Annotated in this window: 92 protein-coding genes, 1 tRNA gene and 2 pseudogenes; 56 read left to right on the plus strand and 39 right to left on the minus strand. The window is 68.0% G+C overall.

Annotated elements, in window-relative coordinates:
- Positions 1-3: 3 nt before the first annotated feature.
- A pseudogene (locus AC1DMS_RS27645) lies at positions 4-1,722 on the plus strand (acyl-CoA dehydrogenase); the annotation flags it as partial.
- A 103-nt stretch (positions 1,723-1,825) separates the two neighbouring features.
- On the opposite strand, the pseudogene AC1DMS_RS27650 reads toward AC1DMS_RS27645, so the two are convergent.
- Positions 1,826-1,925: pseudogene (locus AC1DMS_RS27650) on the minus strand (XRE family transcriptional regulator); the annotation flags it as partial.
- A gap of 461 nt (positions 1,926-2,386) precedes the next feature.
- On the opposite strand from AC1DMS_RS27650, the gene AC1DMS_RS27655 reads away from it, so the two are divergent.
- From AC1DMS_RS27655 to AC1DMS_RS27720, 14 genes are all read left to right on the plus strand, one after another.
- The gene (locus tag AC1DMS_RS27655; protein ID WP_015867054.1) at positions 2,387-3,706 is read left to right on the plus strand and encodes an MFS transporter; all 1,320 of its coding nucleotides are present in this window, start codon (positions 2,387-2,389) and stop codon (positions 3,704-3,706) included.
- Between the two features lie 29 nt (positions 3,707-3,735).
- Positions 3,736-4,938: a serine hydrolase domain-containing protein gene (locus tag AC1DMS_RS27660; protein ID WP_062365589.1), complete on the plus strand. Its 1,203-nt coding sequence runs from the start codon at positions 3,736-3,738 to the stop codon at positions 4,936-4,938.
- An 8-nt stretch (positions 4,939-4,946) separates the two neighbouring features.
- Positions 4,947-5,675: a maleate cis-trans isomerase family protein gene (locus tag AC1DMS_RS27665; protein ID WP_478182006.1), complete on the plus strand. Its 729-nt coding sequence runs from the start codon at positions 4,947-4,949 to the stop codon at positions 5,673-5,675.
- A 55-nt stretch (positions 5,676-5,730) separates the two neighbouring features.
- Positions 5,731-7,158 carry a dihydropyrimidinase gene (hydA, locus tag AC1DMS_RS27670; RefSeq protein WP_478182007.1) on the plus strand — a complete coding sequence of 476 codons (1,428 nt, stop codon included), beginning with the start codon at positions 5,731-5,733 and terminating at the stop codon, positions 7,156-7,158.
- Between the two features lie 22 nt (positions 7,159-7,180).
- A complete protein-coding gene (locus AC1DMS_RS27675; RefSeq protein ID WP_062365592.1) occupies positions 7,181-7,936 on the plus strand; it encodes an aspartate/glutamate racemase family protein in 756 nt (251 codons plus the stop codon).
- 63 nt (positions 7,937-7,999) lie between these two features.
- A complete protein-coding gene (locus tag AC1DMS_RS27680; protein ID WP_018906766.1) occupies positions 8,000-8,707 on the plus strand; it encodes a GntR family transcriptional regulator in 708 nt (235 codons plus the stop codon).
- 19 nt (positions 8,708-8,726) lie between these two features.
- Complete coding sequence (locus AC1DMS_RS27685) at positions 8,727-9,620, plus strand: LysR family transcriptional regulator (protein WP_062365593.1); 894 nt, start codon at positions 8,727-8,729, stop codon at positions 9,618-9,620.
- A 133-nt stretch (positions 9,621-9,753) separates the two neighbouring features.
- Positions 9,754-10,728: a Bug family tripartite tricarboxylate transporter substrate binding protein gene (locus tag AC1DMS_RS27690; RefSeq protein WP_062365594.1), complete on the plus strand. Its 975-nt coding sequence runs from the start codon at positions 9,754-9,756 to the stop codon at positions 10,726-10,728.
- 4 nt (positions 10,729-10,732) lie between these two features.
- A complete protein-coding gene (locus tag AC1DMS_RS27695; protein WP_062365595.1) occupies positions 10,733-11,914 on the plus strand; it encodes a CaiB/BaiF CoA transferase family protein in 1,182 nt (393 codons plus the stop codon).
- A complete protein-coding gene (locus AC1DMS_RS27700) occupies positions 11,911-12,669 on the plus strand; it encodes an enoyl-CoA hydratase (protein ID WP_062365596.1) in 759 nt (252 codons plus the stop codon). Before AC1DMS_RS27695 ends, AC1DMS_RS27700 begins: the two co-directional genes overlap by 4 nt.
- Before the next feature lie 137 nt (positions 12,670-12,806).
- Positions 12,807-13,736 (plus strand): class I SAM-dependent methyltransferase, encoded by a 930-nt coding sequence (locus tag AC1DMS_RS27705; RefSeq protein WP_155736630.1) that lies wholly within the window; start codon positions 12,807-12,809, stop codon positions 13,734-13,736.
- Positions 13,737-14,205: 469 nt separating this feature from the next.
- Positions 14,206-15,507, plus strand: coding sequence for an HlyD family secretion protein (locus AC1DMS_RS27710; protein WP_278877538.1), 1,302 nt, complete (start codon positions 14,206-14,208; stop codon positions 15,505-15,507).
- Positions 15,508-15,550: 43 nt separating this feature from the next.
- Complete coding sequence (locus AC1DMS_RS27715; RefSeq protein WP_018906773.1) at positions 15,551-16,900, plus strand: hypothetical protein; 1,350 nt, start codon at positions 15,551-15,553, stop codon at positions 16,898-16,900.
- On the plus strand, positions 16,888-20,295 hold the full coding sequence (locus tag AC1DMS_RS27720) for an efflux transporter outer membrane subunit (protein ID WP_062365598.1): 3,408 nt from the start codon (positions 16,888-16,890) through the stop codon (positions 20,293-20,295). Before AC1DMS_RS27715 ends, AC1DMS_RS27720 begins: the two co-directional genes overlap by 13 nt.
- Positions 20,296-20,316: 21 nt before the next feature.
- On the opposite strand, the gene AC1DMS_RS27725 is transcribed toward AC1DMS_RS27720, so the two are convergent.
- Positions 20,317-20,598, minus strand: a complete 282-nt coding sequence (locus AC1DMS_RS27725; RefSeq protein WP_015867040.1) for an HU family DNA-binding protein — start codon at positions 20,596-20,598, stop codon at positions 20,317-20,319.
- A 316-nt stretch (positions 20,599-20,914) separates the two neighbouring features.
- Between AC1DMS_RS27725 and AC1DMS_RS27730 the strand changes: the two genes are divergently transcribed.
- From AC1DMS_RS27730 to AC1DMS_RS27745, 4 genes are read left to right on the plus strand one after another with little or no spacing between them, the layout of a single operon-like run.
- Positions 20,915-21,055 (plus strand): hypothetical protein, encoded by a 141-nt coding sequence (locus AC1DMS_RS27730; RefSeq protein ID WP_169804846.1) that lies wholly within the window; start codon positions 20,915-20,917, stop codon positions 21,053-21,055.
- Positions 21,056-21,059: 4 nt separating this feature from the next.
- Positions 21,060-21,521, plus strand: a complete 462-nt coding sequence (locus AC1DMS_RS27735) for a hypothetical protein (protein WP_244883713.1) — start codon at positions 21,060-21,062, stop codon at positions 21,519-21,521.
- Complete coding sequence (locus AC1DMS_RS27740; protein WP_062365599.1) at positions 21,514-21,759, plus strand: hypothetical protein; 246 nt, start codon at positions 21,514-21,516, stop codon at positions 21,757-21,759. The genes AC1DMS_RS27735 and AC1DMS_RS27740 overlap by 8 nt, the downstream gene beginning before the upstream one ends.
- 28 nt (positions 21,760-21,787) lie before the next feature.
- Positions 21,788-22,045 carry a hypothetical protein gene (locus AC1DMS_RS27745; RefSeq protein ID WP_018906777.1) on the plus strand — a complete coding sequence of 86 codons (258 nt, stop codon included), beginning with the start codon at positions 21,788-21,790 and terminating at the stop codon, positions 22,043-22,045.
- A 38-nt stretch (positions 22,046-22,083) separates the two neighbouring features.
- Here AC1DMS_RS27745 and AC1DMS_RS27750 read toward each other — a convergent pair whose 3' ends face one another.
- The 4 genes from AC1DMS_RS27750 to AC1DMS_RS27765 form a co-directional block, all read right to left on the minus strand.
- Positions 22,084-24,093 carry an AsmA family protein gene (locus AC1DMS_RS27750; protein WP_478182008.1) on the minus strand — a complete coding sequence of 670 codons (2,010 nt, stop codon included), beginning with the start codon at positions 24,091-24,093 and terminating at the stop codon, positions 22,084-22,086.
- Between the two features lie 189 nt (positions 24,094-24,282).
- Positions 24,283-24,729 (minus strand): universal stress protein, encoded by a 447-nt coding sequence (locus tag AC1DMS_RS27755; RefSeq protein ID WP_015867034.1) that lies wholly within the window; start codon positions 24,727-24,729, stop codon positions 24,283-24,285.
- A 131-nt stretch (positions 24,730-24,860) separates the two neighbouring features.
- Positions 24,861-25,553: a response regulator gene (locus AC1DMS_RS27760; protein ID WP_018906779.1), complete on the minus strand. Its 693-nt coding sequence runs from the start codon at positions 25,551-25,553 to the stop codon at positions 24,861-24,863.
- Positions 25,550-27,139: an ATP-binding protein gene (locus AC1DMS_RS27765; protein ID WP_062365600.1), complete on the minus strand. Its 1,590-nt coding sequence runs from the start codon at positions 27,137-27,139 to the stop codon at positions 25,550-25,552. Before AC1DMS_RS27765 ends, AC1DMS_RS27760 begins: the two co-directional genes overlap by 4 nt.
- Before the next feature lie 98 nt (positions 27,140-27,237).
- On the opposite strand from AC1DMS_RS27765, the gene AC1DMS_RS27770 reads away from it, so the two are divergent.
- Both AC1DMS_RS27770 and AC1DMS_RS27775 read left to right on the plus strand, forming a co-directional pair.
- Positions 27,238-27,573: a hypothetical protein gene (locus tag AC1DMS_RS27770; RefSeq protein ID WP_015867031.1), complete on the plus strand. Its 336-nt coding sequence runs from the start codon at positions 27,238-27,240 to the stop codon at positions 27,571-27,573.
- Positions 27,570-27,851: a hypothetical protein gene (locus AC1DMS_RS27775; protein ID WP_062365601.1), complete on the plus strand. Its 282-nt coding sequence runs from the start codon at positions 27,570-27,572 to the stop codon at positions 27,849-27,851. The genes AC1DMS_RS27770 and AC1DMS_RS27775 overlap by 4 nt, the downstream gene beginning before the upstream one ends.
- On the opposite strand, the gene AC1DMS_RS27780 is transcribed toward AC1DMS_RS27775, so the two are convergent.
- From AC1DMS_RS27780 to AC1DMS_RS27790, 3 genes are all read right to left on the minus strand, one after another.
- The gene (locus AC1DMS_RS27780) at positions 27,812-28,492 is read right to left on the minus strand and encodes a response regulator (protein WP_062365602.1); all 681 of its coding nucleotides are present in this window, start codon (positions 28,490-28,492) and stop codon (positions 27,812-27,814) included. The two genes, AC1DMS_RS27775 and AC1DMS_RS27780, sit on opposite strands and share 40 nt — an antisense overlap.
- Before the next feature lie 16 nt (positions 28,493-28,508).
- Positions 28,509-30,911, minus strand: a complete 2,403-nt coding sequence (gene bamA / locus AC1DMS_RS27785) for an outer membrane protein assembly factor BamA (protein ID WP_062365603.1) — start codon at positions 30,909-30,911, stop codon at positions 28,509-28,511.
- 75 nt (positions 30,912-30,986) lie between these two features.
- On the minus strand, positions 30,987-31,655 hold the full coding sequence (locus AC1DMS_RS27790; protein WP_062365604.1) for a nuclease-related domain-containing protein: 669 nt from the start codon (positions 31,653-31,655) through the stop codon (positions 30,987-30,989).
- Positions 31,656-31,856: 201 nt separating this feature from the next.
- Here AC1DMS_RS27790 and AC1DMS_RS27795 point away from each other — a divergent pair, with 201 nt between their 5' ends.
- The 4 genes from AC1DMS_RS27795 to AC1DMS_RS27810 all read left to right on the plus strand — a co-directional run bounded on the left by AC1DMS_RS27795 (position 31,857) and on the right by AC1DMS_RS27810 (position 34,632).
- Positions 31,857-33,014, plus strand: a complete 1,158-nt coding sequence (locus AC1DMS_RS27795; protein WP_062365605.1) for a porin — start codon at positions 31,857-31,859, stop codon at positions 33,012-33,014.
- 77 nt (positions 33,015-33,091) lie between these two features.
- On the plus strand, positions 33,092-33,376 hold the full coding sequence (locus tag AC1DMS_RS27800) for a hypothetical protein (RefSeq protein ID WP_018906786.1): 285 nt from the start codon (positions 33,092-33,094) through the stop codon (positions 33,374-33,376).
- Positions 33,377-33,389: 13 nt separating this feature from the next.
- Entirely contained in the window at positions 33,390-34,013 is a 624-nt protein-coding gene (locus tag AC1DMS_RS27805) for an ATP-binding protein (RefSeq protein WP_018906787.1), read from the plus strand.
- A 79-nt stretch (positions 34,014-34,092) separates the two neighbouring features.
- On the plus strand, positions 34,093-34,632 hold the full coding sequence (locus AC1DMS_RS27810) for a hypothetical protein (protein ID WP_062365606.1): 540 nt from the start codon (positions 34,093-34,095) through the stop codon (positions 34,630-34,632).
- Positions 34,633-34,641: 9 nt separating this feature from the next.
- Here the strand turns inward: AC1DMS_RS27810 and ureG are convergent, their stop codons facing one another.
- From ureG to ureE, 3 genes are all read right to left on the minus strand, one after another.
- Positions 34,642-35,292, minus strand: coding sequence for an urease accessory protein UreG (gene ureG, locus AC1DMS_RS27815; protein ID WP_015867022.1), 651 nt, complete (start codon positions 35,290-35,292; stop codon positions 34,642-34,644).
- An 18-nt stretch (positions 35,293-35,310) separates the two neighbouring features.
- Positions 35,311-35,982 (minus strand): urease accessory protein UreF, encoded by a 672-nt coding sequence (locus AC1DMS_RS27820; RefSeq protein WP_062365607.1) that lies wholly within the window; start codon positions 35,980-35,982, stop codon positions 35,311-35,313.
- Between the two features lie 329 nt (positions 35,983-36,311).
- On the minus strand, positions 36,312-36,920 hold the full coding sequence (gene ureE, locus AC1DMS_RS27825; RefSeq protein ID WP_062365608.1) for an urease accessory protein UreE: 609 nt from the start codon (positions 36,918-36,920) through the stop codon (positions 36,312-36,314).
- A 71-nt stretch (positions 36,921-36,991) separates the two neighbouring features.
- Here ureE and AC1DMS_RS27830 point away from each other — a divergent pair, with 71 nt between their 5' ends.
- Together AC1DMS_RS27830 and AC1DMS_RS27835 are read left to right on the plus strand one after the other, a co-directional pair.
- Positions 36,992-37,219 (plus strand): AbrB/MazE/SpoVT family DNA-binding domain-containing protein, encoded by a 228-nt coding sequence (locus AC1DMS_RS27830; protein WP_015867019.1) that lies wholly within the window; start codon positions 36,992-36,994, stop codon positions 37,217-37,219.
- On the plus strand, positions 37,216-37,620 hold the full coding sequence (locus tag AC1DMS_RS27835) for a type II toxin-antitoxin system death-on-curing family toxin (RefSeq protein WP_015867018.1): 405 nt from the start codon (positions 37,216-37,218) through the stop codon (positions 37,618-37,620). Before AC1DMS_RS27830 ends, AC1DMS_RS27835 begins: the two co-directional genes overlap by 4 nt.
- 3 nt (positions 37,621-37,623) lie before the next feature.
- Here AC1DMS_RS27835 and ureC read toward each other — a convergent pair whose 3' ends face one another.
- The 4 genes from ureC to AC1DMS_RS27855 are packed head-to-tail and all read right to left on the minus strand — an operon-like array spanning position 37,624 to position 40,590.
- A complete protein-coding gene (ureC, locus tag AC1DMS_RS27840) occupies positions 37,624-39,342 on the minus strand; it encodes an urease subunit alpha (RefSeq protein WP_018906793.1) in 1,719 nt (572 codons plus the stop codon).
- Between the two features lie 3 nt (positions 39,343-39,345).
- Positions 39,346-39,651, minus strand: coding sequence for an urease subunit beta (locus AC1DMS_RS27845; RefSeq protein ID WP_062365610.1), 306 nt, complete (start codon positions 39,649-39,651; stop codon positions 39,346-39,348).
- Between the two features lie 8 nt (positions 39,652-39,659).
- The gene (locus tag AC1DMS_RS27850; RefSeq protein ID WP_062365611.1) at positions 39,660-40,259 is read right to left on the minus strand and encodes a HupE/UreJ family protein; all 600 of its coding nucleotides are present in this window, start codon (positions 40,257-40,259) and stop codon (positions 39,660-39,662) included.
- A 28-nt stretch (positions 40,260-40,287) separates the two neighbouring features.
- Entirely contained in the window at positions 40,288-40,590 is a 303-nt protein-coding gene (locus tag AC1DMS_RS27855) for an urease subunit gamma (RefSeq protein ID WP_018906796.1), read from the minus strand.
- A 103-nt stretch (positions 40,591-40,693) separates the two neighbouring features.
- Here AC1DMS_RS27855 and AC1DMS_RS27860 point away from each other — a divergent pair, with 103 nt between their 5' ends.
- The 3 genes from AC1DMS_RS27860 (at position 40,694) to AC1DMS_RS27870 (ending at position 46,285) form a co-directional block, all read left to right on the plus strand.
- Positions 40,694-44,323 (plus strand): hybrid sensor histidine kinase/response regulator, encoded by a 3,630-nt coding sequence (locus AC1DMS_RS27860; protein ID WP_062365612.1) that lies wholly within the window; start codon positions 40,694-40,696, stop codon positions 44,321-44,323.
- Between the two features lie 12 nt (positions 44,324-44,335).
- Entirely contained in the window at positions 44,336-45,490 is a 1,155-nt protein-coding gene (locus AC1DMS_RS27865; protein WP_062365613.1) for a response regulator transcription factor, read from the plus strand.
- 78 nt (positions 45,491-45,568) lie between these two features.
- On the plus strand, positions 45,569-46,285 hold the full coding sequence (locus AC1DMS_RS27870) for a hypothetical protein (protein ID WP_244883714.1): 717 nt from the start codon (positions 45,569-45,571) through the stop codon (positions 46,283-46,285).
- 27 nt (positions 46,286-46,312) lie between these two features.
- Here the strand turns inward: AC1DMS_RS27870 and AC1DMS_RS27875 are convergent, their stop codons facing one another.
- Entirely contained in the window at positions 46,313-47,233 is a 921-nt protein-coding gene (locus AC1DMS_RS27875; protein WP_015867010.1) for a LysR substrate-binding domain-containing protein, read from the minus strand.
- A gap of 100 nt (positions 47,234-47,333) precedes the next feature.
- Between AC1DMS_RS27875 and AC1DMS_RS27880 the strand changes: the two genes are divergently transcribed.
- The gene (locus AC1DMS_RS27880) at positions 47,334-48,533 is read left to right on the plus strand and encodes a threonine synthase (RefSeq protein WP_015867009.1); all 1,200 of its coding nucleotides are present in this window, start codon (positions 47,334-47,336) and stop codon (positions 48,531-48,533) included.
- A 32-nt stretch (positions 48,534-48,565) separates the two neighbouring features.
- Positions 48,566-49,552, plus strand: a complete 987-nt coding sequence (locus AC1DMS_RS27885) for a tripartite tricarboxylate transporter substrate-binding protein (RefSeq protein WP_062365615.1) — start codon at positions 48,566-48,568, stop codon at positions 49,550-49,552.
- 40 nt (positions 49,553-49,592) lie between these two features.
- Here the strand turns inward: AC1DMS_RS27885 and AC1DMS_RS27890 are convergent, their stop codons facing one another.
- Positions 49,593-49,901 (minus strand): hypothetical protein, encoded by a 309-nt coding sequence (locus tag AC1DMS_RS27890; RefSeq protein ID WP_062365616.1) that lies wholly within the window; start codon positions 49,899-49,901, stop codon positions 49,593-49,595.
- Between the two features lie 195 nt (positions 49,902-50,096).
- Here AC1DMS_RS27890 and secA point away from each other — a divergent pair, with 195 nt between their 5' ends.
- From secA to AC1DMS_RS27915, 5 genes are all read left to right on the plus strand, one after another.
- A complete protein-coding gene (gene secA, locus AC1DMS_RS27895) occupies positions 50,097-52,889 on the plus strand; it encodes a preprotein translocase subunit SecA (protein WP_062365617.1) in 2,793 nt (930 codons plus the stop codon).
- A 30-nt stretch (positions 52,890-52,919) separates the two neighbouring features.
- Entirely contained in the window at positions 52,920-54,149 is a 1,230-nt protein-coding gene (argJ, locus tag AC1DMS_RS27900) for a bifunctional glutamate N-acetyltransferase/amino-acid acetyltransferase ArgJ (protein WP_018906804.1), read from the plus strand.
- Positions 54,146-55,021 carry an ATP-binding protein gene (locus AC1DMS_RS27905; protein WP_015867004.1) on the plus strand — a complete coding sequence of 292 codons (876 nt, stop codon included), beginning with the start codon at positions 54,146-54,148 and terminating at the stop codon, positions 55,019-55,021. Before argJ ends, AC1DMS_RS27905 begins: the two co-directional genes overlap by 4 nt.
- Positions 55,018-55,470, plus strand: a complete 453-nt coding sequence (locus tag AC1DMS_RS27910) for a (deoxy)nucleoside triphosphate pyrophosphohydrolase (RefSeq protein ID WP_015867003.1) — start codon at positions 55,018-55,020, stop codon at positions 55,468-55,470. The genes AC1DMS_RS27905 and AC1DMS_RS27910 overlap by 4 nt, the downstream gene beginning before the upstream one ends.
- A 61-nt stretch (positions 55,471-55,531) precedes the next feature.
- A complete protein-coding gene (locus tag AC1DMS_RS27915) occupies positions 55,532-57,481 on the plus strand; it encodes an acyltransferase family protein (RefSeq protein ID WP_062365618.1) in 1,950 nt (649 codons plus the stop codon).
- Between the two features lie 5 nt (positions 57,482-57,486).
- Here AC1DMS_RS27915 and AC1DMS_RS27920 read toward each other — a convergent pair whose 3' ends face one another.
- The 10 genes from AC1DMS_RS27920 to AC1DMS_RS27965 form a co-directional block, all read right to left on the minus strand.
- Positions 57,487-57,699 carry a DNA gyrase inhibitor YacG gene (locus tag AC1DMS_RS27920; protein WP_015867001.1) on the minus strand — a complete coding sequence of 71 codons (213 nt, stop codon included), beginning with the start codon at positions 57,697-57,699 and terminating at the stop codon, positions 57,487-57,489.
- A 61-nt stretch (positions 57,700-57,760) separates the two neighbouring features.
- Complete coding sequence (zapD, locus tag AC1DMS_RS27925; RefSeq protein WP_015867000.1) at positions 57,761-58,516, minus strand: cell division protein ZapD; 756 nt, start codon at positions 58,514-58,516, stop codon at positions 57,761-57,763.
- Between the two features lie 36 nt (positions 58,517-58,552).
- Positions 58,553-59,572 carry an alginate O-acetyltransferase AlgX-related protein gene (locus AC1DMS_RS27930; protein WP_015866999.1) on the minus strand — a complete coding sequence of 340 codons (1,020 nt, stop codon included), beginning with the start codon at positions 59,570-59,572 and terminating at the stop codon, positions 58,553-58,555.
- 6 nt (positions 59,573-59,578) lie between these two features.
- A complete protein-coding gene (locus tag AC1DMS_RS27935) occupies positions 59,579-61,072 on the minus strand; it encodes an MBOAT family O-acyltransferase (RefSeq protein ID WP_062365619.1) in 1,494 nt (497 codons plus the stop codon).
- A gap of 78 nt (positions 61,073-61,150) precedes the next feature.
- Positions 61,151-61,756: a dephospho-CoA kinase gene (coaE, locus tag AC1DMS_RS27940; RefSeq protein ID WP_062365620.1), complete on the minus strand. Its 606-nt coding sequence runs from the start codon at positions 61,754-61,756 to the stop codon at positions 61,151-61,153.
- 10 nt (positions 61,757-61,766) lie between these two features.
- On the minus strand, positions 61,767-62,732 hold the full coding sequence (locus tag AC1DMS_RS27945; RefSeq protein ID WP_062365621.1) for a prepilin peptidase: 966 nt from the start codon (positions 62,730-62,732) through the stop codon (positions 61,767-61,769).
- Positions 62,732-63,961: a type II secretion system F family protein gene (locus AC1DMS_RS27950; protein WP_015866995.1), complete on the minus strand. Its 1,230-nt coding sequence runs from the start codon at positions 63,959-63,961 to the stop codon at positions 62,732-62,734. Before AC1DMS_RS27950 ends, AC1DMS_RS27945 begins: the two co-directional genes overlap by 1 nt.
- Before the next feature lie 29 nt (positions 63,962-63,990).
- Entirely contained in the window at positions 63,991-65,724 is a 1,734-nt protein-coding gene (gene pilB, locus AC1DMS_RS27955; protein ID WP_015866994.1) for a type IV-A pilus assembly ATPase PilB, read from the minus strand.
- A 113-nt stretch (positions 65,725-65,837) separates the two neighbouring features.
- Positions 65,838-65,914 (minus strand) — tRNA-Pro (locus AC1DMS_RS27960).
- Positions 65,915-65,963: 49 nt separating this feature from the next.
- Positions 65,964-66,956, minus strand: a complete 993-nt coding sequence (locus tag AC1DMS_RS27965; RefSeq protein WP_021008896.1) for a polyprenyl synthetase family protein — start codon at positions 66,954-66,956, stop codon at positions 65,964-65,966.
- A 188-nt stretch (positions 66,957-67,144) separates the two neighbouring features.
- Between AC1DMS_RS27965 and rplU the strand changes: the two genes are divergently transcribed.
- The 4 genes from rplU to proB all read left to right on the plus strand — a co-directional run bounded on the left by rplU (position 67,145) and on the right by proB (position 70,066).
- Positions 67,145-67,456, plus strand: coding sequence for a 50S ribosomal protein L21 (gene rplU, locus AC1DMS_RS27970; protein ID WP_015866992.1), 312 nt, complete (start codon positions 67,145-67,147; stop codon positions 67,454-67,456).
- Positions 67,457-67,468: 12 nt separating this feature from the next.
- Complete coding sequence (gene rpmA / locus AC1DMS_RS27975; RefSeq protein ID WP_015866991.1) at positions 67,469-67,726, plus strand: 50S ribosomal protein L27; 258 nt, start codon at positions 67,469-67,471, stop codon at positions 67,724-67,726.
- Positions 67,727-67,796: 70 nt separating this feature from the next.
- Entirely contained in the window at positions 67,797-68,888 is a 1,092-nt protein-coding gene (gene cgtA, locus AC1DMS_RS27980) for an Obg family GTPase CgtA (RefSeq protein ID WP_062365622.1), read from the plus strand.
- A gap of 38 nt (positions 68,889-68,926) precedes the next feature.
- A complete protein-coding gene (gene proB, locus AC1DMS_RS27985) occupies positions 68,927-70,066 on the plus strand; it encodes a glutamate 5-kinase (RefSeq protein WP_015866989.1) in 1,140 nt (379 codons plus the stop codon).
- Between the two features lie 65 nt (positions 70,067-70,131).
- On the opposite strand, the gene AC1DMS_RS27990 is transcribed toward proB, so the two are convergent.
- Positions 70,132-70,734, minus strand: a complete 603-nt coding sequence (locus AC1DMS_RS27990) for a CNP1-like family protein (RefSeq protein WP_478182009.1) — start codon at positions 70,732-70,734, stop codon at positions 70,132-70,134.
- A complete protein-coding gene (locus AC1DMS_RS27995) occupies positions 70,679-71,350 on the minus strand; it encodes an RNA pyrophosphohydrolase (protein ID WP_015866987.1) in 672 nt (223 codons plus the stop codon). The genes AC1DMS_RS27990 and AC1DMS_RS27995 overlap by 56 nt, the downstream gene beginning before the upstream one ends.
- A gap of 146 nt (positions 71,351-71,496) precedes the next feature.
- On the opposite strand from AC1DMS_RS27995, the gene AC1DMS_RS28000 reads away from it, so the two are divergent.
- Both AC1DMS_RS28000 and AC1DMS_RS28005 read left to right on the plus strand, forming a co-directional pair.
- Positions 71,497-73,242 (plus strand): proline--tRNA ligase, encoded by a 1,746-nt coding sequence (locus AC1DMS_RS28000; RefSeq protein ID WP_062365623.1) that lies wholly within the window; start codon positions 71,497-71,499, stop codon positions 73,240-73,242.
- Entirely contained in the window at positions 73,239-73,898 is a 660-nt protein-coding gene (locus AC1DMS_RS28005) for a lytic transglycosylase domain-containing protein (protein WP_015866985.1), read from the plus strand. The genes AC1DMS_RS28000 and AC1DMS_RS28005 overlap by 4 nt, the downstream gene beginning before the upstream one ends.
- A 7-nt stretch (positions 73,899-73,905) precedes the next feature.
- Here AC1DMS_RS28005 and paeA read toward each other — a convergent pair whose 3' ends face one another.
- The 6 genes from paeA to hemA all read right to left on the minus strand — a co-directional run bounded on the left by paeA (position 73,906) and on the right by hemA (position 79,521).
- The gene (paeA, locus tag AC1DMS_RS28010; protein ID WP_015866984.1) at positions 73,906-75,189 is read right to left on the minus strand and encodes a polyamine export protein PaeA; all 1,284 of its coding nucleotides are present in this window, start codon (positions 75,187-75,189) and stop codon (positions 73,906-73,908) included.
- A gap of 145 nt (positions 75,190-75,334) precedes the next feature.
- The gene (locus AC1DMS_RS28015) at positions 75,335-75,835 is read right to left on the minus strand and encodes a cupin domain-containing protein (protein WP_015866983.1); all 501 of its coding nucleotides are present in this window, start codon (positions 75,833-75,835) and stop codon (positions 75,335-75,337) included.
- Positions 75,836-75,849: 14 nt separating this feature from the next.
- Positions 75,850-76,182: a Grx4 family monothiol glutaredoxin gene (gene grxD / locus AC1DMS_RS28020; protein ID WP_015866982.1), complete on the minus strand. Its 333-nt coding sequence runs from the start codon at positions 76,180-76,182 to the stop codon at positions 75,850-75,852.
- A 29-nt stretch (positions 76,183-76,211) separates the two neighbouring features.
- Positions 76,212-77,063 (minus strand): peptide chain release factor N(5)-glutamine methyltransferase, encoded by an 852-nt coding sequence (gene prmC, locus AC1DMS_RS28025; RefSeq protein WP_062365624.1) that lies wholly within the window; start codon positions 77,061-77,063, stop codon positions 76,212-76,214.
- Positions 77,060-78,148 carry a peptide chain release factor 1 gene (gene prfA, locus AC1DMS_RS28030; RefSeq protein WP_062365625.1) on the minus strand — a complete coding sequence of 363 codons (1,089 nt, stop codon included), beginning with the start codon at positions 78,146-78,148 and terminating at the stop codon, positions 77,060-77,062. Before prfA ends, prmC begins: the two co-directional genes overlap by 4 nt.
- 101 nt (positions 78,149-78,249) lie before the next feature.
- A complete protein-coding gene (gene hemA, locus AC1DMS_RS28035) occupies positions 78,250-79,521 on the minus strand; it encodes a glutamyl-tRNA reductase (RefSeq protein ID WP_062365626.1) in 1,272 nt (423 codons plus the stop codon).
- A 135-nt stretch (positions 79,522-79,656) separates the two neighbouring features.
- Between hemA and AC1DMS_RS28040 the strand changes: the two genes are divergently transcribed.
- Complete coding sequence (locus tag AC1DMS_RS28040) at positions 79,657-79,932, plus strand: hypothetical protein (protein ID WP_062365627.1); 276 nt, start codon at positions 79,657-79,659, stop codon at positions 79,930-79,932.
- Positions 79,933-80,086: 154 nt separating this feature from the next.
- Positions 80,087-80,857: a Crp/Fnr family transcriptional regulator gene (locus AC1DMS_RS28045; RefSeq protein WP_018906813.1), complete on the plus strand. Its 771-nt coding sequence runs from the start codon at positions 80,087-80,089 to the stop codon at positions 80,855-80,857.
- 9 nt (positions 80,858-80,866) lie between these two features.
- Here AC1DMS_RS28045 and AC1DMS_RS28050 read toward each other — a convergent pair whose 3' ends face one another.
- From AC1DMS_RS28050 to flgA, 3 genes are all read right to left on the minus strand, one after another.
- Positions 80,867-81,313 (minus strand): flagella synthesis protein FlgN, encoded by a 447-nt coding sequence (locus AC1DMS_RS28050; protein ID WP_062365628.1) that lies wholly within the window; start codon positions 81,311-81,313, stop codon positions 80,867-80,869.
- Between the two features lie 5 nt (positions 81,314-81,318).
- Positions 81,319-81,615, minus strand: coding sequence for a flagellar biosynthesis anti-sigma factor FlgM (gene flgM, locus AC1DMS_RS28055; protein ID WP_062365629.1), 297 nt, complete (start codon positions 81,613-81,615; stop codon positions 81,319-81,321).
- A 75-nt stretch (positions 81,616-81,690) separates the two neighbouring features.
- Positions 81,691-82,404 (minus strand): flagellar basal body P-ring formation chaperone FlgA, encoded by a 714-nt coding sequence (flgA, locus tag AC1DMS_RS28060; protein WP_015866974.1) that lies wholly within the window; start codon positions 82,402-82,404, stop codon positions 81,691-81,693.
- Between the two features lie 166 nt (positions 82,405-82,570).
- On the opposite strand from flgA, the gene flgB reads away from it, so the two are divergent.
- The 11 genes from flgB to AC1DMS_RS28115 all read left to right on the plus strand — a co-directional run.
- Positions 82,571-82,981 (plus strand): flagellar basal body rod protein FlgB, encoded by a 411-nt coding sequence (flgB, locus tag AC1DMS_RS28065; protein ID WP_062365630.1) that lies wholly within the window; start codon positions 82,571-82,573, stop codon positions 82,979-82,981.
- Between the two features lie 17 nt (positions 82,982-82,998).
- Positions 82,999-83,415 (plus strand): flagellar basal body rod protein FlgC, encoded by a 417-nt coding sequence (flgC, locus tag AC1DMS_RS28070; RefSeq protein WP_062365631.1) that lies wholly within the window; start codon positions 82,999-83,001, stop codon positions 83,413-83,415.
- Positions 83,416-83,438: 23 nt separating this feature from the next.
- Positions 83,439-84,125, plus strand: coding sequence for a flagellar hook assembly protein FlgD (locus AC1DMS_RS28075; protein WP_062365632.1), 687 nt, complete (start codon positions 83,439-83,441; stop codon positions 84,123-84,125).
- 92 nt (positions 84,126-84,217) lie between these two features.
- The gene (gene flgE, locus AC1DMS_RS28080) at positions 84,218-85,432 is read left to right on the plus strand and encodes a flagellar hook protein FlgE (protein ID WP_027730591.1); all 1,215 of its coding nucleotides are present in this window, start codon (positions 84,218-84,220) and stop codon (positions 85,430-85,432) included.
- Between the two features lie 7 nt (positions 85,433-85,439).
- Positions 85,440-86,186, plus strand: a complete 747-nt coding sequence (locus AC1DMS_RS28085) for a flagellar basal body rod protein FlgF (protein ID WP_062365633.1) — start codon at positions 85,440-85,442, stop codon at positions 86,184-86,186.
- Between the two features lie 40 nt (positions 86,187-86,226).
- The gene (flgG, locus tag AC1DMS_RS28090; RefSeq protein ID WP_062365634.1) at positions 86,227-87,009 is read left to right on the plus strand and encodes a flagellar basal-body rod protein FlgG; all 783 of its coding nucleotides are present in this window, start codon (positions 86,227-86,229) and stop codon (positions 87,007-87,009) included.
- Positions 87,006-87,692 carry a flagellar basal body L-ring protein FlgH gene (locus tag AC1DMS_RS28095; protein ID WP_062365635.1) on the plus strand — a complete coding sequence of 229 codons (687 nt, stop codon included), beginning with the start codon at positions 87,006-87,008 and terminating at the stop codon, positions 87,690-87,692. The genes flgG and AC1DMS_RS28095 overlap by 4 nt, the downstream gene beginning before the upstream one ends.
- A 17-nt stretch (positions 87,693-87,709) precedes the next feature.
- Positions 87,710-88,825, plus strand: coding sequence for a flagellar basal body P-ring protein FlgI (locus AC1DMS_RS28100; RefSeq protein WP_307595743.1), 1,116 nt, complete (start codon positions 87,710-87,712; stop codon positions 88,823-88,825).
- A gap of 8 nt (positions 88,826-88,833) precedes the next feature.
- Entirely contained in the window at positions 88,834-89,817 is a 984-nt protein-coding gene (gene flgJ / locus AC1DMS_RS28105) for a flagellar assembly peptidoglycan hydrolase FlgJ (protein WP_062365637.1), read from the plus strand.
- A 22-nt stretch (positions 89,818-89,839) separates the two neighbouring features.
- The gene (locus tag AC1DMS_RS28110; protein WP_062366021.1) at positions 89,840-90,337 is read left to right on the plus strand and encodes a chemotaxis protein CheW; all 498 of its coding nucleotides are present in this window, start codon (positions 89,840-89,842) and stop codon (positions 90,335-90,337) included.
- A gap of 24 nt (positions 90,338-90,361) precedes the next feature.
- On the plus strand, positions 90,362-91,344 hold a 983-nt coding region (locus tag AC1DMS_RS28115), incomplete at its 3' end, for an MCP four helix bundle domain-containing protein (protein ID WP_478182010.1).

A 91,344-nucleotide genomic window follows, 5' to 3' on the forward strand; every position in this document is an offset into this window, starting at 1 on the left:
GAGATGAGCTACACCGCCCCCCTCAAGGACATGCTGTTCGACATCGAGCACCTGGCCAACATCGGCGAGATCGCCAGGCTGCCGGGCTTCGAGGACGCCGGCCTCGAAACCGCGCAGGCCGTGCTCGAGGAATGCGCGCGCTTCAACCAGGACGTGGTGGCGCCGCTGAACATCGAAGGCGACCGCAACCCCTCGTCCTTCAAGGACGGCCAGGTCGCGACCACGCCGGGCTTCAAGGAAGCCTTTGCGCAGTACGTGTCGGGCGGCTGGCAGGGCCTGCAGCATCCGGCGGACTTCGGCGGCCAGGGCCTGCCCAAGACCATCGGCGCGGCCTGCGGCGAGATGCTCAACTCGGCCAACATGAGCTTCGCGCTGTGTCCGCTCTTGAGCGACGGCGCCATCGAGGCGCTGCTCACGGCCGGCTCCGACGAGCTCAAGGCGGTGTACCTCGAGAAGCTGGTGAGCGGCCAGTGGACCGGCACCATGAACCTGACCGAGCCGCAGGCCGGCAGCGACCTTGCGCTGGTGCGCAGCCGCGCCGAACCGCAACCTGACGGCACCTACAAGGTCTTCGGCACCAAGATCTTCATCACCTACGGCGAGCACGACATGGCCGAGAACATCGTGCACCTGGTGCTGGCCCGCGTGACCGGCGCACCCGAGGGCGTGAAGGGCATCAGCCTGTTCGTGGTGCCGAAGTTCATCGTCGGCAAGGACGGCTCGCTCGGTGCGCGCAACGACGTGCACTGCGTGAGCATCGAGCACAAGATGGGCATCAAGGCCAGCCCCACCGCCGTGCTGCAGTACGGCGACCACGGCGGTGCCGTCGGTTATCTCGTGGGCCAGGAGAACCGCGGCCTCGAGTACATGTTCATCATGATGAACTCGGCCCGCTATGCCGTGGGCATGCAGGGCATCGCGATTGCCGAGCGTGCCTACCAGCACGCCGTGGCCTATGCGAAGGACCGCGTGCAGAGCCGCCCCGTCGATGGTTCGATGAACGCGAGCGCGCCCATCATCCACCACCCCGACGTCAAGCGCATGCTGATGACCATGCGTGCCTACACCGAAGGCTGCCGCGCCATGGCCAGCGTGGCCGCCGCGGCCTACGACGCCGCGCACCACCACCCCGATGCCGAGGCGCGCAAGCAGAACCAGGCCTTCTACGAATTCATGGTGCCGCTCGTGAAGGGCTACAGCACCGAGATGAGCCTGGAAGTGACCTCGCTGGGCGTGCAGGTGCATGGCGGCATGGGCTTCATCGAGGAGACCGGCGCGGCGCAGTACTACCGCGACGCCAAGATCCTCACGATCTACGAGGGCACCACTGCGATCCAGGCCAACGACCTCGTGGGCCGCAAGACCGCGCGCGACGGCGGCCAGACCGCCAAGGCCATTGCCGCGCAGATCGAGAAGACCGAGGCCGAACTGGCCAGGAGCAGCAGCCCCGCCGCGGCCGCCGTCCTCAAGCGCCTGAAGCCCGCGCGCGAGGCCTTCATCGAGGTGGTCGACTTCGTCGCGGGCCAGACCAAGGCCTCGCCCAACGCGGTGTTCGCAGGCAGCGTGCCCTACCTGATGCTTGCGGGCAACCTCGTGGCCGGCTGGCAGCTGGCGCGCTCGCTGATCATTGCAGCGGACCTGGCGTCGCACAACGTCGACGTCGACTTCATGCAGGCCAAGATCGCGACCGCGCGCTTCTATGCCGAGCACATCCTGAACAAGGTGCGTTCGGGCCATTCGCCTTGACGACGAGTGCAGCGGTCAACGCTGCCGCCAGCGACGCGGCAGGAGCTCTTCGTCGGTACGTCGCGCAGGTAGGCATGCGGGTCGCGAGACAGGCCTGTACGCCTGGCTATTTCGTGAATGGACATCTGCTCGTGGAGGGCCCAGCGTCTGATGACACTCAATGTCGCCACGTCTATCACTCCTCGGATCCCCTGCCTTAAAAATGAGCAGAGTAGGGTCTTGCGTGGGTCAGTCCTAGACGGAAATTAGTGGGTTAGCCGGGTCAGTTTGCGGTGGCAATCAACACGCCGGGCACAACCGTTCTCGCTCCGGGACGCGTTTTGTGCTGTCTACAAGTCGCAGCTTGGGCGCCACGTCGGAGCACTCTAAGTGTTTACGATAGTGTCGATCAAAATATCAACATCATTGTTGACAACATTGTCGACGAAACTTAGATTCGCCCTACAGCCTGTGTTCGACGCCTGAAGAGCGGCAGCGGCGCCGGCTGCAGTCCTGCCGATGGGCCGCGGAGCCCCGATGCGCCGAAGAGCGCACGGGCCTCTTTGCACAGCGGCTTGCCGTGCTTCAACCATGCGATGGGAAGCGCCATTGCGCCCCGGGGTCCAGACCCCGCGGCAGTGCGCCTCCAAGGAGACAACCAATGCAATCGACAACGACGGTATCGGCGCCCGCGGCGACCGCCAATCCAGCCCACCAGCCCACCAAGGTGCGCTGGAAGATCTTCCTGATGATGTTGTTCCTGATCTCGATCAACTACATCGACCGCGCCTCGCTGTCGGTGGCCATGCCGCTGATCGCCAAGGAATTCGACATCGGCCCCGCGGTGCAGGGCCTGCTGCTCAGCTCCTTCTTCTGGACCTATGCGCTGATGCAGATTCCCGGCGGCATGCTGGCCGACCGCTTCGGTCCGCGCGTGGTGATTGCCGGCGCGACGCTGGGCTGGGGCTTCTTCCAGGCGATTGCCGCCGCCTGCACGGGCTGGGTTCCGCTGCTGCTGACCCGCCTGGGGCTGGGGGCGGCCGAGGCGCCGATCTACCCTGCGGGCGGCAAGCTCAACGGCATCTGGATGACCCAGACCGAACGGGGCCGCGGCGCCACCTTGCTCGATGGCGGCGCGCCGCTGGGCGCCGCGCTCGGCGCGATCCTGATCTCGGGGCTGATCGCCGTGCTCGGCTCCTGGCGCATGGCGTTCGCCATTGCCGGCGGCGGGACCGTGCTGGCCGGCTACTTCGCCTGGCGCTACATCCGCAACCATCCGCGCCAGCATCCCGGCGTGAACGAGGCCGAGGCGCGCTTCATCGAGGCCAGCCATGCGGCCGACGCGGCCAAGGAATCGGCGGACGCGAGCGGACGGGTGCTCGACTTCTTCCGCTTCCGCTCCGTGTGGGGCATGTTCTTCGGCTGGATGTGCTTCAACGCGCTGTTCTACGGCCTGCTCACCTGGATGCCCAACTACCTGTCGAAGGTGCACGGCTTCGACATCAAGCAGATGGGCGGCGCGGTGTTCATCATGTTCTTCTCGGGCTTCGTGGGCGAGATGTTCGGCGGCTGGCTGGCCGACAAGTGGCAGGCGGCCGGCGCCTCGCAGAGCAAGGTGCTGCGCACGCTGTTCGGCATCTCGTCGATCATCGCGACCATCGCCATCTTCATGGTGACGCAGATCAAGGACCCGATCGCCGTGGTCGTGCTGCTGTCGGTGACGCTGTTCTTCCTGCGCTGGTGCGGCCTGTTCTGGTGCGTGCCCTCGATCCTCGGCACGCGCGCCCGGGTCGGCTTTCTCGGCGGCACCATGAACCTGGGCGGCAACGTGGCGGGCATCGGCGTGCCGATCGTGGTGGGCCTGATCGTGCAGGCCACCGGCTCGTACTTCATGGCGCTGATGCTGTTCACGGCCGCGGGCGCGGGCTTGTTCGTCTGCTCGACGATGCTGATCGACTACAGCAAGAAGCTGCCGGTCTGAGGCACGCAACCCTCCAGGAGAAGACAACCATGTCCATGTCCCATGTCCGCCTTGCGGCCATCGCGCTGGCCCTGAACCTGGCCTCGGCCGGTGCCGCGCTGGCCCAATCCGTGGCCCCGGCCGATGACGCCGGGCCCGCCGTCGCCGCCGCAGTGCCCGAGGCCGTCGGCGTCGATTCGCGTCCGCTGGTGCGGCTGTCCGAGTGGATCCGCAAGGAAGACCTCGACGTGCGCAGCTTCCTCGTGATCAAGGACGGCAAGCTGGTCTTCGAGCGCTACAGCCGGGGGCTCGGCCGCGACCACAACTACGAGCTCTACTCGATCACCAAGAACGTCACCGCGCTGGCTGCGGGCGTGCTGATCGACGAGGGCCGCAGCCGCCTCGACGAGAAGGTGGCGCCCGTGCTGGCCAAGGCGCGCCCCGACCTGAAGGCGGCACTCGCGGACAAGCAGGCCATCGAGCTGCGGCACGTGATGTCGATGTCGACCGGCCTGTTCTACGACTTCAAGCCGACCGACGACCCGATCTACTACGGCGCGCCCGACCGCCTGAAGCTCGCCGCCGAGACCACGCCCAGGCGCCCGCCCGGCGAGGCCTTCGACTACACCGACGTCAACCCGATCCTTGCGAGCGCAACGCTGGGCGCCGACGCCGGCATGCCGCTGCAGGCCTTTGCCGAGCAGAAGATCTTCAAGCCGATGGGCATGGCGCACTACGCCTGGGAGCGCGCCGACGGCAAGGGGCTGGTGTCGGCTGGCTGGGGCCTGCGGCTGCGCGCGATCGACATGGCCAAGCTCGGCATGCTGGTGCTCTCCGGCGGGCGCTGGAACGGCCGGCAGATCGTGTCGCAGGCCTGGATGCGGACCATGACCGCGCCGTCGTCCGCGCCGTGGTACGGCCAGTTCTGGTGGATCAACGACATCGTCGCCACCGAGCCCGAGGTGCATGCCATGGGCTTCAAGGGCCAGTTCATCGTGGCGCTGCCCGAGCGCAACGCGGTGGTCGTGATGACCAGCATGCTGCCCATCGAAGGCGGCCTGCGCGAGTCGAAGAACGTGCTGGCGATCCGCAAGATGGTCAATGACTTCGTGCTGCCCGCGCTCGACAATCCCTCGCATGCCGGGCCGACGCCCGCCCGCCGCAAGGCCCTGGCGCACGAGCTCGACCTGGCCTCGCGCCACCAGGGAAAGCCGGGCGCACCGGCCGACCCGACCGACACCCCTCGCCTCTGAAGACGACCATGACCCCACGCAAACTCATCGGCGTGCTCACGCCTTCCTCGAACACCGCGCTGGAGCCGCTGACCAGCGCAATGGTCAGCGGCGTGCCCGGCGTCTCGGCGCACTTCTCGCGCTTCACCGTCACCGAGATCTCGCTGCGCGGCGCCTCGCTCAGCCAGTTCGACGACAGCAAGATCCTCGAGGCCGCGCGGCTGCTGGCCGATGCGCGCGTCGACACGATCTGCTGGAGCGGCACCTCGGCCAGCTGGCTCGGCTTCGAGAAGGACCGGGCGCTGTGCGCCCGCATCACCGAGGCGACCGGCATTGCGGCCAGCACCTCGGTGCTGGCGCTCAACGAGCTGCTGGTCGCGCAGGGCGCGCGCACGCTCGGCCTGGTGTCGCCCTATGTCGAGGACGTGCAGCGGCGCATCGTTGCCAACTACGCGGGCATCGGCATCGACTGCGTGGCCGAGCGGCACCTCGGGCTGACGGTGAACTTCGCATTCAGCGAAGTCGACGCCGACACGCTGCGCCGCATGCTGCGCGAAGTGGCGCAGCAGCGGCCCGACGCGATCACCATCATGTGCACCAACCTGCACGGCGCGCAGTTGGTCGAGGAGATGGAGCGCGAGCTCGGCATCCCGATCTACGACTCCGTCGCCACCGTGGTGTGGCGGGCGCTGAAGACCGTCGGCATCGATCCCCGCGCCGTGCGGGGTTGGGGCCGGCTGTTCGGGCCGCCGGCCTGAACGCCGTCGCGCAGCCGCGCAGACAAGACACAGACAGACCCACAGAAGAAAGACCATGACCTTCCGCGACCTCGACCTCGTGGTGCGCAACGCCCGCGTTGCCACCGCCAGCGACACCTTCGATTCGGACATCGGCATCCGCGACGGCCGCATCGTGCAGCTGGGCCTCGCGCTGCCCCCCGGGCGGCGCGAGATCGACGCCGCCGGCCGCTACGTGACGCCGGGCGGCGTCGATGCCCACTGCCACCTCGACCAGCCGATGGAGCCGCCGGTGCGCATGGCCGACGACTTCGACACCGGCACCCGCGCCGCGGCCTGCGGCGGCACCACCACGGTGATCCCGTTCGCGGCGCAGCACAAGGGCCAGTCGCTGCGCGCCGCCGTGCAGGACTACCACCGGCGCGCCGAAGGCCGTGCCCACGTCGACCACGCCTTCCACCTGATCGTGAGCGACCCGACGGAGGAGGTGCTCAAGCACGAGCTGCCGCAGCTGATCGCCGAGGGCTACACCTCGTTCAAGATCTACATGACCTACGACGACCTGAAGCTAGACGACGGCCAGATCCTCGACGTGCTGGCGGTGGCCAGGGAGCACGGCGCGATGGCCATGATCCATGCCGAGAACGCCGACTGCATCGAGTGGCTGACCAAGCGGCTCGAAGCCAGCGGCCGCACCGCGCCGCGCTTCCATGCGCATGCGCGGCCGATGCTGGTGGAGCGCGAGGCGACCCACCGCGCGATCGCGCTGTCGGAGCTGGTCGACGTGCCGATCATGATCGTGCACGTGTCGGGCCGCGAAGCCGTCGAGCAGATCCGCTGGGCGCGCGCGCACGGCCTGAGCGTGTTTGCCGAGACCTGCCCGCAGTACCTGTTCCTGACGGCCGAGGACCTGGGCATCGACGACAGCTACCAGGGCGCGCGCTGCGTCTGCAGCCCGCCGCCGCGCAACCGCGAGAACCAGCAGGTGATCTGGAACGGCCTCGCCGACGGGCTGTTCACCATCTTCTCGTCGGACCACGCGCCGTTCCGCTACGACGCGCCCGAGGGCAAGAAGCCCGGCGGCGAAGAGGTGGCCTTCCGCCACATTCCCAACGGCATTCCGGGCATCGAGACGCGGCTGCCGCTCCTGTTCTCGCACGGCGTGCTCGACGGGCGCATCACGATCAACCGCTTCGTCGAGCTCACCTCCACCAATCCCGCCAAGGCCTACGGCCTGCATCCGCGCAAGGGCACGATCGCCGTCGGCGCCGATGCCGACCTCGTGGTGTGGGGCACCACGCCGCGCGCCATCCGCAACGCTGACCTGCACCACGATGTCGACTACACGCCCTACGAAGGCATCGACGTCAAGGCATGGCCCGCGCTGACATTGGCGCGCGGCGAAGTCGTGTGGGACGGCGAGCGCTTCCATCCGCGCGCCGGGCGCGGCGAATTCCTGCGCCGGGCCGGGCCCACCTTGCTGCCCACCCGTCGACCCGCCTAAGCCTCACGCTGGAGACATTGCCATGAACCTGCTGCTGATCAACCCCAACACCTCGCAAAGCGTCTCGGACCTGATCGCGGCCGAGGCCCGCCGCGCGGCCGCCGGCGACACGCGCATCGAGGTGCTGACGGCGCCCTTCGGCGTCGCCTACATCGAGACCCGGTTCGAGTCGCTGATCGGCGCCTATGCCGCCGCCACGCTGGTCGCGGAGCACCACGCGCGGCACGATGCGATCGTGGTCGCGGCCTTCGGCGACCCCGGCATCGACGGCCTGCGCGAGGCGCTCGACATTCCGGTGGTCGGCCTCACCGAGGCCGCGCTGATGAGCGCCTGCCTGCTGGGCAAGCGCTTCTCCATCATCGCGATCTCGCGCCGCATCACGGCCTGGTACCGCGAGTGCGTGCAGGCCAACGGGCTCCTGGAGCGGCTTGCGAGCATCCGCAGCCTGGAGGGGCCGCTCAAGGACATCGGCAGCGTGCAGGACGACCATGGCGAGCGCCTCGAGGCCCTGTGCATGTCGGCCGTCGAGGACGACGGCGCGGACGTGATCATCATCGCCGGCGCGCCGCTGGCGGGCCTTGCGCGCTCGATCAAGGACCGGATCCCGGTGCCCGTGGTGGACGGCGTGTCCAGCGCCGTCTGCCATGCGCAGACGCTCGCATCGCTGGCGCCCGCGCCGGCGCGCAGGGGCAGTTTCGCGCCGCCGCCGGTCAAGCCGAACCAGGGACTGCCCGATGCACTGTCACGCCTCCTGGCCCGCGATGCCGGCCGCGCCTGAGGCCGCCGGGGGCGCCGCGCGCAAGCCGGCTGCGGGGAGGGCTCGTCGATAGAATCGGCTGCGATGTCCACCAAAGCTTCAGTACGCAAGACCAGTGCCGCCAACTCCCGCGAGCACAGCGTCGACGAGATTGCCGAGAAGATCTCGGCGGCGATCCTCGAGCACCGGCTCGCGCCGGGCACCAAGCTCGGCGAGGACCGGCTGGCCGCGATCTTCGCCACCAGCCGCGCGAAGGTGCGCGAAGTGCTGGCCCGGCTGGCGCACGAGCAGATCGTCGAGCTGGTTCCGCAGAAGGGGGCCTTCGTCGCCAAGCCGACCATCGAGCAGGCGCAGGACGTGTTCGAGGCGCGCCGGCTGATCGAGCCGGGCGTTCTGCGCCGGCTCGTCCGCACGCTCGACGACGTCAAGCGCCAGCGCCTGCGCCGCCACATCGACCTGGAGGCCGAGGCGCGCAGCCGCGACGACAAGCGCGCCATCGTGCGCCTGTCGGGCGAATTCCATGTGCTGCTGGCCGAGCTCGCCGGCAACTCCGCGCTGGCCCGCTCGATGCGCGAGCTGTCGGCGCTGACCTGCCTGATCATCTCGCTGTACGACGCGCCCACCGCCACCAGCTGCCGCGCGGACGAGCACGAGGAAATCGTCGCGGCGGTGAACCGCGGCGACGCCCAGCGCGCCGAGAAGCTGATGCTCCATCACCTCGACCACATCGAGCAGAGCCTGAAGCTGGACAGCAGCGCGGAAGAAGCCGATCTGGAGAGCGTGTTCAGCTGACGGTGCGGCCGGCGGCGCCATGAAGCTCGACTCCACCACCGTCCAGCTGGTCCTGTGCATCGCCGAGGAAGGCAGCATTTCCCGGGCTGCCGACCGGCTGAACCTGGCGGTGGCGGCTGCCTCCAAGCGCGTGAGCGACCTGGAGGCGCAGCTGGGCGCCAGGCTGTTCAAGCGGGTGGCGCACGGCGTGCTCGTCACCGAGGCCGGCAACCGGCTGATGGCGCACATCCGGCAGATCGACAACCTCATCGGCCGGCTCGAGGGCGATGCCCAGGTGCTGGGGCGCGGGCAGGACGGGCGCATTCTCATCGGCGCGCCGAAGGCAGCCATCATCCAGTTCCTGGCGAAGGACATCGCCCGGCTGCGTGACGCCTACCCGCAGATCACGCTGAAGATCCTGGAAGAGAACAGCAAGATCGTGCAGCAGCTGCTGCGCGACAAGGTGATCGACGTCGGCATCTACGAGAAGAAGAGCGGGTTCCTGGACCTGCCGAAGTTCGACTACCGGCAGGACCGGCTGGTGCTCGTGTACAGCCGCCGGCATTTCCAGTTTGCGGCGCAGCGGCCGGTGGGCATCGACGACTTCCTGGACCTGCCGGTGGTGAGCCTCGGCAAGGGCTCGGCGATCCTGTCGGCCTTGCAAGGGGCCTACCGCAGCCGCGGCCGGTCGTTCCCCAACAACTTCTCGACCAGCGGCTTCGACACCATGCTGGCGCTGGTGCGCCATGGCCTGGGTGTGGGCCTGATGCCGCCCGAGGTGCTGCGCAGCTTCCATCCGGAAGACGACCTGGGCTCGGCCGAGATCGAGGGCGACTGGCACCAGCGCGCCTATGTGCTGTCGTGTGTCGAAGGCCATGCGCAGGAGCAGACCTTGCGCAACGTGGTGGCCCAGCTGATCGGCATCAGCACCTAGAAGAAGAAAGCAGCGTTCCTGCGGCCCTGGCTTCGCGGATCACGAAGCCAGGCATGCCTTCCACATTCTTGCGACGTCCTCTGCGCTACGGGAGAGTAGCGGCACTACTACAGCAGAGACAGAGGACGCACACATGAAACGCCGAGACTTCATCGCGGCCAGCGCCGGCGCGCTGGCCGCGCCCTGGGCCCTGGGAGCCACGGAGCTGCCCAAGGGCATCGTCAAGATCTACGTGGGCTGGGCGCCCGGCGGCGGCACCGACGTGTTCGCGCGCATCGTGGGCCAGCAGCTGTCGCAGCTGTGGGGCCGCTCGGTGGTGGTCGAGAACAAGCCCGGCGCCACCGGCGCACTGGCTGCGGACTTCTTTGCACGCACCCGCTTCACCGAGGGCGTGAACCTGCTGATGGCGCACGTCAACACGCATGCCATCTCGCCGCACATCTTCAAGAGCATCAGCTACGACCCGCTGAAGGACTTCGCGCCCATTGCCATGGTCGGTGCCACGCCGCACATCCTGGTGACCCGCGCGAAGAACTCCGCCGGCTCGGTCAAGGAAGTGGCCGAGCAGTGCAGGCAAAGCCCGGGGAAGATCAGCTTCGGCTCCTCCGGCACGGGATCGGTGCAGCACCTGGCGGCCGCGATGTTCAACATGGCGGCCGAGGTCAAGAGCATCCACGTGCCCTACAAGGGCTCGGGCCCGATGCAGACGGACCTGATCGGCGGCCAGATCGACTACAGCTTCGACACCATGACGGCCGCCACGGCGCAGGTCAAGGCCGGGCGCATGGCGGGCATCGTGCAGACGCGCCTGCAGCGCGCCAAGGGCTTTCCTGAAATGCCGACCATGGACGAGCAGGGCTTCAAGGGCTTCGACGTGTCCAGCTGGTATGGCGTGGTGGGCCCCAGGGACATGTCCAGGGACCTGGCCCTGCAGATCAATGCCGACATCAACAAGGTGCTGGCGCTGCCCGATGTGGTGGCGCGCTTCGATGGCTATGGCGTGGAGGACGGCGGCGGATCGGTCGACAAGTTCGCGGCCTTCATGGCTGCCGAGTTCAAGAAATGGGGCGAGGTGGTGCGCACCGCCAAGGTCACCGAGGAGGGCTGAAAAAATGAACCACGCGCGACAACTGCCGCTGCAGGGCATCCGGGTGCTGGACGTGAGCCAGGTCATGGCCGGGCCGTTCGCCTGCATGCTGCTGGCCGACCTGGGCGCCGACGTGATCAAGGTCGAGCCGCCGGGCGGCGACCAGACCCGCGGCGCCATGGGCTTCAAGATGAAGGGGCCGGACAGCATGGGCTTCCTGAACATGAACCGCAACAAGCGCTCGCTGACGCTGGACCTCAAGAACGAGGAGGACCGCGCGTCCTTCTACAAGCTGGCCCGGACCGCCGATGTGATCGTCGAGAACTACCGTCCCGGCGCGGTGCAGCGCCTGGGCATCGACTACGAGTCGATCAAAAAGATCCACCCGAAGATCGTGTACGTCAGCATCTCCGGCTTCGGCCAGAGCGGCCCCTGGGCCGAGCGGCCGGGCTTCGACCTGATGGCGCAGGCCATGTCCGGCGTGATGAGCGTGACCGGCTACCCCGGCGAGAAGCCGGTCAAGGCCGGCGTGCCGGTGGCCGACATCGGCTGCGCGCTGTTTGCCACCTATGCGCTGCTCGCGGCCTACATCGGCGCGCAGAAGTCGGGCGTGGGCCAGCACATCGACGCCTCGCTGTTCGACGCGGCCATGGCCTTCTCGGTCTGGGACATGTCCGCGTACTGGGGCACGGGCGTGCCGCCGGCGCCGCTGGGCACCAGCAACAAGATGAGCGCGCCCTACCAGGCGGTCAAGGCGCGCGACGGCTACTTCGTGATGGGCGCGACCAACCAGAAGCTCTGGACCCGGCTGTGCGAACTGCTGCAGCGGCCGGACCTCGCCGCGCACCCGGACTACGCGAGCGTGTCGCAGCGCCTGAAGCACCGCGAGGCGCTGATCGAGGCGCTCGAACGGGAGTTCGGCCAGCGCGACAGCGCCGACTGGATCGACGCCATGCTGGCCGCCGGCATCCCGGCCGGCCCCATCCTGTCGTATCCGGAGGCCTTCGAGGGCGAGCACGGCAGGCACCGCCGCATGTGCATGGAGATCGACCATCCGATCGAGGGCAAGGTCAAGAACATCGGCTTTCCGGTCAAGCTGCTGGGTACGCCGCAGCAGGTGCGCCGGCATCCGCCGCTGCTGGGCGAGCACAACGAGGAAATCCTGGCCGAGATCAACACGCCAGCCGGCGCGGCGGAGGCCTTGTGAGTTCAGCTGAATGCGTGCAGCTCCGCGTTCACGCCTCGGGCGTGGCCGAGATCGTGATCCATCGCCCCGAACGCCACAACGCGATGACGCGGGAGATGTACGAGGCGCTGCTCGAGCGCATCGGCGCGTGCGCGCGCAACCCGGCGGTACGCAGCGTGCTGTTCAAGGGGGCGGGCGGCAAGTCCTTCATCGCGGGCACGGACATCGCCCATTTCAAGGGCTTTCGCGGCGGCCGCGACGGCATCGCCTACGAAGCCTTCGTGGAGCGCGTCATCGATGCGGTCGAGCGCATCGCGGTACCCACTGTGGCCGTGATCGACGGCTGGGCCGTGGGCGGCGGCCTGGCCCTGGCCACGGCCTGCGATTTCCGGGTCTGCAGCGACGCCTCGCGCTTCGGCGCGCCGATTGCGGGAACGCTGTCCAACACCTTGTCGTCGCGCAACATCGCGCGGCTGCAGGCCGCCCTGGGCGTGCCGCGGGTCAAGCGGATGCTGCTGCTGGCCGACCACCTGACGGCCGAGGAAACGCTGGCCTGCGGCTATGTGCACGCCGTCTGCACGGCGGGCGAACTCGATGCCGCTGCGCATGCGCTGGCAGTGCGGCTCATGGCGCTGTCGCCGGTCACGCACAAGGCCGTGAAGGAGAGCATCCGCCGCCTCGTCGTCGAGCAGCGGCTGGACGACGATGACCTGGTCGAGGAGGTGTATGGCAGCCAGGCATTTCGCGACGGTGTGGCCGCTTTCATTGGCCGATGACGGCGAATATCGATGCCTGATATCACCCAAATGGGGTAACCAGCAGGTCAGTTTTTAAATCACGCAGCTTGTAAACGTATTAAAAAAGCTAACAGCGGATTCGAAAGTCATGTAATTCTTAAGCATAACTTGTCTCGATGCCGGCCCAGATTTTTGAAGGATTCAAGATGATTGGAGACATCTTATTGCCACACGCGAGCTTGAAACGCTCGGGTGCTTACTTCGAATCGGGACTCGAACGCAAAACCGACGCCATTACCGCCAATGCCACTTATTTTGGAAATGCGCAGTGGGCGCAGGAATATCTGGATTTCTGCCACCGCGATGCGCATTTCAGGAGCCGGTGGCTCGCGGCTGCCGGCGACTGGACCGACAAGGTGGTCATCGACCTGGGCTGCGGGCCGGGCAACATCTTTGCCACCCTCGGCGGCAAGCCGCGGCTGCTGATCGGCGTGGACGTGGCGCCCGGCTCGCTGGAGCTGGCGGCCAAGCTGGGCTACACGGCGGTGCTGGCCGATGCGGCCTACACCCCTTTTCGCTCGCAGGTGGCGGACATCGTTGCCATCAATGCGTCGCTGCACCACTGCGACGACATGGCCGCCGTGCTGCGCGAGGGGGCGCGGCTGGTGAAGCCGCATGGCCTCCTGGTCACCGACCATGATCCGCAGCTCACCGCCTGGGATTACAAGGGCCTTGCCAAGCTGATGTGGGATGCGCGGCTGTGGGTCTACCGGGCGATCGGGCATGGCTTCCACAAGACCGGCAGCCAGCAGTCGTGGGGGCTGCGGACCGAGGTCCATCACCAGCCGGGCGACGGGGTCACGAAGGAATTCTTCCATTCGACGCTGGAACCGCTGGGCTTCGAGGTGAGCGTCTACCCGCACAACCACCAGATCGGCGCCGATGCGCTGCGCGGCGTGGTGGGGCCGGCGAAATGGAAATACCGGCTGGGCAACATGCTGTCCGGCCGGCGGCCCTCGTCGCCTACGAGCGCGCTGTCGCTGATGTGCGTGGCAAGGCGCCGCGGCGATCCCGCAGCGGCTGTGGCGGCGGTCCCGGACCGCTGATCCCGAGGTTCTCACACCCGGTTAGCACCGCGAAGCCGCCCGGAGCGCGGCGCAGACACGATCGGTATCGTTACCGAATCTTCCTTTTGCCCACTTGCCGACGGCTGCGCGTTCAAATGCCGGAGGGCCCGGCGAACCGCGCTTTGGCGTGCCCCGCTGAGGGCTTCCCAGGGGAAACCCGAGCCTCGCATCAGTCCGCATGCCTGATGCGGCCTTTTGTGGTCAATGGCGCGCTATCCGACGCCAATGTAGGACTTTTACCCGACCATCGGTGTTGCCGGAATGTGAATTCAGCACATCTTGTTTCGCACCGAAGCAGTCCTGACCAGGGTTTCGACGTACCTTGATATTGCACCGCAACATGCGGACGCAGGCCTGTGGCTTGGCGTCGGCTTGCTGCGGGCGGTCTTTCAATCTTGGTGTCGCGCCGCTTGTGGGCGGCGCTACGTGGTTCTCACGAGAGGTGGCTATGCGTGTGTCAAAACCGGATTCGGTTCTCTTTTCTCTTCGCCAGCGGCGCATCGCTGGCGCCGCGAGCGCTCGCGCCCTGGGCCGGAACGGCCGGCGAAGGCAATCGGGCGCCTTCGTTCCCAAGCTGGCGGCCTATGCGCTGCTGGCCTTCGTGCTGTGGCTGATGGTTGCCACGCTGGTCCAGCCGCTGCTGTCTTCGCAGGCCACCCGCGCCGTCCTGCAGGCGCCGGTGGGGCTGATCACTTCGCCGATCAACGGCGTGGTGTCGCAGATGGTGGTGCATGCGCGCGACAAGGTGGAGCCCGGCACCATCGTGGCCACGGTGCGCAACCCGACCGTGAGCCAGGAAATCCTCACCACCCTGAGGTCGCAGCGCCTGTCGCTGCAAAGCCAGCTGGCCCAGCTCGGCAACCAGTACAAGTCCGACAACCAGGAGATGCGGTCCGTCGGGCAGGAAGCCGGCGTGCACCGCGAGGCCTCGCTGGCGCAGGCCTGGGAGGCCTGGCAGATCGCCCGGCGCCAGCGCGACGTGGCGCACAGCGTGGTGGAAGAGCAGGAGAACAAGGTCCGCACCAACCAGGCGCTGCTGGAGCAGGGCGCGATCAGCGAGCAGGTGATGAACGCCTCGATGGCGCAGCTGAACACGGCGCGCGCCAATGCCGCGGTGGCGGAACAGTCCTTCGCGGGTCAGGCCCAGACGGTGGCGAGCGCCGGGCAGGGTGCCTTCGTGGGCACCGGCGGCAGCAACCTGTTCCAGACGCTCGCCAGCCGCCGCGAGGCGCTGCGCAACAGCGTCGGGCGCGCCCAGCAGGACGCCACCGCCATCTTCAAGCAGCTCAAGGAGGTCCGCGACCTCGAGGAAGAGGAGCGCCGCCGGGTGGAGAAGCTCTCCTTCTATGAAATCAAGGCGTCCCAGGCCGGGCAGGTCCACTCCGTGCTCGCACCCGAAGGCGCGTATGTCACGGCAGGTGCCTCGCTGGTGCGGGTGACCGATTGCAGCCGGCTCGGCGTGGTGGCGGTGTTCCCGGCGCGCGTGGCCAAGCGGCTGGGCATCGGCTCCGTGCTCGACGTGAAGCTCGACGATTCCGCCAAGTCGATGCCGGCGCGCGTGGAGCAGCTGCTGCCCGTGGCCTCGGATGCGCTGCAGAGCACCTACAGCGTGCCGTTCCCGTATGCCGAGCAGGGCTCCATCTACGCCGTGGCCCGCATCGAAGGCAAGGAGCCGCAGGAGGCTCCGCCGGACGGCGGCAGCAACATGTGCGCGCCCGGCAAGGTGGTGTCGGCCAGCCTCAGGTCCTGAGCGCAGGCGCCAATGCACCCCTTGCATGCATCGGAACAGAACCATGTCGGTCTTCCCGTTTTCCCGGCCCCTGGCGTCCTGCCTTGCCGCATCGATGGCACTGGCCTTGCCGCTGTCCGCAGCGCTCGCCCAGCCGTCTGCGGGCCGGCCGCCCGGCCCGCAAGCCGCCAGCGCCACCCAGCAAACGCTGGCGCGGCAAAGCTGCGAGGGGCTGCGGCGCGCGGTGGCGGAGGACCAGAAGGGCGCGGCTTCCGGACCGCTGTTCCTGGCCAGCTACCGCGTCGCCGACCCGAAGCAGGGCACGCCGCTGGAACCTGCATTGGCGGGCGCCGCCTTCACCTATGACAACGCGCTCGCGGGCATCGCGCTCCTGGCCTGCGGCGACGCAGCCTCGGCCCGGCGCATCGGCGACGCGGTGGTGCGCGCGATGGAGCGCGACCCGAACACGGCCGACGGGCGCGTTCGCAACGCCTACCGCGCCGGCCCGATGACCGAGGAAAAGGCCGCGCTGCCGGGGCGTTGGGATGCGGCCAAGAACCAGTGGATCGCCGATGCCTACCAGGTGAGCACGGCCACCGGCAACGTGGCCTGGGCCGCCTTGCTGCTGCTGAACCTGAACGAGGCCGAGCCTTCGCCCGCCTACCTGGCGGGCGCGCGCCGGCTGCTCGGCTGGATCGAGCAGCGCACCCGCGCGCGCAACGCCCCCGACGGCTACAACGGCGGCTGGTACGGCTGGGACAACGCGCAGCGCGCCCAGACCTGGAAATCCACCGAGCACAACATCGACATCGCGGTGGCGGCCGCCTGGGCGGCGAAGAGCGCCGGCGGCGAGGCCGAAGCCGAACGCCGGCAGGCGCGCACCGCGCTCGAATTCGTCAGCCGCATGTGGAACGCATCGGAGCAGCGCTTCAACATCGGCACCAAGGAAGACGGCGCCACCATCGCCACGGATGGCTCCGGCCTGGATGCCCAGCTGTGGCCGCTGCTGGCGGCGCCCGAGGGTTCCTGCCCCTGGATGCGCGGGCTCGACTGGGTGGAGAAGCACCATCGCTTCGGCGAAGGCTACGGCTTCTCGCGCAGCCCCGACGGCATCTGGACCGAGGGCACCGCCCAGGCCGCCGCCACGCTGGTGGCGCGCAAGGGCGCGGCGCCCGAAGCCCTGTGGCAGCTGCTGGCCTCGCAGCGCGCCGGCAACGGCCTGTACTACGCCACCCCCAGTGCCCGCATATCGACGGGGCTGGCCATCGGCCCCGACTCGACCGGCGCCGACTTCTTCTACTACCGCTGGCCACACTTGGGCGCGACTGCCTGGATCGCGCTGGCCGCCACGGGGTTCAACCCCTTCACCGGCAAGACCGCCGCAACAGGAGCTACGTCACCATGTCCCACCTGATCGCCACACCGGAGTTCCAGCTCAACGCACTCGTCGCGGGCCTGGCCCTCCTCCTGATGACGTGGGGGCGGATCGACCGCACCTCCCACCGCGTGCTGTTCGGCGCGCTGACCGCGCTGCTGCTGATGCGCTATGCCGTCTGGCGCGTGGTTGCGACCATGCCGCCGTCGGACCTGGGCTTCGAGACCCTGTTCGCCTGGGTGTTCCTGTGCTTCGAGCTCACGGCCATCGTCTACACGCTGATGTCCATCCACATGCTGGTGCGGCGGCGCGACAACCACCAGCTGGCCGACCGCGGCGAAGCCCTGCTGCGCGGCCGCGGTGCGCAGGTGCCGGCCGTGGACGTGTTCATCTGCACGTACAACGAGGATCTGGCGGTGCTGGAGAAGACCGTCATTGCCGCGCAGGCCATCGACTACCCGAACCTGAACGTGTGGGTGCTCGACGACACCCGTCGCGACTGGCTGCGCGAGTATTGCGAACGCAAGGGCGTGCACTACGCGCGCCGGCCCGACAACAGCCATGCCAAGGCCGGCAACCTCAACAACGGCCTGCGGCTGTCGGCGGGCGTGACCAATGCGCCCTACATCCTGGTGCTCGATGCCGACTTCGCGCCGCAGCGCCAGATCGTCTACCGCATGCTGGGCCTGTTCGCGGACCGCAAGGTCGGGCTGGTGCAGACGCCGCAGTTCTATTACAACGCCGACCCCATCCAGCACAACCTGCGCGCCACCGACAGCTGGGTCGACGAGCAGCGCGTGTTCTTCGACGTGCTGCAGCCGGCCAAGGATGCCGCCGACTCGGCCTTCTGCGTGGGCACTTCCTTCATCGTGCGGCGCGACCTGATCACCGCCGCGGGCGGCTTTCCGGTGGGCAGCGTGTGCGAGGACATCCACACCACCTACCTGCTGCTGCGCCACGGCCACATCACGCGCTGGCTCGGCGAGCGGCTGTCGAACGGCCTGTCGGCCGAGAGCATCATCGACTACATCAACCAGCGCAGCCGCTGGTGCCTGGGCACGGTGCAGCTCGCGCTGCTGCCCAACGGCCCGCTGCGCGGCCGGGGCTTCAGTTTCTCGGCGCGGATGCACTTCCTGCACGGGCTGCTGCACTGGCTCGGCAAGCCGTTCATGGCCATGGTCATGCTGGCGCCGGCGCTCTACTGGTATGCCGGAGTGTCGGTGTTCCATGCCACGCCGCAGGCCTTTGCCTCCTTCGGGCTGCCGCCGCTCCTCATGTTCTGGGCCTACAGCTACTGGATCAGCGGGCGGCGCTGCCTGCCCGTGTTCAGCGAGGTGAGCCAGCTGGTGGCGGCCATGGCCGTCACCAGCACGCTGGCCAGCGCCATGCTGCGGCCCTTCGGGCGGCCCTTCAAGGTGACGAACAAGGGGCTGGACCGCACCAAGACCGTCGTGCACTGGAAGCTGGTCGCGATGTTCGGCGGGCTTCTGCTGGCGCTGCAGCTCGGCGGCGCGTCGGTCGCGCTGAGCGGCGAGGCGCTCACGCCTGGCGACGAGCTCAATCTGGTGTGGACCGGTATCGCACTGCTGCTGTGCCTGGCCGCGCTCATGGCCTGCGTCGACCTGCCGCGGCCGGAGCAGGAAGAGCGCTTCCCCTGGCGTGCGCGCACCCGGGTGCGCACCGCGGCGGGCGAGGGCGAATCGCGCTTCGTCAACATCGCGGCCGATGGCGCGCTGCTGGAGGCCAAGGCCCTGCTGAAACGCCTGCGCGTGGGACAGCCGCTGGAGGTCTACGTCGACCCGGTGGGATGGCTTCCGGCCCGCCTGGCCGCCAGGAGTTCCGCGGGCGCCGAGCTGCGCTTTGCCGGGACCGAGGCTCAGCGAGAGCAATTGGTGAGCCACGTGTTCAACGTGCCGCCGAGCCACGTCGCGGTCCAGGTGCGGCCATGGAAGGCCGCCTCGGCCTTGCTGGCGAGCGCGGGCTTCGGATCTCCCGGCGCCGGCTTCGTGCGCCTGTCCCTGCGGCTGCTGCTGCTGGTGCTGGCGACCTGCGTGGTTCTGGTGGTGAGCGGATGCAATCTCACGCCGCCGCTCAAGCAGCCCGACCTGACGGTGCCTTCGCAATGGCCGGCCGGCACGACGGCGCCGAACGCGGAACCCGTCGACTGGCGCAGCTTCGTGCAGGACGACGAACTGCGCGGGCTCATCACCACCGCCCTCGCGCAGAACCGCGACCTGCGCGCCTATGCCGCGCGTGCCCGCGAAGCCCGGGCCGTGTATGCCGGCAGCCGCGCCTCGCTGTTTCCGCAGATCGGGCTGTCGGGCCATGCGCAGCGGGCGCAGACCACCCCGCAGGGCTCGCTCAGCCCGCTGGGCAACATTCCGACCGACGGCCGGACATCGAACAGCTTCGACATCCAGGCCGGCGTGACCTCGTACGAGCTCGACTTCTTCGGCCGCCAGCAGAGCGCGACCCAGCAGACCGGCTCGCTGGCCGAGGCGGGCAACAAGGACTTTGCGGCCGCCCACATGAACCTGGTGGGAGAGGTGTCGAATGCCTACCTCACGCTGCGCGCCGACCGCGCCCTGCTCGCGCTGGCCAATGCCAACGAGTCCGGCCTGGCCGCCAATGCCGACATGATCGGGCGCGCCAAGGCGGCGGGCGGTGCGGCGCAGCTGGACGTGTACCGCGCGCAGTCGCTGCTGCAGAACGCCCGCGTCAAGCAGGAAGAATTCCGCATGCGCGTCGCGCAGGATCTCCAGTGGCTGAACGTGCTGGTCGGCCAGCCGGTGTCGCCCGACACGGGCAGCGCACGGCCGTGGCCGGAGCGCTCCACTGCGCAGGTGGCGGCCGGCCTGCCGTCCAGCCTGCTGCAGCGCCGGCCCGACCTGCTGGCGGCCTATTCGCGCGTCGAGGCGGCCAATTCGGGCGTGGGCGCGGCCAAGGCCGCGATGCTGCCGACCATCTCGCTCACCGCGCTCGCGGGCGGAGTGAGCCGGGAGCTGTCGACGCTGCTGAGCAGCGGCAACAGCAGCTGGGCCGGGGTGCTGGGGGTGTCGCTGCCGCTGTTCGACTGGGGCCGCCGCTCGGCCAACATCACGGCCAACGAGGAGCGGCTGGCAGCGGCCATGGCGTCCTATGAAAGTGCCGCGCAGATGGCATTCCGAGAAACCGCCAACGCCCTGATCGCCGACGACCACCTGCGCCCGCAGCTGGAAGCGCAGCAGGCCCGCGTGCAGGCGCTGGAGAAGGTGGCGAGCATTGCGCGTACGCGCTTCCGCAGTGGCCTGGAAGACTATTTTGCGAGCCAGGACGCCCAGCGCGAGCTCTATGCCGAGCAGCAGCAGCTGATCGAGCTGCAGCTCAAGGAGGCCGTGAACAGGGTCAACCTCTACAAGGCGCTGGGCGGAGGGTGGCAGGGCGCACAGGCCTGAGCCGCCGCCCCCCGGGGACGGTCAGCCGACCTGGTTGATGGCGTCCTTCAGCGCCTTGCCGGCCGCGAATTTCGCGCTCTTGCTCGCCTTGATCGTGATCTGCTCGCCGGTCGACGGATTGCGGCCGGTGCGCTCGGCACGGTCGGCCACGCTGAAGGTGCCAAAGCCGATCAGCTGCACCGTCTCCCCACGCACCAGGGCGCGCGAGAGTTGTTCGAGCGCCGAGTCGAAGGCGCGGCCGGCGTCGGCCTTGCTGAGGTTGGTGTCTTCTGCAATGGCGGCGATGAGTTCGGTCTTGTTCAAAACAGGAATTCCTTTCGATAGAACATTTGTGAAAACCACGGAGGGTCGTACCCGAGTTTGACCGAATGCGGCGGCCGGATTCCCGCCCGGGCCTGCAGATGTGCTTCTAAATCTGCACACCTGTGACGGATGTCCGCTTCGCGCATTCGTGAAGTACTGGGCAGAACGGAGGGCTGGTTACGGTTTCTCACGTAAACCAAAGCCGATCGTGAAGCATTTCCTGTCTAAATGTTAGTAATTCACATATCTTGTCGCCTCGCTGATGGCCACGGCGCCATCTGAAGCAGCGCCAGGCAATTTCAACCAAGGAGTCCGCATGAAAAAAACAGCCGCCACCGTGATCTTCTCGTTTGCGATGACCTTGCTCCTGAGCGCCTGCGTTGTGGCGGACCCGGGGCCAGGCCCGGGCAAGGGCGGCTTCTGCCCTCCTGGGCAAGCCAAGAAGGGCAACTGCTGACCCGGTGTTCCCGGACCGCAGGCCCGACCCCGGCCGGGAACACCAAGCCGCCACCTCCATGACATCTGCACCCACGCTCCGCCAGAACCGGATCGCGCTGGTGGACTCCGACGCCCTGCAACGCCTGTGCACCGGCAGTTCGCTGAAAGCCATCGGCCTCGACCACGCCTCCTTCGCGCATCTTCATGGCCTGATCGACGCCGCCCGCGAAGGCCGGCGCTTCGATGCCATTCTTCTTGGACTGCACGCGGATGCAGCGCCGGTCGTGGCGCTCATTGCCGACGCGTGGAGCGCGCTCGGCCAGCGCGTTCACGTGTTCTTCATGGCGCATCCGACCGAGCTGCCCCATGCGCGGGAGGCGCTGTCGCGGTCGGCTGTCAGCGGATGGCGTTCGCAGATGATCCTTTCCCCCGCGAGCGATGCCGATTTGCGCGCCGCCTTCCACGGCAAGGGATTCCATGCGTAGTCCGTTCCTCGCAGACCCGAGTCCGGACGAGCCGCCGGCACCGCCCGGGCGGCCGGCCTGGCTGGCCCTGCTGCCCGTGCTCCTGTATGCCCTGGCGACCATTTCCTTCCTGGCCATCGCCATGCGGGTGCCGAACATCGTTGCCGCGGCGCTGTTCGTGACCGCGGCCGTCGTGTCGCTCGGGGCGGGCGTCATTCTTGGCTTGAGCCTGTGGCTCTTCCCGGAGCTTCCGCGCTAGTGCTCCTCTGCCGACTCGGACGACAACGATGAGCAAGCCCCCACCGTCGATCTTCCGCATCCAGGACTGGCGCGGAACCTTGGTTGCCGCGCTGGTCGGCCTCCTGATCGTGATGGCCGTGGTCATGAAGTGGCTGGTCGAATTCCAGGTTTCGGCGGCGCAGGAACGCCGATCGCTCGAGGCGCTTGCCCGCCGGGCCGAGGCGCACTGCTTCGGACTCGCAACGCATCGCGCCACGCAGGCCTGCCTGGCGCAGCGGGCGGTCCAGGCCAAGCTTTCAAAATAGAAAGAAAGCCCCGCGCGGGCAGCGGGCCCGCGGCGCCGCTAGCGTGCCCCGGGCTGCTTGCCAGCCTTCGGCTTCTGGCGCGCGGCCTCCTCCAGCGGCGCGCATTGCGCGAACTCCTGCGAGCCCATGTTCAAGAGCGGCAGCAGCGCGGCGGCGGGCGCCACCGCACCCAGCGCAATCGCGGAACCCAGCTTGAGCGCCACGGCACCCTTGTCGACGCCGACGTCGGGGTTCTTGAACGTGCCCTGGACGTACAGCGGCGAGCGCAGCGAAAGAACGCGCAGCGCCTTGTTGCGCGGCTGGATCTCCAGCGCGAGCTGTTCCTTGGAAAGATCGATGAGCCCGCTCACGTTGACGACCGATTCGTCCGTGTCCAGCACGAAGGAGCGCGTCTGCATGACGCCCTGCGTCACCTTGAAATCGCTCGCCAGGCAGTTCAGCTGGACCTGCCTGTCGCCGAACAGCTGGGTCGCCACCACGCTGCCGATGTTCAGTCCCATGGCCTCGAGCAGGAACTTGCTCACCGTGCCCTTGCTCACCAGCGCCTTCACCTCGCCGTTCGAAGTGCCCAGCAGGGCCGCGACGGAGTTGCCGGAGGCGGACAGCGCCGCGTCGCCGCCGACTTCGCCCAGGCTGGCCTGCAGGGTGTCGAGCGTCGGGAAGAGTTCCTTGATCCGGAGCCGGCGCGCCGACAGCTGCAGGTTGGCGCGGATCGGGTCCTGCCGGCCGTCGAGCTTGACCGTGGCGGCCACGGTGCCGCCTGCCACGCCAAAGCTCAACGGCGTGAGCGAGAGCACGCTGTCCTTCAGGTGAAGATCCGCCACCAGGCTGTCGATGGGCAGGTCCTTCGCGTGGAAGATCTTGCGGCCGGCAAACTTGACGTCCGCATCGATGCTGCCCCAGCTTGCGGTATCGAACTTCTCCACCGGCAGCACCTTGCCCGCCGGTTGGACGGCCGGGGCGCCCCGCTTGGCCTTGCTCGCGTTCGAATCGGCGCCGATCAAGGGCGCCAGGTCTTCCAGCCGCAGCTGGTTGGACTGCACCTGGCCGCGCAGCAGCGGCCGCGGCTGCTGCGAGACGTACTCCAGCGTGCCCGCAATGTCGCTGGCACCCACGCGGCCCTTGAAGTTCTCGTACAGCCAGCGCCCGCCGGCCTTGTCGAGCTTGCCGACCAGATGGCCTTCGGTGCTGAACGGCGGCGTATTGGGCAGCGTGATGCCGGTGATGGGATACAGGTGCGCCATGCTCGCGCCCGACAGCTTGAGCCGCAGGTCCAGCGCGGCCAGCGCGTCGGGCTTGGTCAGCGTGCCGGCGATGTCGATGCGCGTGGCACCCACCTGCACGCCGGCCTGCAAGGGGTAGGGCTTGGTGTCCTGCTGCAGCGAGAGCACGGCGCCGGCCTTGCCGCTTCCCTGCACCGGCGTCTGGCGGAAGGTGCCGCCGAGCTTCCAGCCGATGCCGTAGCCTTCGGCGCTTTCCGCGGGCAGGCTGTCGATGTCGACCTTGAGATCGAGCCTTGCCGTTGCATCGGCCAGCTTCACCGTGCCCTGGCTCAGCACCAGCCGCTGCAGGTCGAGCTTCCAGCTCGAGGGCTCCGCGCCGCCGCCGGCGGCCAGCGTCCAGTTGTTCTTGCCGTCCGCGGTGCGTTCGAGCGAAAGAACGGGGCCGGCGAGCTCGAGCGTGGGAATGCGGATCGTGTGGTTCAGCAGGGGCAGCGGGTTCAGCGAGAAGGTCAGCTGCCGGATCTCGGCCAGGTGCGGACCGGTCTTGCCCCAGTCGGCATTGCCCAGCGTGATGTCCTGTGCGCTCAGCCTCGGCCAGGGCACCCAGCGGCGCCAGCCCGTTTCGGCTTCGGGGCTCGACCACTGCAGCGCCAGGTCGCCGCGGATCGCGAACGGGCGGCCGGTTGCTTCGCTCACGCGCTGGTTGATCCAGGGCCGGGCGCGGTTCCAGTCGAAGCTCAACAGGACCGCGATGCACAGCGCCGCGAGGGCCGACAGCAGAAGCAGGCCCCAGCCCACGGCGCGGGGAAACATCGATGATTTCATTTTCACTCCCTTGAAGCGGCCCTTGCGCAATGCAGCCATTGCAGGGCACTGTACCTTCCGCAGCCCTGCGCGAGCTGCGGATGGCAGTCAGGGAGTGAGTCGCACCAGGAGCGGCGCGTTCACGAGGAGCGGCCGATGCCGGTGCCCGGCCGTGAAAAATTTCACCTCGGGCGCACTTCGATCAGGCTTCTATCGCAGCACCAGCACCGGAATGTGCGAGTGGGTCAGCACATGCAGCGTCTCGCTGCCCATCAGCAGCCGCGCCAGGCTGCGCCGGCCGTGCGAGGCCATCACGATCAGGTCGCACTGCTGGTTCTTGGCCGTGGCGATGATGGCTTCGGCCACCTGGTTCGACTTCATGACGATGGCCTGCGCGCTGCGCACGCCCCGGGCGATGGCGGCGCTCCTGACCGCATCGACCAGGCGCTGCGCGGATTGCTCCACCTGTTCTTGCGAGGCTTCGATCTCGCGCTGGTTCAGCACCATCGAGCCTTCGAAATAGCCATAAGGCTGGATGTGCGCGACAGTGACGCTCACCAGTTCGGCACCCGCCAGCAGCGCCAGGTCGATGGCAGTGGCAACCGCCTGCTCGGAGAGCGAAGAGCCATCGGTGGGGACGAGGATGCGCTTGTACATGGCCGACTCCTTGGCCCCCGGCACTGCGGGTGCCTTCGCATTCCAGTCTAGTTCGCGGGCAGGGGCCCTTCAAGCAACGAAGCTGGGCTGCGGCCCCTAATCGCAAACGACGGGAGAGCGCCCACGCACGCTCAGGCCTGGGCCGGCGCCTCCCACGCAAACCCCACGCCGTAGACCGAGCGGATCCAGTCGTGCGAGGGCGTGACGGCGCCGAGCTTGCGGCGCAGGTTCTTCACGTGGCTGTCGATGGCGCGCTCCGTCACGTCCATGGTGTCGTCGTAGGCCAGCTCGAGCAGGCGGGCGCGCGAGAAGATGCGGCCCGGGTGCCGCGACAGCACCTGCAGCAGCCCGAACTCGCGGCGTGTGAGATTGAGCGGCGTGCCTTCGAGCGACGCGCGCCAGTGCACGTCGTCCAGCACCAGGCCGGACATGCCCTGGCGCGCCTGGCCGCGCTCCGCGGGCGGCTCGGTGCGCCGCAGCACGGCGCGCACGCGCGCCACCAGTTCGCGCGGCGAGAAGGGCTTGCAGACGTAGTCGTCGGCGCCCAGCTCCAGCCCGAGCAGGCGGTCGACCTCCTCGATGCGCGCGGTGAGCATGATGATCGGATGGCTGGTGTGCTCCCGCGCGCGGCGCAGCACCTCGATGCCGTCGAGACGCGGCAGCATGATGTCGAGCAGCGTGAGCTCGGGCGGCGAGGCGATGAGGTGGTCGAGCGCGCTCTGGCCGTCGGCGAAATGCGTGGTCTCGTAGCCGGCGTGGCGCAGGTAGTCCTGCACCACCGATGCGATGTCGAGCTCGTCCTCGACGATGACGATACGGGTCATGGCGACGCGCTCCTCGACAGCGGAAGGGTGATGGTCACGCGCAGTCCGCCGAGCTCCGAAGCCTGGGCGTCGATGGTGCCGCCATGGGCCTCGATGGCCGCGCGGCAGATCGACAGGCCGAGCCCGGAGCCGCCGAGCTCGCGGCTGCGCGACGACTCGCCGCGGAACAGCCGGTCGAACAGGCGCGGCAATTCCGCTTCGGCAACGCCGGGCGCGCTGTCGTCGAATTGCAGGGTCAGGTTGTTGCCCGTCCACGCCCCGTCGACCGTGGCGCCGATGCGCAGCCGGCCGCCGGCGTCGGTGTAGGCGAGCGTGTTCTCCAGCAGGTTCATGAAGACCTGGTGCAGCCGGTGCGCGTCGCCGTCGATCATCGGCTGGGCGCGCGCCGAGACACGGTCGATGGCGCTGCGGTCGACCGCGATGCCGCGCGCAGCGAACCGGTCGCGCGTGTGGTCGAGCGCTTCCTTCAGCAGCGAGAGCGGGAACACGGTGGTCGCGAGCAGGTCGTTCTGCGGCTCGCGCATGCTGCTGCGCAGGTCGTCCACCAGCTGGCCGAGGCGGATCACCTGCCGATGCAGCCGCAGCGCGGTGCGCTCGTCGAAGCTGCGCACGCCGTCCTGCAGCGCCTCTATTTCTGCGCGCATGGCGGCCAGCGGCGTGCGCAGTTCGTGGGCCGCATCGGCCAGCCAGGCGCGGCGCGAGGCCTCCACCGTGTCCAGGCGCTGCGCCATGTCGTTGAAGGTCTTGCCGAGCAGCGCAAGCTCGTCCGAGCCATGCACGGCCACGCGCGTGGACAGCCGCCCGCGCGCCACGTGCTGCGCGGCCTGCGTGAGCTCGTCGATCGGCCGGAACCAGCGCCGCGCGAGCAGCCACGACAGCATCAGCGCAAAGGCCAGCCCGCACAGGCCGGTGAGGGCGATCACGCCGGACTGGCGCGCGAGGAAGGCGCGGTCGGCCTCGCTCTCCAGGCCCTGCATCGGCGCAAGCACCAGGTAGCCGACGACCGAGCGGCCGTGGCGGATCGGCAGGCGCGCGGCATTCTCCGGGTCGACCTTGGCGCCGACCACGTGCGCACCGTGCGCGTCGACCACGCCCAGGCGCTGGAAGATCGAGTCGGCGGCTTCGCGCGGATCGGGAAAGAAGCCCAGCGGCGGTGGCGGCGGAAAGCGCCGGGGCAGCAGCTCGAGCTGGGGCGAGGGCGCAGGAGGCGGCGGGCGCGATCCGTTCTCGGGGTTGCCTTCGGGGCCGTTGCCGTTTGCGCCCGGCCCGCGGTTCTCGTACCAGGGCGGGAGCTTTCTTTCGTCGGCATTGCTGGCGCCGTCGAGCACCGCGGCGAGCCGGCCCATCTGCAGGCGCTGCCAGGCATCGTCGTTGCCCTGCAGCTTCTTCCAGTCGCCGTTGGCCGCATAGTGCTTGAGCAGCAGCTGCGAGAGCCAGTCCATGCGCCGGATCTCGATCTCGGCCACGTAGGAGCCGAGGCCGCGCTGCAGCGCCACGATGGAAAGCCCCGCGAAGCTGAGCAGCAGCACGATCAGCAAGGCGGCCAGCGCCAGGAAGATCTTCCTGGAAAGTGTCAGGCGCGGCATGGGCTCGGGGGAGGCATGGCCGCATTCTGCGGCATGCGTACGGGGCGGGAATGCGTCATGGAGGAGCGGCCGATCATGGCCGCGAATCGAGGAGGAAATTGGGAGAACCGCTCTCCCACATTTCTCCCGAATCGAACCGCACGATGCGCGCCATGAACCCGCTCACGCACCGATGCTCCCCGAAGAAGAAGGCCTGGCAGGCCCTCGTGGCCCCCGCGCTCGCATGGGCGAGTCCGGGGTACTGCGCGCCGGCGCCTTCGCCGTGGTCCTGGACCGAGCTCTGGTCCGATCCGGGGATGGACGCGCTGTTGCTGCTGCTGGCCGCGCTGTTCTGGGCGGTGGCCCATGTCTGGGCGCTGCTGGTGGTGTGGGCGGAAGCACGCGCCACCCGATCGGGCGGGACCGGCACCGCCACCGAGCCTCCGCGCACATGAGCGCCGTCTGGCACGTCCGCGCCGAGGCTGCGGAAGACCACGGGCCCATGCTGGCGCAGCGCCTCCTGGGGTTGCTGGCCGCCTGCGGCCTGGTGGTCGGCGCCGTGGTGGCGGCGAGCGGCGGATGCGTCGCGGCCGGCCGGGTCCGCGCGGGCAGCTCGGCGCTTTCCACGCTGGCGCCGATCATGGTCACCGACAGCCGCGCCGCCCGGCCGCCGCGCGAGCTCTGCGCACGCGCTCAGGCCGGCCGCTCCTCGAAGGCAAAGCCGACCCCGTAGATCGAGCGGATCCAGTCGTGCGCGGGCGATGCGGCGGCGAGCTTCCTGCGCAGGTTCTTGATGTGCCCGTCGACTGCGCGCTCGTTCACATCGAGCGCATCTGCAAACGCCGCCTCGAGCAGCGCGGAGCGCGAAAACACCCGGCCCGGCTCGCGTGACAGCGCCTGCAGCAGGTTCAGCTCGCGGCCCGTGAGCGCGAGCAGCTGTCCCTCGATCCTCACGCTGTGGGCGCTGCCGCCGAAGGCCACCGAAGGCGAGGCCATGGCGATGCGCTGGCGCTGCGCATGGCGGCGCAGCACCGTGTTCACGCGCGCCACCACTTCGCGCGGCGAGAAGGGCTTGCACACATAGTCGTCGGCGCCCAGGTCCAGGCCGCGCAGGCGGTCGGCCTCGCGCGTGCGGGCCGTCAGAACGATGATCGGATGGTCGCTGTGCGAGCGCACCTGCTCCAGCACCCGGAGGCCGCCGATGCGCGGCAGCGCGGTGTCGAGCAGCGTGAGCGCCGGCGGCGAGCTGAGGATGCGGTCGAGCACCGCGGCGCCATCGGCGATGTGCTCCACGTCGTGGCCTGCGCGCTGCAAGCCTTCGAGCAAGACGGCGGCCATCTCGCGGCCTTTTTCGGCCAGCAGGATGCGGCTCATCGAGGGGTGCTCCGCTTCAGAACGAGGTGCCGATCTGGAACTGGAAGCGCTGCGTCCGGTCCGCCGCAATGCCGTTGGCTTCGTCGAGCTTCTGGTACACGAGCGGCACCGCATAGGCCAGGCGCAGCGGGCCGAGCGGGGAAATCCAGCTGATGCCCACCCCCGCCGAGGCGCGCAGGCGGTTCTGCGCCTTCCACTGCGCGTCGGTCATGCTCGCGGTGCGCTCGGCAAACACGTTGCCGGCATCGAAGAAGGTGTACAGCCGCAGCGACCGGTCGTTGCCCGCGCCCGGGAAGGGCGTGCTGAACTCCATGTTGAAGATCGCCTTGCGCGTGCCCCCGAGCGCACCGCCCGTGACCGCATCGACCGGCCCGAGCGAGTTCTGCTCGAAGCCGCGGATCGAACCGAGCCCGCCCGCATAGAAGTTCTTGAAGATGGGGTACGTGGTGCCGCCCAGCGCCTTGGCATAGCCGAGCTGGCCGTTGACGGCCAGCGTGTACTGCTTGGACAGCGCGAAGTACTGCTGGTACTGGTAGGTGCTCTTCAGGTAGCGCAGCTCGCTGCCCACGCCCACCTCCAGGTTGGCGCTCTGCAGCCGGCCGGTGGTGGGCACCAGCGCGCTGTCGCGGTCGTCGCGTGCCCAGCCGATGGTCGCGGGAATGCCCACCATGTTCCTCGATGCGCACACCACGCTCGGCGCGGTGCCCGTGCACTGGAAGTAGTCGAGGTAGGCCTGCGGCGTGCCGGTGTAGACGTAGGAGCCGTCGACCAGCGTGTAGGCGCCGTTGGTGCCCGGCGTGAAGCTGTAGCGCTCCACGCCGATGCCCAGGTAGACCGTGTCCAGCTCCCCGAGCGGCAGCCCGAAGCGCACCGAGCCGCCATCGCTCGCGAGCTTGTAGTTGCCGTCTGCCTGGTAGTAGGGGCGGGTGGTGGTGTGGAACACATTGAAGGTGCGCGAGATGCCGCCCGGCGTGAAGTACGGGTCGGTGGCCGTGAGGGAGACGGTGCGGTTGTACGAGCTCGTGTTGACCTGCAGGCCCAGGTAGTTGCCCGTGCCGAACACGTTCTCCTGCGTGATGCCGAAGCTCAGCGAGACCTTATCGGTCGACGAGTAGCCCGCGCCGAGCTGCAGCGAACCGGTGGGCTTCTCGGTCACGTTGATCGCCAGGTCGACCAGGTCGGGCGAGCCCGGCACCTCGGTGGTCTCGATGTTCACGTCGGTGAAGAAGCCCAGGCGGTCCACGCGGTCGCGCGAGAGCTTGATCTTGTTGCCGTCGTACCAGGCGCCCTCGTACTGCCGGAACTCGCGGCGGATGACTTCGTCGCGCGTTCTTGCGTTGCCCCCGATGTTCAGGCGCCGCACGTAGGCGCGCCGCGAAGGTTCGGCCCGCAGCACCAGCGTGACGCGGTTGTTGTCGCGGTCGATCTCGGTTTCTGCCTTGACGCGTGCGAAGGCATAGCCGAAGGTGCCGAAATAGTCGGTGAAGGCCCGGGTGGTGGCGTTCACGTCTTCGCCGTTGTAGGGCTGGCCGGGGCGGATCGTCACGAGCGACTTGAACTCGTCTTCGCGGCCCAGGTAGTTGCCCGCGAGCTTGACGCCGGCCACCGCGAACTTCTGCCCTTCGGTGATGTTGACCGTGAGCGTGAGCGTCTCCCGGTCCGGCGACATGGCGACCTGCGTGGAGTCGATGCGGAACTCCAGGTAGCCGCGCGTGACGTAGAAGGAGCGCAGCGTCTCCAGGTCGCCGTTGAACTTGCTGCGCGAATACTGGTTCGACTTGGTGTACCAGCTCAGCCAGCCGCCGCTGTCCTGGTCGAACAGGTCGAGCAGGGTGCTTTCGCCGAAGGCCTGGTTGCCGACCACGCGCACTTCCTTGATGCGCACGGACTCGCCCTCGGTCACGCTGAAAGTCAGGTTGACGCGGTTGCGCTCCAGCGGCGTCACGGTGGTGACGACTTGCGCGCTGTAGAGGCTCCGGCTGATGTACTGCCGCTTGAGTTCCTGCTCCGCGCGGTCGGCCAGCGCCTTGTCGTAGGGCTGGCCCTCGGCCAGGCCCACGCTGCGCAGTGCCTTCTGGAGCGCGGCCTTGTCGAATTCCTTGGTGCCGACGAAGTCGACGTCGGCAATCGACGGGCGTTCCTCGACGATCACCACCAGCACGCTGCCGTTGATGTCGATGCGCACGTCCTTGAAGAGGCCGAGTTCGAACAGCGAGCGGATGGCTGCGCTGCCGCGCTCGTCGCTGTAGGTGTCGCCCGCCTTGATGCCGAGCGTGGCAAACACCGTTCCGGGCTCCACGCGCTGCAGGCCTTCGAGCCGGATGTCCCTGACGGTGAACGGATCGGCGGCCCAGGCGGGCGCGCAGGCGATCGAGAGAAACATGGCGGCAAGGACGCAGGCGGGCTTGGAAGGATTCATCGCCGCATGGTCCCCGCCAAAGTCGGAGAAATCTGGGATGCCCTGCGCCGCGCGGTGGCGTGCCGCAGGCGCCGCCTACTGCAGCCCGATGCCTGCCGCTGCAGCAGCGCCCGCGCCGTTCCAGCGCGTGGAGATCTGCTCGCTTCTTTCGCGGCAGTTCTGCATGTGCTCGTCGAGCGAGAGGCTGCCCTGGATGTCGAGCAGCCGCTGCGCGGTGCGGTCGATGGCGCCGGCATCCAGCAGCGGATAGGTGCGCGCGGTGCGGCCGTTGTTGCGCACCAGGCGCGCAATGTAGGGCAGGTCCTGCTGGGTGATCACGGCGGCGGGCATCACGCCTTCGAGTTCGACGCCCTCGCAGGGCAGCAGCACGAAATACTGCAGCCGCAGTTCGTCGCTCAGCAGGCTTCGCAGCTGCGTGGTCTTGCGGCCGCCCTGCCAGGCGGGGTCCTTCACCTCGCGTGCCCGGCTGCAGCCCTGCAGCCGCAGGAACCAGCGCGGCGGCGCCGCCTCCGATTTCTTGCGGTAGACGAAGGCATTGCGCCAGGCCTTGATCTCGAACAGGTAGACGCCGGTTTCGCACACCAGCACCGCATCGATCATGGCGGTGCGAACCACGCTGCCCTCGGGCATCGGGATGATCAGGTCGCGAAGAATGCGCAAATGGGAAAAGGCCGGGCTGAATGCGCTGGCGAGCTGCTGCACACCCAGCGAGGCTGCGATGGTGTTCTGCAATGCAATGGTCATGTCGGGCTCCTTCGGGTGCCGAGCATTGCGTGCCATTTGGGAGATTTCTGGTACGAGGCCTTGCAGGGCCCAGGGGCTTGGGCGTGCGCACAAACAACAGTCGATGCAAAGCCGGCTGCATCGACCAGATTCCTCCAATTTTGAACGGGACCATCCGTCCAGCTGCTCGATGAAGAGCTGCTGAAAACCGGAGAAACCTGTATGAAGAAATCCCTCACGGCACTCGCCGCGCTGGCCGTTGCCGGCCTGGCCTCTGCCCAATCGTCCGTCACGTTGTTCGGCGTCATCGATGCCGGCGTGACCTACCAGTCGGCCACCTCGCGCGACGCGGCCACAGGCCTTGCCTCCAAGCAAAGCAAGTGGAGCCTCGCCAACTCCGGCTACAACTCCAGCCGCATCGGCTTCCGTGGCACGGAAGACCTGGGCGGCGGGCTGGCCGCCAGCTTCTGGCTCGAAGCGCCGATCACCAACGATGACGGCGCCACCGGCATCTCCACCTTCAACCGCCGCTCCACCGTGAGCCTGTCGGGCAGCTTCGGCGAACTGCGGCTGGGCCGCGACTACACCGCCACCTTCTGGAACGACACGGTCTTCGATCCGTTCGGCACCAACGGCTCGGGCGCCAGCGTGATCAACACCGTGAGCGGCAGCACCGGCCTGAACAACACCAACTACGTGCGTGCGAGCAACATGGTCGGCTACTTCCTGCCGCCCAACCTCGGTGGCTTCTACGGCCAGCTGCAATACAGCCTGAACGAGAACACCCGGACCGGCGCCACCGACCTCACGGCCGCCACCAGCAGCAGCGCGGGCCGCTACGCGGGCGGGCGCTTCGGCTATGCGAACGGGCCGCTCGACGTGGCACTGGCCGTGGGCGAGAACGTTGCGGTGGACACTACCTCGCTGACCCGCAAGGTGCAGACCATCAACCTCGGCGCGTCGTACGACTTCGGCCCGGTCAAGCTGTTCGGCGAGCTGTCGAACGTGAAGAACAAGTTCGACCTGGCCGTCGGCAACAGCCACGACAGCTACAACGGCTACCTGATCGGCGCGAGCATGCCGGTGGGCGCGGGCGTGATCCGCGCGTCGTACTCGACCGTGCGCTACGACGAAGGCGCCGCGGGCATCACGGGCGAGGATCCGCGCGCGCAGAAGCTGGCCATCGGCTATGTGCACAACCTCTCGAAGCGCACGGCCCTGTACGCGACCGTGGCCCGCGTGAACAACCGCAACGATGCGGCCTACACCGGCAGCCTGAGCGCCGCGAGCACCACGGGCTACGGCAGCGCCGGCGTCAGCTACACCGGCCTGCCGCGCTCGTCCACGGGCTACGACTTCGGCATCCGGCACGCGTTCTGACGACAGGCGAGGTGCGGCGGGGCCTTGCAATGCACAGCCCCGCCGCATGTGCCCGTGAACTTGTTCATGAGGTTCGAATGACCAGAATCCACCCCTACCTGGCGGGCCTGCTCGCCGCGGCCGGCTTGTCCGGCTGCATCATGCTTCCCCCGCCGCCGCCCCATGGCCCGCTGCCCGGCTGGCACGCGGGTTTTCGCGGCGAAGCACCGCCAGGGCCGCCCATGGCCGCATGGGACGTGTGCGACGGCCAGGCCGAAGGCGCGCGTCCGGTGCTTCCGGGTCCTCGCGCCGACAGCTTGACCGGGACTTGCGAACGCGGTCCCGGTGGTGCGCTGGAGTTCCGGCCGCCGCAGGGGCGCTGAAGGCGCACGAGCCATGTATTCAAGCAACCTGGGCCTGGCCATTGCCATCGTCGTTGCACTCGGCCTGGCCGCGGTGCTGGCCTTCATCGCCTCCCTGTTCGTTGCCAACCTCAAGGCCGGCGCGCAAGCGCGCGAAATGGCCGCCGAGGCCCGCCACGAGGCCGAGCAGAAGATGCGCGAGAGCCGCATGCAGGACCTGCGGCCGCTTGTCGCGTCGCTGCGGAGTTTTGAAGATTCAGAAGGCGCGTCCGGCTGGCCGATCCGCTTCGACATCCGGGTTCCGCACGAGGTGGTGCCCGTGTTCGGCATCGAGGCCGAGCTCGAGGAACTGCTTTCGAAGATCGCGCGTTATGCGGCAAAGGTCATGTCCCCCGGCGCCACGCTGCAGGTCTCGGCGCGGGTGGAACGCGGCCAGGCCGTCATCCACTGGAGGGATCTCGATGCTTCCGATGCGAGCCCGCCGCTGGCGCGTTTTCTCGAGGCGACGCAGGCCGTCGGCCATGCCGGTGCGCGCGTGTGCGAGCGCATCGCGAGCCGCCACGGCGGGCGCATCTATGCGGCGCCGGACGCGGGCGGCGCGCTGGGCTTGACGCTGCGGCTGCCGCTGCCCGGGCGGGCGGCGTCGGCGGGAGGCTGAGTGCCGGGCCTTCGCTCGCACGATACTTGCGGCTTGCTCGCTGCCTGTGCTGGCCGCAAATTGATTCTTTCCTGTTCCGATGTCGAAGCTGCGATCCCTCGTTCCCCCGCTCTTTTTCGGTCTGCTCGTTCGCGCACTCGCCGCGAGCGCCGCAGTCTTTGCTGCCGGGGCGCTGCATGCGCAGGCGCTGCCGCCCGGCGTGCGGCTCGGCATGACGGCCGTCGAGCTGCAGGCCGCAATGCCCACGATCGAGCGCGTGCCGCGGCCGCAGCGGCTCGCGGGCCGCCTGGTCGGCGGCTGGCAGGGGGCGCCGGTCTCGATGGCGGGGCTGGTGTTCGAACCGACCTTCTTCTTTGCCGATTCGCAGCTGCGGCGCGTCGAGTACCTCGCGTCCGCATCGGCGGTGCCCGACGGCGGCGCGGCCGCGTTTGCCGAACTGCTCCGATGGGGCCGCGCGGCCTTCGGCGCCGAGCTGGCCTCGAACGATCCCGGCAGTGCCTACGCGGCGTGGACGCACGAGGATGCCGACGTGTACCTGCAGCACGTGCGCGATGCGCGCCGCGGGGGCGTGCGGCTGGTCTACAAGGCGCGGCAGCTGCGCGACGGCAGCGAACTCTGAGGGCGTGCCTCAGTCTGCGGTCAGCATGCCGCGCTTCTCGATGAACGCCACCACCTCGGCCACGCCGGTGTGGGTCTTGAGGTTGGTCATCACGTAGGGCCGCTGGCGGCGCATGCGCTGCGTGTCCTGCTCCATCACGTCGAGGTTCGCGCCGACGTAGGGCGCGAGGTCGGTCTTGTTGATGACGAACAGGTCGCTCTTGGTGATGCCGGGGCCGCCCTTGCGCGGAATCTTCTCGCCGGCCGCCACGTCGATCACGTAGATCGTCAGGTCCGACAGCTCGGGGCTGAAGGTGGCCGCGAGGTTGTCGCCGCCCGATTCGACGAACACCACGTCGGCATCGGGAAAATCCTCGAGCATGCGGTCGATGGCCTCGAGGTTGATCGACGCGTCTTCGCGGATGGCGGTGTGGGGGCAGCCGCCGGTCTCCACGCCCATGATGCGTTCGGCGGGCAGGGCGCCGGCCACGGTGAGCAGGCGCTGGTCTTCCTTGGTGTAGATGTCGTTGGTGATGGCGACGAGGTCGTACTTGTCGCGCATGGCCTTGCAGAGCATCTCGAGCAGCGTGGTCTTGCCCGAGCCGACCGGGCCGCCGATGCCCACGCGCAGTGGCGGCAGTTTCTTGGTGCGATGGGGAATGTGGTGCAGGGCGGAGGTCATGGGCGTTGTCCGGTTCGGTCAGCTTCGAAAGAGGCGCGAGTATTGTGTTTCATGCCGTGCCGACAGCACGGCCAAGAGGGGCGCAAAGGCCTGGCGCTCGTCGTCGCCAAGCTGCATGGCGCGCTCGACGGCGGCGGGAATCTCGTTGGCGAGCCGGGCCAGGATGCGCTGGCCCGCGCTCTGGCCGAGCGGCACGGCCTTGACCGCCGCGGCCACCATGTTCTCGGCCCAGCCGAAGGCAAAGGCCAGGCAGCCGTCGTGCACCGAGGCGCCGGTGCGGCTCGCGGCAAAGGCAAAGGCGACGGGATAGCTCGCGGGCAGGCCGGCAAAAACGGCAGCCGTGTCGCCGTGGTGCAGCCTGAGCCATTCGACGAAGGAGCGGCCCATCTGTTCGGTCTGCAGGAAGAACTCGGCCGATTCGCGGGTGGCCATCACCCAAGTGTTGAGTTCTCGGATGCGCACTGCGTCGCCTGCGCGCCAGGCCGGGATGGCCTGCGCCACCAGCGCGAGGTCGCCGCGCGCGAAGCTCAGGTGCAACTGGTCGGAGAGCCACTCGATGGCCTTGGCTTCCGAATCGATGCCGGCCCATTCGACGGCCGCCTCGACGCCTTCCGAATAGGAAAAACCGCCGACGGGCAGGGCGGGGGAGGCGAGCCAGATGAGCTGCAGGAGGCTGTGGGGGTCGGGCATGTCAGCTCTTTGCTGCGCGTCGTGTTGGGGGGCGCTGTTGTTCGGGGCGCGTGCACAGGCCACCGGGTACTCCCCTCCGCGAATGTCCCCCGGGGCTACGCCCCTCCTCCTTGATTTCGCTGCGGGGAGCACCCGATGCCCTGTGCACTCGGGCACGCTGCCGGTGAACCGCGATCAACGACCGTGGCTGATAACGATCACGCCGATGGGGTGCCTTGCGCAGCGAAATCAAGGGGGAGGCCGCAGGCCGGAGGACATTCGCGGAGCCGCGTACCCCGTCGGCGGGAGCGCGCCCTGAATGACGCACAACGCACCAAGCCGATCTCATTTCAGTGCGAGTGCCCATGATGGCCGTGATCGTGCGAATGATCATGGTCATCGAGCAGTTCCGGTGCGAGCACGAGCGGCTTCGCGCCTTTGCTGCTGCCATGCGCGTGGCCATGGTCGTGCGCGTGATCATGGCCGGCCCCGTGCGAATGCTCGTGCGAACCATAAGCGCCGCCCTCGGGCTCGAAGGCTTCCTCGACCGCGACGACGATCAAGTGCATCGAGCGCAGCATGTCGGCCAGCACATGGTCGGGCTCGATCTTCAGGTGGTCGGGCTTGAGCTCGATCGGCACATGCCGGTTGCCCAGGTGATAGGCCGCGCGCGTCAGGTCGAACGGCGTGCCGTGGGCCGTGCAATGCGTGATGCGCAGCACCGGCTGCGGCGCCGCGATTACGCGGACCAGCGAGCCGTCCTCGGCCACCAGCACGTCGCCGCCGCGCACGGCGGTGCCGCGCGGCAGGAACACCCCGATCTGCCGGCCCTGTGAATCGGTGGCGTCGAAACGGCTTTTCTGGCGCACGTCCCAGTCGAGCTCGATGGTGGCGGCGCGCTTGAGCAGCACGGGCGCAAGGCCGCGGCCTTGGGGCATGAGTTTGTTGGCGGTGAGCATGGTGGCTTGCGACTCCCAGTAAGGCGGAATAATATAACGCTTGTTATAACTTCGATTGAATGGAGCTTTCCATGTCCGCCCTCAAACTGACCCAGATCGGCAACTCGGTCGGAGTCATCCTGCCCAAGGAAGTGCTGGCGAGCATGAATGTCGGCAAGGGTGACACGATTTACCTGACGCAAGCCGCAGGCGGGGGGTTCACCATGACTCCGTATGACGAGGAGTTCGAGCGCCAGATGGAAGCAGCCCGCCGCATCATGAAGAAGCGGCGCAACGTGCTGCGCGAGCTCGCCAAGTGAGCGCCGCGAACGACGCCTGGGTCTGGCTCAGCCTTCAATTGATTCATGCTGTCCACGAAGAACAGCTGGCCGAGCATGGAGGTCCCGCCGGAGTACGCGACGAGGGGCTGCTCGTTTCCGCCATGGGGCGACCGCAAAACCGGGCGCTTTATGAATCGCCCGACGCGGCGGCACTGGCTGCGAGCTACGCCTTCGGGATTGCCCGCAACCATCCATTCACCGACGGCAACAAAAGAACGGCTTTCGTCGCCATGGAAGTTTTTCTGGACCTCAATGGGTTTGAGCTTCGCGCGACCGACCACGATTGCGTGCTGACCACACTCAAGCTCGCCGCCGGCCAGCTCGAGGAAGAGGCGCTTGCGGAGTGGATCCGCGCTCATCTCGCGCCTCGGAGCAGCTGACATTTAGAACAGAAAATACCGCTGCGTCAGCGGCAGCTGCACCGCCGGATCGCAGGTCAGCAGATGCCCGTCGGCGCGCACCGCATAGGTCTGCGCATCGATCTCCATCTTCGGCGTGTAGCCGTTGTGGACCAGGTCCTTCTTGCGCACATTGCGGATGTTCTTCACCGCGCTCAGGTGCTTTGCCAGGCCGTAGCGTTCCTTGATGCCCGCGGCCAGTCCGGCCTGCGAGACGAAGGTCAGCGAGCTCCTGGCCAGCGAGCCGCCGTAGCTGCCGAACATCGGGCGGTAGTGCACCGGCTGGGGGGTGGGGATCGACGCGTTGGGGTCGCCCATGGCGGCCATGGCGATGGTGCCGCCCTTGATGAGGGTGAAGGGCTTCACGCCGAAGAAGGCGGGTTTCCAGATCACGATGTCGGCCCACTTGCCGACCTCGATCGAGCCCACCTCGTGCGCAATGCCGTGCGAGATGGCGGGGTTGATCGTGTACTTGGCCACGTAGCGCCTGGCGCGGAAGTTGTCGTTGCGCTCGTTGTCTTCGGGCAGCTTGCCGCGCTGCAGCTTCATCTTGTGCGCGGTCTGCCAGCAGCGCAGCACCACTTCGCCCACGCGGCCCATGGCTTGGCTGTCGGAGCTGAACATGCTGATCGCGCCCAGGTCGTGCAGCACGTCCTCGGCGGCGATGGTTTCCTTGCGGATGCGCGACTCGGCAAAGGCCAGGTCCTCGGCAATGCCGGCGTCCAGGTGGTGGCACACCATGAGCATGTCGACGTGCTCGTCGAGCGTGTTCACGGTGTAGGGCATGGTGGGGTTGGTGGAGGAGGGCAGGAAGTTCTCCTCGCCCACCACGCGCAGGATGTCCGGCGCATGGCCGCCGCCCGCGCCTTCGGTGTGGAAGGCGCAGATCGAGCGGCCGCCCACGGCCGCGATGGTGTTCTCGACGAAGCCCGACTCGTTGAGCGTGTCGCTGTGGATCGCCACCTGCGTGTCGGTGGCGTCGGCCACGTCCAGGCAGTTGCTGATGGCCGAAGGCGTGGTGCCCCAGTCCTCGTGCAGCTTCAGGCCCATGACGCCGGCTTCGATCTGCTCGTGCAGCGCATCCGGAAGGCTCGCATTGCCCTTGCCGAGGAAGCCCAGGTTCATCGGGAACGCATCGGCCGCCTGCAGCATCCGTTCGATGTGCCAGGGGCCGGGCGTGGCGGTGGTCGCGAAGGTGCCGGTGGCGGGGCCGGTGCCGCCGCCCAGCATGGTGGTGATGCCGGAGGCGAGCGCTTCCTCGATCTGCTGCGGGCAGATGAAGTGGATGTGGCTGTCGATGCCGCCGGCGGTGACGATATTGCCCTCGCAGCTGATGATCTCGGTGCCCGGGCCGATGACGATGTCCACGCCGGGCTGCACGTCGGGGTTGCCGGCCTTGCCGATGGCGGCGATGCGCCCGTCCTTCAAGCCGATGTCGGCCTTCACGATGCCCCAGTGGTCGAGGATCAGCGCGTTGGTCAGCACGGTATCGACGGCACCTTGGGCCCTGGTGCGCTGCGATTGCGCCATGCCATCGCGGATGGTCTTGCCGCCGCCGAACTTCACCTCTTCGCCGTAGCCGCCGGCGCGCAGCGTGTAGTCGGCCTCGACCTCGATCAGCAGGTCGGTGTCGGCGAGCCGCACGCGGTCGCCCACGGTGGGGCCGAAGATTTCTGCATAGGCGCGTCGCCCGATGGTGGCCATTTTTTAAAGTTTCCCTTGAACGAGGCCGCGAAAGCCGTAGACGATGCGATCGCCCGAAAGGTCGACCAGCTCGACCGTGCGCTGCTGGCCCGGCTCGAAGCGCACCGCGGCGCCCGAGGCGATGTTCAGCCGCATGCCGCGTGCGGCCGCGCGGTCGAAGCCGAGCGCGCCATTCGTCTCGGCAAAGTGATAGTGCGAGCCGACCTGGATCGGCCGGTCGGCGGTGTTCTGCACCACCAGCGTGAGGGTGCGGCGGCCCGGGTTGAGCGTGTGCTCGCCGTCGTCGGTGAAGAGTTCGCCAGGGATCATGGCCGGCCTCAGATGGCCTGGGCCAGCAGCGTTGCGCCCAGGCCGAGCACAGCGGCGCCGGCCACGCGTGGCAGCCAGGCGTTGGCGCGGCGCAGCGCCCAGCCGATCGCCATGCCGGCGGCGTGCAGCAGCACCGTGGCGCCGACCATGCCGGCGAGCGTGAGGGCCGCACCGTCTTCGCTGGCCAGCTCGTAGCCGTGGGCCACGCCGTGGAACACCGCGAACACGCCGACCACCGCCACGGCCACCACGGCCGGCAGATGCACGCGCGTGGCGACCAGCAGGCCCAGCACCAGCAGCGAGGCCGCGATCATCGGTTCGACGGCCGGCAGCTGCACGCCTGCGAGCCCCATCAGCCCGCCCACCAGCAGCATGCCCGCGAAGGCGAGCGGCGCCCACAGCAGATCGGGCCAGGCGCGGCGGGCGGCCAGCGCGCTCCAGAGGCCGACCGCGACCATCGCCGCCAGGTGATCGGCGCCGGTCAGCGGGTGCAGGAAGCCGGTGGCAAAGCCGTGGTGCACGCCGCCGTCGGCGCCGGTGTGGGCGCTGGCCGCGAGCGGCAGCAGCATGGCAATGAGGGCAAGCGTCTTGGAAGCGTTGTGGCGCATGGCAGGCTTTCTTGTTCCGGGGGGAGAGTCAGACGATGGGTTGGTGCACGGTGACCAGCTTGGTGCCGTCGGGAAAGGTGGCTTCCACCTGGATGTCCGGGATCATCTCGGCGATGCCGTCCATCACGTCGGCGCGGGTGAGCACGCTGCGGCCCTCGCTCATCAGCGCCGCGACGCTCTTGCCGTCGCGCGCGCCTTCCATCACGGCGGCGGAGATCAGCGCGACGGCTTCGGGGTAGTTGAGCTTCAGCCCGCGCGCCTTGCGGCGTTCGGCCAGCAGTGCTGCGGTGAAGATCAGCAGCTTGTCTTTTTCGCGCGGGGTCAGTTCCATTGGGGCGGCTTCGGGTGGCGGGAGGTCGGCCATTATTGGGCAGGCTTCGTCTTTGCAACAGTCGTGCCGGTGTTCGCCAAAAGACGTATGGATGGCACGAAAGATGCACCGAAACGGTGTGAACCCGGATGCCGCCACCCCCAGCCCCGACGACGCGCCCCAGCGCATCGTCAAGGTGCGGCGCGACTACAACAGCTGGGTGGCGAGCGAAACGCTCGAGGACTACGCGCTGCGCTACACGCCGCAGCGCTTTCGCAAGTGGTCCGAATGGCGCGTGGCCAACACGGCCTTCGGCGCGGCTTCGTTCCTGGTGCTGGAGGCCGTGGGCGCGACGCTGCTGGTGCAGTACGGCTTCGCCAACGCGTTCTGGGCCATCGTGGCGACGGGGCTCATCATCTTCCTGGCGGGCCTGCCGATCAGCGTGTATGCCGCGCGCTACGGCGTCGACATGGACCTGCTCACGCGCGGCGCGGGCTTCGGCTACATCGGCTCCACGCTCACCTCGCTGATCTACGCCTCGTTCACCTTCATCTTCTTCGCGCTCGAGGCGGCGGTGATGGCCTATGCGCTCGAACTCGCGCTGGGCGTGCCGCCGGTCTGGGGCTACCTGGTGTGCGCACTGGTGGTGATTCCGCTGGTGACGCACGGCGTCTCGGCCATCAGCCGGCTGCAGCTGTGGACCCAGCCGCTCTGGCTGGTGATGCTGGTGGTGCCCTTTGTCTTCGTGCTGGTGCGCGATCCTGGTGCGTTTGCGGGCATCGTGCACTACAACGGTGTGAGGGCCGGCGCCAAGGGCTTCGACCTGCACCTGTTTGGCGCGGCGCTGACCGTCGGCATCGCCTTGATCACCCAGATGGGGGAGCAGGCCGACTACCTGCGCTTCATGCCCGCGCGCACCGCCGCGGGCGCCCGGCGCTGGTGGGCCGGCGTGCTGGCCGGCGGGCCGGGGTGGGTGGTGCTGGGCGTGTTCAAGATGCTGGGCGGCGCGCTGCTGGCCTACTTGGCGATCACGCACATGGTGCCGGTCGAGCGCGCGGTCGATCCCAACCAGATGTACCTGGCGGCCTACGAGTACGTGTTTCCGAACTACGGCTGGGCCGTGGCCGCGACCGCGCTGTTTGTGGTGATCTCGCAGCTCAAGATCAACGTGACCAACGCCTATGCGGGCTCGCTGGCCTGGAGCAATTTCTTCTCGCGCGTGGCGCACAGCCATCCAGGGCGCGTGGTGTGGGTGGTGTTCAATGCGCTCATCGCCTTCATGCTGATGGAGATGAACGTGTTCGAGGCGCTGGGCGACGTGCTCGGCCTGTTCGCCAACATCGCGATCGCCTGGATGATGGCGGTGGTGGCCGACCTGGTCATCAACAAGCCGCTGGGCCTGTCGCCGCCGGGCATCGAGTTCAAGCGGGCGCACCTGTGGGACATCAATCCGGTGGGTGTCGGCGCGATGGCGCTGGCCTCGGTGCTGTCGATCACCGCGCACCTGGGCGTTTTCGGGCCGCTCGCGCAGGCCTTCTCGGCGCTCATTGCGCTGGGCACGGCGCTGGTGGTGTCGCCGCTGCTGGCCTGGGCGACGGGCGGCAAGTACTACCTGGCGCGGGGCTCGGCCGGCCATGGCGCGGTCGCCTTCACACCGGCCGCGGGCCCGCGCGCGGTGCGCTGGGCGCGGGTCGAGCATGCCGTGGACGAGGGCGGCGCGCAGGGCAGCTACCAGCGCCTCAAGGTGCAGCACTGCGTGATCTGCGAGCGCGAGTACGAAGGCCCCGACATGGCCCACTGCCCGGCCTACCAGGGCGCGATCTGCTCGCTGTGCTGCACGCTCGACGCGCGTTGCGGCGACCTGTGCAAGCCGCATGCGAGCCTCTCGGCGCAATGGTCGTCGGTGCTGCGCTGGCTGCTGCCGCGCTTCAGCTGGCGCTACCTCGACACCGGCCTCGGACACTTCCTGCTGCTGATGCTGATCATCGTGCCGGTGCTGGCGGTGGTGTTCGGCGTGCTCTACCAGCAGGAGCTGCGCGCATTGGGCGAGAGCGCGCTGCAGCTGGCCTCGCAGTCGGAGCTGGCCGAGGCGCTCGCCGGCGTGCAGCAGTCGGCGTTGCGCTCGGGCTTTCTCAAGGCGTACATGGCGCTGCTGGTGATTGCGGGCGTGGTGGCCTGGTGGCTGGTGCTGGCGCACCAGAGCCGGAGGGTCGCGCAGGAAGAATCGAACCGCCAGACCCATCTGCTGATGCGCGAGATCGAGCTGCACCGCGCGACCGACCGCGCATTGCAATCGGCCAAGCAGACGGCGGAGGAAGCGCGCGAAGTCGCCGAACAGGCCAAGCTCGCGGCCGAGCAGGCGCGCCGCGCCGCCGACCAGGCCAACCAGGCCAAGAGCCGCTACATCAGCGCCATCAGCCACGAGCTGCGCACGCCGCTCAACAGCATCCTGGGCTACGCGCAGCTGATGGGCGAGGACCCGTCCGTGCCGCCGCACCGCCAGCAGGCCGTGGCGGTGATCAAGCGCGGCGGCGAGCATCTGCTGTCGCTCATCGAGGGCACGCTGGCCATCGCGCACATCGAGGCCGGCAAGCTCACGCTGCATGCCCGGCCCATGCGCTTTGCCGACACCTTGCGCGAGCTGGCCGACATGTTCGAGCTGCAGGCGGCCGAGAAGGGCTTGCGGTTCCGCTTCGAGACCACCGGCAGCTTGCCCGAGCTGGTGCGCGCCGACGAGAAGCGCGTGTGCCAGATCCTCATCAACCTGCTGGGCAATGCCATCAAGTTCACGGCCGCGGGCGAGGTGAGGCTGCGGCTGTCGTATGCGCGCGAATTCGCCTCGGTCGAGATCGAGGACACCGGTCCCGGCATGACGGCCGAGGACATCGAGCGCATCTTCGAGCCCTTCACGCGCGGCGATGCGGCCGCGGCTGCGACGCCCGGCGCGGGGCTGGGCCTCACCATCGCCAAGATGCTGACCGACCTGATGGGCGGTGAGATGAAGGTGCGCAGCACGCCCGGCGAAGGCTCGCTCTTCTGCGTGCGGCTCTTCCTGCCGCGCGTGCACGACGCGGCCGGCGCCTCGGGCCGGCCGGCGCCGGTGCAGCCTGCGCGCCGCGGCTACGAAGGCCCGCGCCGGCGGCTGCTGGTGGTCGACAACGAGGAGGCCGACCGCGACCTGCTCGGCCATGTGCTGGCGCCGCTCGGCTTCGAGCTGCGCAGCGCCGCCAGCGGCCACGATGCGCTCGACCTCATTGCGGCCGGCTACCGGCCCGACGCGATGTTCGTCGACCTTGCCATGCCCGGCATCGATGGCTGGGAGACCATCCGCCGCGCACGCAGGCTCGGCCTGGCCGATGCCAGCGTGGCCATCGTCTCGGCCAATGCCTTCGACAAGGGCCTGGAGAACGACGTGGGCATTGCGCCGGAAGATTTCTTCGTCAAGCCGGTGCGCCACACGGAACTGCTCGACTGGCTCGAGCGCCGGCTCGGCCTGCGATGGACCGACACCGCCGCGAAGCCGGCGCCCGCCGCCGCGCCGCGCGCCATGCAGGCGCCGTCGCTTTCGAGGCTTCGCGCACTCGACGAAGCGGTGAGCCTGGGCTACTTTCGCGGCATCATGAACCAGCTCGACGAGATCGACGCCGACGAGCCCGAATGCATGGCCTGGACCGAGGCGCAGCGCGTGCTCGCGCGCCAGTTCCAGTTCGAGGCCATGAGCCGGGCGCTGGCGGCCGCAGCCAGCGCGGCCTGAAGAACACCTCCCATGGAAACCACACCGCTTGCAAGAACGCTGCGCGAACAGGGCGCCAACAGCGACCTGGTGCTGATCGTCGACGACGTGCCCGACAACCTTGCGGTGCTGCACGATGCGCTCGACGAATCGGGCTACACCGTCCTCATTGCCACCAACGGCGAGCAGGCGCTGCAGCGCGCCGCGCAGGCCCGCCCCGACATCGTGCTGCTCGACGCGATGATGCCGGGCATCGACGGCTTCGAGGTGGCGCGCCGGCTCAAGGCCGATGCCGCGACGGCGCACATTCCCATCGTCTTCATGACCGGCCTCACCGAGACCGAGCACCTGGTGGCCGCGCTCGAGGCCGGCGGTGTCGACTACGTCACCAAGCCGATCAAGCCCAAGGAAGTGCTGGCCCGCATGAACGTGCACCTGCAGGGCGCCCGCCGCGCGCGGCAGGACGCGCGCCAGGCCGGCCAGGCGCGCAATGCGCTCGACGCCTTCGGCTACGCGAGCATCACGGTGCGCCTGCCCGAAGGCAAGCTGATCTGGCAGACGGCGCTCGCGCGCGAGCTGCTGCAGCGCTACTGCGACACCCGCGCGCCCGAGACGCCGCCCGTGGTGCTCGAATGGCTGCGGCGCCATGCGCCCGAGGCCAGGCAGCAGGGCATCGAGCCGCCGGCGCTTTCGATCGTGCGGCCGAGCGTGGGGGCCACGCCGAGCGCCGCCGGGCCGCCCCAAGGCGCGAGCGGCCCCCTCGGGGGGCAGCGAGGACACGCAGTGCCGAGCGTGGGGGCTACGCCGAGCGCCGCCGGACAGCCCCAGGTGCCGAGCGTGGGGGCCACGCCAACCACGAGCAGCCTCAGCCTGCGGCTGCATCGGCAGACCGGGCAGGACGACGATGGCGACGAATGGATGATCGTCATGCGCGAGATTTCCGACACTGCCGTGATCGAGGCCATGAGCCTGAGCCTGAAGCTCACGGCGCGCGAGGCCGAGGTGCTCTACTGGGTGGTCAAGGGCAAGACCAACAAGGACATCGGCGAGATCCTGGGCAGCAGCCCCGCCACGGCCAAGAAGCACCTGGAGCGGGTGTACGTGAAGCTCGGCGTCGAGACCCGCACGGCCGCTGCCGGCGTGGCCATCAAGCGCATCCGCGAGCTGCAGCCGCAGTTCGAGATCTGAGAATCCGCCTTGCGGGCGCCGCGCCGCCGCGGTGACTTTGGCCATCCCTAGAATGCCGGGACTTCGGGATGACGGGCGATGAAAAAGAACAGACGCAGAACAACAACGATTCGACGACTTCGGCCGCAACCCGCCTGGCTGCCGGCGGCTGCCTGCCTGCTGGCCAGCGCGGCTGCCCAGGCCGCGGGCCATTTCGACGTGGACGATGCAGGCATGCTCGATCCGGGCCAGTGCCAGTACGAAGCCTGGTGGGGCCGCACCGGCACCGAGCCGGTGAACGGGCTGCACATCGGCCCGTCCTGCCGCGTCGGGCCGGTCGAGCTCGGGCTCGGCGCCGACCGGCTGTCGGCGCAGGGCGTGCGCTCGGTCATTGCGGGCCCGCAGCTCAAATGGAATTTCCACGGACCCGCTGCCGATGCGCCGCTGAGCGCGGCGCTGTCGCTCGGCGCCGTGTTCGACCTCAGGCGCGGCGGCCGTGCCGGCGGTCAGCTGGTGCTGCCGGTCACATGGCGGCCGGCGGACAGCCTGCAGGTCCATGCAAACCTCGGCGCCGACTGGGCCACCGGCACCGGCGCCCGCACGCCACGCGGCGGGCTGGCGGCGGAGTGGGCGCTCGATGACAAGGTTTCGCTGATCGCCGAGCGCAGCCGCGCATCGGGTGTGTGGACTTCGCGCCTCGGCGGGCGCTTCAGCCTCACGCCGCTGGTCAGCGTGGATGTGAGCGCCTCCAGGACGGGGCCCGGCGGCGTGCGCGGCTTCGTCGTGGGGCTGAACCACGAGTTCGGCTTGAAGTAGCAGGGAGAAGAGAGGAGGCGCGCGGCTTCAGCGCAGGTAGCGCTGGATGCGCTTCTCGTCCTCCGCCAGCTGCCGGCGCATGAGCGAAAGAAAGTCGCGCGCGGTGGTGGACAGCACCTTGCCCGCGGGCAGCGCCAGCACGCACGAAAAGAACACGTCGACCGAGAGGCGGCGCACGACGAGGCCGCGCTCCGCGTAGTCGAGCGCGGTGACCGGGTTGACCAGCCCCACGCCCAGGCCGCGCACGGCCATCTCGCACACGCTGGCCGCGTAGGGCGTCTGCACCATCACCCGGAGCGACGCGCCGCGCTCGGCCAGTGCGGTTTCGAGCCCGCGGTGCGAAGGGTCCTCGGGGTTCAGTGCCAGGAAGGGCACCTGCGCGAGCTGTTCGGGCTCGACGCGCTTGAAGCGCGCCAGCGCATGGCCTTGCGGCATCACGACCACGCCGGGAAAACGCGCGAAGGTCGAGTGATCGATGCCTTCGAGCGGCAGTTCATCGGCCATCAGGCCGAAGTCGGAGACGCCCTTGGCCACGCGGTCGCGCACGTCCTTGGAACTGAGCACCTGCAGCGACACCTGCGGCCAGGGGTTGTCGCCGCGCTGCGCCTTCAGGCGTTCCAGTGCGCGCGGCATGAAGCCCAGGCCGAAGGCCGGATAGCAGCTGAGCTCGAGCTGGTTGGTGCCGAAGTCGCGCAGGCTGCGCATGCGGTGCTCGATCGCCTCCATGCCGATGAAGACGCGTTCCACCTCGCTCCACAGCGCCTGCGCCTCGGGCGTGGGCACCAGCCGCCCGCCGGTGCGCTGGAACAGCAGCATGCCGGCCTGCGCTTCGAGCCGCTTGAGCGACTGGCTGATGGCGGGCTGCGTCACATGCAGCAGCGCCGCGGCCTTGCGGGTGGAGCCGGCGCGCATCAGGGCCCGGAACGTCTCTATTTCGGCGAAGCGCATCGATAAGTTTTCTTATCGCTTGAGTATTTCAAGCTAGATGATTTTATTTGCAGATGCCTAAGATTTCGGCACGACTTCCCCCAGCCAAGACCCCCTGAACATGCCTGCGCCCGTCATCCACTTCAAGCTCGCCTCGGCTTCCGAGCCGTCCGGCACCGCGCGACCCCGTCCGCCGCGCCCGCTGAAAAACCCCCGCCTGCAGGGTTTTCGGTGCCTGCGCTGCGATGCCCCCTATCCGCTGACGCTGGCGAACGACGGCTGCCCGGCCTGCCGCGGCATGGGCGTCCATGTCGGGCTGCACGCGAGCTACCTGCCGGGCGGCGACAGCCCCGTGCCCATGCCCTACGCGCCGGGCTTCACGCTGGGCGAGGGCGGCACGCCGCTGCTCGACATGCCGGAATTGGCGCACGAATTCGGCGTGGCGCGGCTCGCGCTCAAGGACGAATCGTGCAACCCCACGGGCTCCCACAAGGACCGCATGACCGCGGTGGGCGTGGCCCAGGCGCTGGACTTCGGCGCCCACACGCTGGTGCTGGCCTCATCGGGCAATGCCGCGGTCTCGGCGGCGCACTATGCATGGGCTGCGGGGCTGGGCTGCGAAGTGGCCACTTACGAAGGCCTGCCCGCCGCCTACGCGCGGCAGCTCGATGCGCTGGGCGCGCGGCGCCACGCCTTTGCCGACAACGCCGGCCGCTGGGCCTTCGTGCGCGAGCGCTCGCAGCATCCGGGCTATTTCGCGCTGACCAATTACCGCCTGCCCGCCCTGGGCAGCGCGCCGCTCGCGATCGAGGGCTACAAGCCCATCGCCCTGGAGTGCCTGGCCGAGGGCGGCCTGCCCGACCACCTCGTGATTCCCACGGCGCGCGGCGACCTGGCCTGGGGCATCTACGCGGGCTTTCGAGACCTGCTGGCCGCCGGGCGCATTTCGCGGCTGCCGCGGCTCTGGCTGGTGGAGCCTTTTGCGCGCCTCTCGCGCGTGCTGGCCGGCGGGGCGCTCGACGGCGCATATCCCGGCCACACCGCGCAGTTTTCCACCGCCGGCTCCACCGTGACCTTCCTGCAGTGGCAGGCGGCCGTCGCCTCGGGCGGCGGCGCGGTGGTGGTGGGCGACGAGCAGGCCCGCGCGGCCCGGCAAAAGCTCACGGCGGCCGGCGTGAGCGCCGAACTGTGCGCGGCGGCCGGGCTCGACGCGCTGCGCCAGCTGCGCGAGGGCAACGCGATTGCCGCCGACGCCCACGTGGTGCTGATGCTCACCGCCAACGCCTCGCGCGACCCGAGCTGGCCCGACCGGGCCGCCTGAACCTCCGAAGCACCACAGAAGGAATCGAAACCATGCACGCAATGCAACGCCGCGCCTTCCTGGCTGCCGGTTCGGCCGCCGCCCTGTTTGCCGCCACCGCGCAGCGCGCCTGGGCGGCCTTTCCCGACAAGCCCATCAAGCTGATCGTGCCCTGGGCCGCCGGCGGCAGCACCGACGCCATTGCCCGCGCCATGGCGCAGCGCATGAGCCAGACGATCGGCAGCTCGGTCATCGTGGACAACCGGCCCGGCGCCGCCGGCCAGATCGGCACCGAGGCGGCGGCCAAGGCCGCGCCCGACGGCTACACGCTGGCCATCGTCGAGCTGCCGCACGCCATTGCGCCCGCGGTGACGGCGCGGCTGCCCTACGACCTGCTGCGCGACTTCACGCCGGTGACGATGATCGGCACCTCGCCGCTCGTGTTCTTCGCGGGCATGGACAACGACAGCCGCGATTTCAAGACCTTCGTCAAGACCGCGGCCGCGCGGCCGATGCCGCCGGCCATCGCGCACAGCGGCGCCGGCACGGTGAGCCACCTGGCGGCCGAACTGCTGGCGAGCCGCACCGGCATCAGGTTCAACATGGTTCCCTATCGCGGCTCGGCGCCGGCGCTCACCGACGTGGCGGCGGGCACGGTGGCCGGGCACTTCGCCACGCTGGCCAGCGGCTCCAGCCTGCTGGGCGCCAACCGGATCCGACCGCTGCTGGTGACGAGCGCACAGCGCGTGGCCATTCCGGGGCTCAAGGAAGTGCCCGCGCTGGCGGAGAGCGGGCTCAAGGGCATGGAGATCGACCAGTGGTGGGCGCTGGTGGCGCCGGCCACCACGCCGCTGGAGCTGATCGAGCGGCTGCGGCGCGAGGCGATCGCGGCGCTGGACCATGCGTCGGTGAAGGAGCGCATGGCGGTGCTCGGCGTGCAGCTGAAGGGTTCCACCACGGGCGAGCTGCGGGCCTTCATGCGCTCGGAGGCCGAGCGCTGGCAGAAGGTGGCGCACGGCATCGGGCTGCAGCCGCAATAGGCGCGGCCGCCTGGCCGTTCGAGGGGACGGCTTTTCTTGCTCAGCGCCCGGACTGCACCTTGATCCGGATCGTGTTCACGTCCCAGCCCTTGCTGCGCAGCCGCGTGACCAGCATCGGCGACAGCTGGCGCAGCTTGGCCGCCGCCGCGCTGCCGTTGACCAGCAGGCACCACACATCGCCCTCGGCCGGGCCGGCCTGCACGGCCGGGCGCATGGCCGGCGGGATCAGCCCCTCGACCGCCCGCAGCCGTTCGTTCGCGTCGCGCGCACGGGCGATCAGGCTCGCCAGGGTGGGCGAACCTTCGGCGGCCTGCTGCAGCGTGAAGGGGGGGACGGAGCGGCGATTCATGGGTAATCCGGAGGGTGGAACAAGGGCAGCTAAAATGCCCGGTTTGCCGACGCTTGCGCCGGCAGATCCGGTCTGGAGCCGCTTGCCTTCTTCGGAGCTTGCATTCGAAGAAGATGCGCCCAACTGCTTTCACCATATCTTAGGGAATCCGGTCGCAGTGCCTGCCTGGTCAGGTGCACGCCCATCTCCACGCCAATGGCAACCAACTTCCTGACCCAGATTTTCGGCAGTCGCAACGACCGGCTCCTCAAGCAGTATCGCAAGACGGTGGAGCGCATCAATGCACTCGAACCCGAATTCGAGAAGCTCAGCGACGATGGGCTGCGCGCCAAGACCCAGGAGTTCAAGGACCGCATCGCCAAGGGCGAAAGCCTCGACGACCTGCTGCCCGAAGCATTCGCCACCGTGCGCGAAGGCTCCAAGCGCGTCATGAAGATGCGCCACTTCGACGTGCAGCTGCTCGGCGGCATGGCACTTCACAACGGCAAGATCGCCGAAATGCGCACCGGCGAGGGCAAGACCCTCACCGCCACGCTGCCGGTGTACCTGAACGCGCTGGCCGGCAAGGGCGTGCACGTGGTCACGGTGAATGACTACCTGGCCAACCGCGACGCCCAGTGGATGGGCCGCCTGTACAACTTCCTGGGCCTCACGGTGGGCATCAACCTGCCGCAGATGCCGCGCGAGGAAAAGCAGCAGGCCTACGGCAGCGACATCACCTACGGCACCAACAACGAGTACGGCTTCGACTACCTGCGCGACAACATGGTGTACGAGCCCGGCGACCGGGTGCAGCGCATGCTGAACTACGCCATCGTCGACGAGGTGGACTCCATCCTGATCGACGAGGCCCGCACGCCGCTGATCATCAGCGGCCAGGCCGAAGACCACACCGACCTCTACCTGGCCATCAACAAGGTGGTGCCGCTCCTGACCAAGCAGGAAGGCGAGGCCGATCCGCGCACGGGCGAGGGCGTCACGGTGCCGGGCGACTTCACGGTCGACGAAAAGACCCACCAGGTCTTCCTGACCGAAGACGGCCACGAGAAGGCCGAGCAGCTGCTGGGCGAATTCAAGCTGCTGCCCGAAGGCGCGTCGCTCTACGACCCGGCCAACATCACGCTGATGCACCACCTGAACGCCGCGCTGCGTGCACGGCACCTGTATCACCGCGACCAGCACTACGTGGTGCAGCAGGGCGAAGTCGTCATCGTCGACGAATTCACCGGCCGCCTGATGACGGGCCGCCGCTGGAGCGACGGCCTGCACCAGGCCGTGGAAGCCAAGGAAGGCGTGCAGATCCAGGCCGAGAACCAGACGCTGGCCTCCATCACCTTCCAGAACTACTTCCGCCTGTACGGCAAGCTGGCCGGCATGACCGGCACGGCCGACACCGAAGCCTACGAGTTCCAGGAAATCTACGGCCTCGAGACCGTCATCATTCCGCCGAACCGCCTCAGCAAGCGCGACGACCAGCTCGACCGCGTCTACAAGACCACGCGCGAGAAGTACGAGGCGGCCATCCAGGACATCCGCGAGTGCTACGAGCGCGGCCAGCCCGTGCTGGTGGGCACCTCGTCGATCGAGAACTCCGAAATCATCGACGGCCTGCTCACCCAGGCGGGCCTGCCGCACCAGGTGCTCAACGCCAAGCAGCATGCGCGCGAAGCCGACATCGTGGCGCAGGCTGGCCGCACGAAGATGATCACCATCGCGACCAACATGGCCGGCCGCGGCACCGACATCGTGCTGGGCGGCAACATCGAGAAGATGATCGAGGCCATCGAGAACGACGAAGGCCGCGACGAAGCCACCAAGGCAGCCGACATCGCGCACGTGCGCGACGAATGGACCCGGGACCACGAGTTCGTCAAGTCGCTGGGTGGCCTGCGCATCATCGCGACCGAGCGCCATGAGTCGCGCCGCATCGACAACCAGCTGCGCGGGCGTTCGGGCCGCCAGGGCGACCCGGGCTCCTCGCGCTTCTACCTGAGCCTGGACGATCCGCTGATGCGCATCTTCGCGGGCGACCGCGTCAAGGCGATCATGGACCGCCTCAAGATGCCCGACGGCGAGGCCATCGAAGCGGGCATCGTCACGCGCAGCATCGAGAGCGCGCAGCGCAAGGTCGAGGCGCGCAACTTCGACATCCGCAAGCAGCTGCTCGAGTACGACGACGTCTCGAACGACCAGCGCAAGGTGATCTACCAGCAGCGCAACGACATCCTCGACGCGGCCGACCTCTCGGCACAGATCGCGGCGCTGCGCGAAGGCTGCTTCACCGACCTCGTGCGCCAGTACGTGCCGGCCGAGTCGGTCGAGGAGCAGTGGGACCTGCAGGGCCTGGAGAAGACGCTTTCCAATGAATGGGGCATCGACATGCCCCTGAAGCAGCAGGTCGAGGCGGCCGAGGCCGTGAGCGACGAGGACATCGTCGACATGGTGGTGAAGGCCGCCAACGACAGCTTCGATGCCAAGGTGGCGCTGATCGGCCAGGAAAACTTCACCCAGTTCGAGCGCATGGTGCTGCTGCAGAGCATCGACACGCACTGGCGCGAGCACCTGGCCTCGCTCGACTACCTGCGCCAGGGCATCCACCTGCGCGGCTATGCGCAGAAGCAGCCCAAGCAGGAGTACAAGCGCGAGGCCTTCGAGCTCTTCGGCCAGCTGCTCGATTCGGTCAAGAACGAAGTCACGCGCCAGCTCATGACGGTGCGCGTGCAGTCGGGCGAGCAGCTCGAGGAAGCCGCCGATGCGCTGGAGAGCCGCGGCGAGAACGTCTCGAACATCACCTACAGCGCGCCCACCGAGACCGGCGAGGTCGAGGTGCGCCTGGACGAGGAAAACCAGCGCCGCATCGCGGCCGCGGGACTGGGGCTGGGCACGCTCGGCGCCGAGGCCGCAGCCTTCGCGCGCGTCGGCCGCAACGATCCCTGCCCCTGTGGCAGCGGCAAGAAGTACAAGCACTGCCACGGCAAGCTCAGCTGACCCAGAAACTCCAGAGAAGAGAAAACCGCCATGCCCGTGAACCTGTCCGCCCCTGATCCCGCCGCCTTGTTCGCGGTGCCCGGCGTCCGCATCGGCGTGGCCGAAGCGGGTGTGCGCAAGGCCAACCGCAAGGACCTGACCGTCGTGCTGATCGACGAAGGCTCCGCGGTCGGCGGGGTGTTCACCCAGAACCGTTTCTGCGCGGCGCCGGTGCAGGTCTGCCGCGACCACCTGGCGGCCGGCTACGGCATCCGCGCGATGGTCATCAACACCGGCAACGCCAACGCCGGCACCGGCGAAGACGGCCTGATGCGCACGCGCTCCACCTGCATCGCGCTCGCGCGCCAGCTGGAGATCGCGCCCGAGCAGATCCTGCCGTTCTCCACCGGCGTGATCATGGAGCCGCTGCCGGTGGATCGCATCGAGGCCGGCCTGCCCGCCGCGCTGGCCGACGCGGCGGAGAACCACTGGGCGCGTGCCGCCGAAGGCATCATGACCACCGACACGATCCCCAAGGCGTTCAGCCAGCGGGTCCAGGTCGGCGGCGCCACCGTCACCATCACCGGCATCAGCAAGGGCGCCGGCATGATCCGCCCGAACATGGCGACCATGCTGGGCTTCATGGCGACCGACGCGAAGATCGATCCCTCGCTGATCCAGCCGCTGGCCCGGCGCCTGGCCGACGCCTCGTTCAACCGCGTGACCATCGACGGCGACACCTCGACCAACGATTCCTTCGTGGTCATCGCCACCCAGAAGGCCGCGCACGCCGCCATCACCTCGCTCGATTCGCCCGAGGGCAAGGCCCTGGTCGATGCCATGCAGAACGTCGCGCGCCTGCTTGCGCAGGCCATCGTGCGCGATGGCGAGGGTGCCACCAAGTTCATCACCATCCAGGTCGAAGGCGGCCGCAATGCCGCCGAGTGCAAGCAGGTGGCCTATGCCGTGGCGCATTCGCCGCTGGTCAAGACGGCCTTCTATGCGAGCGACCCGAACCTCGGCCGCATCCTCGCGGCCGTCGGCTACGCGGGCATCGAGGACCTCGACCAGACCGGCATCGACCTGTTCCTGGACGACGTGCACGTGGCCGTCAAGGGCGGGCGCAATCCGTCCTACCGCGAGGAAGACGGCCAGCGCGTGATGAAGCAGAGCGAGATCACGGTGCGCATCGGCCTGGGCCGCGGCAACGCCAGCGAAACCGTGTGGACCTGCGACTTCAGCCACGAGTACGTCACGATCAACGCCGACTACAGGTCATGAACGAGCAGTTCCAGAAGCTGATCGAGCGCGCCGAACAGCTGATCGGCCGCATCGAGTCGATCCTGCCGCAGCCGCTCGCGGCCCCCGCCGACTGGAACGCGTCGATCGCCTGGCGCTACCGCCGCCGCAGCTCGGGCCATGGCGTGCTCGAGCCCGTCAGGCACGTGGCCGCCATGGCGCTCGACAGCCTGAAGGAAATCGACGTCCAGAAGGAAAAGATCGAGCGCAACACGCGCCAGTTCGTCGAGGGCAAGCCGGCCAACAACGTGCTGCTGACCGGCGCGCGCGGCACGGGCAAGTCGTCGCTCATCCGCGCCTGCCTGCAGGCCTATGCGCCGCAGGGGCTGCGCTTGATCGAGGTCGACAAGGCCGAACTCACCGACCTGCCCGACATCGTCGAGGTGGTGTCGCAGCGGCCCGAGAAATTCATCGTGTTCAGCGACGACCTGAGCTTCGACGAGGGCGAGCCGGGCTACAAGGCGCTCAAGTCCATTCTCGACGGCTCGATCGCCGCGGCCACGCCCAACGTGCTGATCTACGCGACCAGCAACCGGCGCCACCTGCTGCCCGAGTACATGAAGGACAACCTCAGCTACACCCACACCGAGGACGGCGAAGTCCATCCCGGCGAGGTGATCGAGGAAAAGATCTCGCTGTCGGAGCGCTTTGGCCTCTGGGTCAGCTTCTATCCGTTCAGCCAGAACGAATACCTGGCGATCGTCGCGCAGTGGCTGTCGTCGTTCGGCGTCGACGCCGCCGCCATCGAGGCGGCGCGGCCCGAGGCGCTGGTCTGGGCGCTGGAGCGCGGATCGCGCAGCGGCCGCGTGGCCTACCAGTTCGCGCGCGACTACGCCGGGCGGGCGACGGCATGAGTGCAGAGCAAGGCCGCAAGCACACCGAGGTGGCCGTCGGCGTGCTGATCCGGCCGGCCGACGGCGCGCTGCTGCTGTCCACCCGGCCCGAAGGCAAGGCCTATGCGGGCTTCTGGGAATTTCCGGGCGGCAAGATCGAGGCCGGCGAAACGGTGGAGCAGGCGCTGCGCCGCGAACTGGAAGAAGAACTCGGCATCACCATCGCGGGCGCCGAGGTCTGGAAGATCACCGAGCACGACTATCCGCACGCGTTGGTGCGGCTGCACTGGTGCAAGGTCACGGCCTGGAGCGGCGAGTTCGAAATGCGCGAAGGCCAGGCCATGCGCTGGCAGCAGCTGCCGCTGGACGTGGCGCCGGTGCTGCCGGGCGCCTTGCCGGTGCTCGAATGGCTGACCCAGGAGCGCGGCCTGCCGGCCTCGGCGGCGCTGGCGGTCTCGACGCTGGCCTGATGGACGGGGCCGCGCGGGCGGGCGGGCGCGCGCAGCCGGCGCCGCGGGCCTGGAGCACCAGATGATGCACCCCAAGTACCGCCCCGACATCGACGGCCTGCGCGCCGTGGCGGTGGCCTCGGTGCTGGCCTTCCATGCGTTTCCCGATGCGCTGCCGGGGGGCTTCATCGGGGTCGACATCTTCTTCGTGATCTCGGGCTTCCTGATCACGACCATCATCATGCAGAGCCACGCGGCCGGCGACTTCAGCTACCGCGACTTCTATGCGCGGCGCATCCGGCGGATCTTTCCGGCGCTCACGCTGGTGCTGCTGGCCACGCTCGCCTTCGGCTGGTATGCGCTGCTGCCCAGGGAGTTCACCGAACTCGGCAAGCAGGCAGCGGGCGGCGCGGCCTTCATCGCCAATTTCGTCTTCTGGGGCGAGGCCGGGTACTTCGACACGGCGGCCGAGACCAAGCCGCTGCTGCACCTGTGGTCGCTGGGCATCGAGGAGCAGTTCTACATCTTCTGGCCCATGCTGCTCGCGCTGGCCTGGCGCCGGCGCTGGCCCATTCTTCGGCTGCTGTGGGTGCTCGCGGCGGTGTCGTTCCTGGTCAACGTGCTGACCATCCACCCTTACCGCACGGCGGCCTTCTACTCGCCCGCTTCGCGCTTCTGGGAGCTGATGGTGGGCGGCATCCTGGCCTGCATGCGCCTCAAGGCCGCGGGCAAGGCGCCGGCCTGGCGCAGCCACCTGCAGTCCTGCCTGGGCGTGGGGCTGATCGTGCTCGGGCTCGTGATGACCCGCAGCGACAAGGCCTTTCCAGGCTGGTGGGCGCTGCTGCCCACGCTGGGCGCGGCAAGCTGCATCGCGGCCGGGCCTGCGGGCCTGCTCAACAGGCATGTGCTCGCGAGCCGGCCGATGGTGTGGATCGGGCTCATCAGCTATCCGCTCTACCTGTGGCACTGGCCCTTGCTGGTGTATGCGCGCATCGTGGAAGAGGGCGAGCCGGCGGCGTGGATCCGCGCATGCCTGGTGCTGGCGAGCGTGGCGCTGGCCTGGCTCACCTATCGCTTCGTCGAGCGCTTCACCCGGGCGCGAGCCCAGGCCGGCATGCTGCGTTCGCTGGTGGCCGGCAGCACGGCGATTGCGGTGGCCGGCCTGCTGGCGCTGGGCGGCATGCCGCCGCGCAACGGCAGCGACCTGCTGCGCAAGGTGACCGACGCCACCGTGGACGACAACTACTACGCCGGCTTCGAGCAGCAGAAGATCGGCGCCTACCCGGTCAAGCGCGTGGGCAGCGGGCCGCGCACGGTCCTGCTGATCGGCGACAGCCACATCCTGCAGTACGCACCCCGCGCCCTGGCGCTCGCGGGCAGCGCGCCCGCGCGCATGGCGACCACCTACTTCTCGACCTATGGCGCCTGCCCGCCGGTGCCCGGCATGGTCGCCGAAGGCAACCCGGGCTGCGAAAAGGCGCGCGGCGAGATGCTGGCGCTGGCGCTCGATCCGCGGATCGACACGGTGGTGGTGGGCGGCTGCTGGAACTGCTATTTCACGGGCAATTTCCCGCTGCCCTTCTACTTTCGCGAAGGCGATGCGGCGTACCTCGTGAACAACGGCGGCGAAGGCCTCGGCCGCTCGCTGGCTTCGCTCGAGAAACTGCTGGCCGAACTGGTGCGGCAAAAGAAGAAGGTCTACCTGCTGCTGGACAACGCCAGCGGCCCCGAGTTCGAGCCGCGGCGCCTCATCGAAGGCAGCCGCATGGGCCGGATGGTGGCGCTGCACAGCACGCCCACGGCGCCCCTGCCGCCGGACCAGGCGCAGCTCAACGAGCAGCTCAAGGCGCTGGCGCGGGCGAGTGGCGCGGAGCCCATCGATGTGATGGCCCGGCTTTGCACCGGCGGGCAGTGCCTGCGCGCAACGCCGGACGACGCACCGGTCTACAAGGACCGGGAGCATCTGCGCCCGGCCTATGTGCGCGGCCATGCGGACTATCTGGACCGCATCCTGCTCGCGCCGCAGCCGTAGCGCGCCTACTGGACTTTCTTCGGATCGCCGAAAGGCTCGTCGTCGGCCGGCGCTTCGGCCGGCATCCGGAATTCCTCGCTGGCCCAGGCGCCGAAATCGATGCCCTTGCAGCGTGCGCTGCAGAACGGGCGGTAGGGGTTGCGTTCGGCGTAGACACTGTCGCCGCCACACGAGGGGCAGCGGACGATCCGCTCGCCGATCTTGTTCACGTCGCTCATGATGGGATGGATAACCTTCGTGCTTGCCCTGCGGTGCGCGCCCTGGAGACGAGCCGGCGGCTCAGGCGCAGAGCGTGAGTTCGAATGCGACGTCGTCGCTGCTCGGGTGCAGGCGGTCGTCGGCTTCATGCCGCATCATCCGCACCGACACCATGAGCCGGTTGCCGCTGATTTCGGGAATCAGCCCCAGTTGCGGATCGATGCGCAGGCGCAGCAGCTGGAAGCTGCGCCCCTGCGGCAGGTTCTGCTGGAATTGTCCGCTGGTGGCGATGACCTTGTAGGGCACGTCGGCATCGCGCAGCAGCTTGAGCAGCAGGTAGATGGATTCGGCCAGCGGCGAGAGCGTGGCCGACCAGCGTTCGAGGTCGGCGCGGCGGCTGGCCGCGCTGCGGTGCTGCCACGCGTAGTAGGCGGGCAAATCGAATTCGCAGGTGCCGCCCGGAATGCCTGCGCGGCTGCGAATGCTCATGAGCCATTCGTTTTCGGTCAGCGACTGGCCGGCCTTGCCGGCAACGGCATTGAGCGTGGCGAAATTGCGTTCGAGCTGGCCGACCACCTGGTCGAGCACGGCCTCGGCAATGGCGGGATTGCCGCGGTAGCTGTTGAAGACGTTCTTGTGCTTGTCGAGGTCGCGCATCACGTCGGCCTTGAGGTCGGCGCGCGCGGCGACATCCATGATCTCGAAGATCGTGACCAGCGCGTAGTGGTGCGAGAGCGCGGACTCCGAGGGCACCAGCTCCCCGAGGCGGCGGAACAGGTGCTCCAGCCGCAGATAGGTGCGGATGCGCTCGTTGAAGGGGTACTCGTAGAGGATCACGCGGTTCTATAGCTTTCCTGTCGAGCCATCATAGCTTCAGGGCGATTTCGAGGGAGGCGTCGGCACCACCTCGCGCACGGCCGCCAGCATGCGTTCTCCCAGCGCGAGCTGGCCATGCATGGACATGTGGGTGTCGTTCGAGAAATAGAAGTCCCGGATCTGCGTGTGCTTTTCGCGCGTGAACGCAAAGAGATCCGGTCCTGGCAGCCCGGACGTGCGGAACCCGGCTTCGAAATCCTTCGAGTAGTCGGGCTTCAGGTACACGGTGGTCTTGTTGGGAATCACCATCCACATGATAGGAAGCTTGCTGTGCGCCTTTGTGAAATTCTTCATCCATTCCAGGTGCGCAAGGGTCAGCGGCCCATTGTCGTCATCTTCAGCGAAAAAGGGCATCTTGTCGCATGAGCGATGCGAAAAGAGCTTGCAACCATCGGGCACCGGGCGCACCCAGGTGTTCCAGTCGAAGTGGATGTCTGTTGCAGACTTTTTCGCTTTCCAGGTGTTGTAGTAGGTCGTGATGCCGGTCAGGAACTGCACGTTCCAGTTGGGCGCGGGGCTCGGCACGGTCTCGTCGGGCGTGATCAGCGGATGGTCCATGGCGTCGTAGGGCCGGATCATCTTCTGGCACTTCATGCTGTCCTTGGTACGGTCGCCGAACAGGCGTTCCACGCTCTCGATGATGATCAGCTTGCCCTTGAAGCCCGTGCGCTCGACCCACTGGTCGAAGTCGCTGCACAGCGCGTTCTCGTACTGGCCCCAGTAGGTGGTCGAGACGCGGTAGCCGGCCCTGGTGAGCACCGACTGCCAGCGGAAGGTCATGGAGAAGCTGTCGCCGATCACCATGATGTCGGCCTGGTCCACGGGCGTGCCCTTGAGGTAGGCAGGGTCCACCTTGGGCGGCGGGGCGGTCCAGCCGAATTCGCGCTCGGACAGGCGGCCGATCCGCGTGAGGTCGCCGTAAGGCACGGGGCTGGTGAGCGAAACGATCCACAGCACCATCAGGACGATGTAGCCGGTCAGGAAGAACCGCAGCCAGACTTTCGCGGGCGTCGTCATGTCGAATCAGAATTGGAAGTAGAGGAACGGGCTGTAGTTGCCCAGCTTCGAGACGCACCAGGCGAAGAGCGCGAAGGTACCGATGGCCAGCACGGCCGAGGAGCACCAGGCCATGACGCGCTGCCCCGCCACCGCCTTCGGGTGGGGAATCCAGCGCTCGAGCGTGATCGTCGGCGGCAATGCGAGGCAGATCACGATGCCCACGAGCATGGTCTGGAAGAACTCGGGCTTGCGGAACGGAACCGGCCCCAGCTCGCTGAACGCGGAAGGCGGTGCGCCATGCAGGCCGAGCATGCCCTTGTAGATGGCCATGGCCGTGTGCAGGCCGTCGGCGCGGAACACGATCCAGGCCAGCACCACGCACAGGAAGGTCAGCAACCAGCCCAGCACGTGCGCGACCGGCCCCGCCGGAATGTTGCGGCGCACCTTGGCGTTCCAGAGGTGGTTGATCATCAGGAACACGCCGTGCAGCGCGCCCCAGATCACGAAGGTCCAGGCGGCGCCGTGCCAGAGGCCGCCCAGCAGCATCGTGAGGAACAGGTTCAGGTAGCGCCGCGCCGGGCCCTTGCGGTTGCCGCCCAGCGGCACGTAGAGATAGTCGCGCAGGAAGTTCGACAGCGAGATGTGCCAGCGCCGCCAGAATTCGATGATGTTGGTCGACTTGTAGGGCGAGCGGAAATTCAGCGGAAGCTGCACGCCCAGGCACAGCGACAGGCCGACCGCCATGTCCGAATAGCCCGAGAAGTCGAAATAGATCTGCAGCGTGTAGGCGAGCGCGCCGAACCATGCGGTGTAGAGCGTGGGCTCGATGCCCTTGTGCACGCCGTTGAACATCATGTCGGCGTACTGGCCCACCGGGTCGGCGATCAGCAGCTTCTTGGCGAGGCCGAAGGTGAAGATCGCAATGCCGAGCGCCACCTTGTTGGGGTCGAACCGGTAGGTGGCCGCATTGGCGAACTGCGGCATCATCTGCGCGTGGTGCAGCACCGGGCCCGCGATCAGGTGCGGAAAGTAGGTGACGAACAGCACGTAGTGGATGAAGCTGCGCTCATGCACCTTGCCTTGCCAGCAGTCGACCAGGAAGGCGATCTGCGTGAAGGTGTAGAACGAGATGCCGATCGGCAGCACGATGTGCAGCAGCGGGATCTGCGACAGGCCCGCCGCGGCCAGCCCGTCGTTCACGTTCGAGACGAAGAAGTTGGCGTACTTGAAGACCGCGAGCACGCCCAGGTTGACCACCAGCGCCAGCACCAGCAGCGACTTGCGCTTGCGGTCGTCCCGCTCCGGCGCGGGCGACAGGCGCAGCCCGAACCAGTAGTTGATGCAGATCGACGCCACCAGCAGCGGCAGCGCCTTGACGCTCCACCAGCCGTAGAAGAACAGCGAGGCCAGGGCGAGAAAGCCCGCGGCGGACCGGGCGTTGCGCTTGCCGATCAGGAAGAACCCGATCAGTACCAGCGGGAAGAAGACAAAAATGAAGGGATACGAATTGAAAAGCATCGCAGGAGGTGAGGGCACTCCGGCGAGCGCCTTTTTTGTCTTGGTCGTTGTGCGGCCGCTCTGGCGGCCAGTCTCGGATTATCGCGTGCCGGGCGGAACCCACCGCTTCCAGAGACTCCGGACCTCTGCAGCGAGTTCCTCCAGCGAGAGCGACTCGTTGAAAATGACCGCGTCCGCGGCCGCCCTGCGCAGCCCGCGCGGCGCCTGCTGGGCGATCACCGCGCGCACCGCCTCGGGCGTCCAGCCGGAGCGCGCCACCACGCGCCGCAGCTGCGTTTGCTCGGTGGCATCGACCACCAGCACGCGGTCGACCCGGGCCCGCCAGCGGCCGGATTCGACCAAGAGCGGCACGTCGAAGACCACCACCGCGTCGGGGCCGGCGTTGGAGGCCATGCGTTCGGTCTCGGCACCGATCAGCGGATGCAGGATCGATTCGAGGCGCTTTTTGGCGCTGTGGTCGGCGAACGCGAGCTGCCGCATCGCCGCGCGGTCGAGCCCGCCGTCCGCCGCGATGACGCCGCGGCCGAAGGCGGCCTCGAGGGCGGGCATCGCGATGCCCGCGGGCTGCGCGATGCGGCGTGCGATGGCGTCGGTGTCGACCAGCACGGCGCCTTCGGCGACCAGCAGGGCCGCGACCGTGCTCTTGCCGCTTCCGATGCCGCCCGTGAGGCCGATGCGCCGCATCACGCGCTCCTCAGCGGGCGAATGCGCCGAGCGGGAAGGCGAAGGGAATCCATTGCCTCACGAGCTCCGGGCCCGCCACCAGGCAGACCAGGCCGGCACCGGCAAGAAAGGGACCGAAGGCCATCGGAATGTCCTTGTGCGCCAGCTTCCCGACAAGGCGCAGCGTGAGGCCGATCACGGCGCCCACCAGCGATGAGACCAGGATGATGGCAATGAGGTAGTCGGCCCCGAGCCAGGCGCCGAGCGCCGCCAGCAGTTTGAAGTCGCCATATCCCATGCCTTCCTTGCCCGTGGCCAGGCGATAGCCATGGTACACAAGCCACAGGCTCAGGTAGCCGAAGACGGCGCCCCAGACCGCCGAGCTCAGCGCGGTGCCGGTCCAGCCCATGGCCGCGCCAACGAGCCCGAGCCACAGCAGCGGATAGTTGAGCGCGTCGGGCAGGAACTGGGTGTCGAAGTCGATCAGGAACTGGCAGATCAGGAAGGCCGCGAACGCTGCCCAGAGCGCGCCGGTGGGCGTGAGGCCGAAGCGGTAGGCGCACAGCGCGAACAGCGCGCCGGTCACCAGTTCCACCAGCGGATAGCGCGGGCTGATGGACGTGCCGCAGGCGGCGCAGCGGCCCCGCAGCACCAGGTAGCTCAGCACCGGGATGTTCTGGTACCAGCGGATCCGGTGGCCGCAGGCGCCGCAGCGCGAGGCCGGGCGGGCGAGGTCGAAGGGCGGCAGCGCCTCGATGGCCACGGCCGCCTTGTCCGCCGCCGCCTCGAGGCCGGCCGGCGGCTGCGCCTTCGGCCCGAACACCAACGTCCAGAGCGACGGGACGTCCTTGGACGACATCAGGTTGGCCACGGCATCGGCCAGCCAGCCCCGGTACATCATGACCGGGGTGCGGTAGATCACCACGTTGAGAAAACTGCCGACCAGCAACCCGAGGACGCCGGCCAATGCGGCGTCGAACTCCTGCGACACCAGCATCAAACGACCTGGCCCAACTTGAAGATCGGCAGGTACATCGACACCACGATGCCGCCGATGATCACGCCCAGGAACACGATGATGATGGGCTCCATCAGGCTCGAGAGGCCGGCCACCATGTCGTCCACCTCGGACTCGTAGAAGTCGGCGGCCTTGCCGAGCATGTGGTCGATCGAGCCGGACTCCTCGCCGATGGCCGTCATCTGGATCACCATCGAGGGGAACAGGTTGACGTTGGTCATGGCCGTCGTGAGGCTGGTGCCGGTCGAGACTTCCTGCTGGATCTTGGCCGTGGCGTCGCCGTAGACGGTGTTGCCCGAGGCGCCGCCCACCGAGTCGAGCGCCTCGACCAGCGGAACGCCGGCCGCGAACATGGTCGCAAGGGTGCGGGTCCAGCGGGCCACGCACGACTTCTCGATCAGCGTACCGAAGATCGGCACGCGCAGCAGCGCGCGGTCCATGACCCGCTGCACGCGTTCGTTGCGCTTCCAGGCCTGCAGGAAGAAGTAGGTGCCGCCGCCGACCACGCCGAAGATCAGCCACCAGTAGGAGACGAAGAATTCGCTCATGGCCATCACGAACAGCGTGGGCGCGGGCAGGTCGGCGCCGAACGAGGTGAACACCTGCTTGAAGGCCGGAATCACGAAGATCATGATGATGGCCACCACCACGAACGCGACCACCACCACGGAGGTGGGATACATCAGCGCCGACTTGATCTTCGACTTGATGGCCTCGGTCTTTTCCATGTAGGTGGCCAGGCGGTCCAGCAGGTCTTCCAGGATACCGGCCGCTTCGCCGGCTTCCACCAGGTTGCAGTAGAGGTTGTCGAAGTACTTCGGAAACTTGCGGAAGGCGGACGACAGCGAGGTGCCGGTTTCCACGTCGCTGCGGATGTCGTTGAGCAGCTTGGCCACGCTCGGGTTCGCATTGCCGCGGCCCACGATGTCGAAGGACTGCAGCAGCGGCACGCCGGCCTTCATCATGGTTGCCAGCTGGCGCGTGAAGATCGCGATGTCCTTGGGCTTGATGCTCTTGCCCGAGCGCATGCGGCGCTTCTTGATCTTGGACGCCAGGACGCCCTGGCGCCGCAGGGCGGCCTGCACCTGGTTCTCGCCGGCGGCCCGGAGCTCGCCGCGCACCAGCTTGCCGTTGCGGTCCTTGCCCTCCCACTCGTAGACAAATTCCTTGAGCGTGTTCGAGGTGCGGGTGGATGCCACTGTTGCCATTCGATCTCCGATTTCTTGCAGTGTGTTCGTTATTCGTTGGTGACCGCCACCACTTCTTCGAGTGAGGTGAGCCCTTGCATGACTTTTCGCAGGCCCGATTGCCGCAGCGAGCGCACGCCCTCGGCCTCGGACTGGCGTGCGATGTCGAGTGCGCTGCCGTCGCGCAGGATGATCGCCTGGATGGCTTCCGAGATCGGCATCACCTGGTAGATGCCGACCCGGCCCTTGTAGCCGTTGCTGCACGCCGCGCAGCCGACCGGCCGATAGGGCTTCCAGGTACCGTCGAGCTGTTCTTCCTTGAAGCCCGCATCCAGCAGCGCCTGGCGCGGCATGTCGGCCGGCGCGCGGCATACGTGGCACAGGCGCCGCGCGAGCCGCTGCGCCGTGATCAGGATCACGCTGGAGGCAATGTTGAACGGCGCAATGCCCATGTTGCGCATGCGCGTGAGCGTGGTCGGCGCGTCGTTGGTGTGCAGCGTCGAGAGCACCAGGTGGCCCGTCTGCGCGGCCTTGATCGAGATGTCGGCGGTTTCGAGGTCGCGGATTTCGCCGACCATGATGATGTCGGGATCCTGCCGCAGGAAGGCGCGCAGCGCCGCCGCGAAGGTGAGCCCGGCGCGCTCGTTGACGTTCACCTGGTTCACGCCGGGCAGGTTGATTTCGGACGGGTCTTCCGCCGTGGCGATGTTGACGCCGGGCTGGTTCAGCAGGTTCAGGCAGGTGTAGAGCGACACCGTCTTGCCCGAACCCGTGGGGCCCGTCACCAGCACCATGCCATAGGGGCGGCCGATCGCATGCAGCAGGCGCTCCTTTTCGTCGGCGTCGTAGCCCAGTGCGTCGATGCCCAGGCGCGCGCTGCTCGGGTCCAGGATACGGATCACGATCTTCTCGCCGAACAGCGTGGGCAGCGTGCTGACGCGGAAGTCGATCACGCGGTCGGGCCCGATCTTGAGCTTCATGCGGCCGTCCTGCGGCACGCGCTTCTCCGAAATGTCGAGCCGCGAGATGACCTTGATGCGCGAGGCCAGCTTGTCCTTGATGAGCGTGGGCGGGCTCGCGATCTCGCGCAGCTCGCCGTCGATGCGAAAGCGCACCCGGTAGTTGTGCTCGTAGGGCTCGAAGTGGATGTCCGAGGCCCGCATGCTGACACCGTCGAGCAGCATCTTGTGCAGGAAGCGCACGACCGGCGCGTCCTCGACCTCGGCGATGGCCTGTTCGTTGGCATCGCCCGAGGTGTCCGCCGAGACGTCGTCGAACTCGAACTCGGCGCCGACGATGCTGTTGATGGTTTCCGCCGCAGTGACCGCGGCGGCTTCGATCATGCGCGAGAGCTTGTCGTATTCGGCAATGACCCAGTCCACGCCCATCTGGGAGGCGAACTTGATCTTTTCCACCGCCTGCTGGTCCGAAGGGTCGGCCGTTGCAACGATGAGACGGTTGTTGCGCTTGCTGAGAACCACGATCCGGTAGGCGTGGCACAGCTTCGGGTCGAGCAGGTCCTTGGGCAGGCGCTGGTGGTCGATGGCGTCCAGGTCCAGCAGCGGCGCGCCGAAGGCGCTGGACAGCGTGTGGGCGAGGTCGGCGGCCGAGACGGCGCCGCTGCCGGTCAGCTCGGCAATGAAGCTGGTGCGGCCGCTCAGCGACTTTTGGTAGATGTCTTCCGCGGTCTTCGCAGGAAGCTTGCCGGCCGAGACCAAGGCACGCGCAAGGCCCGGGAGGGCGATTTGCGTGTTTTCTTTAACAGGAAGTTCGGCAGCAGCCATTCAGCGAATTGCAAGAGATGTGAAAAAGTGCTTCACGATCATCGCTGAACCACCCGTCCCTGTAAATCGCTACGCAGCAACAGGCACGGGCATTATTTGTGCCAGCCAAAGGCTGGTCGGGGTGAGAGGATTCGAACCTCCGGCCTCTACGTCCCGAACGTAGCGCTCTACCAGGCTAAGCTACACCCCGATTGGTTGCAAAAAAAGAGAATTCGTCCTTGCCAACTCTTGTGAGGTGTTCAGGCACGTCGCTCAAGCAACTGAGCCGCCAATTGTAGCAAACCGTCGGCATGCAAATTGGACGGGAAGTCGCGCAATGCGTGAATCGCGCGTTTTGCCTCGTCGGCTGCGGCGGCGCGCGAGGCTTCCAGGGCGCCCGTGGCGTGGACGATTTCGACGATCTTGCCCAGCTGGGCGGTGTCGCCGGCCTCGATGGCCGCACGCACCAGCGTCGCCTGCGCGGGGCTGCCGCGACGCATGGCGAAGATCAGCGGCAGCGTGGTCTTGCCTTCGCGCAGGTCGTCGCCCACGTTCTTGCCCGTTTCGTGTGCGTCGCCGGCGTAGTCGAGCACGTCGTCGATCACCTGGAAAGCCGTGCCCAGGGCCTGGCCGTAGGTGGCGCAGGCTTCCTCAACTTCGGGCGTGGCGCCCGCCAGCACGGCGGCGAGCCGCGTGCTGGCCTCGAACAGCTTGGCGGTCTTGGAGCGGATCACGCGCAGGTAGGCGGATTCGTCCAGCGTGGCGTCGTGCATGTTCATCAGCTGGAGCACTTCACCTTCCGCGATCACGTTGGTCGCCTCGGCCAGGATCTGCATGATGCGCATGTTGTTTGCATCCAACATCATCTGGAAGGCGCGCGAATAGAGGAAGTCGCCGACCAGCACGCTGGCCGGGTTGCCGAACGATTCGTTGGCGGTCGGGCGCCCGCGCCGCAGGGTCGATTCGTCGACCACGTCGTCGTGCAGCAGGGTGGCCGTGTGGATGAACTCCACCACCGCCGCCAGGTTGAAGCGCTGCTCGCCCGTGTAGCCGAGCGCGCCCGACATGAGCAGCAGCAGCGCCGGGCGCAGGCGTTTGCCGCCCGCGGAGATGATGTACTTCGACACCTGGCTGACCAGGGGCACGCCCGTGTCGAGGCGCTGCGCGATCACACGGTCGACTTCGACCATGTCGCCGGCGATCAAATCCAGCACGGTGGCGGTGGGGGAGGTATCGGCGGCGTGGACTGGCAAGGCGTTTGCGCGCGGCGCGTCTGAATGCGAAAGTGACAGCGGCACGAGGCCGGAAGGCGCAGATTATAGGGAGGAGCGCGCGCCGTCCCGGCGGCGCCTTGGCTCAAACCATGTTAGCGCGTGCAAACCGTGCTAAAATCTTGGGCTCTGCGGAATTCGCCGTAGAGCTCATTCCTTAAGAGGTTCACATGTACGCGGTCATAAAAACCGGCGGCAAGCAGTATCGCGTTGCTTCCGGCGAAAAAATTAAAGTAGAACAGATTGCTGCGGATGTAGGCCAGGAAATCGTGATCGATCAGGTTCTTGCAGTCGGCAACGGCAGCGAAATCAAGATCGGTACGCCCCTGGTGTCCGGCGCAACGGTGACAGTCACGGTACTGTCGCACGGCAAGCACGACAAGGTCGGCATCTTCAAGATGCGCCGTCGCAAGCACTATCAGAAACGTCAAGGCCATCGCCAGCAGTTCACGGAACTGCAAATCGGCGCGATCGCTGGCTAAGGAGCAGATTCCATGGCACAGAAAAAAGGCGGCGGCTCAACGCGAAACGGGCGCGATTCCAAGCCCAAGATGCTCGGTGTGAAGGCCTTCGGCGGCGAACTGATCAGCGCAGGCTCGATCATCGTGCGCCAGCGCGGCACCCAGTTCCACCCCGGCGTGAACGTCGGCGTGGGCAAGGACCACACGCTGTTTGCACTGGTGGACGGCCACGTGTCGTTCGGTGTCAAGGGCGCACTGAACAAGCACATGGTCAACGTGACCCCGGCATAAGCCTGAGTCACTTCGATCAGCTCGAAGCCCCGCTTTGTCGGGGCTTCTTCATTTGTACACTGGATACCCCATGAAGTTCGTCGACGAAGCCTTCATCGACATCGCCGCAGGCGATGGCGGCAACGGCTGCGTGTCGTTCCGTCATGAAAAATACAAGGAATTCGGCGGCCCCAACGGCGGCGACGGCGGCCGCGGCGGCCACGTCTACGCGGTGGCCGATTCCAACCTCAACACCCTGGTCGACTTCCGCTATTCGCGCCGCCACGAGGCCAGGCGCGGCGAGCACGGCATGGGCTCCGACATGTTCGGTGCCGCGGGCGACGACATCCTGCTGAAGATGCCGGTCGGCACCATCATCAGCGACGCCGAAACCGGCGAAGTGCTGTACGAGCTGCTGAAGGAAGGCGAGGTCGTCACCATCGCCAAGGGCGGCGACGGCGGCTTCGGCAACATGCGCTTCAAGAGCGCGATCAACCGCGCGCCGCGCCAGAAGACCCCGGGCTGGCCGGGCGAGAAGAAGAGCCTCAAGCTCGAGCTCAAGGTGCTCGCCGACGTCGGCCTGTTGGGCATGCCCAACGCGGGCAAGTCGACCCTGATCAGCGCCATCTCGAACGCGCGCCCGCGCATCGCCGACTATCCCTTCACCACGCTGCACCCGAACCTCGGTGTCGTGCGCGTCGGCCCGGAGCAGAGCTTCGTGGTGGCCGACCTGCCGGGCCTGATCGAAGGCGCATCCGAAGGCGCGGGCCTCGGCCACCTGTTCCTGCGCCACCTGCAGCGCACGCGGCTCTTGCTGCACGTGATCGACATGGCGCCGTTCGACGATGCGGTCGATCCGGTCGCCCAGGCCAAGGCCATCGTCGGCGAGCTCAAGAAGTACGACGCCGCGCTCTATGAAAAGCCGCGCTGGCTGGTGCTCAACAAGCTGGACATGGTGCCCGCCGACGAGCGCGCCGCGCGCGTGAAGGACTTCGTCAAGCGCCTGCGCTTCAAGGGCCCGGTGTTCGAGATCTCCGCGCTCACGCGCGAAGGCTGCGAGCACCTGGTGCAGGCCGTGTACCAGCAGGTCAAGGCGCAGCAGGCGGCTGAACATGTGCCGGTCGAGGTCGATCCGCGCTTCGTCGAGCTGCCGCCCGATACTTCTTCCTCCTCCTCCTCCTGACGCTCCGCACCCCGCATTCACGACCGCCACGCCCCTCCATGACCTCGAACTCCGGATCCACTGCCTTGCGGGATGCCCGCCGTATCGTCGTCAAGGTAGGCTCCAGCCTCGTGACCAACGAGGGGCGCGGTCTCGATGAAGCCGCCATCGGCGAATGGTGCCGGCAGCTGGCGGTGCTGGTGCAGGGCGGCCGCGAGGTGGTCATGGTGTCCAGCGGCGCCATTGCCGAAGGCATGAAGCGCCTGGGCTGGCGCACGCGGCCGCACGAGGTGCATGAACTGCAGGCCGCCGCGGCCGTCGGGCAGATGGGCCTGGCCCAGATGTACGAGACCAAGCTGCGCGAGAACCGGATCGGCAGCGCCCAGGTACTGCTGACCCATGCCGACCTGGCCGACCGCGAGCGCTACCTCAATGCGCGCTCGACGCTCGTCACGCTGCTCGGGCTGGGCGTGGTGCCGGTCATCAACGAGAACGACACCGTCGTCAACGACGAGATCAAGTTCGGCGACAACGACACGCTCGGCGCGCTTGTGGCCAATCTGGTCGAAGCCGATGCGCTGGTGATCCTCACGGACCAGAAGGGCCTCTACACGGCCGATCCGCGCAAGGACCCGCAGGCCAAGTTCGTGCACGAGGCCGCGGCCGGCGACCCGGCGCTCGAAGCCATGGCGGGCGGGGCGGGCTCCAGCCTCGGCCGCGGCGGCATGATCACCAAGATCCTCGCTGCCAAGCGCGCGGCCGGCTCGGGCGCCTCCACCGTGATCGCCTGGGGCCGCGAGCCCGATGCCCTGCTGCGCCTCGTGCGCGGCGAATCCATCGGCACGCTGCTGGTGGCGCAGACGGCCAAGCACCAGGCGCGCAAGCGCTGGATGGCCGACCACCTGCAGCTGCGCGGCGCTGTCACCGTCGATGCCGGCGCGGCCGCCAAGGTGCGCGCCGAGGGCAAGAGCCTGCTGCCGATCGGCATGACGGGCGTCTCGGGCGAGTTTTCGCGCGGCGACGTGATCGCCGTGCGCGACGCCGACGGCGTGGAACTCGCCCGCGGCCTGGCCAACTACTCGAGCGTGGAGGCCCGGCTTTTGTGCCGCAAGCCCTCGTCGGAATTCGAGCGGCTGCTGGGCTATGTGGCGGAGCCGGAAATGGTCCACCGCGACAACATGGTGCTGATGCGCGGCTGAGGCCGGGCCGGAATGGAAAACGGGGCCTTCAAGGAGGCCCCGTTCGATCGTTCTGCCGCCTTGCCTTATTGCAGCTGGCGCGCCGGGTCCCGCATGTTGGTGACCATGTCCTTGACCGAGACGCGGGGCGCATGGCCGCGGCACAGGCCCTGCTGCGCCAGCTGCCTGGCGTAGCTCGAGTTCAGGTCGCGGAAGCTCTTCCACTCGGACCGTTCGACCTTGCTCCAGGCGCCGTTGTTGAATCGCGCGTAGCTCTTCACCTCGTCGGTCGAGCAGCGCACGCCCTCGTAGAAAGCGTTCAGCGCCGCGTCCCCGCCGCTGCGGCTGGTGGCGACCACCACGTAGCGCACCACGCCGTCGCCGGTGATCGTGATGGTGGCCGGATCGACGCCGAACTTCAGCGACATGTAGGGCGGCATTGCGATCGGCTCGAGGCGCTTGACGTCGAAGGCCGGCGGCGGAGGCGCTTCGCTTTCCTTCCATTCGGCATCGGTCTCATAGCGCTTGGGCGGCGGCGGCAGGCCGGCCTGCGCCCAGTCGGGGTTGTCCGTGTCGTGCGGGCCCGATGCGCATCCGGCCAGCAGGGCCAGGCACACGGCGAGCAGGGCGCCCTCAGCGCTGCGACGGAAGGAAGGGCGCTTTGTTGTGGGGAGGAGGGGAAGGGTCATCGCTCGCAGAAGTAATGTCGGGATGTGGATCGAAACTGCCGCCGGGCGGCAGGTCCAGCCCCGCGGGCGCGCCGCCGTCTGGCATGTGGCGCTCGAACTCCCGGGCGCGCACGTTGCTGCGCAGGAAGCGGTTGCGGAAATCCTGCCGCGGCAGGTAGCGAGCAAGCTCGGTCAGTGCCATCTCGTAGACGCCGCGTTTGAATTCGACGACCACATCGAGCGGCACCCAGTAGTCGTGCCATCGCCAGGCGTCGAATTCGGGGTGGTCGGTCGCGCGCAGGTTCAGATCCCAGTCGTGACCGATCAATTGCAGCAAATACCAGATTTGCTTCTGGCCCTTGTAGTGGCCCCGTGCGTCACGGCGAATGAACCGATCCGGCACCTCGTAGCGCAACCAGTCACGGGTACGGGCCACGATGCGCACGTGCTCCGGATGGAGTCCGACTTCCTCGTGCAGTTCCCGGAACATGGCTTGCTCGGGACTTTCGCCGCGGTCGATGCCGCCTTGCGGAAACTGCCAGGAATGCGTGCGTATGCGTTTGCCCCAGAAAACCTGGTTTCTCTGGTTGAGCAGGATGATGCCGACGTTGGGCCTGAAGCCGTCCCGGTCGAGCATAATCAAACCCCAATTTTTGAACTGAGTCGATTATGCATGCCGGGTTGCACACGGCAAGCGGCCAGTTCGAGGCCCGCGGGTTCCCGGAGGTCTCTCCGCCGGCATCCGTCTTCCCCAAGATTCTTAAATCCACCAGCGCGATCCCGATGAAAGCTTCCCGATTTTTTGTCTCCACCCTCAAGGAAGCGCCCGCTGACGCCGAGGTCGCGAGCCATCGGCTCATGATGCGCGCGGGCATGATCAAGAAGCTCGGCACGGGCATCTACACCTACATGCCGATGGGGCTGCGCGTGATCCGCAAGGTCGAGGCGATCGTGCGCGAGGAAATGAACCGCGCCGGCGCGGTCGAGCTCACGATGCCCGTGGTGCAGCCGGCCGAGTTCTGGCAGGAGACCGGCCGCTTCGACAAGATGGGCCCCGAGCTGCTGCGCATCAAGGACCGGCACGACCGCGACTTCGTGGTCCAGCCCACCAGCGAAGAGGTGGTGACCGACATCGCGCGCCAGGAAATCCGCAGCTACAAGCAGCTGCCGAAGAATTTCTACCAGATCCAGACCAAGTTCCGCGACGAGCGCCGTCCGCGCTTCGGCCTGATGCGCGGGCGCGAATTCATCATGAAGGACGCCTACAGCTTCGACCGCGACCTGGATGCGGCCAAGGCCAGCTACCAGGCCATGGCCGATGCCTACCGCCGCATCTTCGACCGCTTCGGCCTGCGCTACCGCGCGGTGGCGGCCGACAGCGGCGCCATCGGCGGCGACCTGAGCGAAGAGTTCCAGGTGATTGCCGCCACCGGCGAAGACGCCATCGTCTACTGCCCCGGCAGCGACTACGCGGCCAACATGGAGAAGGCCGAGGCGCTCGCTCCGGCCGGCCCGCGCCCCGCGGCGGCCAAGGCGCTCGAGAAGACGCCCACCCCGGGCAAGAGCACCTGCGCAGCCGTGGCCGAACTGCTCGGCGTGCCGCTCTCGACCACCGTCAAGTCGCTGGTGCTGGCAACGGACATCCTCGACGAGGCCGGCAACCCGAAGGGTTCGCAAGTCTGGCTGCTGCTCCTGCGCGGCGACCACGACATGAACGAGATCAAGGTCGGCAAGGTGCCGGGCCTGGACAAGGGCTTCCGCTTCGCGACGCTGGCCGAGATCGACGACCACTTCGGCTGCAAGCCCGGCTACCTCGGCCCGCTGAACCTCAAGAAGCCCGTCAGGCTCGTGGCCGACCGCGAGGTGATGGTCATGGCCGACTGGATCACCGGCGCCAACGAGGTCGACTTCCACATGACCGGCGTCAACTGGGGCCGCGACCTGCCCGAGCCCGAACTGGTGGCCGACCTGCGCAACGTGGTGGCGGGCGACGCCTCGCCCGACGGCAAGGGCGTGCTCGCGATCGAGCGCGGCATCGAGGTGGGCCACGTGTTCGTGCTCGGCACCAAGTACAGCAAGGACATGAGCGCCACCTACCTGGACGAAGCCGGCAAGCCGCAGTTCCTCGAGATGGGCTGCTACGGCATCGGCATCACGCGCCTGCCGGCCGCCGCCATCGAGCAGAACCACGACGAGCGCGGCATCATCTGGCCCGACGCGCTGGCGCCGTTCACGGTGGTGGTCTGCCCGATCGGCATGGACCGCAGCCCCGAGGTCAAGGTGGCGGCCGAAGCGCTGTACGAGCAGCTGCTCGCGGCCGGCGTCGACGTGCTGCTGGACGACCGCGGCGAGCGCCCGGGCGCGATGTTCGCCGACTGGGAACTGATCGGCGTGCCGCACCGCGTGGTCATTTCCGACCGCGGCCTGAAGGAAGGCCAGCTCGAATACCAGCACCGCCGCGACACGGCAGCCACCAAGGTGCCCGCCGCGGGCATCGCCGAATTCATCGCCGGCAAGTTCGCGCAATGAGCCTGGAGGGCGGCCTCTCGCGGCGCCGGTGCCTGGTGGGCGGCGCCGCGGCGGCGGGCGCCCTGGCCGCGCTGTCGCTGCCGCAGGCCGCGCACGCCGGCGCGCAGATCGAGGAGCCGCTGATCGACTCGGTGCGCACCGCGCTGAGTTCGGCCGTGCACAACAAGGCGCCGCCGGTGCCCGAGTTCTCGAGCACCGAGGCCCGCCTGACCTACCTGCGCTGGCTGGGCGAGATGAGCGAGCGCCTCAAGAAGAAGATTGCCGACTGGCCCACGCGCAAGGAATTCCTGCAGACCGCCTGGTATGAAGCCAAGCGCTCGGGCCTGGACGTGAGCCTGGTGCTCGGGCTGATCCAGGTCGAGAGCAACTTCCGCAAGTTCGCGGTGTCCAGCGCCGGTGCGCGCGGCTACATGCAGGTCATGCCGTTCTGGACCCGCGTGATCGGCGACAGCGACCCGGCCAAGCTGTTCCACATGCAGACCAACCTGCGCTTCGGCTGCGTGATCCTGCGCCACTATCTCGACCGCGAGAACGGCGACCTGTACATGACCCTCGGGCGCTACAACGGCAGCCGCGGCAAGGCGCCTTATCCCAACGCCGTGTTCGCGAACCAGCGCCTCTGGACCTTCGTGGACCGCGACCGCTCGGCCGCCTGAGGGCGAGCTAGGTTTTCGTGACCATCACCTGGTCGATGCGGTAGCTGTCGACGTCCATCACCTCGAAGGTGTAGCCGCCCCAGCTCACGCTGTCGGTGCGCTTGGGCACCCGCCGCAGCATCACCATCAGGAAGCCGGCCAGCGTTTCGTAGTCGTCCGGGTGCGGCATCTCGTCGATGTGCAGCGCGCGCTGCACGTCCTGGATCGGCGTGACGCCGTCGATCAGCCACGAGTTCTCGTCGCGCTTCACGATCTGTTCCTCGTCGGGCATGGAGACGAGGTCGCCCATCACCGTGCTCATCACGTCGTTGAGCGTGATCACGCCCACCACCAGGCTGTATTCGTTGACCACGATCGCGAAGTCTTCGTGCGCCTGCTGGAACTGCTCGAGCACCTCGGTGAGCGTGAGCCGGTCGGGAATGACCAGCGCCTTGTGCAGCGTGAGGCCCTGGTCGAAGGCCAGCGGCTGGCCGCTGAGCACGCGCTGGAACATCTCCTTGGCGTCGACATAGCCGAGCACATGGTCGATGTCGCCGTCGCACACCGGGTAGGCCGAAAAAGGCTCGGCCACGATGCGCGCCCGCAGCACAGATTCGGGGTCGTCGTGCAGGAACCAGGCGATGTTGTCGCGCACCGTCATCACGCTGCTGACCAGCCGCGTGTCGAGTTCGAACACGTTGGCGATCACCTGCTGCTCGCGCACCGCGAGCACGCCCGCGCGCGCACCGGCCTCGGTCATGGCCAGGATGTCGGCCGAGGTGATCTTGTCGTCGCGCACCAGCGGCATGCCCAGCAGCTTGAAGAGCATGTCGGTGGAGCGCGTGAAGAACCACACCAGCGGCTTGAAGGCGGTGATCAGCACCATCATCGGCCCCACCATGCGAACCGCGATGCGCTCGGGGTCGCTCATGCCCAGGCGCTTGGGGAACAGGTCGGCGAACACCAGGAACACCGCGATGACGATCACGAACGAGCACAGGAAGGCCACGTTGGCCGAGGCTTCCACGCTCATCCAGCCTTCGAGGAAGCGCGCGAAGTAGGGGCTGAGCGAGCCCTCGCCGACCACGCCGCCGAGGATCGCCACCGCGTTGAGGCCGATCTGCACCACGGTGAAGTAGTGGCCCGGCTGCTCCTGCACGCGCAGCACGCGCTCGGCCCGCGCATCGCCCTCGTCGGCCATCTGGCGCAGGCGCAGGCGCCGCGAGGCGGCCAGCGTGATTTCGGCAAGGGAGAAGAACGCGCTCATCGCGATCAGCAGGACGATGATGAGCAGGCTTTGGGTGAGGGTCATGGTGGCACGGCGAAGTGCACGATGGTGCCATGACCCGGAGCACATTCCAGCGAACACCGCGGAACCGGCTTTGCCGGGCCGCTGGTGTTGCCCCCGGAAGGGGGAGGGAGAAGCGACACGAAGTGCGCGCAGCCTGGGGGAGAGCCTAGACCCCGCCGTGCGGGTGGGTCGGGTCGACCCACAGGACCGATTCGGGTTTTTCTACCGGCTCGATATCGAGATTGATCGCCACCGCCTCGCCGTCGCTGCGGCACAGCACGCATTCGAGCGGCTCGGTGGCGCTGGCGTTGATTTCCTGGTGCGGCACGTAGGGCGGCACGTAGATGAAGTCGCCCGGGCCGGCCTCGGCCGTGAACTCGAGCTTCTCGCCCCAGCGCATTCGGGCCCGGCCGCGCACCACGTAGATCACCGATTCGAGGTGCCCGTGGTGGTGGGCGCCGGTCTTGGCGTCGGCATGGATGGTGACGGTGCCGGCCCAGAGCTTCTGCGCGCCGACGCGCGCAAAGTTGATGGCCGCGGCGCGGTTCATGCCGGGCGTCTGGGCGGTGTTGGCGTCGAGCTGGTTGGCCGCGATCACGCGCACGCCGTCGTGCTTCCAGGCCGGTGCGGCCTTGCCCTCGTGGCCGTGGCCGTGGTCGTGGCTCATGGCGGGCCGGGAAATCAGGCCGCGTTGCTGCCGCCGCCCAGCACCTGCTGCAGTTCGCCCGACTCGTACATCTCCATCATGATGTCCGAGCCGCCGACGAATTCGCCCTTGACGTAGAGCTGGGGGATCGTGGGCCAGTTGCTGTATTCCTTGATGCCTTGGCGGATGCCGTCGTCTTCGAGCACGTTGACGGTCTTGAGCGTCCTGGTGTCGACGCCGACCGCCTTGAGGATCTGGATCGCGCGGCCGGAGAAGCCGCACATCGGAAAGCTGGCGTTGCCCTTCATGAAGAGCACGAGGTCGTTGGTCTTGACGAGATCGTCGATGCGTTGCTGGGCGTCGGACATGGGAACTCCTGAAAAATGGGCTGGGGGGATTATTTCACCGTGCGCCAGATCCCGCCGGAACAGCGCTGGATGCCGGCAAGGTCGTCGCGGCTTTGCACTTCGGCAAAGCCGCGCGCGCCGAGCAGCTGGCGCACGGCCGCCGCCTGGTCGTGGCCGTGCTCGAGCAGCAGCCAGCCGCCGTCCGCCAGGTGCGCGGGGGCCTGCTGCACGATCTGGCGGATGTCGGCCAGCCCGTCGGGGCCGGCCACCAGCGCTGCCAGCGGCTCGTGCTGCAACGCCGCCAGGTGCGGGTCGCCGGCCGCGATGTAGGGCGGATTGCTGGCAATGACCGCGTAGCCGCCGGCCGCGCCGTCGAGCCAGTGGGCCTGGCGAAAGCGCACCGGCAGGCCCAGGCGCTGCGCATTGGCCTCGGCAACGGCCAGTGCGTCGGCGCTGGCATCGACCGCGTCGACCAGCGCATCGGGGCGCGCATGCTGCAGCGCCAGCGCTATCGCGCCGCTGCCGGTGCCCAGGTCGAGCACCTGCGGGGCCTTGCGGCCTTCGAGGCATTGCAGGGCCCAGTCGACCAGCGTTTCGGTGTCGGGGCGCGGCACCAGCACCCGTGCATCCACCTGCAGGCCGAGGCCGTGGAATTCCTTCTCGCCGAGCAGGTAGGCCACCGGCTCGCCCGCCAGGCGGCGCGGCAGCTGCACCGAAAGCGCGGACCAGGCCGCGTCGGAAATGGCGTCGGTGTCGTGCGCCAGCAGCCAGGCGCGGTCGTGCGGCGCGCGGCCCAGCGCATGCAGCAGCAGCAATTGCGCGTCGAGCCGGTCGACGCCCAGCGCGACAGCCGCGGCCAGCGCCTGGGCCACGGTGGACGGCGTGGTGGCCGTGGCCGTCATGCCGGCAGGCTCGATTCGAGCTCGGCCAGCTGCTCGGCCTCGCGCGCGGCGCGCAGCGCGTCGAGCACGTCGCCGAGGTCGCCTTCCATGATGGCCTGCAGCTTGTAGAGCGTGAGGTTGATGCGGTGGTCGGTGAGCCGGCCCTGTGGGAAGTTGTAGGTGCGGATGCGGTCGGAGCGGTCGCCGCTGCCGATCAGGCCCTTGCGCATGGCGGCGTCCTTGGCGGCGCGCTCGCTGCGGTCCTTTTCCTGGATGCGCGCGGACAGCACCTGCAGCGCCTTGGCCTTGTTGCGGTGCTGGCTGCGGTCGTCCTGGCACTCGGCCACGATGCCCGTTGGAATGTGCGTGATGCGCACGGCCGAGTCGGTCTTGTTGATGTGCTGGCCGCCGGCGCCGCTGGCGCGGTAGGTGTCGATGCGCAGGTCGGCCGGGTTGATCTGCACTGCCACGGTTTCGTCGGGCTCGGCCAGCACGGCGACGGTGCAGGCGCTGGTGTGGATGCGGCCCTGGGTCTCGGTGGCCGGCACGCGCTGCACGCGGTGGCCGCCCGATTCGAAGCGCAGGCGGCCGAAGACGTCGTTGCCGGCGATGCGGATCACCACTTCCTTGTAGCCGCCGAGCTCGCTCTCGCTCTCGCTCACCACTTCGCAGCGCCAGCCGGCGCGCTCGCAGTAGCGCGTGTACATGCGCAGCAGGTCGCCCGCGAACAGCGCCGACTCGTCGCCGCCGGTGCCGGCGCGGATTTCGAGGAAGGCGTTGCGCGCGTCGTCCGGGTCCTTGGGCAGCAGCAGGCGCTGCAGCTCTTCCTCGAGCTGCACAAGCTCGGCCTGCGCGGCGGCGATTTCTTCGCGGGCCATCTCGGCCATGTCGGGGTCTTCGAGCATTTCGGCCGCGCCGGCGATGTCGGCTTCGCGCTGCTTGTAGCGCTCGTAGCGGCCCGCGATCTGCGTGATCTCGGCGTGCTCCCGCGAGATGGGGCGGTACTGAGCCATGTCGCTCATGATGTCTTCGCGCGAAAGCAGGAAGTCGAGTTCGCCCAGGCGCTGGGCGTAGCGTTCGAGTTGGTGGCGCAGAAAGGTCTTCACGGCGGAAAGGAGCTCGGAAAAATGGGGAAAGGGCGCCGCGGTGCCGCGGCAGGGCGCATGGGGGACCGCGGCCGGCAGGGCCGGGCCGCTGGCGAGCGTCGCTAACGCTCTTTGCGCAGGAACAGGCGCGAGATGGTCTGCGCGGTGTGCTCGCGCGATGCGGCGTCGCCCGCGTGCAGCTCGGCCATGGCGCCGTGCAGCAGCTTCTGCGTGAGCCCGCGCGACATGGCCTCGAGCACCGCATCGACCGATTCGCCCTTGGCCAGCAGCTTGCGCGCGCGCGCCATCTCGGCGGCGCGCCACTCGTCGGCCTGGGCATTGAGCTGCTGGATCAGCGGCACGGTGCCGCGCTGGCCGAGCCAGTGCATGAAGCTCTGCACGCCGGCGTCGATGATGACCTCGGCCTCGGCCACGGCGGCCTGGCGGCTGGCCTGGCCCTGCTGCACCACCTGGGCGAGGTCGTCGACGGTGTAGAGATAGATGTCTTCGAGCGCCTTCACCTCGGGCTCGATGTCGCGCGGCACGGCCAGGTCGACCATGAACATCGGGCGGTGCTTGCGGGCCTTGAGTGCGCGCTCGACCGCGCCCAGCCCGATGATCGGCAGCGTGCTGGCGGTGCAGCTCACCACGATGTCGAACTCGGCCAGCCGGCTGGGCAGGTCGGCCAGCCGCATGGCCTCGCCGCCGAAGCGCGAGGCCAGCTTTTCGCCGCGCTCGAGCGTGCGGTTGGCAATGGCGATGGCCTTCGGGTCCTTGGCCGCGAAATGCGTGGCGGCCAGGTCGATCATTTCGCCCGCGCCGACGAACAGCACGCGCGTCTGGTGCAGGTCTTCGAACAGCTGGCCGGCCAGCCGGACGGCCGCCGCGGCCATGCTGATGGAATGCGCGCCGATCTCGGTGGCGGTGCGCACCTCTTTCGCGACCGCGAAGGAGCGCTGGAACAGCTGGTTGAGCGTGCTGCCGAGCGCGCCGGCGGTTTCGGCCGCGCGCACGGCGTCCTTCATCTGGCCGAGGATCTGGGCTTCGCCGAGCACCATGGAATCGAGCCCGCTGGCCACGCGGAAGACGTGGCGCGCAGCCTCGTCGTCCTGCAGCGTGTAGGCATGCGAGCGCAGCAGCGCGGGCGCGACGCCGCCGCTCTCGGCCAGCCAGCCGACCGTGTGGTCGAGCGCGGCATGCTCGGCGGCGCAATAGATCTCGGTGCGGTTGCAGGTGGAGATGATCGCGGCCTCGACCTGCGGATGGCGGCCGCCGGCAAACGAACTGCGCAGGCTCTGCAGCGTGGGTGCCAACTGATCGAGCGCGAACGCGAAACGACCGCGCAGATCGAGCGGCGCGGTCGTGTGGTTCAACCCGAGGGTCCAGACTGACATATCCACTGATTATAAAATCAGCAGCAGCCATGCGGCCGCCAAGGGGCTTGGCCGCATGCAACTCCACACAACAAGGGCGCCGCGAGCGCCCTTGGCCTTATCCGGCGGCCCTCGCTCGATACCCATTTCCTACCCATGTCGCTGCTGGATCTTCTCAATCACCTGCTGAACTTCGTGGCGCCCGCGCTGGCCGTCGGTTTCCTGTGCGCGCTCATGGGCCACGTCTTCCGGCGCAAGGCGGGCGGCAGGGCATGGTGGGCCCAGGGCGCGATCAATTCAGGCGTGGGAGCGCTGGTGCTGCTCGGCGGCGTCGTCCTTGCAGGGCGCGACGGCGCGATGGCGACCTACGCGGCGCTCGTTGTCGCCTGCGGTACAAGCCAATGGCTGGTCTCGGGCGGCTGGCGCGCGTAGTTCGCCAAGTCATGCGATGATGTTGCGTGTCCAGATGTTACCGACTGTTAGTATATGAGTCTAATCTGGTAAATATTCACATTTAGAGAGCGGGGAGAGTTGCAGGCAGCCGCTTTGAGCCAATATGCGGCAAGGCAGCCCATGGACGGTACAGATGTATTTGCATCCTCTTATTGCCAGCGTTCCCCCGGATGAGCGCGCAGCCTTCGTTCAGCGCATCGAGCTTCGGTCCTACCGGCGCAACGAAGTGGTGCTGGCGGCGGACGAATGGTCCGACCGCATCTACTGCGTGGCCACCGGCCTGCTGCGGGTGGTGGTGCAGGGCAGCGGAGACAGCGGCGACGTCACGACCGACTTCATCCGGCAGGACGACTTCTTCCTGAACTCCGCCCTGATCGAGGAGCGCTACCAGGCCGGCGCGACTCTGGTGGCGGCCTTGCCCACCTCGCTGTACCTGGTGCCCACGCTCGAATTCAAGGCGCTGTGCGACCGCCATCCGGCCGTGACGATGGGCCTGCTCGACGTGGTCATGAAGCGCACCACGGTGCTGCGCAGGCAGATCCGGCAGATTTCATCGGCCTCGTCGGAGCGGCTCATCAGCCGCATCCTGCACGAGCTCACCGTGCTGGCGCCGGGCACCGACGGCGGCTACGACAAGCGCATCACCCAGTCGGTCATCGCCTCCTATTCGGGGCTTTCCAGGATGCAGGTCAACAAGACCATGCGGGACCTGGAGCGCCGCGGCCTGGTCAGGCGGGACGAGCACGGGGTGTATGTGCCGCCGCACTTCGCGTCGTCGGACTTCCAGGAGCTGCCGTCGGCTGAGCCGAGTCCAACTGCCAAGGATTCCGGCGAGGTGAATCAGTCGTTCTTCTCGGAGCTGTTCGAGGCGCCGCCCAAGTCGGGCAAGACGACCCGCAAGTAGATCTGCGGCTCAGCCCACCGCCAGCCGCGTTCCCGCGGCGCTGGCGGCCTTGCGGATGCCGTCCGGCCCGTAGAAGGGCTGCGCGCCGGCCTGCAGGTAGTGCAGCGCGTTCTGCGTGAAATCGAGCTGGCTGTACACCATGGCGCCATTGCGGCGGTTGCTGGCCTTGGCCTGCTGCGCCAGCTCGACCAGTGCCGTCCAGGCGGCAAGCGAGGCCTCGCCGTCCGCCGCGGCGGCGGCATCGGCGCCCGCGCGCCCGGGCTCGAAACCCCGCGCCACCTGCGCCGATTCGCGCGCCTGGTCGAGTGCCGCCATGCGGTCGAGCAGGCCGGCCTTGCGCCCGGTGAGCGAGGGCAGCTCGGCGAAGAGGCCGTTCTTCATGGCCTCTGCCTCCCGCTCCAGCACCGACAGGAATTCCTCGACACAGGTTTTTTCGGCCAACAGGTGAAGCAGCATGGCGTTCAGAGCTTTCCGTTTTCGTGGAGCAGATCGCGCACGCTGGCGAGCAGGCCGCGGGCGATCCGGTCGGGGTGGATTTCATAGCGCCCGGCCCGGATGTCCTCGCGGATCGAGGCAACGCGCGCCGCGTCGAAATCGGAGTTGGGCGCCTCGGGCAGCGAATGCACCTGCCCCGGCGAGAGCTTCACCGCGTTCCTGCCGCCCTGGACGGCATCGGTGCCGCTGGCGGGCGAGGACGCCGCGCCCTTGTTCGTTCGGGGGAGCGGTGTGGCCGAAGGGGCGAATGGATCGATTTTCAAGATGGTTCCTCAAAGGGCTGCCTGGTGTATCGGCAGTTCGGGCCAGAACTTTAGGGCAGTGCGCATCGAATGCGGCTACTGCGGCAGGCGGACCTGCCCCTCCTCGTCGGCCACGCCGCTGACCATGCGGCCGTCCACGGTCCTGGCCCGCACGGCCGCACCGGCGCTGGCACTGCTCATCGCGCGTGCTTCGGTGCTGACCACATAGCCTGGGCCTTCGGCAACGACCTTGATGGTCTGGCCCTGCTGGATCACGGCCACGCCGCGCATCAGTTCGCGCCTGAGCGGCGCGCCGGACGCGATGCGGTTGGCGGCCACCACGCCCTGCAGTTCGGCAAGGTCGGTCACGACCGAGCGCGGCAGGGCGGTGAGATCGCCATTGCGGGCGATGAAGTCGCCCGCGCCCAGGGCCTGGCCGGTATCGATGTTGCGCGCGGCCACCAGGTAGCGCCCCTCGACCGCCACATGGGCCAGCACATAGCGCGTCCAGGGCTTTTGCTCCGAGTGGCAGCGCAGGCCGACCGACACCCGGCCCCACGCCGCGGCGCCGCGCGGCAGGAAGGCCTCGAGCGCATCGCAGGCGGGCAGCGGGCCCGATGCCGGCGCCTCGACGCGGATGCCGACCTTGCCCGGGAGTCCGGCGCTCTGGGCCTGCAGCAGCCGGTCGACGGCGGCGCGCGCATCGCCCGTGAGCGGCGCCGCGGCCACGCACATCGCCGCGCCCAGTCCGGCCGCCAGGGCAGGCAGCACGAGCTTCAGGCGGCGTGGGCGGCAAGGGATTTTTTCCATGATGGGTGCCCGGCAATTCTAGGAAGGCGCACCCGATCCGAAGATTCGAAGTGCACGCCAAATGCCCCTTTGTTCGGGCCATTGCGAACGCAGTGCATGCATAGACTCGCTTTCCATCTGTCGCCATGCCCCGCCAGGGACGCGACGCCTCGAAAGATGGAAACACATGATCGACAAGCTGGATGCGGCGCTTCGCTTCAACCGCGAAGCACTGAACCTTCGGACGCAGCGCCAGGAAGTGCTCGCGGCCAACATCGCCCACGCCGACACGCCCAACTACAAGGCGCGTGACTTCGATTTTGCGAGCCGCCTGACGCAGGCGGTCGAGCACGGCCGCGCAACGCAGCAGCCGGTGCAGATGGCCGCCACCTCGGCGCGCCACATCCAGGCCGATGCGCCGTCCTCGATGCCCGAGCGCGACCTGCTGTACCGCGTGCCGAGCCAGGCCAGCATCGACGGCAACACGGTGGAGATGGACGCCGAGCGCATCAACTTCGCCGACAACGCGCTGCGCTACGAAGCCAACCTCACGGTGGTCAGCGCCAAGATCAAGTCGCTGCTCTCCGCTGCGCAATAAACAGGAAGGAGCCGCACATGCCGCATCCCGGTGCTTCCATGAACATCTTCAGCGTGGCGGGCTCCGCCATGGCCGCGCAGTCGCAGCGCATGAACGTGACGGCCAGCAATCTTGCCAACGCCGAGAGCGTGGCCGGCGCCGACGGCAAGCCTTACCGCGCCAAGCAGGTGGTCTTCGAAGTCGACGCCTCGGGCCAGCAGGACATCGGCGGCGTGAAGGTGGCCGGCGTCATCGAGGACCCCTCGCCGCTGAAGATGGTCTTCGACCCGAAGAACCCGCATGCCGACGCCAAGGGCTACGTGGCCATGCCCAACGTCAACGTGGTCGAGGAGATGACCAACATGATTTCCGCCTCGCGCAGCTACCAGGCCAACGTCGAGGTGCTCAACACCGCCAAGACGCTGATGGTCAAGACGCTGAGCATCGGCCAGTAACCCCCCACATCCCAACAAGAACCATGGCCATTTCCGACACCTCTTCCATCTCCGGGCTCAACGCAGCCACCGCCGCGTCGAGCGCCGGCAACGTCTCGGGAGCGGACAGCGAGCAGCGCTTCCTCAAGCTGCTGGTGACGCAGCTCAACAACCAGGACCCGCTCAACCCGATGGAGAACGCCGAGCTCACGTCGCAGCTCGCGCAGATGAGCACCGTGAGCGGCATCGAGCGGCTCAACAGCGCGCTCAGCGGACTGGTGAACCAGACCGGCGCCAACCAGGTGCTGCAGGCGGCATCGCTCATTGGCTACAACGTGCTGTCGCCCGGCAACACCATCGCCGCCACGGAGCCCAAGGCCGGCGAGGAACCGGCGGCCGTGCCCTTTGCCGTGCAGCTGCCGGCCACCGCCGGCACCGTCGAGGTGAAGATCGTCAACGCCGCGGGCAACACCGTGCGCACCTTGACGCTCGGGCCGATGACCGAGGGCGTCAACGCCGTCAGCTGGGACGGCAAGGCCGACGACGGCAGCACGGCCCCGGCGGGCGCCTACAGCTTCAGCGTCGCGGCCGCCAACAACGGCACGCGCGTGGAGGCCACTTCGCTGGTCTTCTCGCAGGTGGCCGCCGTCAAGCAGGGCGCCAGCGGCGTCACGCTCGAACTGATGTCGGGCCAGAGCATCGGCCTGGCCGACGTGCGCATGTTCCTCTGAGCAGCTGTCGCGCGCCGTCTTCCTCATCGGCAGCGGCCCGTGCGCCGCGGGCCATTTCTTCTTCTTCATTGCACTGAAACAAGGATTCGATCATGGGCTTTTCCCAAGGCATCAGCGGCCTGTCCGCAGCCGCCGCCAACCTGGACGTCATCGGCAACAACATCGCCAATTCGGGCACGGTCGGCTTCAAGTCGGGCGCGGCAACCTTCCAGGACGTGTATGCGGGCTCGCGCGTCGGCCTGGGCGTGGCGGTGTCGGGCATCGTGCAGAACTTCACGCAGGGCTCGGTGCAGACCAGCAGCCGGCCGCTGGACGTGGCGATCCTCAACGGCGACGGCTTCTTCCGCCTCAGCAGCCCGAGCGGCGAGGTGATGTATTCGCGCAATGGCCAGTTCACGCGCGACAAGGACGGCTTCATCGTCAACGCCGCGGGCCTGCGCCTGACGGGCTACGGCGTCTCCGCCACCGGCGGCCTGGACGGCGGCACGCCGGGCCCGCTGCAGGTCCAGACCACGGCCATGAGCCCGAAGGCGACCACCGCCATCAACGCCACCTTCAACCTGGACGCGCGCGGCACGGTGCCCACCAAGACGCCGTTCTCTGCCACCGATTCGGCCACCTTCAACTATTCGAACGCGCTCGGCCCGGTGTTCGATTCGCTCGGCAATCCGCACGAGCTCGGCGTCTTCTTCGTGAAGACCGGCGCCAATGCCTGGGACGTGTACGGCGCGGCCGACGGCAGCGCGCTCAATGGCGGCGCGCCGATCTCGACGATGAGCTTCGACGGCAACGGCAACCTGCTCACGCCGGCCGGCGGCAAGCTGACGCTGCCCGCCATGAACTTCGGCAACGGCTCGGTGGCGCTCAACGCCACGGTCGACCTCTCGGGCACCACGCAGTTCGGCAACGTCAACGAGATCAAGACGCTCAAGCAGGACGGCTACACCTCCGGCACGCTGACCTCGTTCTCGATCAACCCCGACGGCACCATCACCGGCAAGTTCTCCAACGAACAGACCACGCTGATGGGCCAGGTGGTGCTGACCTCTTTCGCCAACCCCAACGGCCTGGAACCGATGGGCGAGAACGTCTGGGGCGAAACGCTGGCCTCGGGCCAGCCGCTCACCGGCACGCCGGGCGCGGGCACCAAGCAGGGCTCGCTCGCCTCGGGCGCGCTGGAGGCATCGAACGTTGACCTGACCTCCGAGCTCGTCAACCTGATCGTCGCGCAGCGCAGCTACCAGGCCAATGCGCAGACGGTGAAGACGCAGGATCAGGTCGTCCAGACCCTGATCAACATCCGCTGAGCCGCCCATGGACCGCATGCTGTATGTCGCGATGAGCGGCGCCAAGCAGGCCATGGAGCAGCAGGCCTCCGTGGCCAACAACATGGCGAACGCCTCCACGCCCGGGTTCCGCGCGCAGATCAACAGCTTTCGCGCGGTGCCGGTGACCGATGGCGCCGAGGCGACGACGCGCGCCTACGTGGTTGCCACCACGCCGGGCGCCGACTTCAGCCACGGTCCGCTCACGGAAACCGGCCGCGCGCTCGACATCGCCATTCACGGCGACGGCTGGCTCGCGGTGCAGACGCCCGATGGCGGCGAGGCCTACACCCGCGTGGGCAACCTGCAGGTGAACGCCGAGGGCCAGCTCACCACCATGGGCTCGCTGCCTGTGGCCGGCGATGCCGGCGCACTGACGGTGCCGCCCGGCTCCACTGTCGCGATCGCGGCCAACGGCCTGGTCACCGCACGCGGTGCCGGCGACCCGGCCATCGGCATTGCCGAGGTGGGCCGGCTGAAGCTGGTCAACCCGCCCGTGGCCGACCTGGTGCGCGGCGCCGACGGCCTCTTTCGCATGCGCGAGGGCCTCGCGCCGGCCGAGCCCGATGCGGCCGTGACCGTGACCACCGGCGCGGTCGAGGGCAGCAACGTCAACGGCGTGGAGGCCATGGTGGCCATGATCGCCAACGCCCGCAGCTTCGAGATGCAGATGAAGTCGATGCACAGCGCGGACGAGAACGCGCAGTCGGCCAACAAGCTGCTGGCGTACGGCTGAGCCCGCGCCCCACCACCCATTTCCCCAAGGATTTTTTGCCATGATGCGCTCGCTCTACATCGCCAAGACCGGCCTGGATGCCCAGCAGACCCAACTCGACGTGGTGTCGAACAACCTTGCCAACGTCGGCACCACGGGCTTCAAGCGAAGCCGCGCCGTGTTCGAGGACCTGATGTACCAGAACCTGCGCCAGGTCGGCGGCCAGACCTCGGACCAGACGCGGCTGCCTTCGGGCCTGCAGGTGGGCACCGGCGTGCACGTGGTCGCCACCGAGCGCATCCACTCGCAGGGCAACCTCACCAAGACCGACAAGCCGACCGACGTGGCCATCAACGGCGGCGGCTTCTTCCAGGTGCTGATGCCCGACGGCACCACCGCCTACACGCGCGACGGCTCGTTCCAGACCGACCGCGACGGCCAGCTCGTCACGGCCAGCGGCTTTCCGGTGCAGCCGGCCATCACGCTGCCCGCGAACGCCACCAGCCTGACCATCGGCCGCGACGGCATCGTGTCGATCACGCAGGCCGGGCAGACCAACACGGTGCAGGTCGGGCAGCTGCAGCTGGCCACCTTCCTGAACCCGGCCGGCCTGCAGAGCAAGGGCGAGAACCTCTATGCGGAAACCGATGCCTCCGGCGCGCCGAACCAGGTCAACCCCGGCGTCGACGGCGCGGGCATCCTGAGCCAGGGTTACGTGGAGGCTTCGAACGTCAACGTGGTGGAAGAGCTCGTGAACATGATCGCCACGCAGCGCGCCTACGAGATCAACAGCAAGGCGGTCCAGACCTCGGACCAGATGCTGCAGCGCCTGGCGCAGTTATGACCTCCCGCACCTTGCGCCTGGCGCCGTGGGTGGCGGTTGCCGTGCTGGCCTCGGGCTGCGCGCAGGTTCCGCGCGAGCCGCTGGTGCACCAGCCGATGACGGCGCGGGCGGACAACACGGCTTCTTCGATGCCGCGGCGTGCCAACGGCGCGATCTTCCAGGACGGTCCCGGCGGCAGCGCGCTGTTCGAGGACCGCCGGCCGCGCAACGTGGGCGACATCCTGACCGTCGTCATCAGCGAGCGCGTCAACGCGAGCAAGAACTCGGGCGCGTCGGCAAGCCGCACGGGCAGCCTGGCGGCCGACTTCGCCGGCATTCCGAAGCTGCTGGGCTCGCTGCTCGACGGGCAGGACGCCAAGCTGTCGGGCGGCAACAAGCTCGACGCCAAGGGCGGCGCCAACGCCAACAACACCTTCAACGGCGTGATCACGGTCACGGTGGTGGACGTGATGCGCAACGGCAACCTGCTGGTGAGCGGCGAGAAGCAGATGGGCATCAACCAGGGCACCGAATACATCCGGTTCTCGGGCGTGGTGAACCCGCGCACGGTCTCGGGCAACAACACCGTGCCCTCGACGCTGGTGGCCGATGCGCGCATCGAGTACACGGCCAAGGGCTACATCGACGAGGCGCAGCACATGGGATGGATGCAGCGCTTCTTCTTGAACGTCATGCCGTTTTGATGACTCACCCCCAAATCATGAATTTCTTCTGCAATGTGCGTTCGTTGATCGGCTTTGCGGCGCTGTGCGCCATCACCCTGTGTTCACCGGCGCAGGCCGAGCGGCTGAAGGAGCTCGCGAGCATCCAGGGCGTGCGCGACAACCCGCTGATCGGCTACGGCCTCATGGTCGGGCTCGACGGCACGGGCGACCAGACGATGCAGACACCGTTCACCACGCAGAGCCTCAACAACATGCTGCAGCAGCTGGGCATCACGATTCCGCAGGGCGTGAACATGCAGCTCAAGAACGTGGCGGCGGTGATGGTCACGGCCACGCTGCCTTCGTTCGCGCGGCCCGGCCAGAACATCGACGTGACGGTGTCCTCGATGGGCAATGCCAAGAGCCTGCGCGGCGGCACGCTGCTGATGACGCCGCTCAAGGGCGTCGACGGGCAGGTCTATGCGATCGCGCAGGGCAACATGGTGGTCGGCGGCGCGGGCGCGTCGGCCAACGGCAGCAAGGCGCAGGTCAACCAGCTCAGCTCGGGCCGCATTCCGGCCGGCGCACTGGTGGAGCGCAGCGTCGAGGCGCCGGTGGGCGGCGAAGGCAGCTTCACGCTCGAGCTCAACCGCTCCGACTTCGGCACCGTGCAGCTGGCGGCCGAAGCCATCAACCGGCAGTTCGGCGCGGGCACGGCGCAGGCGCTCGACGCCCGGGTGATCCAGGTGCAGGCACCCGCGCCGCAGGAGCGCGTGGGCTTTCTCGCGCGGCTCGAGAGCCTCGAAGTGACGCCGACGCAGGCGGTCGCGCGCGTGGTGGTCAATGCGCGCACCGGCTCCGTGGTCATGAACCAGGCGGTGCGCGTGAACGACTGCGCGGTGGCGCACGGCAACCTCTCGGTGGTCATCAACACGGATCCGGTGGTGAGCCAGCCCAATGCATTTTCCGGCGGCTCCACGGTGGTCGGGCAGACCTCGCAGATCTCGATCAGCCAGGGCGGCGGCGCGCTGCAGATGGTGCGCGGCGGCGCCTCGCTGGCCGATGTGATCAAGGGCCTGAACAGCCTGGGCGCCAATCCGCAGGACCTGGTGTCGATCCTGCAGGCCATGAAGTCCGCCGGCGCGCTGCGCGCCGAGCTCGAGATCATCTGAGCATCGCCATGGCCATCACCGAAAGCAGAAGCGGCGCGCTGGACCAGCGCCTTGCACTCGACGTGCAGGGCGTCGATGCCTTGCGCTACACCGTGCGCAGCTCGCCCGAAGAGGGGCTGAAGCAGGTGTCGCGCCAGTTCGAGGCACTGTTCATGAACATGGTGCTCAAGAGCATGCGCGAGGCCACGCCTTCGAGCGGACTGCTGGAGAACCGCGACCAGAAGATCTACATGTCGATGCTCGACCAGCAGCTCGCGCAGAACCTCTCGGGGCGCGGCGTGGGCCTGGCCGAGGCCATGCTCGCGCAGCTCAGCCGCGCAGCGCCCTCGGGAGAAACAGACGGCGGCGGCAGCGAAGGCATCTCGCTCGCGCCCCGCGCGGGCATTCCGCTCACGCCGCAGTCGGGCATTCCGCTCGGTTCGTCGCCACTGCCATCGTCATTGCCATCCGCACCGGCAAGGCCATCGGCCGCATCGGTGGACCTGGGCATCTACCAGCGCAACAGCGACCGCTCGGCCGCGGGCGCCGTGGCCTCGCTGCAGGGCAATGTCGACAGCTTCGTGCAGCGCATGGGCGGCTCCGCGCAGGTGGCGAGCGAGGCGAGCGGCGTGCCCGCGCCGCTGATCCTCGCGCAGGCCGCACTCGAATCGGGCTGGGGCAAGCGCGAGATCCGGGCCGACGACGGCACCCAGAGCTTCAACCTGTTCGGCATCAAGGCCGACCGCAGCTGGAAGGGTCCGGTGGTGGAGACCACCACGACCGAATACGTGGACGGCGAGCCGCAGCGCGTGCGCGCGAAGTTCAGGGCCTACGCGTCCTACGACGAGGCCTTCACCGACTACGCCCGGTTCATCACGCGCAACCCGCGCTACGCCGGCGTGCTGGCCGCCGATACACCGGCCGAGGCCGCGCACGGCCTGCAGAAGGCCGGCTACGCCACCGATCCGCAATACGGGCAGAAGCTCGTTCGCATCATGCAGAAGTTCAGCTGAAGGAATCCATATGGCAGAGATCATGACCCCCCCACAACACCGGGGCGCCGCGGCGCCTGCCACCTCGAGCCGGCTGGAGGTGGTGACCTTCACGCTGGGCCAGGAGGAATACGGCATCGACATCCAGAAGGTGCAGGAGCTGCGCGGCTACGACGCGGTGACGCGCATCGCGAACGCGCCGGAATACATCAAGGGCGTGGTGAACCTGCGCGGGATCATCGTCCCGATCATCGACATGCGCATCAAGTTCAGGCTGGGCACGCCCAGCTACGACCAGTTCACGGTGGTGATCGTGCTGAACATCGCAGGTCGCGTGGTGGGCATGGTGGTGGACAGCGTGTCGGACGTGATCACCTTGAGCGCGGAGCAGATCAAGCCGGCGCCGGAGATGGGCTCGGTGCTGGACACCGATTACCTGATCGGCCTGGGCACGCTGGACGAGCGGATGCTGATCCTGGTGGACATCGACCGGCTGATGTCCAGCGACGAGATGGGCCTGGTCGAGAAGATCGCCGCCTGAGACGGCGCGCACGGAGCAATCGACATGAAGAACCTCAAGATCGGCACGCGCCTGGGCATCGGTTTTGCGCTGGTGCTGGCGCTCATGGCCTGCATTGCGGGCATTGGCGTGTTCCGCCTGCAGGGCGTGGGCGACGCGGTGCAGGAGATGGTGCAGCGCTCGCTCGTGAAGGAGCGCCTGGCCGCGAACTGGCTGCTCAACACCAGCAGCAACAGCGTGCGCACTTTCGCGCTGGTCAAGAGCAACGATGCGGAAGTGCAGGACTACCTGCAAAAGCAGATGAGCAAGACCAGCGCCGGCATCTCCGAGACGCAGGCCAAGCTCGAGGCCATGCTGGATTCGCCCGAGGAGCAGGCGATCAGCGCCGGCATCAAGGAAAAGCGCAGCCAGTACGTGGGCCTGCGCAACACCATCCTCAAGCTCAAGGCCGAAGGCAAGCAGGAGGAGGCGGCAGCGATCACCAACGGCAAGCTGGTGCCGATGCTCGAGGTCTACGACGCGAGCATCCGCGGCATGCTGACGCACCAGGCCGAGCGCATCGACAAGGCCGCCGATGCGGTGGACAGCCTGAACCGCGCGGGCCGCATGAACGTGATCGTGCTGGCCATGGCTGCGCTGCTGCTCGGCGGCGTCCTGGCATGGCTGCTGACGCGCAGCATCACGCGGCCGCTGAACGAGGCGGTGCGCGTGGCGCAGACGGTGGCGGACGGCGACCTCACCAGCCGCATCGAATCATCGTCCCGCGACGAGACGGGCCAGCTGATGCTGGCATTGAAGAACATGAATGCGAGCCTGGCCACCGTGGTGAGCGGCGTGCGCCAGGGCACCGATGCGATCGCCACGGCTTCGGGCGAGATTGCCGCGGGCAACCAGGACCTTTCGTCGCGCACCGAGGAGCAGGCCAGCTCGCTGGAGCAGACCGCGGCCTCGATGGAAGAGCTGACCTCCACGGTCAAGCAGAACGCGGACAACGCGCGGCAGGCGAATCAGCTCGCGCTCTCGGCCTC

It is taken from the genome of Variovorax sp. 05T418, assembly GCF_056396385.1.

Excerpts from the sequence above, each read along its gene's own strand:
- AC1DMS_RS27655 (WP_015867054.1), top strand. The coding sequence starts at position 2,387 with ATGCAATCGACAACGACGGTATCGGCGCCCGCGGCGACCGCCAATCCA.
- AC1DMS_RS27660 (WP_062365589.1), top strand. The coding sequence starts at position 3,736 with ATGTCCATGTCCCATGTCCGCCTTGCGGCCATCGCGCTGGCCCTGAAC.
- AC1DMS_RS27665 (WP_478182006.1), top strand. The coding sequence starts at position 4,947 with ATGACCCCACGCAAACTCATCGGCGTGCTCACGCCTTCCTCGAACACC.
- hydA (WP_478182007.1), top strand. The coding sequence starts at position 5,731 with ATGACCTTCCGCGACCTCGACCTCGTGGTGCGCAACGCCCGCGTTGCC.
- AC1DMS_RS27675 (WP_062365592.1), top strand. The coding sequence starts at position 7,181 with ATGAACCTGCTGCTGATCAACCCCAACACCTCGCAAAGCGTCTCGGAC.
- AC1DMS_RS27680 (WP_018906766.1), top strand. The coding sequence starts at position 8,000 with ATGTCCACCAAAGCTTCAGTACGCAAGACCAGTGCCGCCAACTCCCGC.
- AC1DMS_RS27685 (WP_062365593.1), top strand. The coding sequence starts at position 8,727 with ATGAAGCTCGACTCCACCACCGTCCAGCTGGTCCTGTGCATCGCCGAG.
- AC1DMS_RS27690 (WP_062365594.1), top strand. The coding sequence starts at position 9,754 with ATGAAACGCCGAGACTTCATCGCGGCCAGCGCCGGCGCGCTGGCCGCG.
- AC1DMS_RS27695 (WP_062365595.1), top strand. The coding sequence starts at position 10,733 with ATGAACCACGCGCGACAACTGCCGCTGCAGGGCATCCGGGTGCTGGAC.
- AC1DMS_RS27705 (WP_155736630.1), top strand. The coding sequence starts at position 12,807 with ATGCCGGCCCAGATTTTTGAAGGATTCAAGATGATTGGAGACATCTTA.
- AC1DMS_RS27710 (WP_278877538.1), top strand. The coding sequence starts at position 14,206 with ATGCGTGTGTCAAAACCGGATTCGGTTCTCTTTTCTCTTCGCCAGCGG.
- AC1DMS_RS27715 (WP_018906773.1), top strand. The coding sequence starts at position 15,551 with ATGTCGGTCTTCCCGTTTTCCCGGCCCCTGGCGTCCTGCCTTGCCGCA.
- AC1DMS_RS27720 (WP_062365598.1), top strand. The coding sequence starts at position 16,888 with ATGTCCCACCTGATCGCCACACCGGAGTTCCAGCTCAACGCACTCGTC.
- AC1DMS_RS27730 (WP_169804846.1), top strand. The coding sequence starts at position 20,915 with ATGAAAAAAACAGCCGCCACCGTGATCTTCTCGTTTGCGATGACCTTG.
- AC1DMS_RS27740 (WP_062365599.1), top strand. The coding sequence starts at position 21,514 with ATGCGTAGTCCGTTCCTCGCAGACCCGAGTCCGGACGAGCCGCCGGCA.
- AC1DMS_RS27745 (WP_018906777.1), top strand. The coding sequence starts at position 21,788 with ATGAGCAAGCCCCCACCGTCGATCTTCCGCATCCAGGACTGGCGCGGA.
- AC1DMS_RS27750 (WP_478182008.1), bottom strand. The coding sequence starts at position 24,093 with ATGAAATCATCGATGTTTCCCCGCGCCGTGGGCTGGGGCCTGCTTCTG.
- AC1DMS_RS27755 (WP_015867034.1), bottom strand. The coding sequence starts at position 24,729 with ATGTACAAGCGCATCCTCGTCCCCACCGATGGCTCTTCGCTCTCCGAG.
- AC1DMS_RS27760 (WP_018906779.1), bottom strand. The coding sequence starts at position 25,553 with ATGACCCGTATCGTCATCGTCGAGGACGAGCTCGACATCGCATCGGTG.
- AC1DMS_RS27765 (WP_062365600.1), bottom strand. The coding sequence starts at position 27,139 with ATGCCGCGCCTGACACTTTCCAGGAAGATCTTCCTGGCGCTGGCCGCC.
- AC1DMS_RS27775 (WP_062365601.1), top strand. The coding sequence starts at position 27,570 with ATGAGCGCCGTCTGGCACGTCCGCGCCGAGGCTGCGGAAGACCACGGG.
- AC1DMS_RS27780 (WP_062365602.1), bottom strand. The coding sequence starts at position 28,492 with ATGAGCCGCATCCTGCTGGCCGAAAAAGGCCGCGAGATGGCCGCCGTC.
- bamA (WP_062365603.1), bottom strand. The coding sequence starts at position 30,911 with ATGAATCCTTCCAAGCCCGCCTGCGTCCTTGCCGCCATGTTTCTCTCG.
- AC1DMS_RS27790 (WP_062365604.1), bottom strand. The coding sequence starts at position 31,655 with ATGACCATTGCATTGCAGAACACCATCGCAGCCTCGCTGGGTGTGCAG.
- AC1DMS_RS27795 (WP_062365605.1), top strand. The coding sequence starts at position 31,857 with ATGAAGAAATCCCTCACGGCACTCGCCGCGCTGGCCGTTGCCGGCCTG.
- AC1DMS_RS27800 (WP_018906786.1), top strand. The coding sequence starts at position 33,092 with ATGACCAGAATCCACCCCTACCTGGCGGGCCTGCTCGCCGCGGCCGGC.
- AC1DMS_RS27805 (WP_018906787.1), top strand. The coding sequence starts at position 33,390 with ATGTATTCAAGCAACCTGGGCCTGGCCATTGCCATCGTCGTTGCACTC.
- AC1DMS_RS27810 (WP_062365606.1), top strand. The coding sequence starts at position 34,093 with ATGTCGAAGCTGCGATCCCTCGTTCCCCCGCTCTTTTTCGGTCTGCTC.
- ureG (WP_015867022.1), bottom strand. The coding sequence starts at position 35,292 with ATGACCTCCGCCCTGCACCACATTCCCCATCGCACCAAGAAACTGCCG.
- AC1DMS_RS27820 (WP_062365607.1), bottom strand. The coding sequence starts at position 35,982 with ATGCCCGACCCCCACAGCCTCCTGCAGCTCATCTGGCTCGCCTCCCCC.
- ureE (WP_062365608.1), bottom strand. The coding sequence starts at position 36,920 with ATGCTCACCGCCAACAAACTCATGCCCCAAGGCCGCGGCCTTGCGCCC.
- AC1DMS_RS27830 (WP_015867019.1), top strand. The coding sequence starts at position 36,992 with ATGTCCGCCCTCAAACTGACCCAGATCGGCAACTCGGTCGGAGTCATC.
- ureC (WP_018906793.1), bottom strand. The coding sequence starts at position 39,342 with ATGGCCACCATCGGGCGACGCGCCTATGCAGAAATCTTCGGCCCCACC.
- AC1DMS_RS27845 (WP_062365610.1), bottom strand. The coding sequence starts at position 39,651 with ATGATCCCTGGCGAACTCTTCACCGACGACGGCGAGCACACGCTCAAC.
- AC1DMS_RS27850 (WP_062365611.1), bottom strand. The coding sequence starts at position 40,259 with ATGCGCCACAACGCTTCCAAGACGCTTGCCCTCATTGCCATGCTGCTG.
- AC1DMS_RS27855 (WP_018906796.1), bottom strand. The coding sequence starts at position 40,590 with ATGGAACTGACCCCGCGCGAAAAAGACAAGCTGCTGATCTTCACCGCA.
- AC1DMS_RS27860 (WP_062365612.1), top strand. The coding sequence starts at position 40,694 with ATGCACCGAAACGGTGTGAACCCGGATGCCGCCACCCCCAGCCCCGAC.
- AC1DMS_RS27865 (WP_062365613.1), top strand. The coding sequence starts at position 44,336 with ATGGAAACCACACCGCTTGCAAGAACGCTGCGCGAACAGGGCGCCAAC.
- AC1DMS_RS27870 (WP_244883714.1), top strand. The coding sequence starts at position 45,569 with ATGAAAAAGAACAGACGCAGAACAACAACGATTCGACGACTTCGGCCG.
- AC1DMS_RS27875 (WP_015867010.1), bottom strand. The coding sequence starts at position 47,233 with ATGCGCTTCGCCGAAATAGAGACGTTCCGGGCCCTGATGCGCGCCGGC.
- AC1DMS_RS27880 (WP_015867009.1), top strand. The coding sequence starts at position 47,334 with ATGCCTGCGCCCGTCATCCACTTCAAGCTCGCCTCGGCTTCCGAGCCG.
- AC1DMS_RS27885 (WP_062365615.1), top strand. The coding sequence starts at position 48,566 with ATGCACGCAATGCAACGCCGCGCCTTCCTGGCTGCCGGTTCGGCCGCC.
- AC1DMS_RS27890 (WP_062365616.1), bottom strand. The coding sequence starts at position 49,901 with ATGAATCGCCGCTCCGTCCCCCCCTTCACGCTGCAGCAGGCCGCCGAA.
- secA (WP_062365617.1), top strand. The coding sequence starts at position 50,097 with ATGGCAACCAACTTCCTGACCCAGATTTTCGGCAGTCGCAACGACCGG.
- argJ (WP_018906804.1), top strand. The coding sequence starts at position 52,920 with ATGCCCGTGAACCTGTCCGCCCCTGATCCCGCCGCCTTGTTCGCGGTG.
- AC1DMS_RS27905 (WP_015867004.1), top strand. The coding sequence starts at position 54,146 with ATGAACGAGCAGTTCCAGAAGCTGATCGAGCGCGCCGAACAGCTGATC.
- AC1DMS_RS27910 (WP_015867003.1), top strand. The coding sequence starts at position 55,018 with ATGAGTGCAGAGCAAGGCCGCAAGCACACCGAGGTGGCCGTCGGCGTG.
- AC1DMS_RS27915 (WP_062365618.1), top strand. The coding sequence starts at position 55,532 with ATGATGCACCCCAAGTACCGCCCCGACATCGACGGCCTGCGCGCCGTG.
- AC1DMS_RS27920 (WP_015867001.1), bottom strand. The coding sequence starts at position 57,699 with ATGAGCGACGTGAACAAGATCGGCGAGCGGATCGTCCGCTGCCCCTCG.
- AC1DMS_RS27930 (WP_015866999.1), bottom strand. The coding sequence starts at position 59,572 with ATGACGACGCCCGCGAAAGTCTGGCTGCGGTTCTTCCTGACCGGCTAC.
- AC1DMS_RS27935 (WP_062365619.1), bottom strand. The coding sequence starts at position 61,072 with ATGCTTTTCAATTCGTATCCCTTCATTTTTGTCTTCTTCCCGCTGGTA.
- coaE (WP_062365620.1), bottom strand. The coding sequence starts at position 61,756 with ATGCGGCGCATCGGCCTCACGGGCGGCATCGGAAGCGGCAAGAGCACG.
- AC1DMS_RS27945 (WP_062365621.1), bottom strand. The coding sequence starts at position 62,732 with ATGCTGGTGTCGCAGGAGTTCGACGCCGCATTGGCCGGCGTCCTCGGG.
- AC1DMS_RS27950 (WP_015866995.1), bottom strand. The coding sequence starts at position 63,961 with ATGGCAACAGTGGCATCCACCCGCACCTCGAACACGCTCAAGGAATTT.
- pilB (WP_015866994.1), bottom strand. The coding sequence starts at position 65,724 with ATGGCTGCTGCCGAACTTCCTGTTAAAGAAAACACGCAAATCGCCCTC.
- rplU (WP_015866992.1), top strand. The coding sequence starts at position 67,145 with ATGTACGCGGTCATAAAAACCGGCGGCAAGCAGTATCGCGTTGCTTCC.
- rpmA (WP_015866991.1), top strand. The coding sequence starts at position 67,469 with ATGGCACAGAAAAAAGGCGGCGGCTCAACGCGAAACGGGCGCGATTCC.
- cgtA (WP_062365622.1), top strand. The coding sequence starts at position 67,797 with ATGAAGTTCGTCGACGAAGCCTTCATCGACATCGCCGCAGGCGATGGC.
- proB (WP_015866989.1), top strand. The coding sequence starts at position 68,927 with ATGACCTCGAACTCCGGATCCACTGCCTTGCGGGATGCCCGCCGTATC.
- AC1DMS_RS27990 (WP_478182009.1), bottom strand. The coding sequence starts at position 70,734 with ATGACCCTTCCCCTCCTCCCCACAACAAAGCGCCCTTCCTTCCGTCGC.
- AC1DMS_RS27995 (WP_015866987.1), bottom strand. The coding sequence starts at position 71,350 with ATGCTCGACCGGGACGGCTTCAGGCCCAACGTCGGCATCATCCTGCTC.
- AC1DMS_RS28000 (WP_062365623.1), top strand. The coding sequence starts at position 71,497 with ATGAAAGCTTCCCGATTTTTTGTCTCCACCCTCAAGGAAGCGCCCGCT.
- AC1DMS_RS28005 (WP_015866985.1), top strand. The coding sequence starts at position 73,239 with ATGAGCCTGGAGGGCGGCCTCTCGCGGCGCCGGTGCCTGGTGGGCGGC.
- paeA (WP_015866984.1), bottom strand. The coding sequence starts at position 75,189 with ATGACCCTCACCCAAAGCCTGCTCATCATCGTCCTGCTGATCGCGATG.
- AC1DMS_RS28015 (WP_015866983.1), bottom strand. The coding sequence starts at position 75,835 with ATGAGCCACGACCACGGCCACGGCCACGAGGGCAAGGCCGCACCGGCC.
- grxD (WP_015866982.1), bottom strand. The coding sequence starts at position 76,182 with ATGTCCGACGCCCAGCAACGCATCGACGATCTCGTCAAGACCAACGAC.
- prmC (WP_062365624.1), bottom strand. The coding sequence starts at position 77,063 with ATGACGGCCACGGCCACCACGCCGTCCACCGTGGCCCAGGCGCTGGCC.
- hemA (WP_062365626.1), bottom strand. The coding sequence starts at position 79,521 with ATGTCAGTCTGGACCCTCGGGTTGAACCACACGACCGCGCCGCTCGAT.
- AC1DMS_RS28040 (WP_062365627.1), top strand. The coding sequence starts at position 79,657 with ATGTCGCTGCTGGATCTTCTCAATCACCTGCTGAACTTCGTGGCGCCC.
- AC1DMS_RS28045 (WP_018906813.1), top strand. The coding sequence starts at position 80,087 with ATGTATTTGCATCCTCTTATTGCCAGCGTTCCCCCGGATGAGCGCGCA.
- AC1DMS_RS28050 (WP_062365628.1), bottom strand. The coding sequence starts at position 81,313 with ATGCTGCTTCACCTGTTGGCCGAAAAAACCTGTGTCGAGGAATTCCTG.
- flgA (WP_015866974.1), bottom strand. The coding sequence starts at position 82,404 with ATGGAAAAAATCCCTTGCCGCCCACGCCGCCTGAAGCTCGTGCTGCCT.
- flgB (WP_062365630.1), top strand. The coding sequence starts at position 82,571 with ATGATCGACAAGCTGGATGCGGCGCTTCGCTTCAACCGCGAAGCACTG.
- flgC (WP_062365631.1), top strand. The coding sequence starts at position 82,999 with ATGCCGCATCCCGGTGCTTCCATGAACATCTTCAGCGTGGCGGGCTCC.
- AC1DMS_RS28075 (WP_062365632.1), top strand. The coding sequence starts at position 83,439 with ATGGCCATTTCCGACACCTCTTCCATCTCCGGGCTCAACGCAGCCACC.
- flgE (WP_027730591.1), top strand. The coding sequence starts at position 84,218 with ATGGGCTTTTCCCAAGGCATCAGCGGCCTGTCCGCAGCCGCCGCCAAC.
- AC1DMS_RS28085 (WP_062365633.1), top strand. The coding sequence starts at position 85,440 with ATGGACCGCATGCTGTATGTCGCGATGAGCGGCGCCAAGCAGGCCATG.
- flgG (WP_062365634.1), top strand. The coding sequence starts at position 86,227 with ATGATGCGCTCGCTCTACATCGCCAAGACCGGCCTGGATGCCCAGCAG.
- AC1DMS_RS28095 (WP_062365635.1), top strand. The coding sequence starts at position 87,006 with ATGACCTCCCGCACCTTGCGCCTGGCGCCGTGGGTGGCGGTTGCCGTG.
- AC1DMS_RS28100 (WP_307595743.1), top strand. The coding sequence starts at position 87,710 with ATGAATTTCTTCTGCAATGTGCGTTCGTTGATCGGCTTTGCGGCGCTG.
- flgJ (WP_062365637.1), top strand. The coding sequence starts at position 88,834 with ATGGCCATCACCGAAAGCAGAAGCGGCGCGCTGGACCAGCGCCTTGCA.
- AC1DMS_RS28110 (WP_062366021.1), top strand. The coding sequence starts at position 89,840 with ATGACCCCCCCACAACACCGGGGCGCCGCGGCGCCTGCCACCTCGAGC.